Annotated in this window: 98 protein-coding genes and 1 tRNA gene (2 of these 99 running past the window's edge); 44 read left to right on the top strand and 55 right to left on the bottom strand. The window is 67.2% G+C overall.

Features of this window, described 5'->3' with window-relative positions; translation table 11 throughout:
- On the top strand, positions 1-660 hold the final stretch of the coding sequence (gene adhE / locus BJQ95_RS04515; RefSeq protein WP_205750133.1) for a bifunctional acetaldehyde-CoA/alcohol dehydrogenase. The gene continues 2,094 nt to the left of window position 1, outside the view; only the last 660 of its 2,754 coding nucleotides appear in the window; the start codon falls outside the window, past its left edge; it ends in the stop codon at positions 658-660.
- A gap of 102 nt (positions 661-762) precedes the next feature.
- Here the strand turns inward: adhE and BJQ95_RS04510 are convergent, their stop codons facing one another.
- Together BJQ95_RS04510 and BJQ95_RS04505 are read right to left on the bottom strand one after the other, a co-directional pair.
- Positions 763-1,422, bottom strand: a complete 660-nt coding sequence (locus tag BJQ95_RS04510; RefSeq protein WP_130178053.1) for an arsenate reductase ArsC — start codon at positions 1,420-1,422, stop codon at positions 763-765.
- 30 nt (positions 1,423-1,452) lie between these two features.
- Positions 1,453-1,887: an arsenate reductase ArsC gene (locus tag BJQ95_RS04505; protein WP_130178052.1), complete on the bottom strand. Its 435-nt coding sequence runs from the start codon at positions 1,885-1,887 to the stop codon at positions 1,453-1,455.
- 228 nt (positions 1,888-2,115) lie between these two features.
- On the opposite strand from BJQ95_RS04505, the gene arsD reads away from it, so the two are divergent.
- Both arsD and arsA read left to right on the top strand, forming a co-directional pair.
- Positions 2,116-2,532, top strand: coding sequence for an arsenite efflux transporter metallochaperone ArsD (gene arsD, locus BJQ95_RS04500; protein ID WP_130178051.1), 417 nt, complete (start codon positions 2,116-2,118; stop codon positions 2,530-2,532).
- On the top strand, positions 2,532-4,376 hold the full coding sequence (arsA, locus tag BJQ95_RS04495; RefSeq protein ID WP_130178050.1) for an arsenical pump-driving ATPase: 1,845 nt from the start codon (positions 2,532-2,534) through the stop codon (positions 4,374-4,376). The genes arsD and arsA overlap by 1 nt, the downstream gene beginning before the upstream one ends.
- A 213-nt stretch (positions 4,377-4,589) precedes the next feature.
- Here arsA and BJQ95_RS04490 read toward each other — a convergent pair whose 3' ends face one another.
- On the bottom strand, positions 4,590-6,470 hold the full coding sequence (locus BJQ95_RS04490; RefSeq protein ID WP_130178117.1) for an FAD-dependent monooxygenase: 1,881 nt from the start codon (positions 6,468-6,470) through the stop codon (positions 4,590-4,592).
- Between the two features lie 229 nt (positions 6,471-6,699).
- Here BJQ95_RS04490 and BJQ95_RS04485 point away from each other — a divergent pair, with 229 nt between their 5' ends.
- The 8 genes from BJQ95_RS04485 (at position 6,700) to BJQ95_RS04450 (ending at position 15,345) form a co-directional block, all read left to right on the top strand.
- Positions 6,700-7,320 (top strand): IclR family transcriptional regulator, encoded by a 621-nt coding sequence (locus BJQ95_RS04485; RefSeq protein WP_370688369.1) that lies wholly within the window; start codon positions 6,700-6,702, stop codon positions 7,318-7,320.
- A gap of 97 nt (positions 7,321-7,417) precedes the next feature.
- Positions 7,418-8,905: a fumarylacetoacetate hydrolase family protein gene (locus BJQ95_RS04480; protein WP_130178048.1), complete on the top strand. Its 1,488-nt coding sequence runs from the start codon at positions 7,418-7,420 to the stop codon at positions 8,903-8,905.
- A complete protein-coding gene (locus tag BJQ95_RS04475) occupies positions 8,902-9,579 on the top strand; it encodes a GntR family transcriptional regulator (RefSeq protein WP_130178047.1) in 678 nt (225 codons plus the stop codon). Before BJQ95_RS04480 ends, BJQ95_RS04475 begins: the two co-directional genes overlap by 4 nt.
- A gap of 15 nt (positions 9,580-9,594) precedes the next feature.
- Complete coding sequence (gene hpaE / locus BJQ95_RS04470; RefSeq protein WP_130178046.1) at positions 9,595-11,091, top strand: 5-carboxymethyl-2-hydroxymuconate semialdehyde dehydrogenase; 1,497 nt, start codon at positions 9,595-9,597, stop codon at positions 11,089-11,091.
- 37 nt (positions 11,092-11,128) lie between these two features.
- Positions 11,129-12,286: a 3,4-dihydroxyphenylacetate 2,3-dioxygenase gene (hpaD, locus tag BJQ95_RS04465; protein ID WP_130178045.1), complete on the top strand. Its 1,158-nt coding sequence runs from the start codon at positions 11,129-11,131 to the stop codon at positions 12,284-12,286.
- A gap of 8 nt (positions 12,287-12,294) precedes the next feature.
- A complete protein-coding gene (hpaH, locus tag BJQ95_RS04460; protein WP_130178044.1) occupies positions 12,295-13,080 on the top strand; it encodes a 2-oxo-hept-4-ene-1,7-dioate hydratase in 786 nt (261 codons plus the stop codon).
- Entirely contained in the window at positions 13,065-13,889 is an 825-nt protein-coding gene (locus BJQ95_RS04455; RefSeq protein ID WP_130178043.1) for an HpcH/HpaI aldolase/citrate lyase family protein, read from the top strand. Before hpaH ends, BJQ95_RS04455 begins: the two co-directional genes overlap by 16 nt.
- Positions 13,882-15,345 carry an NAD-dependent succinate-semialdehyde dehydrogenase gene (locus BJQ95_RS04450; RefSeq protein WP_130178042.1) on the top strand — a complete coding sequence of 488 codons (1,464 nt, stop codon included), beginning with the start codon at positions 13,882-13,884 and terminating at the stop codon, positions 15,343-15,345. Before BJQ95_RS04455 ends, BJQ95_RS04450 begins: the two co-directional genes overlap by 8 nt.
- A gap of 775 nt (positions 15,346-16,120) precedes the next feature.
- Here the strand turns inward: BJQ95_RS04450 and BJQ95_RS04445 are convergent.
- Positions 16,121-17,056 carry a helix-turn-helix domain-containing protein gene (locus BJQ95_RS04445; RefSeq protein WP_130178041.1) on the bottom strand — a complete coding sequence of 312 codons (936 nt, stop codon included), beginning with the start codon at positions 17,054-17,056 and terminating at the stop codon, positions 16,121-16,123.
- Positions 17,057-17,193: 137 nt separating this feature from the next.
- Between BJQ95_RS04445 and BJQ95_RS04440 the strand changes: the two genes are divergently transcribed.
- From BJQ95_RS04440 to BJQ95_RS04430, 3 genes are read left to right on the top strand one after another with little or no spacing between them, the layout of a single operon-like run.
- Positions 17,194-18,324 (top strand): carbon-nitrogen hydrolase family protein, encoded by a 1,131-nt coding sequence (locus BJQ95_RS04440; protein ID WP_256041525.1) that lies wholly within the window; start codon positions 17,194-17,196, stop codon positions 18,322-18,324.
- The gene (locus BJQ95_RS04435) at positions 18,321-18,839 is read left to right on the top strand and encodes an SCO family protein (RefSeq protein ID WP_130178039.1); all 519 of its coding nucleotides are present in this window, start codon (positions 18,321-18,323) and stop codon (positions 18,837-18,839) included. Before BJQ95_RS04440 ends, BJQ95_RS04435 begins: the two co-directional genes overlap by 4 nt.
- A complete protein-coding gene (locus tag BJQ95_RS04430; protein ID WP_130178038.1) occupies positions 18,836-20,380 on the top strand; it encodes a hypothetical protein in 1,545 nt (514 codons plus the stop codon). Before BJQ95_RS04435 ends, BJQ95_RS04430 begins: the two co-directional genes overlap by 4 nt.
- Positions 20,381-20,650: 270 nt before the next feature.
- Here the strand turns inward: BJQ95_RS04430 and BJQ95_RS04425 are convergent, their stop codons facing one another.
- The 11 genes from BJQ95_RS04425 to BJQ95_RS04375 form a co-directional block, all read right to left on the bottom strand.
- The gene (locus BJQ95_RS04425) at positions 20,651-21,358 is read right to left on the bottom strand and encodes an IclR family transcriptional regulator (protein ID WP_130178037.1); all 708 of its coding nucleotides are present in this window, start codon (positions 21,356-21,358) and stop codon (positions 20,651-20,653) included.
- 32 nt (positions 21,359-21,390) lie between these two features.
- A complete protein-coding gene (locus tag BJQ95_RS04420; RefSeq protein WP_130178036.1) occupies positions 21,391-22,203 on the bottom strand; it encodes an SDR family NAD(P)-dependent oxidoreductase in 813 nt (270 codons plus the stop codon).
- On the bottom strand, positions 22,200-23,954 hold the full coding sequence (locus BJQ95_RS04415; RefSeq protein ID WP_130178035.1) for a thiamine pyrophosphate-binding protein: 1,755 nt from the start codon (positions 23,952-23,954) through the stop codon (positions 22,200-22,202). The genes BJQ95_RS04420 and BJQ95_RS04415 overlap by 4 nt, the downstream gene beginning before the upstream one ends.
- Positions 23,951-25,345 (bottom strand): MFS transporter, encoded by a 1,395-nt coding sequence (locus BJQ95_RS04410; protein WP_240694779.1) that lies wholly within the window; start codon positions 25,343-25,345, stop codon positions 23,951-23,953. Before BJQ95_RS04410 ends, BJQ95_RS04415 begins: the two co-directional genes overlap by 4 nt.
- A 42-nt stretch (positions 25,346-25,387) precedes the next feature.
- Positions 25,388-26,371 carry a zinc-binding dehydrogenase gene (locus BJQ95_RS04405; protein WP_130178034.1) on the bottom strand — a complete coding sequence of 328 codons (984 nt, stop codon included), beginning with the start codon at positions 26,369-26,371 and terminating at the stop codon, positions 25,388-25,390.
- Between the two features lie 427 nt (positions 26,372-26,798).
- Positions 26,799-27,161, bottom strand: coding sequence for a hypothetical protein (locus tag BJQ95_RS04400; protein WP_130178033.1), 363 nt, complete (start codon positions 27,159-27,161; stop codon positions 26,799-26,801).
- A gap of 31 nt (positions 27,162-27,192) precedes the next feature.
- On the bottom strand, positions 27,193-28,695 hold the full coding sequence (locus tag BJQ95_RS04395) for an MFS transporter (RefSeq protein ID WP_240694778.1): 1,503 nt from the start codon (positions 28,693-28,695) through the stop codon (positions 27,193-27,195).
- A gap of 137 nt (positions 28,696-28,832) precedes the next feature.
- Positions 28,833-29,111: a hypothetical protein gene (locus BJQ95_RS04390; protein WP_165384949.1), complete on the bottom strand. Its 279-nt coding sequence runs from the start codon at positions 29,109-29,111 to the stop codon at positions 28,833-28,835.
- A complete protein-coding gene (locus BJQ95_RS04385) occupies positions 29,101-30,234 on the bottom strand; it encodes a hypothetical protein (protein WP_130178031.1) in 1,134 nt (377 codons plus the stop codon). Before BJQ95_RS04385 ends, BJQ95_RS04390 begins: the two co-directional genes overlap by 11 nt.
- Position 30,235: 1 nt before the next feature.
- Positions 30,236-30,775, bottom strand: a complete 540-nt coding sequence (locus tag BJQ95_RS04380) for a UGSC family (seleno)protein (RefSeq protein ID WP_130178030.1) — start codon at positions 30,773-30,775, stop codon at positions 30,236-30,238.
- 365 nt (positions 30,776-31,140) lie between these two features.
- Positions 31,141-31,860, bottom strand: coding sequence for an IclR family transcriptional regulator (locus tag BJQ95_RS04375; RefSeq protein WP_165384948.1), 720 nt, complete (start codon positions 31,858-31,860; stop codon positions 31,141-31,143).
- A 216-nt stretch (positions 31,861-32,076) separates the two neighbouring features.
- Between BJQ95_RS04375 and trxB the strand changes: the two genes are divergently transcribed.
- Positions 32,077-33,063 (top strand): thioredoxin-disulfide reductase, encoded by a 987-nt coding sequence (gene trxB, locus BJQ95_RS04370; protein WP_130178028.1) that lies wholly within the window; start codon positions 32,077-32,079, stop codon positions 33,061-33,063.
- A 175-nt stretch (positions 33,064-33,238) separates the two neighbouring features.
- Here trxB and BJQ95_RS04365 read toward each other — a convergent pair.
- From BJQ95_RS04365 to BJQ95_RS04355, 3 genes are all read right to left on the bottom strand, one after another.
- Positions 33,239-33,312: transfer RNA gene (locus tag BJQ95_RS04365), tRNA-Met, on the bottom strand.
- Between the two features lie 163 nt (positions 33,313-33,475).
- A complete protein-coding gene (locus tag BJQ95_RS04360; protein ID WP_205750132.1) occupies positions 33,476-36,379 on the bottom strand; it encodes a UPF0182 family protein in 2,904 nt (967 codons plus the stop codon).
- A 109-nt stretch (positions 36,380-36,488) separates the two neighbouring features.
- Positions 36,489-37,592 (bottom strand): PDZ domain-containing protein, encoded by a 1,104-nt coding sequence (locus BJQ95_RS04355; protein WP_130178027.1) that lies wholly within the window; start codon positions 37,590-37,592, stop codon positions 36,489-36,491.
- 141 nt (positions 37,593-37,733) lie between these two features.
- Between BJQ95_RS04355 and BJQ95_RS04350 the strand changes: the two genes are divergently transcribed.
- Entirely contained in the window at positions 37,734-39,095 is a 1,362-nt protein-coding gene (locus BJQ95_RS04350; protein ID WP_370688368.1) for a zinc-dependent metalloprotease, read from the top strand.
- 81 nt (positions 39,096-39,176) lie between these two features.
- On the opposite strand, the gene BJQ95_RS04345 is transcribed toward BJQ95_RS04350, so the two are convergent.
- Positions 39,177-40,124 (bottom strand): sugar-binding transcriptional regulator, encoded by a 948-nt coding sequence (locus tag BJQ95_RS04345; protein ID WP_130178026.1) that lies wholly within the window; start codon positions 40,122-40,124, stop codon positions 39,177-39,179.
- Between the two features lie 91 nt (positions 40,125-40,215).
- Entirely contained in the window at positions 40,216-41,445 is a 1,230-nt protein-coding gene (locus tag BJQ95_RS04340; RefSeq protein WP_130178025.1) for a CynX/NimT family MFS transporter, read from the bottom strand.
- A gap of 23 nt (positions 41,446-41,468) precedes the next feature.
- On the opposite strand from BJQ95_RS04340, the gene BJQ95_RS04335 reads away from it, so the two are divergent.
- Entirely contained in the window at positions 41,469-42,158 is a 690-nt protein-coding gene (locus BJQ95_RS04335) for a maleylpyruvate isomerase family mycothiol-dependent enzyme (RefSeq protein WP_130178024.1), read from the top strand.
- 33 nt (positions 42,159-42,191) lie between these two features.
- On the opposite strand, the gene BJQ95_RS04330 is transcribed toward BJQ95_RS04335, so the two are convergent.
- The 4 genes from BJQ95_RS04330 to truB are packed head-to-tail and all read right to left on the bottom strand — an operon-like array spanning position 42,192 to position 45,045.
- The gene (locus BJQ95_RS04330) at positions 42,192-43,133 is read right to left on the bottom strand and encodes a bifunctional riboflavin kinase/FAD synthetase (protein WP_130178112.1); all 942 of its coding nucleotides are present in this window, start codon (positions 43,131-43,133) and stop codon (positions 42,192-42,194) included.
- A gap of 44 nt (positions 43,134-43,177) precedes the next feature.
- Positions 43,178-43,642 carry a hypothetical protein gene (locus BJQ95_RS04325; protein ID WP_130178023.1) on the bottom strand — a complete coding sequence of 155 codons (465 nt, stop codon included), beginning with the start codon at positions 43,640-43,642 and terminating at the stop codon, positions 43,178-43,180.
- A gap of 57 nt (positions 43,643-43,699) precedes the next feature.
- Entirely contained in the window at positions 43,700-44,068 is a 369-nt protein-coding gene (locus BJQ95_RS04320; RefSeq protein WP_130178022.1) for a hypothetical protein, read from the bottom strand.
- Complete coding sequence (gene truB / locus BJQ95_RS04315; RefSeq protein ID WP_130178021.1) at positions 44,065-45,045, bottom strand: tRNA pseudouridine(55) synthase TruB; 981 nt, start codon at positions 45,043-45,045, stop codon at positions 44,065-44,067. The genes BJQ95_RS04320 and truB overlap by 4 nt, the downstream gene beginning before the upstream one ends.
- A 130-nt stretch (positions 45,046-45,175) precedes the next feature.
- Here truB and BJQ95_RS04310 point away from each other — a divergent pair, with 130 nt between their 5' ends.
- A complete protein-coding gene (locus tag BJQ95_RS04310; RefSeq protein ID WP_130178020.1) occupies positions 45,176-46,177 on the top strand; it encodes a ketopantoate reductase family protein in 1,002 nt (333 codons plus the stop codon).
- On the opposite strand, the gene BJQ95_RS04305 is transcribed toward BJQ95_RS04310, so the two are convergent.
- Positions 46,161-46,763 (bottom strand): hypothetical protein, encoded by a 603-nt coding sequence (locus BJQ95_RS04305; RefSeq protein ID WP_130178019.1) that lies wholly within the window; start codon positions 46,761-46,763, stop codon positions 46,161-46,163. The two genes, BJQ95_RS04310 and BJQ95_RS04305, sit on opposite strands and share 17 nt — an antisense overlap.
- 23 nt (positions 46,764-46,786) lie before the next feature.
- Here BJQ95_RS04305 and BJQ95_RS04300 point away from each other — a divergent pair, with 23 nt between their 5' ends.
- Genes BJQ95_RS04300 through BJQ95_RS04290 form a run of 3 tightly spaced genes read left to right on the top strand, consistent with a single transcriptional unit; the run spans position 46,787 to position 50,000 of the window.
- Positions 46,787-47,740 (top strand): A/G-specific adenine glycosylase, encoded by a 954-nt coding sequence (locus BJQ95_RS04300; protein WP_130178018.1) that lies wholly within the window; start codon positions 46,787-46,789, stop codon positions 47,738-47,740.
- Positions 47,741-47,773: 33 nt separating this feature from the next.
- Positions 47,774-49,045: an FAD-binding protein gene (locus tag BJQ95_RS04295; RefSeq protein WP_130178017.1), complete on the top strand. Its 1,272-nt coding sequence runs from the start codon at positions 47,774-47,776 to the stop codon at positions 49,043-49,045.
- Positions 49,038-50,000, top strand: coding sequence for an aldose 1-epimerase family protein (locus tag BJQ95_RS04290; RefSeq protein WP_130178016.1), 963 nt, complete (start codon positions 49,038-49,040; stop codon positions 49,998-50,000). The genes BJQ95_RS04295 and BJQ95_RS04290 overlap by 8 nt, the downstream gene beginning before the upstream one ends.
- Positions 50,001-50,078: 78 nt before the next feature.
- Here BJQ95_RS04290 and rbfA read toward each other — a convergent pair whose 3' ends face one another.
- The 4 genes from rbfA to nusA all read right to left on the bottom strand — a co-directional run bounded on the left by rbfA (position 50,079) and on the right by nusA (position 54,983).
- Positions 50,079-50,591, bottom strand: a complete 513-nt coding sequence (rbfA, locus tag BJQ95_RS04285) for a 30S ribosome-binding factor RbfA (protein WP_130178015.1) — start codon at positions 50,589-50,591, stop codon at positions 50,079-50,081.
- A 183-nt stretch (positions 50,592-50,774) separates the two neighbouring features.
- Positions 50,775-53,630 (bottom strand): translation initiation factor IF-2, encoded by a 2,856-nt coding sequence (gene infB / locus BJQ95_RS04280; protein ID WP_256041524.1) that lies wholly within the window; start codon positions 53,628-53,630, stop codon positions 50,775-50,777.
- Between the two features lie 76 nt (positions 53,631-53,706).
- Entirely contained in the window at positions 53,707-53,964 is a 258-nt protein-coding gene (locus BJQ95_RS04275) for a YlxR family protein (protein WP_130177372.1), read from the bottom strand.
- Positions 53,965-53,972: 8 nt separating this feature from the next.
- A complete protein-coding gene (nusA, locus tag BJQ95_RS04270; protein ID WP_130177371.1) occupies positions 53,973-54,983 on the bottom strand; it encodes a transcription termination factor NusA in 1,011 nt (336 codons plus the stop codon).
- Positions 54,984-55,146: 163 nt separating this feature from the next.
- Between nusA and BJQ95_RS04265 the strand changes: the two genes are divergently transcribed.
- Positions 55,147-55,980 (top strand): DUF1206 domain-containing protein, encoded by an 834-nt coding sequence (locus BJQ95_RS04265; RefSeq protein ID WP_130177370.1) that lies wholly within the window; start codon positions 55,147-55,149, stop codon positions 55,978-55,980.
- A 129-nt stretch (positions 55,981-56,109) separates the two neighbouring features.
- Here the strand turns inward: BJQ95_RS04265 and BJQ95_RS04260 are convergent, their stop codons facing one another.
- The 3 genes from BJQ95_RS04260 to BJQ95_RS04250 form a co-directional block, all read right to left on the bottom strand.
- Positions 56,110-57,879 carry a proline--tRNA ligase gene (locus BJQ95_RS04260; protein WP_130177374.1) on the bottom strand — a complete coding sequence of 590 codons (1,770 nt, stop codon included), beginning with the start codon at positions 57,877-57,879 and terminating at the stop codon, positions 56,110-56,112.
- A 165-nt stretch (positions 57,880-58,044) separates the two neighbouring features.
- A complete protein-coding gene (ispG, locus tag BJQ95_RS04255) occupies positions 58,045-59,205 on the bottom strand; it encodes a flavodoxin-dependent (E)-4-hydroxy-3-methylbut-2-enyl-diphosphate synthase (protein ID WP_130177369.1) in 1,161 nt (386 codons plus the stop codon).
- Between the two features lie 74 nt (positions 59,206-59,279).
- Entirely contained in the window at positions 59,280-60,659 is a 1,380-nt protein-coding gene (locus BJQ95_RS04250) for an RIP metalloprotease (protein ID WP_205750092.1), read from the bottom strand.
- A 220-nt stretch (positions 60,660-60,879) separates the two neighbouring features.
- Between BJQ95_RS04250 and BJQ95_RS04245 the strand changes: the two genes are divergently transcribed.
- The 5 genes from BJQ95_RS04245 to BJQ95_RS04225 all read left to right on the top strand — a co-directional run bounded on the left by BJQ95_RS04245 (position 60,880) and on the right by BJQ95_RS04225 (position 65,654).
- A complete protein-coding gene (locus BJQ95_RS04245) occupies positions 60,880-62,079 on the top strand; it encodes a serine/threonine-protein kinase (protein ID WP_130177368.1) in 1,200 nt (399 codons plus the stop codon).
- On the top strand, positions 62,076-62,552 hold the full coding sequence (locus tag BJQ95_RS04240; RefSeq protein ID WP_130177367.1) for a hypothetical protein: 477 nt from the start codon (positions 62,076-62,078) through the stop codon (positions 62,550-62,552). Before BJQ95_RS04245 ends, BJQ95_RS04240 begins: the two co-directional genes overlap by 4 nt.
- Positions 62,553-62,800: 248 nt before the next feature.
- Positions 62,801-64,051, top strand: a complete 1,251-nt coding sequence (locus BJQ95_RS04235) for a serine/threonine-protein kinase (protein ID WP_130177366.1) — start codon at positions 62,801-62,803, stop codon at positions 64,049-64,051.
- Positions 64,048-64,677, top strand: coding sequence for a hypothetical protein (locus tag BJQ95_RS04230; RefSeq protein ID WP_256041522.1), 630 nt, complete (start codon positions 64,048-64,050; stop codon positions 64,675-64,677). The genes BJQ95_RS04235 and BJQ95_RS04230 overlap by 4 nt, the downstream gene beginning before the upstream one ends.
- A 62-nt stretch (positions 64,678-64,739) precedes the next feature.
- Positions 64,740-65,654 carry an NAD(P)-binding domain-containing protein gene (locus BJQ95_RS04225; protein ID WP_130179269.1) on the top strand — a complete coding sequence of 305 codons (915 nt, stop codon included), beginning with the start codon at positions 64,740-64,742 and terminating at the stop codon, positions 65,652-65,654.
- 19 nt (positions 65,655-65,673) lie between these two features.
- Here BJQ95_RS04225 and dxr read toward each other — a convergent pair whose 3' ends face one another.
- Complete coding sequence (gene dxr / locus BJQ95_RS04220) at positions 65,674-66,762, bottom strand: 1-deoxy-D-xylulose-5-phosphate reductoisomerase (protein ID WP_130179268.1); 1,089 nt, start codon at positions 66,760-66,762, stop codon at positions 65,674-65,676.
- A 214-nt stretch (positions 66,763-66,976) separates the two neighbouring features.
- Here dxr and BJQ95_RS04215 point away from each other — a divergent pair, with 214 nt between their 5' ends.
- The 5 genes from BJQ95_RS04215 (at position 66,977) to BJQ95_RS04195 (ending at position 70,292) form a co-directional block, all read left to right on the top strand.
- Positions 66,977-67,660 (top strand): 1-acyl-sn-glycerol-3-phosphate acyltransferase, encoded by a 684-nt coding sequence (locus tag BJQ95_RS04215; RefSeq protein WP_130179272.1) that lies wholly within the window; start codon positions 66,977-66,979, stop codon positions 67,658-67,660.
- Positions 67,661-67,782: 122 nt separating this feature from the next.
- The gene (locus BJQ95_RS04210; protein ID WP_130179267.1) at positions 67,783-68,190 is read left to right on the top strand and encodes a RidA family protein; all 408 of its coding nucleotides are present in this window, start codon (positions 67,783-67,785) and stop codon (positions 68,188-68,190) included.
- 83 nt (positions 68,191-68,273) lie between these two features.
- Entirely contained in the window at positions 68,274-69,008 is a 735-nt protein-coding gene (locus BJQ95_RS04205; RefSeq protein WP_256041521.1) for an SDR family oxidoreductase, read from the top strand.
- A 3-nt stretch (positions 69,009-69,011) separates the two neighbouring features.
- Entirely contained in the window at positions 69,012-69,578 is a 567-nt protein-coding gene (locus tag BJQ95_RS04200; protein WP_130179266.1) for a GNAT family N-acetyltransferase, read from the top strand.
- Between the two features lie 54 nt (positions 69,579-69,632).
- Positions 69,633-70,292, top strand: coding sequence for a Pr6Pr family membrane protein (locus BJQ95_RS04195; protein ID WP_205750259.1), 660 nt, complete (start codon positions 69,633-69,635; stop codon positions 70,290-70,292).
- Positions 70,293-70,333: 41 nt separating this feature from the next.
- Here the strand turns inward: BJQ95_RS04195 and BJQ95_RS04190 are convergent, their stop codons facing one another.
- Both BJQ95_RS04190 and BJQ95_RS04185 read right to left on the bottom strand, forming a co-directional pair.
- Positions 70,334-70,585 carry a hypothetical protein gene (locus BJQ95_RS04190; protein WP_130179265.1) on the bottom strand — a complete coding sequence of 84 codons (252 nt, stop codon included), beginning with the start codon at positions 70,583-70,585 and terminating at the stop codon, positions 70,334-70,336.
- A gap of 292 nt (positions 70,586-70,877) precedes the next feature.
- Positions 70,878-71,780, bottom strand: coding sequence for a LysR family transcriptional regulator (locus BJQ95_RS04185; protein WP_130179264.1), 903 nt, complete (start codon positions 71,778-71,780; stop codon positions 70,878-70,880).
- A 72-nt stretch (positions 71,781-71,852) separates the two neighbouring features.
- On the opposite strand from BJQ95_RS04185, the gene BJQ95_RS04180 reads away from it, so the two are divergent.
- From BJQ95_RS04180 to BJQ95_RS04165, 3 genes are all read left to right on the top strand, one after another.
- Positions 71,853-72,953 carry a DMT family transporter gene (locus BJQ95_RS04180; RefSeq protein WP_205750258.1) on the top strand — a complete coding sequence of 367 codons (1,101 nt, stop codon included), beginning with the start codon at positions 71,853-71,855 and terminating at the stop codon, positions 72,951-72,953.
- A gap of 377 nt (positions 72,954-73,330) precedes the next feature.
- Positions 73,331-73,651 (top strand): hypothetical protein, encoded by a 321-nt coding sequence (locus tag BJQ95_RS04170; RefSeq protein WP_130179262.1) that lies wholly within the window; start codon positions 73,331-73,333, stop codon positions 73,649-73,651.
- Positions 73,652-73,967: 316 nt separating this feature from the next.
- Complete coding sequence (locus BJQ95_RS04165; RefSeq protein ID WP_130179261.1) at positions 73,968-75,311, top strand: aminotransferase class III-fold pyridoxal phosphate-dependent enzyme; 1,344 nt, start codon at positions 73,968-73,970, stop codon at positions 75,309-75,311.
- Positions 75,312-75,396: 85 nt separating this feature from the next.
- Here BJQ95_RS04165 and BJQ95_RS04160 read toward each other — a convergent pair whose 3' ends face one another.
- Positions 75,397-75,885: an OsmC family protein gene (locus tag BJQ95_RS04160; RefSeq protein ID WP_130179260.1), complete on the bottom strand. Its 489-nt coding sequence runs from the start codon at positions 75,883-75,885 to the stop codon at positions 75,397-75,399.
- 89 nt (positions 75,886-75,974) lie between these two features.
- Between BJQ95_RS04160 and gabT the strand changes: the two genes are divergently transcribed.
- Both gabT and BJQ95_RS04150 read left to right on the top strand, forming a co-directional pair.
- Entirely contained in the window at positions 75,975-77,357 is a 1,383-nt protein-coding gene (gene gabT, locus BJQ95_RS04155) for a 4-aminobutyrate--2-oxoglutarate transaminase (RefSeq protein WP_130179259.1), read from the top strand.
- A 2-nt stretch (positions 77,358-77,359) separates the two neighbouring features.
- Positions 77,360-78,400 (top strand): asparaginase, encoded by a 1,041-nt coding sequence (locus BJQ95_RS04150; protein WP_130179258.1) that lies wholly within the window; start codon positions 77,360-77,362, stop codon positions 78,398-78,400.
- A 26-nt stretch (positions 78,401-78,426) separates the two neighbouring features.
- Here BJQ95_RS04150 and BJQ95_RS04145 read toward each other — a convergent pair whose 3' ends face one another.
- Complete coding sequence (locus tag BJQ95_RS04145) at positions 78,427-79,092, bottom strand: cob(I)yrinic acid a,c-diamide adenosyltransferase (protein WP_165385035.1); 666 nt, start codon at positions 79,090-79,092, stop codon at positions 78,427-78,429.
- Between the two features lie 133 nt (positions 79,093-79,225).
- Here BJQ95_RS04145 and BJQ95_RS04140 point away from each other — a divergent pair, with 133 nt between their 5' ends.
- Entirely contained in the window at positions 79,226-80,950 is a 1,725-nt protein-coding gene (locus BJQ95_RS04140) for a BCCT family transporter (RefSeq protein ID WP_205750257.1), read from the top strand.
- On the opposite strand, the gene BJQ95_RS04135 is transcribed toward BJQ95_RS04140, so the two are convergent.
- Genes BJQ95_RS04135 through BJQ95_RS04120 form a run of 4 tightly spaced genes read right to left on the bottom strand, consistent with a single transcriptional unit; the run spans position 80,947 to position 85,088 of the window.
- Entirely contained in the window at positions 80,947-81,756 is an 810-nt protein-coding gene (locus BJQ95_RS04135) for an ABC transporter permease (RefSeq protein WP_240694949.1), read from the bottom strand. The two genes, BJQ95_RS04140 and BJQ95_RS04135, sit on opposite strands and share 4 nt — an antisense overlap.
- Entirely contained in the window at positions 81,753-82,670 is a 918-nt protein-coding gene (locus BJQ95_RS04130) for an ABC transporter permease (RefSeq protein WP_130179256.1), read from the bottom strand. Before BJQ95_RS04130 ends, BJQ95_RS04135 begins: the two co-directional genes overlap by 4 nt.
- Positions 82,671-83,873, bottom strand: a complete 1,203-nt coding sequence (locus BJQ95_RS04125; RefSeq protein ID WP_130179255.1) for an ABC transporter ATP-binding protein — start codon at positions 83,871-83,873, stop codon at positions 82,671-82,673.
- Positions 83,874-83,876: 3 nt separating this feature from the next.
- Positions 83,877-85,088, bottom strand: a complete 1,212-nt coding sequence (locus tag BJQ95_RS04120; RefSeq protein WP_130179254.1) for a PotD/PotF family extracellular solute-binding protein — start codon at positions 85,086-85,088, stop codon at positions 83,877-83,879.
- A 271-nt stretch (positions 85,089-85,359) separates the two neighbouring features.
- On the opposite strand from BJQ95_RS04120, the gene ald reads away from it, so the two are divergent.
- Both ald and BJQ95_RS04110 read left to right on the top strand, forming a co-directional pair.
- Positions 85,360-86,475: an alanine dehydrogenase gene (gene ald / locus BJQ95_RS04115; protein WP_130179253.1), complete on the top strand. Its 1,116-nt coding sequence runs from the start codon at positions 85,360-85,362 to the stop codon at positions 86,473-86,475.
- Between the two features lie 33 nt (positions 86,476-86,508).
- Positions 86,509-86,817, top strand: coding sequence for a hypothetical protein (locus BJQ95_RS04110; protein WP_130179252.1), 309 nt, complete (start codon positions 86,509-86,511; stop codon positions 86,815-86,817).
- A gap of 26 nt (positions 86,818-86,843) precedes the next feature.
- Here the strand turns inward: BJQ95_RS04110 and BJQ95_RS04105 are convergent, their stop codons facing one another.
- The 10 genes from BJQ95_RS04105 to BJQ95_RS04060 all read right to left on the bottom strand — a co-directional run bounded on the left by BJQ95_RS04105 (position 86,844) and on the right by BJQ95_RS04060 (position 105,990).
- Positions 86,844-89,846, bottom strand: coding sequence for an FtsK/SpoIIIE domain-containing protein (locus BJQ95_RS04105; RefSeq protein ID WP_256041520.1), 3,003 nt, complete (start codon positions 89,844-89,846; stop codon positions 86,844-86,846).
- A 114-nt stretch (positions 89,847-89,960) separates the two neighbouring features.
- Positions 89,961-90,500: an FHA domain-containing protein gene (locus BJQ95_RS04100; RefSeq protein WP_240694948.1), complete on the bottom strand. Its 540-nt coding sequence runs from the start codon at positions 90,498-90,500 to the stop codon at positions 89,961-89,963.
- An 80-nt stretch (positions 90,501-90,580) separates the two neighbouring features.
- Positions 90,581-92,917: a transglutaminase domain-containing protein gene (locus tag BJQ95_RS04095; protein ID WP_256041519.1), complete on the bottom strand. Its 2,337-nt coding sequence runs from the start codon at positions 92,915-92,917 to the stop codon at positions 90,581-90,583.
- On the bottom strand, positions 92,914-94,086 hold the full coding sequence (locus BJQ95_RS04090; protein WP_130177591.1) for a DUF58 domain-containing protein: 1,173 nt from the start codon (positions 94,084-94,086) through the stop codon (positions 92,914-92,916). The genes BJQ95_RS04095 and BJQ95_RS04090 overlap by 4 nt, the downstream gene beginning before the upstream one ends.
- The gene (locus tag BJQ95_RS04085; RefSeq protein WP_130177593.1) at positions 94,076-95,056 is read right to left on the bottom strand and encodes a MoxR family ATPase; all 981 of its coding nucleotides are present in this window, start codon (positions 95,054-95,056) and stop codon (positions 94,076-94,078) included. The genes BJQ95_RS04090 and BJQ95_RS04085 overlap by 11 nt, the downstream gene beginning before the upstream one ends.
- A 59-nt stretch (positions 95,057-95,115) precedes the next feature.
- Positions 95,116-101,037, bottom strand: coding sequence for an Ig-like domain-containing protein (locus BJQ95_RS04080; RefSeq protein WP_256041518.1), 5,922 nt, complete (start codon positions 101,035-101,037; stop codon positions 95,116-95,118).
- Positions 101,034-102,515 carry a serine/threonine-protein kinase gene (locus BJQ95_RS04075; protein ID WP_130177883.1) on the bottom strand — a complete coding sequence of 494 codons (1,482 nt, stop codon included), beginning with the start codon at positions 102,513-102,515 and terminating at the stop codon, positions 101,034-101,036. Before BJQ95_RS04075 ends, BJQ95_RS04080 begins: the two co-directional genes overlap by 4 nt.
- A gap of 132 nt (positions 102,516-102,647) precedes the next feature.
- Positions 102,648-103,463, bottom strand: coding sequence for a PP2C family serine/threonine-protein phosphatase (locus BJQ95_RS04070; RefSeq protein ID WP_130177882.1), 816 nt, complete (start codon positions 103,461-103,463; stop codon positions 102,648-102,650).
- Positions 103,464-103,512: 49 nt separating this feature from the next.
- Positions 103,513-104,529, bottom strand: coding sequence for an FHA domain-containing protein (locus BJQ95_RS04065; RefSeq protein WP_130177881.1), 1,017 nt, complete (start codon positions 104,527-104,529; stop codon positions 103,513-103,515).
- A 33-nt stretch (positions 104,530-104,562) separates the two neighbouring features.
- Positions 104,563-105,990, bottom strand: a complete 1,428-nt coding sequence (locus BJQ95_RS04060; RefSeq protein WP_130177880.1) for a gamma-aminobutyraldehyde dehydrogenase — start codon at positions 105,988-105,990, stop codon at positions 104,563-104,565.
- A gap of 122 nt (positions 105,991-106,112) precedes the next feature.
- Here BJQ95_RS04060 and BJQ95_RS04055 point away from each other — a divergent pair, with 122 nt between their 5' ends.
- Positions 106,113-106,595: an Lrp/AsnC family transcriptional regulator gene (locus BJQ95_RS04055; protein WP_130177879.1), complete on the top strand. Its 483-nt coding sequence runs from the start codon at positions 106,113-106,115 to the stop codon at positions 106,593-106,595.
- A gap of 11 nt (positions 106,596-106,606) precedes the next feature.
- Positions 106,607-108,034, top strand: a complete 1,428-nt coding sequence (locus tag BJQ95_RS04050; RefSeq protein WP_165384937.1) for an aspartate aminotransferase family protein — start codon at positions 106,607-106,609, stop codon at positions 108,032-108,034.
- Between the two features lie 51 nt (positions 108,035-108,085).
- Here BJQ95_RS04050 and BJQ95_RS04045 read toward each other — a convergent pair whose 3' ends face one another.
- Positions 108,086-109,321, bottom strand: coding sequence for a DUF4192 domain-containing protein (locus BJQ95_RS04045; protein WP_130177877.1), 1,236 nt, complete (start codon positions 109,319-109,321; stop codon positions 108,086-108,088).
- Positions 109,322-109,449: 128 nt separating this feature from the next.
- Here BJQ95_RS04045 and BJQ95_RS04040 point away from each other — a divergent pair, with 128 nt between their 5' ends.
- Positions 109,450-110,094 (top strand): acetate uptake transporter, encoded by a 645-nt coding sequence (locus BJQ95_RS04040; protein WP_205750124.1) that lies wholly within the window; start codon positions 109,450-109,452, stop codon positions 110,092-110,094.
- Positions 110,095-110,169: 75 nt separating this feature from the next.
- Here the strand turns inward: BJQ95_RS04040 and BJQ95_RS04035 are convergent, their stop codons facing one another.
- The 3 genes from BJQ95_RS04035 to BJQ95_RS04025 are packed head-to-tail and all read right to left on the bottom strand — an operon-like array spanning position 110,170 to position 114,820.
- Positions 110,170-112,128, bottom strand: a complete 1,959-nt coding sequence (locus tag BJQ95_RS04035; RefSeq protein ID WP_130177876.1) for an ABC transporter ATP-binding protein — start codon at positions 112,126-112,128, stop codon at positions 110,170-110,172.
- Complete coding sequence (locus tag BJQ95_RS04030) at positions 112,125-113,858, bottom strand: ABC transporter ATP-binding protein (RefSeq protein ID WP_130177875.1); 1,734 nt, start codon at positions 113,856-113,858, stop codon at positions 112,125-112,127. The genes BJQ95_RS04035 and BJQ95_RS04030 overlap by 4 nt, the downstream gene beginning before the upstream one ends.
- Complete coding sequence (locus BJQ95_RS04025; protein ID WP_130177874.1) at positions 113,858-114,820, bottom strand: aldo/keto reductase; 963 nt, start codon at positions 114,818-114,820, stop codon at positions 113,858-113,860. The genes BJQ95_RS04030 and BJQ95_RS04025 overlap by 1 nt, the downstream gene beginning before the upstream one ends.
- 133 nt (positions 114,821-114,953) lie before the next feature.
- On the opposite strand from BJQ95_RS04025, the gene BJQ95_RS04020 reads away from it, so the two are divergent.
- Positions 114,954-115,343, top strand: the 5' portion of a protein-coding gene (locus BJQ95_RS04020) for a methylated-DNA--[protein]-cysteine S-methyltransferase (RefSeq protein ID WP_130177873.1). 135 nt of this gene lie beyond the right edge of the window; 390 of the gene's 525 nt are visible here — the first part of the coding sequence; its start codon is at positions 114,954-114,956; its stop codon lies beyond the right edge, outside the window.

Raw genomic sequence — 115,343 nt, 5'->3', positions numbered from 1 at the left:
ACCAGCGTCAAGGGCACCATCGGCAGCACCGATGACACCGTGATCAAGGCTCGCGAGAAGATGCACAACGCCGCGTCGATCTCCGGCATGGCATTCGGTAACGCGTTCCTGGGCATAGTCCACGCCATGGCTCACGTCACCGGCGCGCAGCTGCACCTGATCCACGGCCGGGTCAACGCGACCTACCTGCCGCACGTGATCCGGTACAACGGCACCGTCCCGACCAAGCTGACCAGCTGGCCCAAGTACGAGCACTACATCGCCCCGGAGCGCTTCCAGGAGATCGCCAAGCACCTCGGCCTCCCGGCTTCCACCCCGGCTGAGGGCGTCGAGTCCTACGCCAAGGCCGTCGAGAAGCTGCGCGACCAGGTCGGCATCAAGCCGTCCTTCCAGGCACAGGGCGTGCCGGAGGAAGACTTCATCAGCCGCCTCGACTCGCTCGCCATGGGCGCCTACGGCGACCAGTGCGCACCCGCCAACCCGCGGATGCCGATGCTGGACGACATGAAGACCCTCATGGAGGCCGCGTACTACGGCACGTCGTTCGCCGAGGTTCGCGCCGGACGCGCAGCCGTGGTTGACGCCGCGCTCGAGACCGGTGCAGAGGTTGTCGCCCCGGCCGAGGACGCCAAGAAGCCGGCCCGCAAGGCCGGCAAGTAGGCTCAACGGTCACAGCAGCACCCGTTCGACCTGCGCCAACACAACGGCCCCGCACACTTGTGCGGGGCCGTTCTGCGTTACCCGGGTGAGGCCCGGTGCGGGTCAAGCCTCTGCCTGGACCCCCACGCTGTCGAGCAGGGCCAGAACCTGCGCCCTGATCTCGTCGCGGATGCCGCGCACGGCCTCCAGGGACTGCCCGGCCGGGTCGTCCAACTCCCAGTCCTGGTACCGCTTGCCCGGGTAGACCGGGCAGGCGTCACCGCAGCCCATGGTGACGACCACGTCGGCCGCCTGCACCACGTCGTCGGTCAACGGCTTGGGGAACTCCTCGCCCAGGTCCAGGCCGATCTCACGCATGGCTTCGACCACGGTGGCATGGATCTCACCGGTCGGCAGCGAACCGGCGCTGCGCACGTGCACCCGCCCGCCCGAAAGGTGAGCGGTGAGCACGGCGGCCATCTGGGACCGGCCCGCGTTCTGCTCGCACACGAAGAGCACCTCGGGCACATCGCGCGCGATCGCACCCTTGGCTTGGGCCAGCGCCGTCAGCCGGTCGGTGGCGAACCGCACCGTGCGAGCGGCGACGTGCGCGCGCACCGTCGAGCCGCGCAGCAGGCCGGTGTAGGACTCCAGCACGTACCGCTCCACGGTTTCGAGACCGAAGATGCCGGAGAACTTCACCGACAGCTCATCGGAAAGACGGTGCAGGTAGGCCTCAGGGTAGGTGAGCCCGGGCAGGGGACGACGGTCCGAAACGTCCATGTCTACGCCTTGTCTGTGCGGGTGTCGTGATTAAACGGTCGCGGGCAGGATCTCGGCGAGCAGCTTCTCAATACGCGCCTTGATGTCGTCGCGGATCGGACGTACCGACTCGATGCCCTGGCCGGCCGGATCGGCCAGCGCCCAGTCCTCGTAGCGCTTGCCGGGGAAGATCGGGCAGGCATCGCCGCAGCCCATGGTGATGACCACATCGGAGTCCTTGACGGCCTCGACGGTGAGGATTTTGGGCACGTTGTTCGCGATGTCGATGCCGTCCTCGGCCATCGCCTGGATGGCCACCGGGTTGATCTGGTCTTTGGGCTCCGAGCCGGCCGAGAGCACTTCCACCTGGCCCTGGGAGAGCGCGGTGAGGTAGCCGGCGGCCATCTGGGACCGGCCGGCGTTGTGCACGCAGACGAACAGGACTGTGGGCTTTGCTGCGGACGTACCGGCAGTGATGTCAGACATGGGGCTTCCTTCGGATGGCGATTGATCGACATCTGTCAATATAGACGATCTACGCCGGAATCGGCATCCGGTGGCGAACCGTCACCCTCCGGATGCCAAGCGTTCAACATCTGTTCACCCTGCGACGAGCGCCGGACTGCCATAGCAGAAATCGATGACCATCTATATACTGGAGGAGCTAGACGCGCTCGACACCGTGTCGTTTCGCCCGGCGAAAAGAGGCTCCCCATGACGACCATCCAGATCTTCGAACCGGGTCTGTGCTGCGGCACCGGCATCTGCGGGGTCGACGTCGACCAGCAGCTTGTGACGGTGTCGGCCGACATTGACTGGGCGACCTCGGCCGGTGGCAACGTGCGCCGGTTCAACCTCGCCCAGGAACCGCTCGCGTTCGCTGAGAACGAGACCGTGCGCAGTTTCCTGCACACCGTGGGCCAGGAAGGCCTGCCGGTCACGATGGTCGACGGCGCCACCGTGCTCACCGGGCGCTACCCGTCCCGTCCCGAGCTGGCCAAGTGGGCCGGTTTGGGCGCTCCCGCGGTCGAGGACCGGCCGTCGCTGCTGGCGTCCGCCCAGCCCGCGGCCACACCCAGCGCGGCCGATGCCGGCTGCGGCGGCGGCGGGGCCGGCGAAGGCTGTTGCTGATGCCGCTGGGCACCGACACTCTTCCCGGCACCGGCAGCGTCAGCTCCCCCGCCTTCCTGGCGGATGCCCCACGGTTTCTTTTCCTCACCGGCAAGGGCGGCGTGGGCAAGACTTCCATCGCCTGCGCGAGCGCCATCCGACTGGCCGAGGACGGTGCATCCGTGCTTCTGGTCAGCACCGACCCGGCCTCGAATGTCGGCCAGGTTTTCGGTGTCACCATCGGCAACACCGTGACGCAGATCGACGCGGTGCCCGGGCTCGCCGCTCTGGAGATCGATCCGGAGCAGGCCGTCCAGCAGTACCGTGAACGCATTGTCGGCCCGGTGCGTGGCCTGCTGCCCGCCGCGGAGGTCGCGTCGATCGAGGAGCAGCTCTCCGGCGCCTGCACCACTGAGATCGCCTCGTTCAACGAGTTCACCGACCTGCTCACGGATGCCGCGTGGACCGCCGCGTACGACCACATCGTCTTCGACACCGCACCGACCGGGCACACCATCCGGCTGTTGCAACTGCCCGGCAACTGGACCGACTTCCTCACCCTGGGCAAGGGCGACCCGTCCTGCCTGGGCCCGCTATCCGGCCTCGAGAAGCAGCGCGCCGTGTACGCCCAGGCGGTGGCTGCGCTCGGCGATCCTGAGCGCACCAGGCTGGTGCTCGTGGCCCGCGCCCAGCAGTCCACTCTCGCGGAGGCCGCGAGAACCCACGCGGAACTGGCCGCGATCGGCATGAGCCGTCAGTACCTTGTGGTGAACGGGGTGCTGCCGGGTGAGGATGCCGACCCGCTGGCCGCCGCCATCCGCCGACGTGAGCTGCGCGCACTCGACGCCCGCGACCCGGCCCTGGCCGCGCTGCCCACCGACTACCTGCCCCTGATGGCCACGAACATGGTGGGCCTGCCCGCGCTCCGCAGCCTGCTCCCCCGCGACGGCACGGGCGCGAGCACCGACTCTGCCGCCGAGCTGCTCACGTCCGGACCAGCTGCCCCCGTGCAGAGGGGCAACTCGTCCGATGCGGCGCAGTTCGGTGCCGCCGGCCTCTCGGCCCTTGTCGATCAGATCGCCACCGACGGTCACGGTCTGGTGATGCTGATGGGCAAGGGCGGCGTGGGCAAGACCACCATGGCCGCCGCCGTCGCCGTCGCCTTGGCCGAACGTGGTTTTGCCGTGCACCTGACCACGACAGACCCTGCCGCGCACCTGACAGACACGCTCGACGGCGAGCTCGCCAACCTCGAGGTGTCCCGCATCGACCCGGCGGTGGAGATCGAGCGTTACACAGAGCATGTCCTGGCCACCAAGGGCGCCCGCCTCGACGAGCAGGGCCTGGCCATGTTGCGCGAGGACCTCCGGTCGCCGTGCACCGAGGAGATCGCTGTCTTCCAGGCCTTCTCCCGGGTGACCCGGGAGGCCAGGCACAAGTTCGTGGTGCTCGACACCGCCCCCACCGGGCATACTCTGCTGCTGCTGGATGCGACGGGGTCGTATCACCGCGAGGTCGCGCGCCAGATGGGCACCGGGATGCATTTCGTCACCCCGATGATGAAGCTGCAGGATCCGGCCGAGACCAAGGTGCTTCTGGTGACCCTGGCCGAGACCACCCCGGTGCTGGAGGCCGCCGGTTTGCAGGAGGACCTGCGTCGAGCCGGTATCGAGCCGTGGGCGTGGATAGTGAACAACTCGATCGCGGCTGCGGCACCGGCCTCCCCGCTGCTTCAGCGCCGTGCGGCCAACGAGCTGCCCGAGATCGACGCGGTGCACCGATGCGCTGCGCGCACGGCCGTGGTGCCACTTCTGGCCGTCGAGCCGATCGGCATCCCGGCCCTGGCCGCGCTGTCGGGTCGTTGACGCAAAAGTCCCGGTCTCTTTCGAGACCGGGACTTTTTCTTGTTGCGGGGGCAGGATTTGAACCTACGACCTCTGGAATGAATCCACGGTCAGCGGTTGTTTCTTGTTGCCTCGGAAGCCGCCGGGTTCCCTTGCGCGTCCGAATTTTCCTCTTTTTCAGATTCGGTGAGCCAAGCGGGCGAGGCGTCGACTGAATGCAAGCGTTCAATTTGCTCAGCGCGCGGGGATCATCGAGCGGCTGAAAAAGTCCGTGAGCTCGGCAGTCGCCGTGAGCGGTAGTACGGCGGCCACGTACTGGTCTGGGCGGACAACGACCACGACGCCGTCGCGCGACAACTCCCGCTGAGTGAAGATGTCTGCCTCGGTCCACCCATTCGCGCCGGCGGCGTAAACCTTCTCCCAGTCGGTGAGTCCGAACCGGCCCGTCTTGGGGAGAAATATGTCCGGCACCGCCGTGATGTCCACATCTTTGTAGCTTTGCTGGTAAATCGCTTTCACATCGAATACCGCGTCAACGTCGGCATCAGAGGGGGTGAAGCGTGTCAGCGGCGAGTCTGAGGTTCCAAGCCATGAAGCCCATTCCGAGAGCCCATCGCCGGGAGCATCAGCAAAGGCGTAGACCCTCCAACGTCCGTCAGCCTTCGCATGATGCCCAAGGTGCACTACGTTGCCGTCGCACACCCGCACGACCCCGACCGACTTGAAGCGCATGCCGAGCGGGAACCCGGGGGCCAACGCCTGATGCGCGGCGTCGCCCACGATCGCCGAGGTGCCGTAGTGCGTCATGAATCCAGAAGGGAACTCCGCAGTCGCCAGGTAGTGAGTGGCCAGGTCTTGCGGGTCGGAGATCTCTTCGGGCTTGCGAGCCATGAGCGCAGACCATTTTCGGTCGAAGTCGATAAGCTGCTGCGCTACCGGCTGGCGCTCCTCTGTATATGTCGAGAGCAGCGATTCGGGACTACGACCCGAAAGCACGAGGCCCAGCTTCCACCCCAGGTTGAACCCATCCTGCATCGACACGTTCATCCCCTGGCCGGCCTTCGCGCTGTGGGTGTGGCAGGCATCTCCGGTGAGGAAGACGCGCGGTGCGCGTTCAGTGCCCTCGGTCACGTCATCGAATCGGTCCGTCACTCGATGGCCGACCTCGTAGACGCTGTGCCAGGCGACCTCTTTCACCTCGATCGAGTACGGGTGAAGAATCTCGTTTGCCTTCGCAATAATGGCCTCGACCGGCGTTTGACGCACCTGATGATTGTCGTCCCCGGCGACCTCGCCGAGATCGATGTACATACGACTGAGGTAACCCCCTTCACGAGGGATATGCAGAATGTTTCCGGCGACCGAGTTGATCGCACACTTCGTCCGCCAATCGGGAAAGTCGGTGTTGACGAGCACATCCATGACCCCCCAGGCATGCAGCGATACCTCGCCAAGGTGCTTCCGTCCGATTGCCTCACGCACCCCACTACGGGCGCCGTCACAGCCCACCACGTACTTTGCGCGCACGGTGCGTTCCTCTCCGGGCCATCCTTCTACAAGGTGACGAACTCGAACCTCGACCGGATACTCCCCGTCTTCGTGAACAGTGAGGCCGACAAACTCCACACCGTAATCGAGCCCGATTCGACCCGGGCCATTCGCTGCGGCCTCTGCAAAGTAGTCGAGGACGCGCGCCTGATTGACGATCAGGTGAGGGAACTCGCTAATCCTCAGGCCATAGTCTTCGGTCCGCGAGGTACGGACGATGTTTCGCGGGTTCTCCGGGTCGGGTCCCCAGAAGTTCATGTAGGCGATGTTGTAGGCCTCGGCAATAATCCGTTCTGCGAACCCGAAAGCCTGAAAAGTCTCCACGCTGCGGGGCTGGATCCCGTCGGCCTGGCCAATCGCCAATCGGCCCTCGCGCTTCTCGACGACGCGGGTCGTCACCTCAGGGAACTGCGACATCTGTGCGGCCAGCAGCATGCCGGCGGGGCCAGACCCCACGATGAGCACGTCGACCTCGGCGGGTAGCTCCTCCGGACGCACCAAGCCTGATCCGGCCGCATCGCTCAGCCGCGGATCCCCGGAGACATAACCCTTGTGGTGGAACTGCATCATCGCCCATTTCTTCCCGACTACGTTGTCAGACCTACACGCTATGTTCGATAATCGAACACTACGATCTACTACTGAACATGATGCTAGACGCGATAACCTCGCAGTGCAAGAACTCGAGCGACACCACACACGGAGGGCAAGATTGGGCGAGAGACCCGTTCCCGGTTCACAGACACTGAGTCGCGGCATCCAAATCCTCGAAATCCTCGCGGACGCACGCACCCCGATGACGATTGACGATCTCGCCGCCCACCTAACGGTTCACCGATCCATCGCGTATCGCCTGCTGCGCACACTGGAAGACCACAAGCTGGTATCGCGAGACTCAAGTGGGATCGTCACCCTGGGCCCGCGAATGGCGACACTCGCCGCAGGAGTCTCCCAGGACCTTCAGGCCAAGGCGCTTCCCCAGCTCACCGCCGCGGCCAACGATTTGGGCATGACGTGCTTCCTCGTCGTCCTCGACGGAGATGAGTGCACAACCCTCGTCGGCGTCGAACCACGTCATGCGATTGCCAGCGTGGCCCAGCGCCCCGGAGCCCGCCACTCCATCTTCGCCGGGGCCCCAGGGAAGGCGATACTCTCCGAAATGGACCCGAACGAGTGGATCCACGGCGCCGGATCTGCGCTATCCGCCGACGTGATGGCGGCCAGCCTCGCGGGATACGCAACCAGCCACGACGAGGTCATCCCGAATGTCCATTCGGTAGCCGTGTCGCTTCGCATACGCGGGCAGCGCCCCGCCGCCGTAGCCGTGGTCTACGTTGCAGCACAGGCCGACGTCGCCGCCATCGCGGCCCGCTTGCATATCGCGGCTCGCGCAATCCGCGATTCCTTTGGGGGCTAGTGGATTGTGATCCGGATTGCCAATTGCGACTGAGATGATATACGATTTCAGATATTGCCCCGAAGGGCGATGACCACGACGCAAGGAGGCGCACAACGTGGGAAGCATCGCCCGCCCGAGCAAAATCATCGCAGTCCACCTGAGCTATGCGTCTCGAGCCGACCAGCGAGGCCGACGTCCCGACCGCCCCTCGTACTTCTTGAAGCCAAGCAGTTCGCTCGCCTCATCCGGGAGCACCGTCGAGCGCCCTGCCGGCACGGAGCTCCTTGCCTTCGAAGGCGAGGTGGCTCTCATCATCGGTTCCCCGGCCCGCCGCGTCAGTTTCGAGGATGCGTGGGATCACGTCGCGCACATCACCGCCGCGAACGATTTGGGGCTTTATGACCTCCGTACGAACGACAAGGGGTCCAATGTTCGTTCGAAAGGCGGCGACGGCTACACGCCATTAGGTCCCGACCTCATCGACGCCCGGTCGATTGACCCTGCAGCCATCCGTGTACGAACGTGGGTCAATGGCGACCTCCGCCAAGATGCCACAACCGACGACCTGATGTTTCCGCTTGCACAGATCGTGGCAGATCTGTCCCAGCATTTCACGCTGGAACGAGGCGACGTGATTCTTACTGGCACTCCGGCGGGCTCATCCGTGATTGTCCCCGGCGACGTCGTCGAGGTCGAGGTCGACGCCCCGACCGCAGGGGGAGCACCGAGTTCCGGGCGTCTCACTACGACGGTGGTCCAAGGTACGAACGATTTCGACGCAAGGCTCGGTTCGCTTCCTCTGGCCGACGACGTCCAACGCGCCGACGCGTGGGGTTCGGTGGAGGCCGCCGGATTGACGCCCGCAGCCCCCACCGACGCTCCCCCGTTGCTCACCCCAGAGCTGCGCAGCCTTCTGATGACCATCCCCACCGCGGGGCTCTCCGCGCAGCTGCGCAAGCGCGGGATCAACGCCTGCGTGATCGAGGGCGTGTCAGCCAATCGGCCAGACACGAAAATTGTGGGCACGGCGAAGACCCTCCGATTCGTTCCCGGTCGCGAAGATCTCTTCCTTACCCACGGCGGCGGTTACAACGCGCAGAAGCGCGCGTTCGATGAAGTCGCCCCCGGCGAAATAATCGTCATCGAAGCACGCGGCGAGACCGGATCCGGCACGTTTGGCGATGTTCTCGCCCTCCGAGCCCGGGCCCGGTCGGCCGCTGGCGTCATCACCGATGGTGGGGTCCGCGACTTTGACGCCGTCGCCGAAATCGGACTCCCGGTCTTCTCCAAAGGCGCCCATCCTGCCGTCCTCGGCCGCCGACATGTTCCCTGGGACGTCGATGTGACGATCGCGTGTGGTGGTGCCACGGTTCAACCCGGCGACATCATCGTTGCCGATGGAGACGGTGCGATCGTAATTCCCCCGACCCTCGTCTTCGAAATCGCACACGATGCGTTCACCCAAGAGAACGAAGATGCCTGGATTGCCGAGCAGGTCGCGAGCGGACACGCCATCGACGGCCTGTTTCCGATGAACGCGATGTGGCGCGCCCAATACGAGGCATCCCGCACGCCGCCTGAATTGAATGGAGTCGGCGCATGACAACGACCACAAGCAAGTCCCAAGTCGCCTACCACTGGATCAAAAAGCGCATCACCGGACACGTCTACACGCCCGGCTACCGACTGGTGCTCGGAACGATAGCCGGCGAGCTGGACATGAGCGTCGTCCCGGTCCGCGAAGCCATTCGGCAGCTCGAGGCCGAAGGGCTCGTCCAGTTCTCCCACAACGTCGGAGCACGAGTCGCGATGGTCGACGACTCCCAGTACCGCGACAGCATGGAGGCGCTGAGCATTCTGGAGGGATCCGCGACGGCACTCGCCGCGCGAGCGCTCACACCGGATGATCTCCGGGCCGCCCAAGCCATCAATGCCCAAATGATCGAGACTCTCGACCACTTCGATCCCTCGGCGTTCACTGCGCTGAATCAGCAGTTCCACGCCGCTCTCATCGGACCGTGCCCGAACCCGCGCCTTCACGAACTCGTCAACGCCGAGTGGGCGCGGCTCGGACGTCTTCGTGACTCCACATTCAGCTACGTCCCGGGCCGCGCCCGCGAGTCAGTACGCGAACACGAGAACATCATGGCTCTCATCTCGCAGTCGGCGCCGCTCGACGACATTGAGCGGGCTGCCCGACAGCACCACTCCGCGACGCTCGACGCCTATCTCCAACACGAACATCCCGACGAAGCTAGCCGGCTCCGCATTCTCTGAGGACCTGAAATCAACATGGTAGAAACTCGCATTCCCGCAGATCTCCCCGGTCACATTCAGCACTACATCAACGGCGCATTCGTCGACTCCGCCGACGGCGACACCTTCGACGTGCTGGACCCGGTGACGAACGAAAACTACGCTACCGCCGCCGCCGGGAAAAAGGCGGACATCGATCTCGCGGTTGCCTCCGCCAGGACGGCTTTCGGCCACGGTAAATGGCCACGAATGCTCCCGCGGGAGCGGAGCCGTGTGTTGCACCGCATTGCAGACATTGTCGAATCACGCGATCAACGGCTTGCCGAGCTGGAGAGCTATGACTCCGGCTTGCCGATCACGCAGGCACTCGGCCAAGCACGGCGCGCCGCCGAAAACTTCCGCTTCTTCGCGGATCTCATCGTCGCCCAAGCGGACGATACTTTCAAGGTTCCCGGACGTCAGCTCAACTACGTCAACCGCAAGCCCATCGGTGTTGCAGGCCTCATCACGCCGTGGAACACCCCGTTCATGCTCGAGTCGTGGAAGCTCGGCCCCGCGCTCGCCACCGGCAACACGGTCGTTCTCAAACCCGCCGAATTCACCCCGCTGTCGGCGTCGCTGTGGGCGGGAATTTTCGAAGAGGCAGGACTCCCCCGAGGCGTGTTCAACCTCGTGAACGGCCTCGGCGAAGACGCCGGCGACGCGCTGGTGAAACACCCGGACGTGCCGCTGATCTCGTTCACCGGCGAGAGCCGCACAGGTCAGACCATCTTTGGCAACGCCGCACCATTTCTCAAGGGCCTGTCGATGGAGCTCGGCGGCAAATCACCGGCAATCGTGTTCGCCGATGCAGATATCGACGCCGCGATAGACGCGACGATCTTCGGCGTGTTCTCCCTCAACGGCGAGCGGTGCACGGCCGGCTCGCGCATCTTGGTCGAACGCTCGGTCTACACCGAGTTTGTCGAGCGGTACGCGGCGCAGGCGAAACGAATCAAGGTCGGATACCCGCACGATCCTGCGACCGAAGTAGGGGCGCTCGTTCACCCGGAACACTTCGACAAGGTTATGAGCTACGTCGAGATCGGCAAGTTGGAGGCCCGCCTTGTGGCCGGCGGCGGTCGACCCGAGGGGTTCCCGACGGGAAATTTCGTGGCTCCCACCGTCTTCGCCGATGTGTCTGCCGACGCCCGCATCTTCCAAGAAGAGATCTTCGGCCCTGTCGTCGCGATCACCCCATTCGACACCGACGACGAAGCGCTCGCGCTGGCGAATGGCGTGAGGTATGGGCTCGCCGCCTACGTGTGGACCAATGACCTCAAGCGGGCCCACACCTTCGCGAGCTCAATCGAGGCCGGCATGGTGTGGCTGAACAGCAACAACGTGCGCGACCTCCGCACACCGTTTGGCGGCGTCAAGGCCTCCGGCCTCGGACACGAGGGCGGATATCGCTCGATCGATTTCTACACCGACCAGCAGGCCGTGCACATCACCCTCGGCGAGGCCCACAACCCCACCTTCGGCAAGAACTGACCACCCCGACCATCAGACATCACGCAAGGACGCTGATATGACACACATGCATGATCGCACTCTCTCCACCGCGGGCTTCTACATCTCGCAGGAGGCGCCCATCTACAGTGATAATCCCGTCCCGACACCGAGCGCACCTGCCCCCGACATTCTGCGATGCGCGTACATGGAACTCGTTGTCACCGATCTGGCCGCTTCTCGCGCCTTTTACGTCGATGTCCTAGGCCTCGCCGTCACCGAGGAAGACGAAGAGGCCATCTACCTGCGCTCGATCGAGGAGTTCATCCACCACAACCTCGTTCTTCGAAAGGGACCGGTGGCGGCGGTCGCCGTCATCAGCTACCGCGTTCGCACGCCAGCGGACCTCGACAAGGCAGTCGCCTTCTATACCGAGCTTGGTTGCCGCGTCGAGCGACGCGACGCTGGCTGGACGAATGGTATCGGCGAGTCCGTTCGAGTCGAAGACCCGCTGGGATTCCCGCACGAATTCTTCCATGAAGTCGAACACGTTGAGCGTCTCGCCTGGCGTTACGATCTGCACACCCCGGGCGCGCTGGTGCGTCTGGACCATTTCAATCAGGTGACTCCGGATGTCCCTCGTGCAGTGAAGTTCATGCAGGACCTCGGATTTCGCGTCACGGAGGACATCCAGGATGAAAACGGCACCGTTTTCGCAGCGTGGATGCGGCGCAAGCCGACGGTACACGACACCGCGATGACGGGCGGCGATGGTCCACGTATGCACCACATCGCGTTTTCCACGCACGAGAAGCACAATATCCTCGCGATCTGCGACAAGCTCGGGGCTCTGCGCCGATCGGATGCGATTGAGCGTGGGCCGGGCCGGCACGGCGTCTCCAATGCGTTCTATCTTTACCTGCGCGACCCGGACGGCCACCGGGTGGAGATCTACACGCAGGACTACTACACCGGCGACCCGGACAACCCTGTCATCACGTGGGACGTGCACGACAATCAGCGCCGTGACTGGTGGGGTAATCCGGTCGTGCCGTCCTGGTACACAGAGGCTTCCCTTGTGCTCGATCTGGACGGCAATCCGCAGCCGGTCGTTGCCCGCACCGACGCCAGTGAAATGGCCGTCACAATCGGGGCCGATGGCTTTTCCCACACCCGGTCGGGTGACGAACTCCCCGAATACAAGCAGGGCGAGTACAAGCTCGGCCACCAGCTCTAGGAGACGCCGTGCTTCCCGAAACGACCATCTCGCATATCGCCGAGGAACTAGCTGCGGCCGACCGTGACGGGACAACCATCCCGCGCATCACCGCCCGTCATCCCGAGGCGACGGTGGAGGATTCGTACGCCATCCAGGGCGTCTGGCGCGACGGCCAACTCGCCGCCGGACGACGCCTGGTAGGCCGAAAAATCGGACTCACGTCTCGCACAATGCAGCAGGCGACAGGCATCACGGAGCCTGACTACGGCGTGATGTTCGACGATACCGTCTGGAAAAACGGCTCGCTGATTCCCCACGACCGATTCTCCAATGTTCGAGTTGAGGTTGAGCTCGCCTTCATCCTGAAGGATGCATTGGAAGGACCGCACTGCACTGTGTTCGATGTTCTGCGAGCGACGGAATATGTCGCTCCGGCGCTCGAGATCCTCAATTCACACATCGAACTCGACGGCCGCACGATCGTCGACACCATCAGCGACAACGCCGCGTATGGCGGATTGGTACTCGGCGGCAATCCGACTCGGCCCGACGCAGTCGACCTCCGGTGGGTCTCCGCCCTGCTCTACCGCAACGAAACGATAGAGGAATCAGGAGTCGCGGCCGCGGTGCTCAATCATCCAGCGACAGGGGTCGCATGGCTGGCGAACAAACTCCACCAGCACGGCTCCCGGCTGGATGCCGGCGAGGTCATTCTTTCGGGGTCATTCACCCGCCCGATGTGGGTTGAGAAGGGCGACTCGGTGCTCGCCGACTATGGCCCGATGGGAACCATCTCATGTCGCTTCATCTGAGCCCGACGCTCCGGCGTCGACTTGCTACCGCGTCCCGCCCCCTCTTCGGAGGATGGGTGAGCTCCGGATCCGCGATCATGGCGGAGATCATGGCGGGTTCAGGCCTCGACTGGGTCCTCATAGACATGGAGCACGCGCCCAATGAGCTGACCTCGGTTCTCGCGCAGCTGCACGCCGTGTCGGCCTATCCGGCCACGCCTGTCGTTCGCGTTCCGACTGGCGATGCAATAGTAATCAAGCAGGTGCTCGACCTCGGAGCTCAGACGATCCTTGTGCCGATGGTGTCGACGGAGGACCAGGCGCGCGCCGTCGCGGCGTCAACTCAGTACCCTCCCGCCGGTCGCCGCGGGGTCGGCAGCGCGCTCGCCCGTTCGGCACGCTGGAATCGAGTCGAGAATTACCTGGCCAATGCCGCGGAGCACGTCTCGGTTTTCGTGCAAGTCGAGACGGCGGAGGGTGTCGAGAATGCCTACGAGATTGCCTCTACCCCCGGCATTGACGGGGTCTTCGTCGGGCCCAGTGACCTGGCCGCGTCAATGGGCGTGATCGGCCAACAAACACATCCTGAGGTTGTCGCGGCGGTGCGTCGCGCGATCACGAACGTGGCACGCAGCGGCAAACCGGTCGGGGTTAACGCATTCGATCCTGACAGTGCGCGTACGTACGTCGAAGCAGGGGCAACATTCGTGCTCGTCGGCGCAGATGTCGCCCTAGTTGCCAGAGCGTCCGAAGCCCTCGCCACAACTTTCATCCCCAGCGCCGCACTCGAGCGCAAGAACTTCTGCGAGAAAGAAGCACCGCATGAATGACAGAGAGACAGCCCTGCTTGCAGGAGTTCCCAGCCGCCTCTTCATCGGCGGCGAATGGCAAGACGCGTCGGGTGGTGGAACTTTTGATGTTCTCGACCCGTCGACGACCGACGTCATTGCACGTGTCGCCGATGCCACGGCTAACGACGGCACACGAGCACTCGACGCGGCGGTCGCGGCTCAGGCAAGCTGGGCGGCGACGGCGCCGCGCACCCGAAGCGACATTTTGCGCCGCGCATGGGAACTCGTCGAGGAACGCAAGGAGGATGTTTCGCTCCTCATGACACTTGAGATGGGCAAGCCGCTCTCCGAGGCGCGCGGCGAGGTGGCCTACGGTTCCGAATTCCTGCGCTGGTTCAGCGAGGAGGCGGTGCGCATCACCGGACGCTACGGGCTGAACCCCGAGGGCACCGGCAGGATGATCGTGTCTCAGCACTCCGTTGGCCCTTCGTTCTTCATAACTCCATGGAACTTCCCCTTCGCAATGGCGACTCGAAAGATCGCGCCGGCGTTGGCGGCAGGATGCACTGTGGTCATCAAGCCGCCGCAGCTCACTCCACTCACTACGCTCTTCTTCACCCAGATACTTGCCGATGCCGGCATACCAGCGGGTGTCGTCAACGTCATCCCCTCGGCCTCCGCGCGTCGCGTCGCGACGCCGATCATCACCGACCCAAGGCTGCGAAAGCTGTCCTTCACTGGCTCGACGGAAGTCGGGCGGCAGCTCATAGCGCAAGCCGCTGAGGGCGTCTTGCGCGTCTCAATGGAGCTCGGCGGCAATGCGCCGTTCATCGTCTTCGAGGACGCCGACATCGAGAAGGCCATTGACGGCGCGATCGCAGCAAAATTTCGCAATGTGGGCCAAGCCTGCACCGCTGCGAACCGGTTCATCGTGCACGCCTCGGTTGCTGAGGTCTTTGCCGCCAAGATCACCGAGCGTGTTGATGGCATGCGCATCGGCCGAGGCACAGAGGAGGGCGTCGTCATCGGCCCGCTCATCGACGCAGAGGCCGTTGCCAAGGCCAACGCGCTTGTAGTCGACGCGGTTGACCGAGGAGCGACTTTGCTCACGGGTGGCACATCACTCGACGGTCCTGGAACGTTCTACGCCCCTACGGTTCTCCTCGGGGTGGCTGCAGGAAGCGCAATCCTGCGCGAAGAGATCTTTGGCCCTGTGCTAGCGATCGCGACCTTCGACGATGAGGAGGAGGCCGTTCGCCTCGCTAACGACACCGAGTATGGGCTCGTCTCCTATGTCTACACGCAGGACCTCGCCCGCGGTCACCGCATGATCGACCGCCTCGAGACGGGCATGATGGGCCTCAACGCGGGGGTCGTCTCCAATGCCGCGGCCCCGTTCGGTGGCATCAAACAATCGGGGGTCGGTCGTGAGGGCGGGCTGGAAGGTATCTACGAATTCTTGTCCACCAAGTACACGCTGATCCCGACCGACTAAGCCTCAATCCACCGCTCGGCCGAGGCGTGGCGTCGTTTCTTTGATTTGAGAGGTTGGAGCGCGTTGGGGCGTTTCGCCCCGGGTTCAATGGAGGTTCTTGATCTCCGGAGAAGTTGAAAATCATGCCAGCTTTGAAGAAGTATCCACCGGAGTTGAAGGAACGGGCGGTGCGTCTCCTTCTGGATGCTCGTGACCAGGACGGCGGCCGTCGGGGCGCGTGTTCTAGGCCCGGGCAGCAGCTCGGGATCCGCGCCTGCGCACGGAGATCGGGATGACGATCCTATTCGTGACGCACGGCGTCGAGGAGTGTGTATACCTCTCTGACCGCGTCCTCGTTCTGTCCGCGTCGCCGGCGCATGTCATTGCCGACCTGCCCGTCGATCTTCCCCAGCCCCGCGATCAGATCACTACACGAGAAGATCCCATCTGCGTGCACCTCCGGGGTGAAGTACAACCCGCCTCATCCGTGCGGCAGGCACTGCCGACTAGGTTGCACCAACCGAAGCCTTGAGATCGAGTTGAACGCCTAGCGGAGGGCGTTGGCGCAGCTGTAGCCACGGGACCCGACCGTCGCGGCAACGCCAAACCCAGGGAGCGCCCGGTATAGCGGATCGCCCGGTTTCGGGCAACCTTGTCGCGGTGATGGCTGAGCCCGATCCTGTCGCGCCCGTCGCGCTTCCTCATCCAGGTTCCCATCTCCAGCACGTCGCGGCCGGGTCGGTGTGGAGATTCGCCGGGAGCGGCGTTATCCCGCGCGATGAGAGGAAGCAGAACGTTATCCCGCCCGAGGGTGCCCCACCGGAATGGATGCCGCGCGGATGCCTCTTGCGGACGTCCCCCTGTCGCGACGCAATGACTTCGACAGCGTCGAGGGATCGAGCATTCCCACCTCTGATGCAATCTGAGCCACCGACATGCCAGTCGAGGTCAGAAGCGAGGCTGCGCGATCCAACCTCCGGGCGCGAAATACCGCTGCCGGCGAGTGACCCATGACCTCGAAGCATCGATATACCGTGCGATCGGAAACACCGTTTGTTCGAGCCAGACTGGCGACGGAGAGGGAGGGATCCCCCAGTCGAGCGTCGATCTCCTCCGTCAGCAGGGCGAACAGCGTGTAATGGTCGAGAGGCCCACTCCGCCCCCGGGACGCCCTCGCCATGATCGATGCGACGAGACCTGTTGCGATCAGCTCCATCTGGCCCTCGTCATCGATCAGCGGCATGGCCCGCAGGTAGGACCGCGAGAGATTGCGCAGCATCCGGTAGTCCCAGCTCGTCGCCGCATCCAAGACGCGAGGGGCACCGGGAACCCAATCCGTGTCGCTTAGGTTGAGCAGATGAAGCGGGGTGTGGAAGACGACAACTCCACTTCGGACCTGGGTCACCAGATCGTACGGCCTGTCCGAGAGGTAGATGGCGCCCTGACCGGGTCGCAGGCGTGCTGTCGCCCCGCCCTGGCTCACGGTGCTGGAACCGTGCAGCTGCATGGTGAGGAGTACGAGGCTGCGCGGGGAGTCGTTGATCAGTTCCGCCGAGCGGTGAACACTGACCGGCCCGGTCCGAACCAAACTGATTGCGGCGGCGCCCGCACTTCTCTGCTCGACCGACCCGCGCAGGCTTGGCTCGGTCGCACGCGACACGCGCAGAGGCACGAAGGAGTCCGAAACGGCTGCCTCGAAAGCCTCCGCGTTGTCCATCTGCACCCGTGCCATACACTCGAGCGTGTCACGGTAAATGTTTCCAACAGATTACGATTTCATTACGTTCATGTTTTGTCACGCGCGGTGTGCGCAAACGACCCGATTTGACATAGCCCGGGCCGCCCTCGGGCGTATCCGCGGACCTTAGAGTGGTGCTCGACGGCCCGGACTGCCGCGTCGCTGCGCACTCAAGGAGGATGGCCATGTCGAGTACTGTTCGTATCGCGTCCGTTCAAGCCGAGCCGGTCTGGTTTGACCTGGAAGCCACCACGGCCAAGACGCTTGATCTCATCTCCGAAGCCGCGCGCGGCGGGGCGCAGCTCATCGCGTTCCCCGAGACCTGGCTGCCGGGGTACCCACTGTTCCTGTGGAGCCACACTCCCGCCCAGCAAGCGGGCCTCGTTGCGGAGTACCACGCGAACTCGGCGACGGTCGGCGGAACGCAGATCGACCGCATCCGTGACAGCGCCCGTGCGAACAAGACCTGGGTGGTTATCGGCATCAGCGAGCGGGTGCACGGCACGCTTTACATCTCTCAACTCATCATCGACGACACCGGCGATGTCCGTCTCCACCGCCGCAAGCTCAAACCGACCCACGTCGAGCGCTCCCTCTTTGGCGAAGGTGACGGATCAGGCCTCCAGGTCGTCGAGACACCATTCGGGCGACTGGGCGGACTCAACTGCTGGGAACACCTGCAACCACTGGTCAAGTTCGCCATGTACGCGCAGAACGAGCAGATTCACGTCGCCTCCTGGCCATGCTTCAGCGTCCCCGCCCACCACTTCGCACTCACCTCCGACGCCTCCCTCGCGGCCAGCCAGACCTACGCCATGGAAGGCGGCGGCTTCGTCCTCGTCGCCTGTCAGATCATGACGACCGCAGGCGCGGAACGCCTCGGCATACCCCCGGAGATCCTCGCGACCGGACCCGGTGCGGGCGTCGCCCGCGTCTTTGGCCCTGACGGAGCACTCATCTCTCAGCCCTTGGCTGCCGAAGAAGAGGGCCTCGTCTACGCCGACCTCGATCTCACCGCCGTCATTACCGCCAAGAATTACGCAGACCCGGTCGGCCACTACAGCCGACCCGACGTCTTCGACTTCCACGTCAACCGCACCAAGCGGGAACCCGCTCATTTTTCACCGGCACCCGAATCGCTCCACGAAGCCGCTAACCCCGTGCTGCAAGCAACTGCAGAACGAGAGCCTTTCCTTTTCGGAGCGGTACACGAGGGCGTCTCGCAGAACGACGTCTTCTCCGAGACTGCGACCGCCCCATGACCGCCCCAGCCAACCTGCACTTCTCGCTCGTCGACGATCGCGACGGCTTGGTCGACGAATCCGCTGCGCACGGCGCGTTGAGCCTGTTCTTCTTCGGCTTCACCAACTGCCGCATGGTCTGCCCACGGGCACTCGGCAAGCTCTCCGCGAGCTTGGATGAACTCGGCGCCGACGACAACGACATCCGTGCGTTCTACGTCACCGTCGACCCCGACCGCGACTCGCCGGAGGTGCTGCGGGCGTTCCTGGAGCAGGATTATCCGCGCTTCTCAGGTCTCACCGGCGACCGCGGGAGACTCCGGGATTTCCAGCAGTCGCTGCATGTCTTCTCTCGACGCCGGGACGATCCGCAGGAGCCCGACGGATACGCGATGCCGCACTCGGCGTTCACATACGTGTTCGATCCCAAGGGCGACTACCTCGCTCACTTCGGCGACGGCATGCCGGCGCCCGAGGTGACCGCTCGACTGCGGCAGTTGATCTCCCTGTCAGCTTCCCAGAGCGGCGGATCATGACATCGGCAGGCAACCCTCCGTCGGAGTACGCCCGGCGCGGTCTCGACGATCTTCAGCTCGGCCATCTCCGGCATTTCGACAACCTCTCCCTACGCCTGGACAACGACTGGTCCCTCATGCAGGGCAAGGGATTCGGTCAGGACGACTTCGGCGGGTACCGGTTTCAATTGGCCTACATGACCTATGCCCTCGCGCTGACCCATCAGCATCGACTGCCGAACGCACCGGGAGTGTTCCGTCCGATGCTGGAGCGGATAATGCAGAAGATGCTGCTTCCCGAGGTGTGGTCGTACTGGCACGACGTGAGCCGCGGCGGGTCGGTGTACAACGCTCACCTCGGGCCGCTGAGCGAAAAGTGGGATCCCGTCGCACAGGACAACATCATGTACAGCGCTTACGTGCAGTCGATGGCGCTGCTACACCACTACCTGTTCCGTGACGACCGATACGCGCAATCCGAAGCGCTGTCGATGGAGCATTGGTCCTTTTTCTGGGGCGGAGAATCCCGTCGCTTCGACTACGACGAGAACAGCCTGAATGAGCACATCTATTGGCAGATGGTCTCGAACGGGTACATCGGCGTGGCATGCGAGCCGAACTGCGTCTTCCAGATCTGCAACCAGCCGGCCATCCTCGGGTTCCGTCTGCATGACGTCGTCAACGGCGGTTCCCGCGCGCAGGAGGTCGTCCGGGAGTACGAGAACGCGTGGGCAAGCCTTGGCAGGCTCGGAGAGAACGGGCACTACAACACGCTCGTCGCAACGGATTCGCGAAAAGTGTTTGAGAACGCACTGATCATGCCCTGGGTCGACGCGTGGAACGGCACCCTCATGAACATGTGGAACCGCGATTTCGTTCACGAGCACTATCCCTCGCAGATTCGCGACATCCTCGTCCCCGGCGAGCACGGTGCGCTCTCGATCCGCCCCACACCGCCTCGACAGCTGATGGGTCAGACCCTCAAATACGACTGGGGCGACTTCGGATGGACGGCTGCGTGGGCTTCGGAGATGGGTGATGCTGACACGCTCGCGGGTCTCCTCACGCATGCGGACCGCTACATGCACCCTCTCTGGGCCGACGGTGGCCTTCATTATCCCCGCAACGACACATCAGTCGACGCGGCGGGCAATCTCACTCTGATGGATCCGATCACCGGCAACGTCCTACTCGCCTATGCCCGACTCAATGTGCCCGACGGGCTGCACCGGCTCTACGCCGAGCCGTGGGATGACGCGCACTTCCGCGAGCCCATGGTGACCGAAGTGCGCGGCGAAGTGATCGTGCGCGTCGCCTATTTCGATGCAGGGACCAAAACTCTGCACGTTGAGGCGACAACCGCGAAAGATCGGCACGGTTCGCAGTTTCAGGTAAGCAACCTCGGGGAAACGGCAGTCCTCGCAGCGGATGGTGGCGAGGCATCGCTGAGTGATGCGACGGCTTTGGCTGATCTCGGCGCGCGCGTCGTCGACGGTGATCTCATCGTGGATGTTCGCAGCGGTGGTTGGCACAGCTACGCAGTGCGTCTGCAGACGGGTTGACGGCCGTCCGAGAGGAGCGCTCCCACGTCAGCAGAGGATCCCGGAGGAGACGAAGCAGCGCGCGGTCAGGCTCGTGCTGGATCATCTCGATGAGTACCCGAACCTGACGTCCGCGTGCGCGAGGGTCTCGGCCCGGCTCGGGTTCGGTGCCGAGTCGCTGCGCCGGTGGGTGCGCCAGGCGCAGATCGATCAGGGCGAAAGCGAGGGCGTGAGCCCGACGCGCCCAGGCCGTTCATACAGCGGCGTTGGAAACGGCTCGCCGTGAACCATTTAGGTGAAGAGTGCATCAATCTGGGCCGCCGCGCTTCGCACTTCTTCGACTACGTGTTCGACCACTCGACTTCCCACGGGATAGATGACGGCAACGCTGGCCGGCACGTCCGACATAGGCAAGAGGACGGGGCTCGCAACACACTCGATTCCGGGGGTGATTGTGCCGGCAGACCAGGCGTAACCATCGATGCGTGCCTTCGCTGCTTCTTGAGGCTCACCCGGCACTGCGGGAAGGCCGGAGAAAATCGCCATCACAGCTGCGCCCCGATCAACAGGCCCGACTGTACCCGGGCGGAAGATGAGATGGGTACGTGACGATGTGGGTTCCACCGACATGAGGCAGAGCGATCGGTTCTCGTCAAGCTCAGTGATGAACGCCGTTGCTCCGCATGTGTCCGCAAGCAGCTGTAAACGTGGGCGTATGAGTGCCGGGACATCATGGGTGACCTTGAGAGCAAGCGCAACCAGACCGGGTCCAAGCTCATATCCACCGTCGGCACGCTGCCGCACGAGTCGTGTACGCAGCAAGGTACGGAGGAAGCGATAGATTATCGAGCGGTGCAGGCCTAGTTCCGCCGCTATCTCGGCCACCGACAACGGCTTATTGGCGTCAGCGACAACCTCGAGGATGCGAACCACGCGCTCGGCCGCCTGCGACTCCGGCTGGCTGCCGGGAACGGCGGCTCCATCGATCTCGGTACTCACGGCTTCTTCTCCTCACTCCGGTCCGCGACCTTCTACGCTCCTCGGCCCGATCTCGCCAAGAGGCTCGGGTAGGCCCGGGTGAGTGCGCCCCCATCGGCAAAGACTGTGTCTCCGGTGATGTATGACGCGTCGTCGGAACAGAGAAAGGCTACCAGCGCGGCAACTTCCGATGGCTGCGCCGGCCGTCCGAGCGGGATGCCGTCGACGAATGCCTTTCGCGCGTTGGTATCGCCCGTGAGTCGGGCAACCATCGGAGTCTCGGTGAGACCGGGGCCGACAGCGACCACTCGTGTGCCGGCTGCGCCGACCTCGAGTGCGGCCACCTGAGTAAGCATCGACACCGCGGCCTTCGCGGAAGCGTACGCTGCGAGACCCTCGCCGGGCTGTGCCGCATTAGTTGAGGAGAAGTTCACTACTACACCTCCGCCGCCTTGGGTCTCGTATTGGCGCAGCTCTGACTGCAAACACACGAAGACTCCGCGGAGGTTCACGTCAACTACACGCTGAAAGTCCTCGACTGATTGGTCCACGATCCGACTGCTGGCGCCGATACCTGCAGCATTGACGGCGATATCAAGACGACCCCAGCGGGATACCGCGACCGCAACCGCCTCTGCCATCGAGTCTGGATCGGTTACATCCGCCTTGAAACTGAGCGCGGATTCGCCGAGTTCGGCAGCAACCGCGTTGGCCGCCGCCTCGTCCCGATCAACGAGAAGAATCGACGCACCCTCCGAATACAACCGACGGGCGGTCTCTGCACCCATTCCCGAGCCGGCGCCAGTCACGAGCGCGATGCGCCCGGAAAGCCGGAGAAGGGACGAGCCAACCCCTAAACGGGTCATACGGCGAGGCTCTCTGCGTATGGCACTCGCGCGAGACCGGTTGGAGTGTGCGGGCCGTCGGCGATCTCGCCGACGAAGCGCCGCGTGACGGGGGCGATGTCCATCGCATCGGTCAGCACGTTGATGCAGGCGGGTCCACCTGAGTCGAGAGCACGCTGCAGGGCTCCTTCGAATTGCGAAGGCTCTTCAACGAACTCAGCATGGGCACCGAATGCGGCTGCGACGAGATCATAGCGCGAGGGTGCGAGGTCGGAGATCATCCGTCTACCTTTGCCATAGATGAGGTCCTGGCCGTGCTGCGACATCGCCCAGCCGCGGTCGTTGTTTACGATCACGATCACTGGGAGCTTGTGCCGTACGAGGGTGTCGAACTCCCCCAGCGTGAAGCCGAGTGCGCCGTCCCCCGTGAAACAGATGACTGGTGAGTCGGGAGAGGCGACCTGCGCGCCGACCGCCTGCGGGAGGCCTTCGCCCATGATCCCCATGTAGCCGTGCCCGATCCAGCGCCGAGGCTCCTCTAGCGAAACGACGGCATCCAGCCAAGCCGGCGTCTCGCCGCCGTCAAGCACGAAGATGGTGTCGGCGGGTGCGAGCCGCGCCACCTGTCGAGCGAGTCCAGCAGGTGTCTCGAGCGCGTTCGCATTGTTATTGGACGCGGTAGGAGGCGAACCAGCTGCTGCAGCCGCCAACTTCGGAGTGAATTCCGCGAGCCACGCCGCGCGCTCGCCGCCCGCGGCGAAGCTTACGCCTGCACTCGCGTCGAGTACCGCCCTCAGGAAGGGCAGCACGGCCGACGTGATGCCGAGGTCGATGTCACGCATCCGGCCGATCTCTTCCGCAACCGTGTCGACCTGGATGACACGAGCGCCTTCGGGGATGACTGATCCGCGGCGCCCTCCCGTATTTAGCCCGAGTCGCGCACCGAGGATGAGCACGACGTCGGCCTGGCGGCCCGTCCGCCGGGCAACACCCGCGAGGGCGCCGTAGCTACCGCCGGCGTGCCTGTTTGTAGTGGACACAATGCCCTTACTTTTGTTGTTGGTAAGCACTGGCAGATTTAAGCGAGTGGCCAGTTCACGAAGCTCGGCCGCGGCATCCGGGAAGACCGAACCGGCGCCCGTCAGGACGGCAGGTCGCTTCGCGTCCCGAAGCAGACGCACAACCTCTGCGATCGCGGTTGGGTCGGGCGCCGGTGGGCTCGGCCGGAGTGCCCCGTTGGGCATGACAACGTCTTCGGAGTCCACACGCGCGAAGAGCACATCGGTCGGCAGGTCAATGTAGACCGGGCCCGGCTTGCCCTCTCTCGCGATCTGGAAAGCACGGGCCACGACCTGAGGCAAGAGGGCGGTCACCGTAGCGCGGTGCGACCATTTGGTGATTCCGCTCATCACGCTGAGCTGGTCGTAGCCACTGTTCACAGGGAGGGCGTCGAAATCACGCAACGGGGCGGCGGCGCCGAAGAACACCATGGGAACCCCGTCCGCCCAGGCGTTCGCGACCGGAGTGACGAGGTTCGTTACGCCGCCGCCAGCAGTGGCCATCGCCACACCGACATCTCCCGTGACTTTCGCCCAGCCTTGCGCGGCGAATCCAGCAGCCTGTTCATGACGGGTGTCGATCAGGCGGATGCCAGCATCCAATGCACTGCGGTACACGCCGTCAAGGTGTCCTCCGTGGAGTGTGAAGATGGTCGACACTCCGAATCGGGTGAGGGTTTCGACGAGGAGTTGGTTTCCGCTGATGAGGGTCACGGCTGGGCTTCTTTCGCATGGACGGACACTGGGATGTTGGGGGACGCGTTCGGTGCGCTGTAGGTGATCGAGTTTTTGCTGGTCTCTCCCACGAAGAACGCAGCGATCGCGCTGACTACGCAGAGCACGATCATGTAGATCGAGACCGACAGGATCGAGCCTGTCGCCGCGAAAAGGGCCGCGGCGACGAGGGGGGCGAACCCGCCGCCAAGGATGCTGCCGATCTGGTAACCGAGGGAGGCGCCGGTGTAGCGCACCTCCGCCTTGAACTTCTCGGCGAGCATGGCGGCCAGAGGGCCGAACATGGCTGTGGAGCCGAGCCCGGAGCCCACTAGGGCGATCATCAGAAAGCCGAAGGATCCGAGATCGGCCAGCAGGAAGAACGGGATTGCCCAGAGCGCAGAAACCGCCGCGCCGAAGAGAAACACGTTCCGCCGTCCGAGGCGGTCGGAAAGGGATGCGAAGAGGAGAGTGAGGAAGATTTCGACCACGGCGTTGCAGAGGATGGCGACGAGCACGATGGTTCTGTCCATCTCCAGAACCTGTGTGGTGTACGAGAGGAAGTAGACGTTCTTGATATATCCAATGGCGCTCGTGGCCGCCACGGTGAGAGCGGTGAGTACGACCGCTCCTGAGTGATTGCGAAGCACTTGAAGGAAGGGCGAGCGCTCGGCTTTATGTTCTTCTTTTACGGTTTCAAACACCGGACTTTCGGAGACTTGGAGGCGCATGAAGACGCCGACTCCGACCAGGACGATACTGACGAGAAAGGGGATACGCCAGCCCCAGCTGGTGAGTTGTTCCTCGGTCAGAAGCAGCGTCAGGGGAAGGAAGACCAGGTTGGCGAGAATGAAGGCTACTGGGATTGCGGCTTGCGTGAAGCCTCCATAGAGGCCACGTCGTCCTTCGGGAGCGTGCTCGACGGTCATCAACGCGGCACCGCCCCATTCGCCTCCGGCGGCAATGCCTTGAATGATGCGAAGGAGCACCAGCAGCAGCGGCGCCCACGCGCCGATTGCAGCGTAGGTGGGCAGGAGACCAATCGCGGTCGTAGCGACTCCCATGATGACGATTGTCGCCACCAGCATCGATTTACGGCCGATACGGTCACCAAACGAACCGAAGATCACGGCACCGAGCGGACGGGCTATGAAGCCGGCTGCGAACACCGCGAAGGTTGCGATCGTCGCCAGTGCCGGATCGGTTCCGGTGAAGAAGAGGCCGTTGAACACAAGGGCAGCCGCCGTGCCGTAAATGAAGAAGTCGTAATTTTCGACCGCGGTCCCAATGAGGCTGGACGCGGCGACGCGACGGGTTTGTTTCCTGCGATCGCTTGAAGTAAGGGATGGTGTGGGAGAGTGCGCGATGGTCGCGTCGTTGCTATTCGGCACGCTGTTTCCTTTCAGCTGTTTTGATGCGATGTGGGGGGTGGCTTAGAAGCGGACATGGAGCTTCGTAGTTCCGGCAGGAGCCGCGAGCGTTCCGTTGATGAGATCGACAGCGGCCGCGAAGGACACTTCCGTCACCCAATCAGCCGGTGAACGTTTGACTAGATCTATCGAATCGAGGAAGTCGCCGCGATCATAGGCGAAGCTGCCGAGCAGTGTCCGCTCGTGCGTGACGACATCGTTGCCGTCGACGGGGAGCTGACGGGAATGTAACCCCACAAACACGGTGGGTCCGCCCGGGACAGTGGCCGCGATCGCATTTTCGCGCGTGGCGACAGCCCCAACAGTGTCGAACACGGCGTCGAAGAGTCCGACGCTCGTTACATCGATCGATGTTCCTGTGCCCTCGGCGCCGAGCGAATTGGCGATGCCGTGCTTGGACACATCGATTTCGGTGAGGTAGACAGACGCTTTCGCGTGCTCGCGGGCGGCTACAAGCAGGCACAGGCCGATTGCACCACCGCCGATCACGGCGACCCGAGATGCCGGCTCGACTCGCGCCCGCCTCAAGGCGTGTAGGGCGGTTGCCATTGGCTCGATCAGAGCAGCTTGGGCATCGTCGACATCGTCGGGAAGCGCTACGAGCTGTTTCGCCGGCAGAGCCACATATTCGGCGAGCACCCCGTCGATGTGAGCACCTAGAATCACCTTGCCTGCACACAAGTTTTCTCTCGAGGCGATGCATGCGCGGCACGCTCCGCACGCCACGAGTGGGATCACGGTCACACGCTGTCCCGTGTCCTGGCGCACCCCCACGAGCTCGTGACCGATCACGATTCCGTCACGGAATTGAGGGTTTCCCCGCTGTACCGCGCCGATATCCGTGCCGCAAATACCTACTCGCGTCACCTTGACGAGCACTTCCCCCTCGCCCGCGATCGGCTTGGCACGAGTACGTAGATGCACTCCGTCGCGCGCCGTGAATTCCATTGCAAGCACAAATATCTCCGCTTCGTCGCGCCCAGCCACTCGATCGTATCTGTCATCGCACAGTTTGTGCGCTCACAGAGTATGTCGCCCGCGCGGACGTGTCAAGGCGATCTACTCTGCCGGGCTCGCTAGGCGGTGCGGGACGATCGAATCTTTTCTGCGGCGGGAGGGATGCAGCGGCGGCGAGCGTTCCTCAAGTGCCCGGCGACGTCGATTTGGACCTTCGGAGGGCAACCGATCAGTCTGGGTTCGTGCAGCGGCGGCGTGGGTCTGCCAGGCTCGATACGACCGCGAAGCGACCTGGACGCCCGACTCGCGCGGGAGCCCACAGGCAGGCTGGACTCCGTGGCCGTTAGCCTTCATTCGGAGGACGAAAGCGACTATTGACGGTTGCGAGGTTCGAGTTCCCTCGCGAAGAAAGACGCCGCCGCCTTCAGGATGTCGTTCGTCTCCCGCTTCTCCCGCTTCAACCGGTCCGGTCGCCGGCATCGACCTGCGCCTGCACGACCCACTGCCGCAGCGATTCCGCGCCGATGTTCAGCCTCGGCGCGAGATCACGGCACGCGGCCGACTCTGACCGGTAATCCTTCAAACGGTCAAGCGTCATTCGAATCGCTCGCTCGCGAACCTCTGCTGGGTGTTTCTTGGGATATCCGAATCCTTTCACCAGACAGAAAGCGTCAGGAAACCCGGGATGGTTCAGCCCCGCCTGCCTGGCGGCGACAACCCGGGCGCCCCCCGCGGCGAGACGGAAATGCTCCGCCTGGCGGGCCCGTCCGTACTTATTCGGATCGATGCCCGCTTTGATCAGCCAGCCCAGACCCGTCAAGAAGCGCTTGGCCCCGCTGACCGCTGTATGCCTACTCCAACCGGAGCTTCACCCCTTCGCGCGTGGCGCGCACTGCCAGCACCGCCGCCAGCAGCACTGCTATCCAGAACGCGGCCACTAGCCAAGGGGTGCCGCCGCCAAGTATGACGAGCCCCGTCGCGATCATAGGAGTGAACCCCGCGCCGAGCATCGACCCCCCTTGAAAGGCCAGCGAAGCTCCGCTGTAGCGCAGGTGGGTTGGGAATTGCTCAGCGATATAGGCGCCGAGCGGCCCGTACAAGAGCCCTTGGATGATCCCGCTGCCGACGATATCAGCGACAGCGAAGCCCCATAAGGTGCCGGTGTCCAGCATCCAGATCAGCGGAAAGGCCAGCAGGATGCCAGCGATACCCGCACCCATCAGCACGGGTCGACGCCCGATTCGGTCGCTGAGCCAAGCGGCGTAGAAGGTCACTGCTAGCGTGACCGCCGCGCCGAGGGCCTTGATGTTGAGCACTCCGGCCGAGTCCACGCCTAGGGAGACCACGTGGGCGACACCCCAGACGGTCACGATACCCTGGGTGCAGAAGATACTGATGGCCGCTATCGTTGCGCTGAGCACCACCCGCGGGTGATTCCGCATCACTTCCAACAACGGCACCTTACGCTTGTCTTTCCTGGTCAGTACTTTTTGGAATAGCGGGGTCTCTGTAACCTTGAGCCTGATGATGAGCCCTACCACGATCAGTATCGCGCTGAGCAAGAACGGAATCCGCCACCCCCAGACCAGGAACTGTTCCCCGGTGCCAAGGGTGAAAGTTGCGACCACGAGTGTGGCCAGGACAGACCCGGCCGGGCCCCCAGCGCTCGCGAACGAGGCGGCGAACCCGCGTTGTTTCTGCGGTGCATGCTCCAGTGCCATCAACGCGGCCCCACCCCATTCGCCACCAACGGCAAACCCCTGGATGACACGCAGTAGCACCAGTGCGATCGGTCCAATCATCCCCGCTTGTTCCGTCGTCGGCAGCAGGCCGATGGCGGTCGTTGCGCCACCCATCATGAGCATCGCGATCACGAGCATCTTCTTGCGGCCGATCCTGTCGCCGAAGTGCCCGAACACAATCCCACCGAGCGGCCTGACCACATAACCGACGGCCAGGGTCGCGAATGATGCGAACAGTGCAAACTCCGGACTTAGACCCGCAAAGAATATCTTGTTGAAAACCAACGCCGCTGCGACGGAAAAGAGGATGAAGTCGTAGTATTCGATCGCGGTGCCTATGAAGCTCGACGCCAGGATCCGCCGCATGTCCTTCGTGTTCAGTGATCCGTTCTCGGACGGATCCGCGCCGCTTTCATTCACCTTTCCGGCGACCCCACCGCTGGAAGTCAGGTCGACTGCCGCGGGGCCTCCGGATTTCGATGTGGAGTGCATGGTGTTCTCCTTCGCTGTTCCCCTGATGGAAACGGTTGCGGGCGCAACGGCGCCGCTGCCTTGGCCCTGCGCAAGATGAAAGGTGTTGTCGAATTGGGCTGCAGCCGTCGCGACCGGCACCCGGAGGCAAGCTTGGCTGCGTTCAGGACACTGGCGCGTAGTCCAGAGTTCGGACGTGTCTAGGGGGCCTTCTGTGGCTCTCGCCCTTTGCACGGGGCGGATCTCTTCGAGGAGGTCCGCCCCTCTCTCAATCTGTATCAGTGCTCGTTCGGCAGGACCACATGGTCCAGCCGATATGGTGTGGAGGACAGAGCCTGCCCCATGATTGCTTCCATCACTGGTGTCGGGGACAGGCAGTCGGCGCAGGCGTCCGGGCCGGCCTCCACCTGCACCACGACGGCGTCTTCTCCTGAGAGATGCCAAGTGAGTGTGTAGCCGTCCTTGGCCATCATCTCTTGAGAATTCTCCAGGGCTTTGTCAATGGCGGCAGTATCCGAAGCCTGCATCATGTTCCTTCCGGGCAGATCAACTGACATAGTGGACGGGGCTGTAGGAAGAGGAATGGATCTGACTACGGAGTCCTAAGATTTCGACGATCGCAGAGACTCCGGCGTTGTTTGCCCCACCGACCATGATCTGAACAGAGGATGGGGCAGCAAGCACCGGAACCTGATCGGGCGTACCCGACTCACTGGCGATGTCCCCCACCGCGTCCGGATGGTCCGAGGCCAGACGCCACTGCGTGTGGTGCGAGATGGCATCCTTGCCCACTTCGTTCAGCACGCTCCGCGGCAGGACTGCATGTTTGAAAATGAATCGGCGCAGATCCTCCTTGCTCCACCCCGCGTCTGCGAACAAACGTGCGTGTTCCGGCGACAGCACGAGCAGCGCATTAGTGTACTCGTGGATCAGGGAACCGGTCCGTTTGATGGTGTTGGTGAAGTCCAAGGCGAGATGTTCGGGTGACTTCGTCTGGCGAGCTTCGATATGGATCACTGAGCGGATCACGAATGCAGTCACGACGTCTTGGTCCCGTTCGAAACCGTACTCGGTGTGCAGCGGATCCCAAGGGCTTTCTTCCTCGTTTTCCGCGATGCACATCGTGTACTTCGCCGGCGTGCCCTGGGTCGCCTGGTCCAGTCCGTGAGGCCGGAGAGCGAACACGTTGATCAGCGCAAGACGGATTGCGCGGCCAATGGTCGCGTTTGCCCGGTGCCCTGAACCAAAGATGTTGCCTCTACTGTTGATATCCAGTCGCTCACGAACTGGGCCATTAACCAGGGTTAGGGGGGCACTGCCGGTTGTGGACTGCCAGATTCCATTGCGTGGATGTGGCTCCTGGGCGATGGCCTCCCATGCGGCGACGACGACTGGAAAGTACTCCGGACGACACCCAGCCAACGCGGCGTTGATTGCCGCCAGGCGCACCGTGAGGCGTCGATTGAGGTGTGGGATTTCAAAAAGGACCTCTTCGGGGGCCTTCGGTGTGGTTGCAAGAAACTCTCGAATCACGGATTCGGTGGTTGGAGCCACCGGCAGTCCATCAGACCAGCCTTGAGCCTCGTAGTATTCGAGGATTCTACGAATATCGAGGGCGTCCACCTCAGGCAGCGTCTGCTCGGTTTCTTCTTTTCTGATCTTGGCGTCGGTGATGGTCATGTTAACTCTCCAGTCCGAAAATGCGTTGAATACCTAGCATTAGGTCCGCCGCACGTCCGCGTATTTCGTCGGCATCCAAGCTAGCGATGGGGTGTGCGGCCACGAGGAAGTCGTATCCAGGGAAGCCCTGGACCTTCGCCATAGCCTGCCCGGAGATGAGGAACGAGTCACTGCAGATGCTGACAGCGGGCAGCCCGGCGCGTTCGAAGAGGATCCCGTCGGCGACCGTGGCCGCGCTGCATGACCCGCAGTCCCCGACCGCAGTGATTACCGCATCGCACTCGCTCACGATCTGTTCAAGCAGTTCCTCTTTGATCGGAGTGCCGAAGTAGTCTTTGGTGTAGACAATCGAAGCGCCAAGGCCGTAGCGGCGGTCGAGCTCGGCGGCAATGCTTTTCAAGAGAGGCGTCGCATTGACTTTGGTGTTGTCCAACAGCCCAACACTCAGTCCCTTCAGCGTGCCAGGGCGGGGGGCGAGTGTAACGTCATCGCTGCGTTCCGCCGACCCCGTGGGATCCAACAAAGCTTCCAATTTGGTCATCTAGTTCTCCTCTGTAGACGGGCCTCGACTTAGGTCCCCTAACCATCGAACCGCTACGAGTTCAGTCGATTGCCGAGGCTGTTCGGGGCGCTGGAATGGCGATGTGAACAGCACCTTTCCTATCGTGCCGACCACATCGCTTGACATCGTGTAGCGGCGATTCCGAGAGTAGGAGAGTCAGAGCACATTCAGTAGAACGTCTCCCATTGGATGGGAAGTTAATCTGGGCCCAGCGCCCTAGAGGCCAGCAAGAGATGCCTCCCTTTGAAGCCGTCATCGGACTCGTTTGTGTAATCGGACGAGCCGAGGGGACTACGGCAAACGTCATCAGCGTTGCCTGAGATTTGGCTCAGCCGATGACGAATTCAGACAACGATCTCGGCTTGATAGTTGCCCGGCAGACCACGCCCGACCCCATTTGCGGCGGTACGCAGTACAGGCACGATGGAACCGAGGGCAGGTGGTTCCCCCTCCGTGATCACTCCCATAGCAGCTACGGCACCTAAGCCGGGCTCGAGGACTGGCACTGCAACGGCATACTTGCCCAGTCCGGACTCCTCATGGCTCACTGCGAACCCCGCAACCCGGATTTGCTCGAGTTCTACCTCCAGAGCTCTCCTGGTCGATAAAGTCTTCGATGTACTTTGGGGCAGCTTCATCGGTAGGGACTTGACTAAGTCGGATCCTCCGAACGCCAAGAGCACTTTTCCTGCGGCGCTTGCATGCAGGGGAAGCCGTTCGCCCACTCGCAGGAACTGTTTTCCCGAACGCGTGCCAGCCACGCGATCGACTAACAGGGCCTCACCGTCGTCTATAACGAACAGGTTTACAGAGTGCTGCGTGGCAAAAAAGATGTCCTGCATAAATGGGCTGGCGACTTCAGTTATGTCCCGTTGGACAGGTGCCACCATACCCAGACACCACAGACGCTTGCCTACCATGTAGCTATTCCCCACGCGCTCCAACGCTCCCCATTCGACGAGTTCAGCCAGCAAGCGCTGGGCTGTCGTGATGGGAAGTTGTGCATGGCGGGCTATCCCACTCAGCGCGAGTCGCGCGTGGCCCGACTCGAACACGGCGAGCACAGAAAGAGCCTTCGATGTAACTGAGGGCTGGGGCGGTCCAGCCTTTCCCGGTGCACGTCGTTTCCGTGGTTCAGGGTTGGCCATACCAGACTCCTATCGGCTATGAGGAGTTCACCTAGCTCCATAGCTTCCCATTGGATGGTACGAGCGCGTGCCTCACCCTACTCCGTCGGGAATGATGAGGTCAAAGCCCGAATCAAACGAAGGATCCTCACCATGATTGAACAGATTGTCGACCAGGTGCACGATGTTGTCATCCTCGGCTCCGGACCCGCCGGCTACACCGCTGCTATATATGCTGCACGGGCGAATTTGAAGCCCGTGGTGCTCGCAGGGTCTGTGACCGCCGGGGGTGAGCTGATGAACACGACCGAGGTTGAGAACTTTCCCGGATTCCCCGACGGCATCATGGGGCCTGAACTGATGATGAACATGGAGCAACAGGCCCGGCGCTTTGGTGCGGATATCCGTCGGGAGGATGCCACCGAGCTGAAGCTGGACCAGGCTGCCAAGGAGATCACCATCGGCTCCGGCGAGGTGCTTTTCGCCCGCGCGGTCATCCTCGCGACGGGTTCGGCCTATCGTGAGCTTGGCGTGCCCGGGGAGAAGGCACTTTCCGGTCACGGCGTGAGCTGGTGCGCCACCTGCGACGGCTTCTTCTTCCGGGAGCAGAACATTGCCGTTGTCGGCGGTGGCGACTCTGCGATGGAGGAGGCGTTGTTCCTGACCAAGTTCGCTTCCAAGGTCTACGTCATCCACCGCCGGGACAAGCTGGCTGCCTCCCAGATCATGGCAGACCGGGCAAAGGCGAACGAGAAGATTGAGTTCCTTTTGAACACGGCGGTGACTGAAGTCGAAGGTGAGTCGAAGGTGAGTCGCCTGCAGCTTCGCAACACCGTCACCGGTGAAGAGTCCGAGCTACACGTGACGGGTCTCTTTGTGGCTATTGGCCATGACCCACGCGTGGAGTTGTTCAAGGGTCAGCTCGATCTCACAGAGGACGGCACTGTCAGGGTCGATGGCCGCACCTCCCGAACCCCTTTACCGGGAGTGTTCGCCGCTGGCGATGTGCTCGACCCGACCTATCGCCAGGCCATCACTGCAGCCGGTTCCGGCTGCGTCGCTGCCAGTGATGTTGAGCACTGGCTGGCGGCCACTGCATGCTCCGATCCCGCCCCGACCGCACTCCAGACTGTCGCGTGAACGTCAATGAGGATTACTTCTGCAAGAAGACCTGAGGTTTCGGCCGCGCCATAGCCGAGCGAGCGCTGACACGGTTCGCGAAAGGCGACAGCTTCGTCGCCGAGTTTTCGATGGGCGGTACATTTTCCGTTAAACCACAAAGTCCCGGAAACCTTACGGTTTCCGGGACTATTAGTTGCGGGGGCAGGATTTGAACCTACGACCTCTGGGTTATGAGCCCAGCGAGCTACCGAACTGCTCCACCCCGCGCTACAAGAACTAAGTTACCACAGTTCTCCAAGGCCCTCGAATCGGCCCCTCCCCCCGGGCGAGTCGCACCCGGTCGGGTTCGGCATCCGCACCTCACAGACAGAACGCGGGTGGTGCGACCGGGTTTCCCCGGCGCACCACCCGCGTGCGGTGGACCTGGTGACTACTGCCCGATCAAGGTGAGCATGCTCGCCACGGTGTCGGAGAGCTTCTTGTCGGCGACCCCGAACGCGGCCAGGTCGTTTGCGGCCAGGGCCGCCTGCTTGTCGGCGATGGCCTGCTTCGCCTGGGCGAGGAGGGTCTGCAGCTGGGCGTCGACTTCCGGGTTGCCGGTCTCGGTCGACGGCACTGTCGTGTCGCCGTCGGTTCCGGGCTCGGTCGGCGTCTCGACGGCCGGCACGTCGGTGTCGCCGGCGTTGGCACCGGATTCACCGCCGAAGAGCACGTTGAGCGCGGTATCCAGGGTGTCCTCGAAGGCGATCTGGTCGCCGAAGGCCACCAGGACCTTCTGCAGCAGCGGGTAGCTGGTCTCACCGGTGGACTGCACGTACACGGGCTGCACGTAGAGCAGACCGCCACCGACCGGCAGTGTCAGCAGGTTTCCGTTGAGCACAGTGGACTGGCCCTGCTTGAGCAGGTTGAGCTCGGCGGAGATCGTGGGATCACCGTTGAACTTGGCCTGCACCTGGCCGGGGCCGGGTACCGTGATGTCGTTCGGCAGGGTTAGCAGGCGCAGCTTGCCGTAGCCCTCCGCCCGTTCACCGTCGGTCGCACCCGCATCCGCGTCTGCGGCGAGGTATCCCGTCAGGACGTTTCGACTGGTCTCACCGGACGCGTTCGGGATGAACGTGGAGTACAGCGAGTACGACGGTGCTTCCTGACCGGGCATCTGCATGGTCAGGTAGTACGGCGGCTGCAGGGTGGTGTTGGTCGACGGCGATACCGGGTCGTTCGGCGTGGTCCACGCGTCATCTTCGGAGTAGAACGAGCCCGGGTCGGTCACGTGGTACTTGCCGAGGACTGAACGCTGCACCTTGAACATGTCGGCCGGGTAGCGCACGTGGCTCATCAGCTCACCGCTCATCTCGCTCATCGGCTCGACGGTGGTCGGGAAGATCTTCTGCCAGGTCTGCAGCAGCGGGTCTTTTTCATCCCAGGCGTACAGGGTCACGGAGCCGTCGTAGGCATCCACTGTCGCCTTGACCGAGTTGCGCATGTAGTTGATGTTGTCCAGCGCGAAGGGCTGTTCGGGCGTCTCGGTGTCGGCAATGGCATCGCTCAGGCTCACTGCGGTGGAATACGGGTAGCTGGCCGAGGTCGTGTACGCGTCGATAACCCACTTGATCCGGCCGTCGACGACGGTCGGGTACGGGTCGGAGTCGAGCGTGAGGTACGGGGCAACCTTCTGCACCCGGGTGATCGGGTCACGGTCGTAGAGGATCTGCGACTCGTCGTTGACGGCGTTGGCCAGGAAGATCTGCTCGGACTGGAACTTGAGCGCGTAGATCAGCTTGTTGAAGGGACCGCTCAGACTCGGGCCGCCTTCGCCGCTGAAGGTCGTGTAGGTCTGCTGGGCGCCGTCCTCGCCGGACGGGTAGTCCAGCTCGACCGGGTCACTGCCTTCTGGGGCCCCGACGACCGAGTAGGTCGGCGAGGTCTCACCGAAGTAGACGCGCGGCTCGAATTCGCCCAGGGCCCCGGAGGTGGGGATGCCGTTCTCAAGGAACACCGGCTGGCCGTCGGCCGAGCGCTGGTTGCCGTATGCAGCGACGACGCCATAGCCGTGAGTGTAGACGACCGAGGAGTTGACCCAGGACTGGCTGCTCAGGCCGCCGAGGTCGAGGTCACGCACGGCGACCACCGTGTCCTGGGACTTGCCGTCGATCGTGTACCGGTCCACATCGAGGTCGGCGGGGAACTGGTAGTACTGCTTGAACTGCTCGAGCTGGGCGAACGCGTCGCTGACCAGTGCGGGGTCGAGAATACGGATGTTGGCCGTGGTCTCAGCGTCCGCGCGCAGCGCACCTGGCGTGGCCTCGGTGGTGGCTGTGTAGGGGATCTCTTCGACGTCGGCGACACCGTAGGCATCCCGGGTGAGGTCGATGTTGCGCTGGATGTACGGAGCCTCGAGGGTCTTGGCGCTCGGGTCCACCTGGAAGCGCTGCACGACCCAGGGGTAGAGCGAGCCGATCAGCAGGCTGCTCACGATCAGCAGCGCGGTGCCGATTACGGGCAGACGCCAGCGGCCGATGAACGCGGTGACCAGGAACAGGATCGCGACGAAGACCGCGATGCCGGCCAGGATGGCGCGGCCGGGGATGGTGGCGCTGACGTCGGTGTAGCCGGCGCCGGTGATCAGGTCGTTGGCCTGGGTGAGGGTGGAGTACTGGTCGAGCCAGATGCTCACGCCCTGCAGCAGCAGGTAGATTGCGGCGATCACGGCGATCTGCACGCGCGCGGCCTTGGCCACGAAGACCTCACGGCCGGTGATGCGGATGGCGCCGTACAGGTAGGAGGTGGCGAGCGCGACCAGCGCGGAGATGAGCACCACGGCGGAGCTGAAGGCCAGGACGGACTGGTAGAACGGCAGGTCGAAGAGGTAGAACGACACGTCGAAGCCGAACTGCGGGTCGGTGGTGCCGGCTTCGGTGCGGTTGAGCCACATCAGGATGGTCTGCCAGCGTGTCGCGGCGGCGACACCGGCGAACAGGCCGAGCAGGGCGGGGATGCCGTACATCGCGAGCCGGCGCAGCGGCTCGATGACCTGCTGGTAGCGGTCGACCTGCGAGTTGAGCTTGGCGTAGACGGGGCGCAGGCGATAGGCGAGCTGGATACTCACCCACACCGGCACGGCCATGCCGAGGAACCCGACGAGGAACAGGACCGCACTGGCGATCCACTGAGTGGTCAGCACGCTGAGGAATCCGAGTTGGTCGAACCACAACACATCCGCGTACAGCCCGGCGAAGATGAAGAATAAGATCACCAGCCCTGCAATGATCGCTGCCGTGATGGCGAGCGGGGCACGGCTCCGGCGTGGAGCGTTTCCGGCGGATGATGTGGTCACGAATTGGCCTCTTGCTCTGATAGATCGGGGGTCAGACCCTCATTCTATGCAAGCCTCCTCGGGGCAAGCCCCCAGTTCGCTGAGGGCTCACCCAGAAGCCGTCCTGCTATCACCCGGCTGGGCAGGTCGGCAGGTCACCGATGTCGGCTCCGGTGCGGATGGCATCCAGTGCGGCCAGGGACTCGTCCAGGGTGCTCACCGCCAGTACGGTCAGGCCGTCGGGGACGTGCCCGGTGACCTCATCACAGTTGGCCGTGGGCGCCAGGAACCACTCCGCACCGGCTTCTTTGGCCCCGAAGAGTTTCTGGCGGATTCCGCCGATGGGGCCCACGGTGCCGGACTGGTCGATGGTTCCGGTGCCGGCGACATCCGCCCCGCCCTGGATGGACCCGGGGGTGAGCTTGTCGATGATGCCCAACGCGAACATCATGCCCGCGCTCGGTCCGCCGACCTTGTCGAGCTGGATGTTGACATCGAACGGGAACTTGTAGTCCGACTTGACGTTGATCCCGAGAACCACGTTGCCGTCGATGTCCACTGGTGTGACCTCGACGCTCTGTTCGGTGCCGTCGCGGGTCAGCCCGATGGAGACAGGCGTGCCTGCGCCGCTGGCCGTCAGCGCGGTCCGCAACGCCGTAATGTTTGCCACGGTGTCGCCGTTGACGGACTCGATGAGGTCACCGGCCTGGATCAGACCCTCGGCCGGGGCTCCGTCGGCCAGGGACACGACGCTCAGTTCGGTCGGGTAGTCGTAGCCGAGGCTGGTCAGGGCTGCGGCGATGGCGTCCTGCTGGGAGTTGACCATGGCGACCTGGTTCTGCTCGTCGCGTTCCTCGGTGGTGACGTCGGCCGGGAAGACCGACTCAAGCGGCACCACGGCCTGGCTCGGGTCCAGCCAGGCTGCCGCGACCGTCAACCAGTTCAGCCGGTTGTCCGGGTTGCCGAGCACGGAGACGGTGAGGAGGTCGAGGCTGCCTTCGGTCGGGTACACCGTCTCGTCGGGGATCGTGATGAGGTCGGTCTTCTCGCCTTCCTGTTCGGCCGAGCCCAGGGTGTTGTAGACCGGCCCCGGCCTTTCGACGACGTAGGGTGACGGTACGACGGCCAGGGTGAGCCCGGTGACCAGGGCGATTCCCAGAACCACCCACCCGGCGCGGGACCCCCGGCGGGGTCGGTCGGCGCCTGAATGCGGGTCAGCGGTGAAGAGGGCCACCAGGCTCCTTAGAAGGATGAACGAGAGGTACGCGGCCTGTTCGCTACAGGCGACAACGCAAGAACCCAGCGTAGGTCATTTCCCAGTTCTAGCCGTGGTTCTCGGGCTAGCGTAGAGGCACGCAACTGAGAGGTGCCTGAAGTGGCCGATGACTCCCGACCCGACGAGGGTCAGAATCCAGAAGAAGAATTCCGGGACATGCTCCGGGACATCCTGTCCGGCAAGTCGTCGATCGACCCCGGCCAGCTGGCCGGCGCGGCCGGGCTTCCCAACGACCCGGCGAGCGTCGCGGCCCTGATGAGCCAGTTGCAGGGCGCCCTGAAGGGCGGCGGCGACGGCGGCATCAACTGGGACATCGCCCTTCAGCAGGGCCAGGAGCGCGCTGCCGCCGGATCGCTCGGCACAACCGATTCCCAGCGGGCCGAGCTCGAGCAGGCCTTCCACATCGCGGCGCTCTGGTTGGACGATGTGATCAACGTTGCCGAGCTCACCGTCGAACCGCGCCTGATGACCCGCAAGGAGTGGGTGAGCGCCACCATGCCGCTGTGGAGCCAGCTCTCCGAACCTGTGGCCACCAGCATCTCGGATTCCCTCACCAACGTGCTCACCGAGCAGGCTCCCGAGGAGCTCAAGGGCATGCTCGCCGGCGCCAGCCAGATGATGCGCAGCCTCGGCGGCACCCTGTTCGCCATGCAGCTGGGCCAGGTTGTCGGCCAGCTTGCCAGCGAGGTCGTTTCCGGCGGCGACATCGGCATCCCCCTCTTCGGCGACCAGCAGGCCGCCCTGCTCCCCCAGAACGTCGCCGAATTCGGCGAGGGCCTGGATGTGCCGGCCGACCAGGTGCAGATCTACCTCGCCGTGCGCGAGCTCGCCCACGCCCGGCTGTTCAGGCACTCCCGCTGGTTGCGTCTGCACATGATCAGCTCGATCACCGATTTCGCGCACGGCATCACCATCGACACCGAACGCCTGGAGTCCCTCGCCGAGGGCTTCGACCCGTCGAACCCCGAGGAGCTGCGCGACGCCATGGTGAACGGCTCGCTGATCCCGCCCAAGTCCGACGCCCAGCTGGCCGCGCTCGGTCGGCTCGAGACCATGCTCGCCCTGGTCGAGGGTTGGGTCGACGTGGTCACCCTCGAGGCCACCAGCCGGTTGCCGCGCGCGGATGCGATCAACGAGACCGTCAAGCGTCGCCGGGCATCCGGTGGCCCCGCCGAGTCGGCCTTCGCCACCCTCGTGGGCCTGGAGCTGCGCCCCCGCCGGCTGCGTGAGGCCGCCGCGATGTGGCAGGCGGTCACCGACGCCGTGGGCAACGAGGCCAGGGACGCCCTGTGGGCGCACCCCGACATCCTGCCGACGTCCGCGGACCTCGACGACCCGCAGTCGCTGGTCGCGCGCCTCACCTCCACAGCCAAGGGTGAGCCACCGGTGCTGGACGACGTCGACCAGGCCCTGGCCGACCTCCTCCGCGACGACAACCCCGACCGTCCCCACGAGGCCTGAATCCCGCCCCACCCCTCGCGAACTGTGACTTAAGCACGCAAAACGCGTCTTGAGGTGCTAAAGTCACGGTTCGCGGATGGGTCAGGCCGATTTGAGCAGGGCGAGGGCGGTGTCCTCGTCGGTGATCAGAACCGTGCAGAGGCCGCTGAGCACGACGGAGCGTGCGATAGCGTGCTTGCGCGGGCCGCCGATCACGGCGATGGCGGTCTTCGCCCGGCGCAACTGCTCCAGCTGGATGCCGAAGGTGCGTTCGTCCAGTGCAGGGTCGACGATCTGGCCTGCGCTGTCGATGAACCTGCCGACCACGTCGCCGACGGCCCCCTTGCGCACCAGCTCGGCCACTTGGTCCGGCGTGAGGTACCCGCTGTCGACATGGGCAGAGCCCTCGTCGGCCTGGCCCGCGCTGAACAGGTAGGCCGAGGCCGCTGAGCCCATCTCGAGCACGGCCGCGACCGAGCGGTCAGAGGCGATGGCTTGCTTGGTCTCCACCCGCTCCAAGATGGCGGGACTTGGCAGCAGGGTGAACTGACCTGCGCCCTTCTGGGCGATGCTCACGGCCGTGGCTGCGGCGGTTCCCGGGCGGGCGTTCAGGCTCACTCCGCCGTTGATCTGCACCACGTTGACGCCGCTGGCCCAGCCGGGCTTGAGTTGCACTGAAATGTCGTACAGGGTGCGGCCCCAGCTGATACCGAGAGTGCGCGGCACCGGCCGCAGGGCGGTGAGGTAGTCCGCGGCCGCCTGCGCGGTGCGCTTGTGCAGGTCGAGTTCGTCGACGACTCCGGCCGTGGAGACCACGATGGCGTCGGAGAGGCCCGTGGCTTCGCGCAGCTGACGTTCGATACCGAGACGACGGGCGCGGGGATGCACGATTTCGATACGAATGAACCCGTTGGCCTTGGCTTGGGCCAGCAGCCTGCCGACCTTCCACCGGGTGAGCCGGAGGATCGTGCCGATCTCGTCCTGGGTCTTGTCTTCTTCGTAATACAGCTCGGCCGCCCGAATGGAGAGCAGTTCGTCGATGTCGGTCATTCGTTGGTGCCTTTCCACGTGGCCCTAGCGTAAGTGGAGTTCTCCGACCAGGACAACACTCGTTGCAGACTTTGCACAGGTGAGCCGGAGGCTACCGGCGGTGCCGACGCTCCAGATCGTCCTCGAGCAGGTGCGGGCGGGCGATGACGGCGCCGGCCACGGTGACCGCCAGCGCCGTGCCGATGAGGAACAGCAGCGGCGCCGTCCAGCCCCCGGTGACCTCGTGCAACAGGGCCACGCTGAGCGGCCCGATCGCGCCGAGCGTATAGCCGACGCTTTGCACGAACCCGCTCAGGGCCACCGACCCGGCGTGGGTTCGGGTACGCAGGTTGATCAGCACCAGGACGAGGGGGAACAGTAACGGTCCGAGGCCGGCCATGACCACCCAGAGCCAGGTCAGCGTGCCGGGGGCCAGGAGCAGTCCCAGGTCGCCGATCAGGAAGACCGCGACGCCGAGGTACACGAGCCCGGCCACGTTTTTCATCCGGGCGGTCAGCCAGGGAATCAGCAGGGCACAGGGAATCCCCATCGCCGCGTAGACCGAGAGCAGGGTGCCGGCCTGGGCGGGGGTGACGCCGGCCGTGTCGATGAGCAGCTGCGGCAGCCAGGCGAACATCGCGTAGGCGTTGAGCGACGATGCCGCGAACACCACGGCCAGGGCCCAGGCGATCGACGAATGCCAGATCCGGCCCACCAGCGCCGGTTCGGCCTCCTCGACGACGGTGCCGGGAGTCACCTGCACCCGGTGCCGCACGAACATGGTGACCCAGGGCACGAGGGCGACCAACACCGGCAGCAGCCACAGGCCGAGGGACACCCGCCAGCCGGCGGCATCCGCCACCGGTACCGCGATCAGTGGGGGGAACAGGGTGCTCAGCGACAGCATCGTCACGTAGAGCGACGTGACCAGTCCGATCCGGTCGGGGAAGTACTTCTTCACCAGCGGCGGAAGCAGCACGTTGCCCACGCCGAGGCCGGCGAAGGTGACCACGCTCCCGATCACCAGGACCGGGAGCGAGCCGGCCAGCCCGCGCGTGAGGTGCCCGATCAGCATTGCGGTGAGGGCGAGCACGAGGACGTTCTCCAGGCCGAGCCGGCGAGTGTAGACCGGGGTGAAGATGCCGAAAACGGCGAAGCAGACCGGCGGCAGCATACCGAGGACGCCGATTGCCGTCGCGCTCAGCGGAACATCGGTGGAGATCTGACTGACGATGGGCGAGAGTGCCGCGACGGCGGTGCGCAGGTTGGCGGCGACGAGGACGATGCCCAGCAGCGCCAGGGTTCGACCGGCCCACAGGGAGCGGGGCGAGGTGGCTGACACTCAGCAAGTCTAGGCTGGAGAACATGGCAGAATTCGCACGACTCCTCCCCCTCAGCCTGCGGAGCGTCGGCAATGAATCCGGAGTCAACGCGCGTTGGTCCGGGCATCTGGCCGCCACCCTGACAGCCATCGCCGACCTGCTCGCCGGGCTCGCTCCCGAGCAGTGGGAGCTGGAGAGTCTGTGCGCAGGGTGGCGGGTGCGCGACGTCGCCGGACACCTGGTCTGGCGGCTTGGCAGCACCAAACGGGAGCTCCTAGGCAGCGCCACCCGCGCCTACGTGGGGCACCATCTGCGCCCGGCGCGCGCCATCGAGGCCGTCAGCCGGGCCGCTGCAGCGGCCGAGCCGGACCAGTTGGTGGCCCGGCTGCGCGAAATCGCCGCAGCCAGGGCCGCCACGGGCAGGGGCGGCATCACCGACCTGACCGAGGCCGTGGTGCACGGCCTGGACCTGGCGCATCCGCTGGGCCTGACCCTGCCCATTCACCCCATGGCCGGCGGCGCGGTGGCGCTGCGCCGCAGCCTGATCGCGCCCACCGAGATCAAGGCCGTGCTGCGCACCCGCCGGCTGGTGGCGACGGATGCCGAGTGGAGCGTCGGCCATGGCACCCCGCTCCGCAGCACCGCGCCGGAACTGATCCTGTTCCTGTTTCGCCGCGGGCCGTTGCCCGCGAACACGCCCGAGCAGAAACCGCCGGTACAGCCGAGCGCCTGAGCTGGCGACTGACCTGGCGTCTGACCCGCACGGCTACTCCAGCGGAAGATGCAGGATCGCGCGGGTCTTCACCACGTCGTCCTTCATCTGCAGGATCAACGGCTCGATGCCGGTGAAGGCGACCATGCCGCGGATGTGCTCGACGAAGGTGACCTCGACAACGTGGTCGTACAGGTCGATGTCCTGATCGAGAACGTACGCCTCAACCTGCTTCTGCGGCACGCCGTCGAAGGTGGGGTTGTTGCCGATCGAGATGGCGGCCGGGTAGCACGCCCCGTTGTCGGTGAGCCAGCCGGCGTAGACGCCATCCGCGGGGATCAGCCCCTCCGCCTCTGGCGAGAGGTTCGCGGTGGGAAAGCCGAGTTCGCGACCCCTGGCCGCGCCGTGCACCACCACTCCGCGCACTGTGGGGGTGTGCCCGAGCAGGCGGGTCGCGGCCCGCACGTCACCGGCGGAGAGCAGCTCGCGGATCCAGGTGGACGAGACCCGGCGCTCCCCGTGCGGCGAGACGTCGTCGATGAGGCGCACATCGAAGCCGTAGTGGTGGCCGAGCTCGATGAGCAGGTCCGCGTCGCCGGCGCCGCGGGCGCCGAACCTGAAGTCCCGCCCCACCATTACGTGGCGGGCGTGCAGGGTGTCCACCAGGATGTCCCGCACGAAATCCTCCGGCGGCAGCGACGAAAGTGCGGTGTCGAAGGCGAGCACCAGGGTGGCGTCGATGCCGGTCTCACCGAGCAGGTCGAGCTTCTGCTGCACGCTGACCAGTTCGGCGGGGCACGTGGCCGGGTTCAACAGGGCGAGCGGATGCCGGTCGAAGGTGACGACAACGGCCGCCAGGCCCTCCCGGGTGGCGTGGGCCTTGAGCTCACCGATCACGGCGCGGTGGCCCGCGTGCACCCCGTCGAACTTGCCGATGCTGACCGCCGACGCCGGCCAGTCGGCCGGAACGGCGTCGAGGCCGTTGAGCACCTTCATCGGCGCCTGCGTGGGCACGTTCGTGGGCGCGGTCCTGGCGGCGCTCACGCTGCTGCTCCGGTTCCGCCGGCGCGCTCGGGCGCATGGCGCGCCAACCACCACATGCCCAGGACCGGCAGTACCAGTGGGATGAACAGGTAGCCACGCCCGTACACCGACCAGACGGTGTCGTGCGGGAACAGCTGCGGGTCGACCAGGCTGAGGGTGCCGATCACCAGAACGCCCAGGAGCTCGAAGCCGATGGTGATCCAGGCGATCCGGTACCAGGCCTGTCCCCGGTTGATCAGGGCGATGGTGGCGACGATGTAGACCACGGCGGCGAGCGCCGACAGGGTGTACGCCAGCGGAGCCTCGTTGAACTTGCCGACGATCTGCACGAAGGAGCGACCGGTGGCGGCCAGGGCGAGAACTCCGTAAACCATGATCAGCACACGACCGATGCCGGTCACCCGGCCGGGTTTCGTGGTGCCGGTGGCGTTGTCTCCGGAGTCGGTCTTGAGCTCATTCATCGCTCAGTAATTATCGCAGCATCTTCGGGCCGAACGGTGCCGGGCGCGAACCTCGGCTCAGACGCCCTGCACGGTCCAGATCTGCAGCATCCGGTAGACCATGACCGCCACCGACAGGCAGACCACGCCAAGGATCACTGTGCTCCACCGGCTGCGGTCGATCAGCGCCCACACTCCCCCGAAGATCGGCAACAGGATGGCGCTGATCAGGTAGGTGTAGAACTCGAGCAGGCTGCCGGTGGCCTGGTTTCCGGTGAGGGGCGCGACGATGGCGACCACGAGTTGCCCGATCAGCAGCAGCTCGACGAGCAGCGTCGCCCCCATGCTGAGGTCGGTGGGCTTGCGGCCGGCGAAGCCGAGGCCCAGGCAGACCAGACCGGCGGCCGTGGCGACTGCCAACTGCAGATAGGTGAACCACTCGATCACGATGCATCCTCCGGCGCGGCGGGTTCGGAAGGGTCGGCGACGGTGACCGGATCAGCCGGGGCGTCCGGCGGGAAGTTCACGATCGACTTGGCCTGCCCGGCGCGGTATTCGACGAGTCCGACGAGCCGGCCGTGCGGGTCGACGGCGGCGACCGGGCCGCCGTCCACGGCGCCGGGCGGCGCGTCGATGCGCTTGCCCTGGCCGAGATCGACGGCCTGCTTGTCGTCGAGGTCGAACCTCTCGAACAGCCGGCTGGCCGCATCCGCCGGCCCGATCATGGCGCGGGCCACATCGAGCTGGTCGAGCGGGTCGGCGTCCTGGATGCCGAACGGGCCGATGCGGGTGCGACGGAGGCTGGTGAGGTGCCCGCCGACACCGAGTTCGGCGCCGAGGTCTCGGGCGAGCGCCCTGATGTAGGTGCCGGAGGAGCAGACCACGCGCACCTCGAGGTCGAGGAAACCGTCGAGCGGGCTGCTGCTGACCAGCTCGAACTCGCTGACGGTGACCGGGCGGGCGGGCAGTTCGACGTCTTCGCCGGCCCGCACCCTGGCGTAGGCGCGTTTGCCGTCAACCTTGATCGCGCTCACGGCGCTGGGGCGTTGGCTGATCGCCCCGGTGAGCCCTCGGATGCCCGTGGTGATGGCCGCGGCGGACACCGCGGCGACGGACTCGGCGGGCGCGCGGGTGAGCTCCTCCCCTTCGGCATCGTCGGTGGTTGTCGCCGCGCCCAGCCGGATCGTGGCCAGGTACTCCTTGTCGAGGCCGACCACGTAGGTGAGCAGCCGGGTTGAGCTGTTGATGCCGAGGATCAGCAGCCCGGTCGCCATCGGGTCGAGAGTGCCGGCGTGGCCGACCTTGCGGGTGTTGGCCAGGCGGCGGGTGCGGGCGACGGCGTCATGGCTGGTCCAGCCCTGCGGCTTGTCGATCAGCACGAGGCCGCTGGTGGTGCTGCCAGGCTTGCGGCGGGGGGCGTTCACGGGAAATCCTTCTTAGCTGGGGTGCGGCATGCTCTGCGGCCTCGGCAGCTGTAGCGCCGAGCACAACATCGAGCTTGCCACGGAACGTGCAGCGAGTGCTGGCGACGCGGTGGGCTTCTAGGCTGGGGGCATGCGAATTGCTGTGATCGGTGCCGGCGCCCTGGGCGGAACCTTCGCCACCCTGCTCAGCACGGCGGGCCACGACGTCACCGTCACCGCCCGCGGTGCCGGCCTGGCCGCGATCCGCGAGCGGGGCATCCGGCTGGAGGGCGGGTTCGGCACGGCGGCAGCGCGCCCCACCGCTCTCGAACGGCTGGTCGAGACCCCCGACCTGGCCCTGGTGTGCACCAAGGCGCAGGATGCCGAGGCGGCGATCCGGGACAACGCCGCCGTGCTCGACGGCGCCGCGGTGATCGTGATCCAGAACGGCCTCGACGGCATCGACACCGCCCGGCGGCTGCTCCCGGGTTCCGACTGCTTCGGCGCGCTCTCGATCATCGCCGCCAACTACACCGAGCCGGGCCTGGTCACCGTCACGACGGCCGCGCCCACCTACCTCGGCCGGGGCACCGGGCCGGCCGATGCGGCCACCCGGCATTGGCAGGAGGTTCTCGCCGGGGCCGTGCCCTGCCGCACCATCGACAACTTCGTCGGCGCCCAGTGGACCAAGCTGGTCGTGAACATGCTGAACGCGCTGCCGGCGATCACCGGGCTGAGCGTGCAGAGCGTGATCGCCCACCGGGGGCTGCGCCGGGTGATGACCCTGAGCATGCGGGAGGCCGTGCGGGTGGGCATGCGTCGCGGCATCCGCTTCGGTGCCATGCAGGCGCTCGACGACGTGCGGCTGCGGCTCTTCTCGCTGCTGCCGGCCTGGGCCGGGCAGGTGCTGCCGCTGCGGATGCGCGCCCGCATGGGCACGGTGCCCAACCTGGGTTCGACCCTGCAGAGCGTCACCCGCGGCCAGCGCACCGAGATCGACTTCCTCAACGGCGCCGTGGTGCGCGAGGCCGCCGTGGCCGGCATTCCCGCGCCGGTGAACAGCCGGCTGACCATTCTGGTCCACGAGGTGGAGCAGCGTGGGTCGTTCCTCGGCCCGGCCGAGGTTCTGGCGTGGTTCAGCAGGAGTCGCTGAACACCCGCTGGGGCAGATGCCGTTGGCTGAGGTCGATGACGGCCGACGCCACCTGACGAGGCCGTTCCTCCTTCTGGTAGAGGTAGTCGACCTCAGAGGTCGCTTCGCTCTCCAACAGGATGCGGTAGTTCCAGGCGTCGCGCAGTTCGCCGCGGTTGATGAACTCGCCGTCGATCACCAGCATCGCGTCGGCCGGTGCCGTGGTCCAGGTCGGTTCGATCCAGGCATCCCGGTCGGGGTCGAAGACCTGGGTGACAAAACCGGTGCTGCCGCCGAGCCGGAACGGTTCGAGCAGCACCCGGCGCAACGCCGAATAGTCGTAGCCGTGCCGGTAGTGGCGCTCCGGGGTGTCGGCACCGAACCGGGCGGCGTCGTCACGGGAGCGTTGGAAGTAGCGCAGCGACGCCCGGAAGGCAGGGGTTCCGGCTTCGTCGAGCACCGCCGCCAGGTCGTCGGCGAAGGCGGTGCGGGCGGCTGCGTCGGCGCCGTCCACGGCGACCATCACCCTCCCCCGGCCGTTCAGGTTGAGGATCTCGGCCGCGAGGGTACGCAGGTACTCGACGCGAGGAGTGGAAACGAGCTTCATGAAACGAGCCTAGGTTAGAACCGATGAACGTCACAGCCCACAGCGCGGCCCCCGTCGACCGTGCCGCAGCCGACCGTGCCGCAGCCGAGACTGCACCCGCCGGCCCCGCCCTCAGCCACAGCATCAGTCTCTGGTTCGGCGAGAACGCCCGCGACCTGCCCTGGCGCCGAGATGGGTTCAGCGCCTGGGGCACCCTGGTGAGCGAGTTCATGCTGCAGCAGACCCCGGTGAACCGGGTGATCCCCCGCCTAGATGAGTGGCTCGAGCGGTGGCCCGCTCCGAAGGACCTGGCCAGCGTGCCGCCCGGTGAAGCCGTTCGGGCCTGGGCGAGCCTCGGCTACCCCCGCCGGGCACTGTGGCTGCACGCCGCCGCGGTGCAGATCACCGAACGGCACGGCGGCATCGTGCCTGAGGACGTTGACGACCTGCTCGCCCTGACCGGCATCGGCGACTACACGGCCAGAGCCGTCGCGGCGTTCGCGTATGGCCACCGGCATCCGGTGGTCGACACGAACACCCGCCGGGTGATCGCCAGAGCCGTGGCCGGTCAGGCCGAACCCGCGCCGCCCAGCCGCGGCCGGGACCTCGAGGCGATGTCGGCGCTGCTGCCCGCCGAATCCGCAGCGGCGGCGGTGTTCAACGCGGCCATCATGGAGCTCGGCGCCATCGTCTGCACCAGCCGCAGCCCGCGCTGTGCGGCGTGCCCGATCCAGGATGCCTGCTCCTGGCGTGCGGCCGGCTACCCGGCATACGACGGGCCGAAGAAGGCCGTGCAGAAGAAGTTCGAGGGCAGCGACCGGCAGGTGCGCGGGCTGATCATGGCCGAGTTGCGGGCCACGCATCATCCGGTGAGCGACGCGGAGATTGAGGGCCTCTGGCCGGATGCCGTGCAGCGCAGCCGCGCCCTGGCCGGCCTCCTCGCGGACGGCCTCGCCGTCACGATCGAACCCGGGATGTACGCTCTCTCCCAGGGGTGAAACCCCGCGTTCTCTCCAACAGAAATGGTTTCGATGAAGAACTGGGCCGGCAATGTCGAGTACTCAACCGACGACGTCAGGCATCCCACCACGACGGCGGAGGTCTCGGCCATCGTGGCCGCGGTCGACGCCGCCGGCGGCCGGGTGAAGGCCCTGGGCTCGAGGCACTCGTTCTCCACCATCGCCGACACCGCGGGCACCCTGGTGGCGCTGGACCGCCTGGATGCCCAGCCCACGCTGCAGTTCGGCGATGACGGCGCCCCGGTGAGCGTACGGGTCGGCGCCGGCAGCACCTACGCCCAGGTGGGCGCCTATCTGGCCGAGCAGGGGCTGGCTTTGCCCAACCTCGCCTCGCTGCCGCACATCTCGATCGCCGGCGCGATCCAGACCGGCACCCACGGTTCCGGCGTCCGCAACGGGTCGCTGGCGTCGTCGGTGCTGGCCCTGGAGATCGTACGGGCGTCCGGCGCCGTCGAGGTCGTCGGGGAGCACGACGCCGATTTCGCCGCCTCGGTGGTGGGCCTCGGCGCTGTGGGCATCATCACTGCCGTGACCCTGCGGGTGCAACCGCACTTCCAGATCTCCCAGTATGTGCACCAGGGGCTCTCCTGGACCGCCGCCCTGGCCAACTGGGCCGCCATCATGTCCAGTGGTTACAGCGTCAGCGTGTTCACCACCTTCCAGGGCGAGAACACCCACCAGGTGTGGTCGAAGCGTCGACTCGATGTGGACGGACCCGAGCTGGACCTCGCCGCCCTGGGCGCCACGGAGGCCACCGTGGCGCTGCATCCGCTGCCCGGTGTCGCGGCCGACGGCGTGACCGGCCAGCTGCGTGAGCCCGGTCCGTGGAACGAGCGACTGGCGCACTTCCGGAGCGAGTTCCAGCCCAGCCACGGTGAGGAGATCCAGTCCGAGTACCTGATCCCGGCCGAGCACGGCGTCGCCGCGATCACGGCGCTGCGCGCGATCGGCGATCGCATCGCACCCCTGCTGCACATCTCCGAGCTCCGCAGCGTGCCCGCTGACACAGCCTGGCTCAGCCCCAGCTACGCCCGTGACTCGCTCGCCATCCACTTCACCTGGAAGCCGCTGCTCCCTGCGATCCTCGCGGTGCTGCCCCTGATCGAGCACACGCTCGAGCCGTTCGCGCCGCGCCCGCACTGGGGCAAGGTCGCCACGATGTCCCCGGCCGGGCTGCGCCGGGCCTATCCCCGCCTCGACGATTTCGCGGCGCACGTGCGCCGGGTCGATCCCGATGCGCGCTTCGAGAACGCCTACCTGAAACGAGTACTGTCCCATGACTGACGCCGCCGTCGCCACCACCAGCACGGAGGCGTCGGTGCTGCCGCTCTCCGGCCTGCAGTACACGATCACCCACGGCGGCTACTCGGCCACGATCGCCAGCGTCGGAGCGAGCCTGCGCGAGCTCAGCTGGCACGGTCGCGACCTCGTGGTGCCATTCGGCGCCGACGAGGTGCGGCCCGGCTACCGGGGTGCCGTGTTGGCGCCCTGGCCCAACCGGGTGGTCGACGGCGCCTACACCTTCGACGGCGTGGACTACCAGCTACCGCTCACCGAACCCAGCCGCTCGCACGCGCTGCACGGCCTGGTCTGCTGGGCCGACTGGACGCTTCAGGCTCGATCGAAGGATTCCGTGACCCTCGGCACCACCATCGTGCCCAGCGACGGCTACCCGCACCGCATCATTCTCCTGGCCACCTACAGCCTCACCGACGACGGCCTCACCAGCACCGTGACAGCACAGAACCTCGGCGCGGCCACCGCTCCGTACGGCACTGGCCCGCACCCCTACCTCGTGGCCGGTTCCGGCACCGTCGACGACTGGACGCTGGAGTTCCCGGCTGCCAGCTACCTCACGGTGACGCCCGACCGGCTCAGCCCCGTGGCCACTGTGCCGGTGCAGAGCACGCCGGAGTTCGACTTCCGCACCCCCCGGCCGATCGGCGACACCTTCATCGACCACGCCTTCACCTCGATCGCCCGTGAGGCGGATGGGTCGGCCGCCGTCACACTGACCAGCCCGGCCGGCACCGGCGTGCGCATGAGCTTCGGCGCCGAGTTGCCCTGGCTGCAGGTGCACACCGCCGACCGTCCCGCGCCGGAGCGCAGCCGGATCGGTTTGGCCGTCGAGCCGATGACCTGCCCGCCAGATGCCTTCTCCACCGGGGAAGACCTGGTGCTGCTCGCCCCCGGCCAGTCCCACTCCGCTGCCTGGACCATCGCGGCCACCGAGGCCTGACGCCGAGTTGCCGTAGAAGCACCCTTCGCGCCCGTCGACGGGGCATTCTGAAGCAACGCGTCGCCGGGCTGCCGAGGGCTACAGTGCGTCGGGCTCCGTCGGGGCCACGTGACGACCGGTGTGGGCCGGTGCATCCTCCACCTCGTCCTCGTCGGAGTCGTCCTCCAGGTATTCGCGGGGCTTGACGTACGGGTCCTCGTCGCCGGCGTAGACGGCCGTGCGGGCCATCTCGTCAACCTGGGTGTCGCGCTCGCGCGCTTCACGCAGCAGGTCGTCGATGAGGGCGGCGTTCTCCGGGATACCGTCGGCGATGAACTCGATCGACGGGGTCAGTCGGGCGGTGATGTTCTTGCCCACCTCGCTGCGCATCATGCCGGTGGCGGCCTTGAGGGCGGCGGCGCTGTCTTTGCGCTCGTCGTCGGAGCCGTAGACCGTGTAGAACACCGAGGCGTGCTGCAGGTCGCCGGTGACCTTGACGTCGGTGATGGTCACGAAGCCGAGCCTCGGGTCGCGGATGCCGCGTTCGAGCCGCTTGGCCACGATGACCTTGATGCGGTCCGCCATCTTCCTAGCGCGTGCCGGATCTACCATGATCTACTCCTAGTTTGTGGGTACTTCTTAACGCTCTTAAGCCCTCCCCAACCATCGTATTGACGGATGATGTCTCGGGTAGTGGGGGTCGGAGCTTGATCCCCCCTCAGGGGAATCGGGGTAGGGGTCCCCGCTCTTCCCCTGAGGGGGGATCAAGCGGAGACCCCTTGCCACTAGAAGCTATTAACCTCTGGGCTTTTCCTTCAATTCGATCGTCTCGATCTCATCGCCGATCTGGATGTCATTGAACTTACCAAGACCGATACCGGCCTCGAAGTCCGTACGGACCTCGGTGACGTCATCCTTGAAGCGACGCAGCGACTCGATGGCCAGGTTGTCGCCCACAACGATGCCGTCGCGGATGACCCGCGCCTTGGCGTTTCGCGTGATCGTTCCCGAACGCACGATGACACCGGCGACGTTTCCGAACTTGGACGAGCTGAAGACCTCGCGGATCTCGGCGATACCACTCTGCACTTCTTCGAACTCGGGCTTGAGCATTCCGGTGAGGGAAGACTCGATGTCCTCGAGCGCGTTGTAGATGACGGAGTAGAAGCGCACGTCCACACCTTCACGAGCCGCACGTTCGCGCGCCTTCGTGTCGGGGCGAACGTTGAAGCCGATGATGATGGCGTTGTCGACGGTAGCGAGGTTGACGTCGCTCTCCGTGACAGCACCGACACCGCGGTGGATGATGCGCAGCTGAACGGAGTCGTCGACCTCGATCTTGAGCAGCGACTCTTCCAGGGCCTCCACGGCACCGGAGACGTCACCCTTGATGATGAGGTTGAGCGATTCGACCTTGCCCTCTTCGAGGGCACGGGTGAAGTCCTCGAGGCTGATGCGCTTGCGGGCCTTGGCCAGCAGGGCGTTGCGCTCGGCGGCTTCACGCTTCTCGGCGATCTGACGCGCGGTGCGGTCTTCCTCGATGACGAGGAAGGTGTCACCGGCGCGGGGAACACTCGAGAGGCCCTGCACCTGGACGGCACGGGACGGCACGGCGGCGAGCACGGGGTTGCCGTTCTCGTCGGCCATCGCACGAACACGGCCGTAAGCGGTACCGGCGACGATCGAGTCGCCGACGTGCAGCGTTCCCGACTGGATGAGCACGGTGGCAACTGCACCGCGACCCTTGTCAAGCTTGGCCTCGATGGCCACACCGCGGGCATCCTTGTTCGGGTTGGCGCGCATGTCGAGTCCGGCGTCTGCGGTGAGCAGGACGGCGTCCAGGATCTCCTGGATGCCGACCTTGTTCTTCGCAGACACGTCGACGAACATGACGTCTCCGCCGTACTCTTCGGCGACGAGACCGAATTCGGTGAGCTGTTGGCGCACCTTCTGCGGGTTCGCGCCGGGCTTGTCGATCTTGTTCACTGCGACCACGATCGGCACGTTGGCGGCCTGGGCGTGGTTGAGCGCCTCAATCGTCTGCGGCATGATGCCGTCATCGGCGGCGACCACGAGGATCGCGATGTCGGTGACCTGCGCACCACGAGCACGCATGGCGGTGAACGCCTCGTGGCCGGGGGTGTCGATGAAGGTGATGGCACGTTCGATGCCCTCGTGCTCGGTGACGACCTGGTAGGCACCGATGTGCTGGGTGATGCCACCGGCTTCACCGGCAGCGACCTTGGCGTTACGGATGGCGTCGAGCAGCGCGGTCTTACCGTGGTCGACGTGACCCATGACGGTGACGACGGGAGGACGGACTTCGAGCTCTTCGTCGGTCTCGTCGGCCAGTTCCTGGTCGATGTCGATATCGAAGGCGAGCAACAGTTCACGGTCCTCGTCGTCGGGCGAGACCATCTGGATCTTGTAACCCAGCTCGCTGCCCAGCACGTCGAAGGTGGCCTCGTCGAGCGACTCGGTCGCCGTGGCCATCTCACCGAGGTGGAACAGCACGGTGACCAGGTTGCCCGGGCTCGCGTCGATCTTGTCGGCGAAGTCCGTGATGGAGGCGCCGCGGCGCAGACGCACCACGGTTCCGCCGTCGCCACGGGGAACGCTCACGCCACCCAGCGACGGGGCCTCGCGCAGCTCGAACTCGGCCCTCTTCGTCCGCTTGGACTTGCGAGCCTTGTTCTTGCCGCCACCGCGACCGAACGCACCAGCGGTTCCGCCGCCGGGGCCACGACCACGACCGCCGGCGCCGCCGCCACCGGCGGGGCGGGGCGGGCCGAAGCCGGGCGCACCGGCAGGGGCGCCGGGGCGGGTGAAGCCGGGGCGAGCGCCACCGGCGCCGCCCGGAGCGCCACCGGGGCGCTGGAAGCCACCCGGACGCTGGCCGAAGCCGGTCGGGCGGGGTGCCTGGCCGGGTCCACCGGGGCGCGGGGCGCCGGGGCGGGGTGCGGCGGGGCGGGGGATGTTGCTGGGCGAGGACGTGGACGGCGGACGCTGTCCCATGCCCTGCGCGCTCGCGAACGGGTTGTTACCCGGACGCGGGGTGGGGGTCTTGCCCATGCCCTGGTTGCTGGCGAAGGGGTTGTTGCCCGGGCGGGCACCCGGACGCGGCACGGTTCCACCGGGCTTGGCGGCCTTGGCCGTTTCGCCGTCGGCCTTGGGAGCCGGCGTGACAGCGGAGGGGGTCGTCTCGGTGCCCGCTGTTGCGGGCGCCTCGGCGGCGGCCTTCTCGGTCGCTGCGGCCTTTTCGGCGGCGGCGGCCTTCTCGGCAGCCTGAACCTGGCGCTCGGCGACGGTCAGCGGTGCGGCCGGCATCGGCGGGGCATCCACGGCGGGAGCCTCGATGACCGGTGCGGGCACCGGTGCGGCGGGACGCGCCGGGCCCGGACGGACGCCGGGCTTGACCGTGCTGGTCGACGCGGGCTTCGCGGCGGCAGGAGCCGCCGGGGTGGCTGCGGCGCCGCCGGTGGCGACTCCGTCGGCCTCGAGTGCTGCGCGCAGACGGCGGGCAACGGGGGGTTCAACGCTGGAAGACGGGCCCTTGACGAACTCGCCCATCTCTTTCAATTTAGCAAGGGCTACCTTGCTGTCGACACCGAGCTCAGTAGCGATCTCGTGTACGCGTGGTTTCGCAGCCACAATTCTCCTGTTCCGGGCCTGCACCCGGAAAGGGGCAGGCCGTTAGTAACGGACGGTTCTCATTTCGAGCCGCTCATTAGTTATCCATTAGCCAAGTCAGCCTGTTCTCTAGTTGTTTTGCGTCCAGGGGGCTGGTCACCCGGAGAGCACGCCCGAAAGCGCGCCGCCTCACGGCCTCCTGGAAGCACGCGATGGTGGGATGAATCCACGCGCCTCGCCCAGGGAGTGTGGCGGTTTCATCCACCACAAGGTCCGAATTCTGGGCGACGACCCTCAGAAGTGAGGAGCGCGAGGCGCGGGAACGGCATCCAATGCACGTTCTAACGGGATTCATCGTACCCCCTATTCGTCATCCTCCAGAATGCTGTCCGGCTGGATATCGATTTTTGCGCCGGTCAGTTTGGCGGCGAGGCGGGCGTTCTGGCCCTCCTTGCCGATCGCGAGCGACAGCTGGTAGTCGGGCACGAGGGCCCGGACTGCCTTGATCGACTCGTCGATGACGTAGGCGCTGGTGACCTTGGCGGGCGAGAGCGCGCTGGCCACGAAGGTGGCCAGGTCGGGCGAGTAGTCGACGATGTCGATCTTCTCGTTGTTGAGCTCCGCGGTCACCGCACGCACGCGCTGGCCGAGCTCGCCGATGCAGGCACCCTTGGCGTTGACGCCGGGCTCGGTGGCGCGCACGGCGATCTTGGTGCGGTGTCCGGCCTCGCGGGCCAGTGACACGATCTCCACGACGCCGCTGGCGATCTCGGGGACCTCCAACGCGAACAGCCGGCGCACGAGCGACGGGTGGGTGCGCGACACGGTGATCTGCGGGCCCTTCATACCGCGGCCGACGGCCGTGACATAGACCCGGATGCGCGCACCGTGCACGTAGCTTTCACCGGGAACCTGCTCCTCGGGAGGCAGGATCGCCTCGATGGTGCCGAGGTCGACGTGGATCATGCGGGGGTTCGGCCCCTGCTGGATGACACCCGCGACGATCTCACCTTCGCGGCCCTTGAACTCGCCGAGCACCGCGTCATCCGCGATGTCGCGCAGCCGCTGGTTGATGACCTGCTTGGCCGCGAAGGCGGCGATACGGCCGAAGTCGTCGGGGTTGTCAACGGCTTCGCCGATGATGTTGCCCTCTTCGTCGTGCTCGGGAACGTAAATGTCGACGTGACCGGACTTGCGGTCGAGTACGACGCGAGCTCCGGGTTCTTCTTCCGCGGCCTGCTTCAGTGGCTCACCCTGGTGGGTGTGCTTGAGGTAGGCCGTCAGAATTGCTTGCTCGATGATCTGCACGAGTTCCTCGAAGGGAATCTCTTTCTCGCGCTCCATCAGCCGCAACACGCTGAGGTCGATGTCCATGGCCGGCCTCCTCTATTCAGATCTTGCCGCCGCGAAACCGCGCAGCGGGCTTCCCCCTACGGTACCGGAATCCCCGGGCGCCCGTCACCCGGTCAGCACCGCCCGGTGGGACTCGCCACCCGCAGACCGGCCGACCGGCACCTTGCGCGGTTACGATAACCCGATGAACACTCGATCCTCGGCAGAGTCCGGCGCCCGTTCGGCCGGACGTGCCGCCCAGAGCGCCGGCAACAACCCGCACCTGAAGACCCTGGCCAAGGTCGGTTACGCGGTCAACGGTCTGCTGCACGCGCTCATCGGCGCCATCGCGATCAGCCTCGCGGTGGGGGCCGGCGGCGAGAGCGCCGACCAGTCCGGCGCGCTGGGGCAGCTGGCCCAGTCCCCCGGCGGTATTTTTGTGATCTGGGCCATCGTCGTCGGCCTGACGGCCCTGGGACTCTGGCAGCTCCTGCAGGCGTTCCTGGTGCCTGGCACCGATCCGAAGAAGGTCTGGGGACACCGGCTCAAGGAGCTCGGCAAGGGCGTGGCGTACCTGTTCGTGGCCGGCACGGCCCTGACTGTGGCGTTGACCGGGTCCGCGGACTCCTCCGGAAGCACGGCATCCGCCAGCGCCACGGTGCTCGCACTGCCCGGCGGACCGGTTCTGCTCATGGCCGCCGGGATCGCCGTCCTGGCGATCGGCGGCTACTTCGTCTACAAGGGCGCCGCGCGGAGGTTCACCGAAGACCTCGCCGTGCCCGCCGGCACCCTGGGCACCGTCACTGTGGGGCTCGGCGTCGCCGGCTACATCGCCAAGGGCATCGCGGTGGGCGTGGTGGGCATCCTGCTGATCGTGGCCGGTTTCACCGTCGACCCGAGCCAGTCGACCGGCTTGGACGGGGCGCTGCGCTCCCTCGCGGCCCTGCCGTTCGGCGTGGCGATCCTGGTGCTTGTGGGGCTCGGCCTGATCGCCTACGGCGTCTACTGCTTCTTCCGGGCCCGCTTCGCCCGGCTCTAGGGTCGCTGCAGAGACGCTGATCGAGCCTGTCGAGATCCCGTGAGCCGATCGCGTTCGCGACACGGCGTCACCAGGTCTACTTCGACAGGCTCAGCACGGCGTCGACACGCTCGACCAGCGGTCCGACGGCTAGGCGAAGTGGGCGGCCAGCTCGGTGACGGCCACCTGGGCGCGCTCCCCCGAGCGGCGGTCCCACAGTTCCACGATGCCGTCGGCCGCGCCGCGGCCCACGATCACGATGGTGGGCACACCGATCAGCTCGGCGTCGCCGAACTTGACGCCGGGCGACACCTTGCGGCGGTCGTCGTAGAGCACCTCGCGGCCGGAGGCCTCGACCATCGCGGTCACGGCCTCGCTGGTCTCGAAAACGATCTCGTCGCGGCCGGTGGCGATCACGTGCACGTCGAACGGGGCCACGGCCTCGGGCCAGATCAGGCCCTTGGCGTCGTTGTTCAGTTCGGCGATCACGGCGAGGGCACGCGTGACACCGATGCCGTACGAGCCCATGGTCACGGTGACGAGCTTGCCGTTCTCGTCGAGCACCTTGAGTCCGAGCGATTCCGCGTACTTGCGGCCGAGCTGGAACACGTGCCCGATCTCCATACCGCGGGCCAGCTCAACCGGGCCGGAGCCGTCGGGGGCGGGGTCTCCGGCGCGCACCTCTGCGGCCTCGACGGTGCCGTCTGCCACGAAGTCACGACCGGCGACGAGCCCGAAGACGTGGCGGCCGGGCTCGTTGGCGCCGGTGATCCACTCGGTGCCGTCGACCACGCGCGGGTCGACGAGAAAACGGATGCCGGTGGCCGACTCGGCGCCCAGCATCGCACCATCCGCAGCCCACGGGCCGATGTAGCCCTTGACCAGGCCCGGGCGACCCGGAATCTTGGCGAGCTTGGCAAAGTCGCCGTCGTTGGCGGCCTCCACCTCGGCCGGGGCGAAAGCGACCTCGACACGCTTGAGGTCGACCTCACGGTCGCCGGGCACGCCGATCACGACGATCTCGCGGCTGCCGTCGGGCTGCACGAGCGCCAACACCACGTTCTTGAGCGTGTCCGCCGCGGTCCACTCGCGGCCGTCGGGGCGCGGGTGGTTGGCATTGGCGCGCTCGACGAGGGTCTGGATGGTGGGGGTGTCCGGGGTGTCGTGCACCTCGGCGGCCGGGAAACCGGTGAAGTCGATCGCGGCGGGCGCCAGGGTGCGGAACGCCTCGACGTTTGCCGCGTAGCCCTCGGCGGAGCGCACGAAGGTGTCTTCGCCGACCGGGGTGGGGTGCAGGAACTCTTCGCTCTTGGAACCGCCCATGGCGCCGGCATCCGCCTGCACCACGACGTACTCGAGACCGAGGCGGGTGAAGATACGCTCGTAGGCGTCGCGCTGGGCCTGGTAGCTCACGTCGAGGCCGGCGTCGGTGTGGTCGAAGGAGTACGCGTCCTTCATGGTGAACTCGCGACCGCGCAACAGGCCGCCACGGGAACGGGCCTCGTCTCGGTACTTGTCCTGGATCTGGAAGATCGACAGGGGCAGGTCCTTGTAGCTGTTGTAGAGGTCCTTCACCATCAGGGTGAAGACCTCTTCGTGCGTCGGGGCCAGCAGCAGGTCGCTGCCCTTGCGGTCCTGGAGGCGGAACAGGCCGTCGCCGTACTCGTCCCACCGGCCGGTGACCTCGTAGGGTTCACGCGGCAGCAGGGCGGGGAAGTGCACCTCGAACGCACCGGCGGCGGCCATCTCCTCGCGGATGATGGTCTCGATCTTCGCCTTCACACGCAGACCCAGCGGCAGCCAGGCGAAGATGCCCGGCGCCTGACGACGGATGTAGCCGGCCCGCACAAGCAGGCGGTGGCTGGTGACCTCGGCATCAGAGGGGTCTTCGCGAAGGGTCCGGAGGAAGTAGTTCGACATACGAATAGGCACGCACCTACTTTACGGCGCGCACGGGTCGGCCGTCGGCGCGGTCCGCGCTCGGTCCCCGGCGCCGGCATCCCACAACTGGTCCCCGTGCGGGCAAATGGTCCCGGCGCACCGGGACCATTTGTCCGTTACGGGACCAGTTGGCGCGTCGGAAGGCTAGTTAGAGCCGACCGTCACGACGGGAGCGCCGAGGCTGTCTTCGCTGGGCGGCATCTCGGCGGCCATCCGGTTGGCCTCTTCGATGAGGGTCTGCACGATCTCGGACTCCGGCACGGTCTTGATGACCTCGCCGCGCACGAAGATCTGGCCCTTGCCGTTGCCGGAGGCCACACCGAGGTCGGCGTCGCGGGCCTCGCCCGGTCCGTTGACGACGCAGCCCATGACGGCTACGCGGAGCGGCACTGTCATGCCCTCCAGGCCTTCGGTGACGTCGTTGGCCAGTTTGTAGACATCCACCTGGGCCCGGCCGCAGCTGGGGCAGGAGACGATCTCAAGCTTGCGTTCGCGCAGGTTCAGCGACTGCAGAATCTGCAGGCCCACCTTGATCTCCTCGGCGGGCGGGGCGGAGAGCGACACGCGGATGGTGTCGCCGATACCTTCGCCGAGCAGGATGCCGAACGCCGTGGCGCTCTTGATGGTGCCCTGGAAGGACGGTCCGGCCTCGGTGACGCCGAGGTGCAGCGGCCAGTCGCCGCGCTCGGCGAGCAGGCGGTAGGCCTTGACCATGATCACCGGGTCGTTGTGCTTGACCGAGATCTTGAAGTCGTGGAAGTCGTGATCCTCGAACAGGCTGGCTTCCCAGACGGCGCTCTCGACAAGCGCCTCCGGGGTGGCCTTGCCGTACTTCTGCAGCAGGCTGGGCTCGAGCGAACCGGCGTTGACGCCGATGCGGATGGAGACCCCGGCGGCCTTGGCGGCGGCGGCGATCTTGCCCACCTGGTCGTCGAACTTGCGGATGTTGCCCGGGTTCACCCGCACGGCCGCGCAGCCGGCGTCGATGGCCGCGTACACGTAGCTGGGCTGGAAGTGGATGTCGGCGATGACCGGGATCTGGCTCTTCTTGGCGATGATCGGCAGCGCCTCGGCGTCGTCACGGCTCGGCACGGCGACACGCACGATATCACATCCGGAGGCGGTGAGCTCGGCAATCTGCTGCAGAGTCGCGTTGATGTTCGTCGTAGGAGTCGTCGTCATCGACTGCACGCTGACTTGAGCGTCGCCGCCAACGAGGACCTTGCCGACCTTGATCTGGCGGGACTTGCGTCGGGGAGCGAGGATTACGGGGACTTTGGGCGTACCCAGATTTATTGCGGCCACGAATGTAGCTTACGCGTCAGTCATCCTGCGAAGCTGAACCATTCCCGAACGGTGGCGGCACCGGCCGGGCTGGTTCAGCCGAAGATGTTGATCGGCTTGACGATGTCGGCGTACATGAGCAGCAGACTCATGCCGCCAAGCACGATCACCACGGCGAAGGTGAGCGGCATCAGTTTGGCCGTGTCGACGGGTCCGGGGTCGCCTCGTTTGAACAGCTTCGCGAACCAACGACGGATGCCTTCCCACAGTGCCCCGGCCACGTGGCCGCCGTCCAGCGGCATGAGCGGTACCAGGTTGAAGACGAACAGGGCGATGTTCAGTGACGCGAGCAGGCCGATCAGGCTCGCGGCCTTGCTCTGCAACGGGATGGTGTCGATGCTGGCGATCTCGCCGGCCACCCGGCCCACTCCCACGACGCTGATCGGCCCGTTCGGGTCGCGCTCCCCCGGGCCGAACGCCGCATTGGCCACGTCGATCAGGCGCTGGGGCAGGTTCAGGATCATGTGGAACACGCCGGAGATGTTCTCGCCGACGGCGGGCAGCACGGCAGTGATGGGCTGCTGAACGAGTTCGCCGGCCGGGCCGATGCCCACGAAGCCGACGTCGGTGGTGGCGGGATCGCCGTTGGCGTCGGTGACCGTCTCGCCCGCGTCATCCGTGACGTAGCGTTCGGTGAGTTTGGGGGTGATGACCAGGGTCTGCTCGGCACCGTCGCGTTCGACGATCACCTGCAACGGTGTGCCGGAGGACTCACGGATGATTGCCGTGGACTGGTCCCAGCTGGTGATCGCGGTGCCGTCGATGCTCACCAGGCGGTCGCCGGGCTCCAGGCCTGCGGCGGCGCCGGGCGCGGCCTCGTCGCCGTCCGCGCAGGTCTGCCTGTCGCTGGTGGCGGGCAGCACGCAGGCGCTGACGCTGCCCACGGTGGTGCTGGCCTCGGTGGTTCCGAAGCCCATCAGCAGCACACCGAACAGCACCACGGCGATGAGCAGGTTCATGAACGGGCCACCGAGCATGATGATGACGCGCTTGAACACCGGCAGTTTGTAGAACGCGCGGTGCTCCTCGCCCGCGCCGATGGTGTCGGCACTGGCCTGGCGGGCCTCCTCTATCATCGTCGGCCGGGCGCCGGGCTTGGGATCCGGTTCTCCCTCCTGCACCAGTTGTTGGAAGAACCCGGTGCTGTTCGACCGTGTCGCGGCGCCGTTCTTGGCGGGCGGGAACATGCCGATCATGGAGATGTAGCCGCCCAGAGGCAAAGCCTTCACGCCGTACTCGGTCTCGCCCTTGCGTTTGGACCAAATGGTGGGTCCGAACCCGATCATGTACTGGGTGACTTTGACGCCGAACAGCTTGGCCGGCACCAGGTGGCCGATCTCATGCAGGCCGATGGACAGCGCGAGGCCCACGACGACGACGGCTACGCCCAAGATGTACAACAGCACGGTTTCCACATCGGTAGATTAGCCTTCTCTAGCTGCAAGTCGGCTGGCCGTTGACCGGCTCGCGGCAAGCCGCGAGAATTGCCCCGACCCGAGAACACCCCGACTTCCCTGGAGGCCCGCCCTGTCTGAACCGACCGAACCGCTTCGCGATCCGTCGCGGTCAGACACCCTGATCGGGCTGGTCCTGGCCGAGAGGTTCCGCCTCGCCAGGCTGATCGGCACCGGCGGCATGGCCACGGTTTACGAAGCGGCCGACCTGGCGCTGGGCCGCACCGTCGCCCTGAAGCTGTTCCGGATGGACACCGCCGACGATTCGGGCCCGCAACGGCAAAGCGGCGAGGTCATGGTGCTCGCCAGCCTCAACCACTTCGCGTTGGTCACCCTGTTCGACGCCGGCACCGAGCACATCGACGGCGTCACCCGGTCCTTCATCGTGATGGAGTACGTCGCCGGCTCCGATCTGCGCAGCCGCATCACCGAGGGCGCCGTGGCGCCCGCCGAGGTGGCCAGGATGGGAGCCGACCTGGCCGAGGCACTTCACTACGTGCACGCCAAGGGCATCATCCACCGCGACATCAAGCCCGCCAATGTGCTGCTGGCCCCGTCGGACTTTCCCGGCCGGATCTCGCACGCGAAACTGGCCGACTTCGGCATCGCCAGACTGTTCGACGCCACCCACCTCACCCGCACCGGCTCCGTGCTGGGCACCGCCGGCTACCTCAGCCCGGAGCAGGCACTCGGTCAGCCGATCGGGCCGCCTAGCGACGTCTACTCGCTCGGCCTGGTGCTGCTCGAGAGCCTCACCGCCACACGCAGCTACCCCGGCACCGCCATCGAATCGGCCATGGCCCGGCTGCAGCGCCAGCCGGAGATCCCCGAATCTCTCGGCGCCGAATGGTGCGCAGTGCTCGCCGGCATGACCGCCCGCGAACCGGCCGATCGTCTCACGTCGGCGGATGCCGCGGTGCGGCTGCGTGAGCTCGTCCCGGCCGGGTCCACGGCCGCATCCGCCGCCACCGAACCGGCACCGGCCGACGACGCCACCGAGCTGATGGCCGCCGACCTGCACGAGGCCACCGGTAACGAGCCAACCCGAGTGCTTTCGTCGGCCGAACCGGCGGAACCCACCGCGAAGACGGAGCGGTTGGACGCGACGGCGCGGTTCGAGCGGACAGCGGTGATGCCATCGGCAGGGTCTGCCGGATCCGTCGCCGGCGCCACCGGTCGCTCCCGGTCGGCCCGACGATCCGTGACCAGGATCGGCCGGCGCCCGGTGATCATCGGGGCACTCGTGGCGCTGGCCGCTGTGATCGCCCTGGTGTTCCTCGTGCAGCCCAATGACCCGGCACCCGAACCCCCGGCGTACCCCACCGTGGACGGCGACCTCGGCACCCACCTCAAGCAGCTTCAAGAGAGCGTGACCCCATGATCGCCAGGAACTTCCGCTCCTCCCGCGCCCGGTTCGTGCTGGCGGTCGCCGGCATCGGCCTCGTCGGCAGCCTTCTCACCGGCTGCGCAGGCGCCTCCCCCGCGCTGAACACCGGCGCGGCGGCAACATTGCAGGAGGGTGTCCTCGCGGTGACCGCCGCCGCGGCCGCCGGCGACTTCGCGACCGCACAGACGGAACTCGGCGACGTGCAGGCTGCCCTGACCGCCGCGTCGGCCGACGACGCCGTCACTGCGGCACGGGCCGCCGAGATCAAGACCGCCATCGATTTGGTCGGGGCGGACCTGGCGGCGTCGATCGCGGCGAGCACCCCGGTGCAGACGCCGACACCCGAGCCCGTCAGCACCCCCGACGACGGCGACGACGACAGTGACGAGGACGACCCGGCGCCGCCCACGCCCGAGAAGCCCGGCAAAGACACCGACCCCTGCAAAAAGAAGGACAAGTGCGACTAGCCAGGTCTCGCGAACCGTGAGTTAAGCACCTTCCGAGCGCCCGGATAGGGGCTTAACTCACGGTTCGCGGAGGGGGCGGGCCCTTGACTGTCGGCGGGCATTGACAAAGAATTGCTGCGAACAGACATCAGGAGGCCCGCCTGACTACCTCAACCGAGCCGATTCGCGAACCGACGCGAACCGATACTGTGCTCGGACTCACACTCGCGAATCGATACCGCCTCGACAAATTGATCGGGTCGGGTGGGATGGCCGTGGTCTATCGGGCGTCGGATCTGGCCCTGGGACGCACCGTCGCCGTGAAGCTGATGCATTTTGATGCCGCCGGCGGTTCTGGCGCGGCGCGGCACAGCGACGAGGTGGCGGTGCTGGCGCATCTCAATCACTTCGCTCTTGTCACGCTGTTTGACGCCGGCCTGGAGGCTATCGACGGCGTCCCGCGGTCGTTCATCGTGACCGAGTTCGTCAACGGCACGGATCTGCGCACCCACCTCCTGGCGGGCCCGATGGACCCCGGCGAGGTCGCGAGGCTGGGTGCCGATCTGTGTGAGGCCCTGCACTGCATGGGTTCCCTGGGCATCACGCACCGCGACATCAAGCCCGCGAATGTGCTGTTGGCCCCATCGGATTTCCCGGGCCGGGTCACTCGCGCCAAGCTGGCCGACTTCGGAATAGCCCGGCTGTTCAACGCCGCCCATCGCACCGAGACCGGTGCCGTGGTCGGCACGGCCGGCTACCTCAGCCCCGAGCAAGCGAGCGGCCTGCCGCTCGGCCCGGCCACCGACGTGTACTCGCTGGGTTTGGTGCTCCTCGAGTGCCTCACCGGCGAACACAGCTACCCGGGCACGGCCGTCGAGTCGGCCCTGGCCCGGCTGCGAAGGCAGCCGGAGATTCCGGATCGGCTTGGGCCGGACTGGGGCACACTGCTGACCGGGATGACGGCGCGGAAGCCCGAAGACCGACTCCGGCCCGCCGAGGCCGCCGGTCGGCTGCTCGCCCTGGCGTCCCCGGCCGACCGGAAGCCCGCAGCCGACCCGGGGCAGGAAGGCCCGGGACACGACGAGCTGGTGCCCCAGGAGACGGAATACCAGGAGACAGTGCAGCTGAGCACGGTGCAGGACGACCTGCTGCCGGACCTCACCGTCACCCAGGCATTCGAGGTGCCGACAACTCTGCACCGCGAGGGGGCGCCCGTGGAGCCGACGGCGCATCAGACGGCTGTGCACCAGACGGCCCTCCACCCGACCTCGGTCCACTCGGCGCCTACCGGCGGCACGGCCGCCCGGCCCGAGGTGAAACTGCCGCGCGAAACGAGGGCGGCGAACCTCTCGCGCCGGTGGCCGCTGGTGCTCAGCGGGCTCCTGGTGGCGGTGCTCACCGCCGGCGCCGTGCTGTTCGTGGTTCCCGGCGCGGAGCCGCCGCCGCCGCCGGCGTATCCCGCGGTCGGCGGTCAGCTCGGGGAACACCTCACGCAGTTGCAAGAGAGCGTCGACCCATGACCCGCCGGTCGCCGAACAGTCTGGGGCACCGCATCCGCACCGCTGCTGTGGCCACGCTCCTGGTGGCGGGCTCACTGGTCGGTTGTACAAGCAGCACGCCCGCAGTGCCCGCCCAAACCACGGCCCAGCTGCAGGCCGCCGTACTCTCGGTGACGGCTGCCGCTGCCGCCGGCGACTATGCGGGCGCGCAGTCCGCGGTCGCCGGGCTCAAGGCCGCGCTGGCGGCCGCCGTCGAGGACGGCAAGCTCACCGAGGCCCAGGCGGCCCGAATCCTGGCCGCCATCGCCCTGGTCGACGCCGACCTGGCCGCGGCGCTCACCGCGGCGACGCCCGCCACGCCAATCACCCCCAGCACCCCCAGCACCCCGGCTCCAGCCACCAACACACCGGACAGCCCGCCGGAGCGCACCACCGAGCCGGAGGCCCCGGCCACCCCGGCGCCCACCCCGACCCCGTCGAGCACCCCCGCTCCGGTGCCGACTGAGCCCCCGCCGACCACCGAACCCCCGGCGCCCCCGGCTACGCCAGATCCCGAAACGACCCCCGAACCCCAACCCACCGAAGTGCCCGTCGTGCCCGACCAGAACCCCGATGGTTCCGGCGTCGACGCCCCGGCTGCAGGCTGAGGCGCCCTGCGGCGCCCGACCGGGTAGCCTGTCCTCGTCGGCCCACTCTTCCGGAGGATCCCATGCCCCAGCACCTCATCGTCGGCGCCGGCTGGATCGGCGGAGAACTGGCCCGCCAACTGGTGACCCAAGGCGAGGACGTCACGGTCGCCACCCGCTCCGGCACCGCCGTGGCAGGCACCACCGCCCGGGTGCTCGACGCGTCGGACCCTGTCGCCTTCTGCCTCGCGGCCGAGCGGATGCAGACCATCTTCCTGTGCACCAATCCCCCGTACCCCGACTGGGCCCGACGGTGGCCGCCGGTGTTCGCGGCGGCGATCGCCGCGGCATCCGTCTCGGGCGCCAATCTGGTCGTGATGGGAAACCTCTACCCGTACGGTTCGCCGACCGGGCCGATGACCGAGCACTCCCCCGAGACCACGACCGAATCGAAGGGCCTGATTCGCCGTGACGGCTGGCACCGGGTGCGCGATGCGAACGAGCGGGGCGAGATCCGGGCCGTCGAGGTGCGGGCGAGCGACTACTTCGGCGCCGGAGTGAGCGGCACCGCCCATCTCGGCCAGGCCTTCTTCGGTGCGGTGCTGGCCTCCAAGACCGCTAGAGGCGTCGGCCGGCCCGAGCTGGTGCACAGCTGGAGTTACATCCCCGACATCGCCGCCACGATGATCGCCGCCGCCGGTTACACCGGCCCCTGGGGGCGCCTCTGGCACGTACCCAGTGGCGCGCACAGCCGCACCGAGATCGCCGGCCAGCTGAACGCGCACTACGGCAGCCACGGCACCGTCGCCGGCTACCCCAAGTGGATGCTGCGCTCACTCGGCGCGGTCAGCCCGCTGATGCGCGAGGTGTACAAGTCCAGCTACCAATTCCAGGTGCCCTATGTGATCGACTCCGCCGAAACCGAGCGGGAACTGGGCGTGGCTGCCACCCCGTGGGACCGGGCACTGGTAGCCGCGGCCGAGAGCTACCGCCGCTAGCCGAAGGGACAGGCGCCGGTCAGCGGGCGATCGCGTCGATGATGGTGTCGGCGGCGGCCCGGGCCCAGCGCTCAGCCTCGGCCAGCGTCTCGAGGGTCAGCTCGCCCTGCGTCTCATGGGCGTCCACCACCCGGTGCACCGTATCGACGATGTCGAGGTACCCGATCCGGCCGGCATGGAAGGCCAGGACCGCCTGCTCGTTGGAGGCGTTGAACACCGCCGGGTAGGTGGCGCCGGCCCGGCCCACCTGTTTGGCCAGTTCCACGGCGGGGAAGGCCTCATCGTCGAGCGGTTCAAAGGTCCAGGTGTGCGGGGTGGTCCAGTCGATCGGCACGCCGACGGCGGCGACCCGGTTCGGCCAGTCAAGGCCCAGCGAGATGGGCAGGCGCATGTTCGGCGGCGACGCCTGGGCGATGGTGGACCCGTCGATGAACTCGACCATCGAGTGGATGAGCGACTGCGGGTGCACGACCACGTCGATGCTCTCGTACGGTACGTCGAAGAGCAGGTGCGCCTCGATGATCTCGAGTCCCTTGTTCACCAGGGTCGCCGAGTTGGTGGTGATGACCAGGCCCATGTCCCAGGTGGGGTGCGCGAGCGCCTCCCGGGGGGTCACATCGGCCAGCTCGGCACGGCTACGGCCGCGGAACGGGCCGCCGGATGCGGTGAGCACCAGTCGGCGCACCTCGTCGGCGGTGCCGGAGCGCAGGGCCTGGGCGATGGCGGAGTGCTCGGAGTCGACCGGCACGATCTGGCCGGGCGCGGCGAGCGCCCTGACCAGGTCGCCACCGACGATCAGGGACTCCTTGTTGGCCAGCGCCAGGGTACGGCCGGCCCTGAGCGCGGCCAGGGTCGGGCCCAGCCCCACGGAGCCGGTGATGCCGTTGAGCACCACGTCGGCGTCGACATCCCGTACCAGCTGCTCGGCCTCGGCAGCGCCGACGGCGGTGTCGTCGACGTTGAAAGCGGCGGCCTGTTCGGCCAGGAGTTCGCGGTTGCTGCCGGCGGAGAGGCCGACCACCTCGAACCGGGTGGGGTTGGCTTTGATGACGTCGAGCGCCTGGGTACCGATCGAGCCCGTTGACCCGAGAATGATGATTCGCTGCACGAGCCCATGCTAGGCGCACCGCGGATATATGCCTGGCTGCGACTGACCCGCGCTGTAGGGTCGTTGAGTGACCGGAGCCAAGCACGACCCAGCAGGCGAGCCCGAAACCGCGCCGGACGCCCCCGTCGAACAAGTGCCCGCTGCCGACGAGATCGTCGAGACGCCCACCAAGCCCAAGCGCCCCGGGTTCGTCTACTTCCTCGGCTACGGCATCATGGCGCCCATCGCGCGCCTGGTCTTCCGGCCGCGCATCACCGGCAAGGAGAACATCCCCCGAGACGGCCGGGTGATCCTGGCCAGCAACCACCTGTCATTCATCGACAGCATCGTCATCCCGCTCACCGCGCCGCGCCGGGTGCAGTTCCTGGCCAAGTCCACCTACTTCACCGGCACCGGCTTCAAGGGCTGGGTGTCGCGTCAGTTCTTCACCTCGATCGGCGCCATCGGCGTGGAACGCGGCGCCGGCCAGGCCGCCCAGGTGGCCCTCGACGCCGGCAAGGAGGTTCTCGACGTGGACGGCGCGTTCGCGATCTACCCCGAGGGCACCCGCTCGCTCGACGGCCGGCTCTACCGCGGCCGCACCGGCGTGGCCTGGCTGGCCCTCACCACCGGCGCCGTGGTGGTGCCGGTGGGCCTCATCGGCACCCAGGAAATCATGCCGGTGGGTTCGAAGATGCCGCGCATCCGCCGCATCAGCGTGAAATTCGGTGAACCGATCGACGTGAGCGTGCACGGCACCGCAGACTCCGGCCGTGCCCGGCGCAAGGCCACCGACGAAATCATGGCCGCGATTCACAAGCTGACCGGCCAGGAACTGGCGCACAGTTACAACGAATCACCGGCCACGACGGTAGTACAACGGGTCAAGCGCGCCATCTGGTGGCGCGAGCTGCGCTAACCGCGCACGTTTACACGTCCTTGGTGCGCAAAAAAGGCACATATCCGGTGCTGCGTCCTTCCAAAGTTCCGTATTCCTAATGCTGGTGCCGATTCCGGATGCGCCTTCGCTACGTTTGCTGCATGTCTCACACCGTTTCCCTCATCCGCTCAGCTGACCTCGCCGACGTGGCAGAGTACGCGTACGCCGCCACGGCTCCGGCGGAGGCGCGTCTGATCTTCTGTGCCGGCGCCTGCCCGTTGAACCTGGACGGCAGCATCGCCGGCGCAGGAGACTATGCCGCGCAGGCCGGCAAGGCGATGGAGAATCTCGTTGTCGCCCTCGGGGCGGCGGGAGCCGGACTCGCCGACGTTGTGAGCACCCGGGTTCTCGTGGCAACGTCCGATCAGAGCGACCTCGTTGCCGCCTGGACGGTTGTGCGCGCAGCCTTCGGCGACCATGACGCGCCGAGCACGCTGATGGGCGTCACCGTGTTGGGCTACCCGGATCAGCTCGTCGAGATCGAAGCCGTCGCCGCCGTCATCGACTGACTTCGTGCTGTGAGCATCCGGCGAGCGCGCATACTGGCGGGATGAACTCTGGCGGGATAGACACAGAACCAGGAGCACGCGGTGTGGCAGTCATCACCGGCGGAAGCCGAGGAATCGGAGCGGCCACCGCGATTGCCGCCGCCCACGCCGGCTGGTCGGTGCTCTTGAGCTATCAGCACGATGAGCAAGCAGCCGTCGGCGTCGTCCAGACCATTCACGCCGCAGGGGGTCTCGCCTCCACCGTGCGCGCAGACATGGCCAACGAGACCGACATCGCGGCGATGTTCGACGCCGCAGACCACCTCGGCACGGTCACGGCGTTCGTCGCCAATGCCGGAATCGCAGCCGCACAGTCCAGAGTCGATGAGCTCACCGCCACGCGCATTGCAGAGATACTCGCGGTCAACGTGGCGGGCCCTTTGTTGGCCTGCGGGCACGCGGTACGGCGGATGTCCACCCGCCACGGCGGTTCCGGCGGCGGCATCGTCCTGGTCTCCTCAGCAGCCAGTCGGCTCGGTGCCCCTGGTGAGTACGTGGACTACGCCGCGTCCAAAAGAGCCATCGACACTCTCGGTCTCGGCCTGTCGCGTGAGGTGGCCGACGAGGGCATTCGGGTCAACGTCGTTCGGCCCGGGATCATCGACACGGAGTTGCACGGCCGAAACGGTCGCCCGGACCGCGCGAAGGACCTGGCCCACACCATCCCGATGCAGCGGGCCGGCCGCCCCGCTGAAGTCGCCGCCGCGATCATCTGGCTGCTCGGCGACGACGCAAGCTACTGCACGGGAAGCATCCTGGACATAGCGGGAGGCCGTTAGATCATGCCCGCTGACCTCTGGCCTCTCCTTCATCTGCGGCTGACGACCAGCCGACTCGTTCTTCGCTACCCCACCCGCGACGAGCTGGCGGCCATGGGCGGCCTGGCCGCGGCCGGCGTGCATCACCCGGGCGAACGGCCCTACCTCACCCCGTGGACGGAGGGCACCCCGCAGCAGACAGCTATGCACGTGGTGCAGCAGCACTGGAGTCGGCGCAGCGAGTGGTCCTCCGAAGCGTGGGCGCTGGAGTTGGGTCTTTTCTCCGACGGCCAGCCGGTGGGCATGGTCGCCCTTCGCGGGCGCGAGTTCTCCACCCGGCGAGAGGTCAAGACGGAATCCTGGCTGAGGGCGCAAACCGCCCTCACCGACGTGTTCCGGGACAACGCGGGTTCGCAGGGCGTCTCCCGACGGCTCGGCTACCGTCACGACGGCATCTCTCGCGACGTCAGAGACGGTCAGGTCCTCATCTCGGATCGTCTCCGCCTCACCCGGGACGACTGGTTCGGCACGGACCGAATGCGAGTGGACGTCACTGGTTTGGCGCCGTGCCTGCCCTGGTTCGGGCTCTGACGTGCAGGTGGGTCGGTCAATCTTGTCCGGACCGGCCTCGTTAGGCTGTCGCTTGTGATCCCTGACGAAGCGCTTCGCCCGAGGGCGGTTGCGGTCGCGGTCGGGCGGGCAGGCAGCGGCGTGGTGATCACGGCGGTTCTTGTCTACTTCTACGCCGTGCGCATCGCCGTCGGAGACGGCAACCCGTTCGACTACTTCGGATACTTCACCAATCAGACGAGTCTGCTGACGAGCCTGGTACTGATCGCGACCGGGACACTGGCCGTTCTCGGCCGACCCGTCCCGCCCTCGCTTACCTTTGTGCGGGGAATCGCCACGGCCTATTTTCTCGTCGTCGCAGTCATCTACAACCTTCTGGTCCCGGGAACCGGGTCCGCACCGCCCTGGGTCAGTGCGCTCCTGCACATCGTCTTCCCGCTCCTCGTCGCACTCGACTGGCTGCTCGTCGGCGACCGTCCGCGCTTGCCCTGGCGACGGCTCTGGATGCTGCTCCCCTACCCGGTCCTGTGGCTGACCACGGTGCTGATCCGCGGCGTGACCGACGGCTGGGTCCCGTACGGGTTCCTGCTCCCCGAACGCGGGATCGCCTCGCTCATAGTCCACATCGTCGGGCTGCTCGCAGCGATCATCGCCGCCGGCGCCCTCGTCTGGACTGCCAGCCGATCACGCGGCCTCTCCATCCGAGCCGCGGAACGACCGCCCCACCGGGCGTAAAGCGCTACTTTTCGCCGACGGCGACGATCGCCGGAGTCAGATCATCCGCCGGTGTACATCTCAATGGCCATCTCGACGCCCGCCGCAGCGCAGGCATCGGACAGCTCCCGCACGGCACTGTCCCATTCCGCGGAACCGATTGCGGTCGTTCCCATGGCACCGAGGTCGACCGCCGGCGCAACGTCCTTCAGCGCGGCAGTTGCGCGGCTGACCTCACCCTCGCCGCGGGTCGGCACGCCATCCAATACGCGCGTAGCCAGTCGGTACCAGCCCTGCTGCTCTTGCGTCGCCATCCGCCCGTCGCGAAGGCCGGCATCGGCGTTCGCGGTGATCGTCGCAACGTCATTGAAACCGGTGCACGTAGCCGTGTCGGTCGTAGACTCCGCAGCTGCCGGCGTCGCGGTTGGGCCAGGTTGGGCACCCGCCACGCACCCCGACAACGCCAGCACTCCAGCCACCGCCAACGAAACAAGACTCACTTGCCGACGAATCATTCGGTCCCCCCTCAGGAATCACACGTACAGGACACAGTATCCGCTCAGGGCTGCAGTGCCTCGACGCCTGATTCCTGGCGTCCTTCAGCGGTCAGCGAACAAGAGTTCCGGCAATGGCCCGGATCTGCGACAGGACTGCCTTCGCGTTGGACCGCTCCAGAGTCTCTGGTCGAGCCAGACAGTCGATGTACCGCCCCAGGCCTTGGTGCGCGAGCGGACGAAGGACCAGCCCCGGATGCTCTCGCGAGTCGGTCGTGTACCGGGGCATCAGAGCGACACAACCGCTCGCTTCGACAACCGACGCGGCAACGGAGAACTCGTTGATCCGGTGCAGGGCGCGTGCCTCGCTCCCCCCGATTGCCGCGATCACGGAGAGGGCCTGCTCAAGCGGGAAGCCTTCATGCACGGCGACCCACGCCTCGTCGAGCAGATCCGCCGGTTCGATCGCAGCCTTGGTCGCGAGTGGGTGATCGCGTCGGACAGCGATATCCAGGGGCTCGAACAGGATCGGTTCCACCCGCACCGACCCCGGCCACGACGGGCTACCGACCAGCCGGTGTGCGAGGACCAGATCGTGATCGGCCGTGAGGAGGGGGAAATCTTCTTGAGCCACGTCAAAATCGCTCAGCCGGACGTCGGGCCACTCCGGACTCGCGCACGCGGCCAGCAGCGGACCGAAAATGGCCAGGCCCGCGCTATGGAAGGCCACGACCGACACGATGCCCCCTGGATCGCCCTGAAAAGACTCCACCGCCTGTCGGGCGCGCTCGAGCGCCACCTCCACGTCGATCGCCGCCAGTGCCAGGGCGCGCCCGGCCTCGGTAAGCGCGGTGCGCCGCCCGTCTTTGTACGTCAACGGGACGGCGGAATGCCGCTGCAGGGCGCTGATCTGTTGAGAGATCGACGATGGCGTGACGTACAGCGCCGCTGCGACGGCCGCGATGCTGCCGCGGTCACCCAACTCTCTCAAGGCGCGAAGCTGACCCATTTCCATAAGTTCAAACTAAAGCATCCCACAGCGAACTTCTCTCTTGTCTTACGTGACAGGGAACCAGACGATGGTGGAATGCCTGCTCTCCTCCGCCGATTCCACATCGATCTGCTTCTGCTCCTGGTCGCCGCCTCGTGGGGGTCGACCTATCTCGTGGCCAAAGAACTCGTGAGGCCGGAGTCCGTGGTGGCACTGCTTGCGCTGCGGATGCTGCTCGCCGCGGCCATCATGGCGGCGATCGTGGCCGCTCGGCGCAACCGGATCACCGCAGCGGAATGGCGCATGGGTGTGCTGCTCGGGATGGTCCTGGCCGCCGTGTTCGCGTTCGAAACCTTCGGGATAGCCAACACGTCGGCCACGAATGCCGGACTCATCATCAGCCTAACGATCGTGTTCACCCCGATTCTGGATTCCGCGGTTTCCGGTCGCCGGCTGCCCGGGAGGTTCGTCCTTGCCGCCATGATCGCGATCGGTGGAGTCGCCTTGCTCGCCAGTAACGGCGTATTCCACACAACGAGCCTCGGCGACCTGCTCGTCCTCGTCGCCGCGATCATTCGCGCCATCCACGTCACCTCGATGTTCGCACTCACCGGTAACAAGCCGATGGATTCGCTTCACCTCACCACGGTGCAATTGGCCACCTGCGCGGTGTTCTTCTCTGCTCTCTCGCTGTTCTACGGCGACTCGATCCCGCACTTTGTTGCCGAGCTCGACCCGGCACGCGCGGGTTTGTTCCTGTACCTCGTTCTCGCCTGCACGGTCTTCGCGTTCCTGGTGCAGACCTGGGCGGTGCGGCGCACCTCGCCATCGAGAGTGAGCCTCCTCCTTGGAACCGAGCCGATCTGGGCCGCAATTGTCGGAGTAACGATCGCTCGTGACAACCTGGCCCTTGCCGGCTACGTCGGTATCGCCCTGATCCTGGCCGGAACCACGTGGGGCCGGTCCCTCGAGCAACGGCACCGTCTCGCCCCGAAGGCGCACCGGACACTCGCACTCACCTCAATCGCATTCTGGCCGTTCTCGACGACCATGGTCGAGACAGCTAGCGGGCGATGCCCTGGAGATACGAGTTTCGCTGCTCGATCAGTCTCCGCATGTAGCTGGCGAGCACCACGCGCTCAACGACCCGGCCGAGGAACCCGAGCGGTGCCGAGAACGACACCCGGTCAATCATGAGAGTGCCCACACCGTGCGGTCGAAACTCGTGCTCGTGGGTGAAAAATCGGAAAGGCCCGCGGGTCTGCTCATCTGAGAAACTCTCTGGCGAACTCATCGCGGTGATTCGACTCGTCATTCGCAGAGGCAGCCCAAAATGCCACGCGCGCCAGGTGACCTCCTCGTTGAGGCCGATCAAGCCGCTGCGGACACCACCGACGGCCGTCTCCCGGAACCCCGACATGGAATCCGTGTGAGCGCTGATGTCCCGTGCGAGATCGAAGAGTCGCTCCGGAGCAAGAACCGACACTGTGGCGCACTCAAACGAAACCGACATGGCGCACAACCTATCAGCAGCGGTTGGGCCTCCACCCCGTGATCGGACTAGCGTGCTCGCTATGGAAACCAGGCCGATTGACCCTCGGGACATCTCGTGGGAGCAAGACGATCCCGCGTACCGCGTCTACTTCTGGGAGCTGTACTCCGCTGGTTACGCGCCATCGAGCGACGAGTGGCAGGTCACCCACGCCGACGTGCATGAGGTGATCACGTGGGCGGAGAAGGAACGCGGTGATCGAGGGTATGAACTCTTCGTCGAGCACCAGGAGAGACGAGAGGAAAGGACCGGCTGGGCCCACACACTGGGGCTCATTCGCTTGGCAGGCGAGAATCCCGCTGACCGGACGAGCAAGACGTCTCCGCAGGAAGACTCTCCCTGATTCGGGTTAGTCGACGTGATTCGTCCTGATTCGGGTCAGTCGACGTGATTCGTCGTCTTGGCCCGAAACAGTCGAATTCAAAAGTACAACAGGGCCGTCGCTAATACGACACTCATGCCGCCAAGCAGATAACCCACCGTGCTCACGCTTCCTGAAATGGCTGCGTGCAGTGTTGTCAGGGCCAGCATGGCAGCCACGTGAGCGCACGAGCGTTTTCAGTTCGTCTCCGTGACAGGAGAACACCTGTCGCCGCCTGCGTCGCCTGACCGCGGCTGGTGCGGGGCTGCGACCCAGCCGACGTCCGTAAGCTGGGGGCATGTCTTCTTCCTTCTCGGTCAGCCAGGAGCGCAAGCTCGTCACCGCCCTCCCGGGCCCACGGTCAATCGCGCTGCAGGAACGACGCGTTCGCGCCGTATCTCGCGGTGCCGGCACCCTTGCCAACATCTACATGGACCACGGCGCGGGAGCGATCCTGGTGGACGTGGACGGCAACCAGATCATCGACCTGGGCTGCGGCATCGGCGTGACCACCATCGGCCACGCCCACCCCGAGGTGGCCGCGGCCGCCGCCATGCAGGCCGGCAAGCTCACCCACACCCTCTTCACCGTGACCCCGTACGAGAACTACGTGCGCGTCGCCGAGAAGCTCGCCGAGATCACCCCCGGTGACTTCGAGAAGCACTCGATCCTGGTGAACACCGGAGCCGAAGCCGTGGAGAACGCGGTCAAGATCGCCCGCAAGTACACCGGCCGCCGCGCCATCGTCAGCCTGGACCACGCGTTCCACGGCCGCACCAACCTCACCATGGCGATGACCTACCGCCCCTGGCCGGAGCGCGTGGGCATGGGCCCGTTCCCCGGTGAGATCTACAGCGTGCCCACCAGCTACCCCTATCAGGACGGCCTGACCGGCGAAGAAGCAGCCGAGAAGACCATCGACTACATCCAGACGCACATCGGCGCCTCGGAGATCGCGGCCTTCTTCGTCGAGCCGATCCAGGGCGACGGCGGCATCGTCATCCCAGCCCCGGGCTACTTCAAACGACTGAGCGAGTTCTGCACCGAAAACGGCATCGTCTTCGTCTCCGACGAGATCCAGGCCGGCATCGCCCGCACCGGCGCCTGGTACGCCATCGAGCACCACGGCGTGGTACCCGACCTGGTCACCACGGCCAAGGGCATCGCCGGCGGGTTCCCGCTGGCCGCCGTCACCGGCCGGGCCGAGATCATGGATGCCGTTCAGCCCGGCGGCATCGGCGGCACCTTCGGCGGCAACCCGGTTTCGACCGCGGCAGCCCTGGCGGTGTTCGACATCATCGAGCGCGACAACCTGCTGGGCGAAGCCAAGCGTGTGGAGAAGGCCCTCTGGGACCGCATCGGAGACTGGGCCGATACCTTCGGCATCGTCGGCGATGTGCGCGGCAAGGGCGCCATGTTCGGCGTGGAGCTCGTGCACCCCGGCACCACGAAACCGTTCCCCGAGGCTCTGTCGTTCGTGCTCAAGCACGCCACCACCAACGGCGTCATCGCACTGGATGCCGGCAGCTGGGATTCCGTGCTGCGAATCATGCCGTCCGTGGTCATCTCCGAAGCCCTCATCGACGACGCCGCGTCGGTGCTCGAAGAGGCCTTCACGCTGTTCGAGGCCGCCCAGGAATAGGCCGCCTCAAGAAAGCGACCACACGCTGGTCGAGCTTGTCGAGACCGACTACCGGGTCGACAAGCTCGACCAGCGATGGGGAGCGTCAGAGCAGTGAGGCCGGCTCGGCGATGATGGTCACCGGTTCGTGACCCACTGGGAAGTTGACCGACGCGGCGATGAAGCAGGCCTTGGACGCTTCAGCGTGCAGGGACTGGGCCAGCTCCGCCTGGTCGGGATCGGCGATGGTGACCCGGGGACGCAGGGTGGCGGCCGTGAAGTGGCCACCGCCATCCGCGGTCTGCGCCATCGTGCCGATCGCGTCGTCGGAATACCCGACGACGACGACCCCGTGTTTAGCGGCGACGTGCAAGTAGGAGAGCAGGTGGCACTGACTCAGCGCCCCCAGCAACAGCTCCTCGGGGTTCCACCGGTCGGCGTCACCGTGGAAGGTACGATCGGCCGAACCGGCGATCTGCGCCTTGCCCGAGGAGGTCAGAACGTGGTCACGACCATAGGCCCGATAGCTGCTCGTACCGGTGCCCCGGTTGCCCGTCCAATGGATCTGCACTGCATAGTGATGTGCACCGATCATGGCGTCTCCTTCGGGTTTCACGCTTACTCATAATTCTCGCAGGGAATAGCCCGGACGCCTGGCCGCCCTGGCGGTAAACTGGGCCGATCATGACTGACACGTTGACTGATTCCGCTGCCGCTTCCACCCCCTCGTCCCCGGTTTACACGGTGACCCAGGAACGCAAGATCGTGACGGCCATCCCCGGCCCGCGATCGACGGAGATGCATCAGCGACGCCTGGCCGCCGTGTCCACCGGTGTCAGCTCCGCCCTGCCGGTGTACATCAAGAAGGCCAGCGGCGCGATCGTCGTCGACCTCGACGACAACCAGTTCATCGACCTCGGCGCCGGCATCGGCGTGACCACGGTCGGGCACTCGGAGACCAGCGTCGTCGCGGCCGCGACCGACCAACTGAACGACTTCGTGCACACCCTCTTCACGATCACCCCCTACGAGGAGTACGTGAAGGTCGCCGAGCTGCTCGCCGCCCACACGCCCGGCAGCTTCGCCAAGAAGACCGTGCTGATCAACTCCGGTGCCGAGGCGGTGGAAAACGGCGTGAAGATCGCCCGCAAGTACACCGGTCGCCGCGCCGTGGCCGTTCTCGACCACGCGTACCACGGCCGCACGGTGCTGACCATGGCGATGAACTACAAGGCCGCCCCATACGCCACCGGCTACGGCCCGCTGGCCAGCGACGTTTACCACGCCCCGAACTCGTACCCGTATCACGACGGCCTCACCGGCCCCCAGGCCGCGGCCCGCACCATCGCGTACCTGGAGAAGGTCGTCGGCGCCAGCGACCTGGCCTGCCTCGTGGTCGAACCCATCCAGGGCGAGGGCGGCTTCATGGTGCCCGCCGAGGGCTACCTGGTCCTGCTGCAGGAGTGGTGCACCGCGAACGGCGTCGTGATGATCGCCGATGAGATCCAGAGCGGAATGGCCCGCACCGGCGCCTACTTCGCCAGCGAGCACTTCGGCTGGGAACCCGACCTGGTGCTTGTGGCCAAGGGCATCGCCGGCGGCATGCCGCTGGCCGCCGTGACCGGCCGTGCCGAGATTCTTGACGCGTCGCAGCCCGGTGGGCTCGGCGGCACCTTCGGCGGCAACCCCGTCGCCTGCGCTGCCGCGATCGCCGTGTTCGACGCGATCGAGCGCAACAACCTCCTCGCCGAGGGTCAGCGCATCGAGAAGACCCTCCGTGCCGGTCTGACCGCGCTGGCCGGCAAGCACAACATGATCGGCGACATCCGCGGCCGCGGCGCCATGATCGCCATCGAGCTCGTGCAGCCGGGCACCCAGACGACGACCAAGGCGCCCAACCCCGCCGCGGTCACCGCGATCGCCGCCTACGCCGCTCAGCACGGCGTGCTGTTGCTCACCGCGGGCACCTACGGCAACGTGCTGAGGTTCCTGCCCAGCCTGGCCGTCACGGATGCCCTGCTGGCCGACGCTCTCTCGGTCATCGACGACGCGATGGCGACGCTGTAACCGTGACGACGTCGACGACGCCCGCCGCGTTCGGCGCGGCAGCGCCCGCCACCGCCGGAACCATCGAAGTGATCGACGCCGTCGAGCTGGCCGTCGTGGAACGCTCCGGTTTCATCGAGTCCCGCCACGCCGGTGCGGCCGTGGTGCTCGGCAGTGACGGCGCGGTGCTCCGCGCCCTCGGCGACGTCACCGCGCCGGTGTTCCCCCGCTCGTCGATGAAGCCCTTCCAGGCCATCGCGGTCATGGCCAGCGGCGTGGTGCTGCGCGGGGAGGACGCCGCGATCGCGACGTCCAGCCACTCCGGCACCCAGAAGCACACCGACCTGGTGCGGGGACTGCTGGCCCGCGCCGGACTCTCCGAGGCCGACCTGGGCTGCACGCCCACCTGGCCGGGCGACTCCGGCACCCGCGATTCCCTGGTGCGCCAGGGCGCCGGCCCGGCCCCGATCTACTCGGATTGCTCGGGCAAGCACGCGGCGATGCTCGTGGCGTGTGTGCAGAATCACTGGCCGGTCGCCGGGTACCTCGACCCGGAGCATCCGCTGCAGAAGCGCATTCTCGACGTCGTCGAGCGCTTCACCGGCGAGCGGCCGGCGGCGAGCGGCGTCGACGGGTGTGGCGCCCCGGTGCACGCGCTGTCCCTGACCGCCCTGGCCCGCGGGATCGCCCGCATCGCCACGTCCAAGTCGAGCTCACCGTTCGCCATCTACCGCGAGGCCGGGTTCCTGGCCGAGGCGGTACGCGAGAACGGCTGGGTCATCGCCGGGCCCGGCCTGCCGGACTCGATCGCGATCGAGCGGCTGGGCCTGTTCGTCAAGGGCGGCGCGGAGGGCATCATGGTGGCCTCAGCCGACAACGGTATGACCGTGGCGCTGAAGATCCTCGACGGCAACCTCCGGGCGGCCACCATCGTGGCCCTGAGCCTGCTGGCGGATGCCGGTGCGGTACGCCGTGCCGACATCGATGCGATCGTGCCCGAGCTCAAGCTCGCCGTGCACGGCGGTGGCCAGCCCATCGGCCAGATCCGCGCCAGCTACGTCTAACCGTTCACGAAAGCGGTCGGCGCCGATCAGGCCGGGGAGGCGGGGTCCATGTCGGCTGCGTCGGCAGGCTGGGCGGCGGCGCCGTCTTCCTGCGCCATAGCCAGCGCCGACGCCTCCGGCACCCACTGCATGTCACCGTGCTCGGCGTTTGCGCCCCGGGCGAGCACAAACAGCAGCGTCGACAGCCGGTTCAGGTAGCATGCGCACAGCGGATTGACCAGGGACGGATGCGCCTCCACGGCGACCCAGACAGCCCGCTCGGCTCGCCGCACGACCGCACGCGCCTGGTACAGCAGCGAGGCGGCGACGGTGCCGCCGGGCAGCACGCGGCCACTGAGGTCGGCGGCATCCGGCTCGAAATGGTCGACGGCCCGCTCGAGGCGGGTCAGGTGTGATTCTCGTATGCGCGCGGTCGCGGGCTCGGCAGCGTCCAGCGGCACGGCGAGGTCGGCGACCAGATCGAACAGGTCGTTCTGCACGCTCGCCAGGGTGGACGTGATCCCGATCGGCAGGTTCCCGACGGCCATGACCACACTCACCAGCGCGTTGGCTTCGTCGCACTCCTCATAAGCGGCGACGCGCACATCGGTCTTGGCCACGTCGCCGTGCCGACCGAAGGTGGTACGTCCGGAATCACCTCGACCGGTATACAAAGAGGGCCCAGCAGTTCCGGATTCATCGAGTTCAGCCATATCTGCCACTATAGTAATGTCCCCTGAACACACGTACCGTTGATTCAGACCACGGGCCGTTGCTTTCGACACTGCTCCGCCAATTGTGCACAATGGGAGGTGATCGGAGCCTGTTCGGTCGGCAAGGAGCACCATGTCCAGAGGAATATCCGACGACGACATCGAATCCGTGATTGGGGACGCTGTCGATGAACCCGCCCGCACAGGCTGGGCCACTGTAGACAAAACAGTCTTCGGCGTCTCCTCCGGAATCATCGTGGTGGTCTGCCTGCTCGGCGTGTTCTTCACCGATGCTGTGGGCGCCGGGGCGTCAACAGCCCTGGGTTGGGTCACCAGCAACCTGGGCTGGCTGTTCATCCTGGGGGCCTCCGGCTTCGTGGTCTTCGCGCTGGTGCTGGCGTTCGGCCGGTACGGCAGCATCCCGCTCTCCCGCGAGGGGCAGAAAACCGAGTTCTCGACGCTGTCCTGGGTATCGATGATGTTCAGCGCAGGCATGGGAATCGGGTTGATGTTCTACGGCGTCTTCGAACCGGTCACCCACCTGGCATCGCCGCCGCCGTTCGTCGACGCGGAGCCGAACAGCCCGGAGGCTGCCAACGCGGCGATGGCGTATACCTTCTTCCATTGGGGTCTGCATCCGTGGGCGATCTACGCGGTGGTCGGCCTGGCACTGGCCTACTCGACCTACCGGATGGGACGCGGCAACCTGATGAGCTCCCCGTTCCAGGCCATCTTCGGCAGGGACCGGATCGTCAACAAGGGCTGGGGCAAGCCCATCGATATCCTGGCGATCATCTGCACCAAGTTCGGCTCGGCGACGTCCCTCGGGCTGGGTGCGCTGCAGATCGCGGCCGGCTTCTCGCTGCTGACCACCGGCGAGTTCGCCGATGACCCGGGCACCGCCCTTCCGATCATCATCATCTGCGTGCTCACGGTGGGCGTGGTGTTCTCCGCCGCGAGCGGGCTCGCCAAGGGGATCAAGTGGCTCAGCAACACGAACATGGTGCTGTCCGCCGTGCTCGTGGTGTTTGTCTTCGTGGTCGGCCCGACGGTGTTCATCCTGAACCTGCTGCCCTCGGCCGTCGGAGCGTACCTAGCCGATCTCGTCCCGATGAGTTTCCACTCGGCGGTGTTCGGCGGCAGCGACTGGCTGGCCAGCTGGACGATCTTCTACTGGGCGTGGTGGATCTCCTGGACCCCGTTCGTCGGCACCTTCATCGCCCGGATCTCCCGCGGCCGCACCATCCGCGAATTCGTCCTCGGCGTGCTGCTTGTGCCGACGGCGGTCAGCATCCTCTGGTTCGTCGTGTTCGGCGGGGCCGGCCTGCATCTGCAGCTGGGCGGCATCGACATCGCCGGCACCGGCAGCGAGGCGGCCGGGTTCTTCGCCGCCCTGCAGCAGTACCCGTTCTTCATCGGCTCTGCCCTGGTGGTGATGGTGCTCACTGCGGTGTTCTTCGTCAGCGGGGCGGATGCCGGCGCCCTCGTGCTCGGTACGCTCTCGAGTCGCGGCCGCAAGGAACCGTGGAAGCCCCTGGTGATCTTCTGGGCGGTGCTCACCGGCGCCGTCGCAGCGGTGCTCCTGTTCGTGGGCGGTCTGGGGGCGCTGCAGACCTTCACGATCCTGGCGGCGACCCCGTTCGTGCTGATCATCATCGGCCTGTGCGTGTCCCTGTATGTCGACCTGCGCCGCGACCCGTTGCGTAAGCGCACCGTCGGGCCGGTGCGCACGTCCTCCGAGGTTCTGGGCACGGTGCCATTCACCAGGCCGGCCACCGACGGCGACGGCGACGGCGACGGCGACGGCGCACCGTCGGATGCCGTGCCCCTGCCCGTCGACGACGACGAACGAAACTAGCCGAGGCGGGCCTGGCGTTTGGCGCGAGCGGCGGCGGCGACCTGCGCGACCACCACGATCACCAGCGCCAGGATGAACACCGCCGATGCAACCACGTTGGCCTCCGCCGGGATGCCGCGCGACGCCGAGATATAGATGTACTTCGGGAATGTCGTCACCGCGCCGGAGTTGAAGTTCGTGATGATGAAGTCGTCGAAGCTCAGCGCGAACGACAGCAACGCGGCCGCCAGGATGCCGGGCAGCAGCAGCGGGAAGGTGATCCGCGCGAACACCTGGCCGGGCGAACCGTAGAGGTCCCGGCCGGCTTCCTCGAGCGCCGGGTCCAGACCGGCGACGCGGGCCTTCACCGTCACCACCACGAAACTGATGCAGAACATCGTGTGCGCCAGGATGATCGTGAGCATGTCCTTGGGCACGCCGAGCGAGAGGAACTGCGCGGCCAGACCGGCGCCGAGCACGACCTCTGGGGTGGCCATCGGCAGGAACAGGAGCAGGCTGGTGCCTGCCCGGAACTTGAATTTATAGCGCACCAGGGCGATCGCGATCATGGTCCCCAGGGTCGTAGCGATCACGGTCGCGGCCAGTCCGATGATCAGGCTGTTGCCGAAGGCCTCGCAGACGGCCCCGTTCTGCACCGCGCAGACGTTGAGCCACTTGTCCAGCGTGAAGCCGCGCCAGGTGATGTTCGACTTCAGCGAATCGTTGAACGAGAAGATGAAGGTGTACACGATCGGCACCATCAGGAACATCAGCGCCAGCGCCGTATAGAGCGGCAACAACCATTTGCCCAGGGAGAGTCGGGTCACAGCAGCTCCTCGGTTCCGCTTCGCTTCACGTAGACGCCCACCATCACGAGAATCACCGTCATCAGGATGATCGACAGCGAAGCCGCCGCCGGGTAGTTCAGCAGCACCAGGAAGTTCGCCTCAATCACGTTGCCGATCATCTGGGTGTCCGCCCCGCCGAGAAAGTCGCGACTCGCGTTGATGTAGTCGCCGGCGGCGGGGATGAACGTGAGCAGGGTGCCCGCCACGATGCCCGGCATCGACAGCGGTATGGTGACGGTGCGGAAGGTGTGGAACCCGCTGGCGTAGAGGTCGTTGCCGGCCTCGAGGTAGCGCAGGTCCAGCCGTTCAAGGGTCGTGTAGAGCGGCAGCGTCATGAACGGGATGAAGTTGTAGGTGAGACCGAAGATCACCGAGAACGCCGTGCCGGTGAGGTGCGCGTCCGGAGCCAGCAGCGACACCGCCTTGAGCGAGGTCACCAGGAATGACTCGTCGGAGAGGATCTGCTTCCACGCCAGGGTGCGCAGCAGGAAGCTGATGAAGAACGGCGCGATCACCAGCACCAGCATCAGGCTCTGCAGCAACGGCCAGCGCCGGGCGGTGACCCCGATGAAGTAGGCCAACGGGTAGCTGAATGCCAGCGCCAGCACCGTCGCGATGAGCGCGTATCCGAAGGAGCGCAGGATGTGCGGCCAGTACTGCTCGATCACCGCCACGTAGTTTTCCCAGCGGAACGCGTAACTGTACATTCCGATGTCGCCGAACTCGCTCGGCGCCTGCAGAGACGTGAGGATCAGCGAGACCAGCGGGGCGAGGAAGAACAGCACCAGGTAGAGGATGCCGGGTAGCAGCAGGAGCAGCGCCACCTTGCTGCGGCGGCGCGGCGGCGCATCGGTGGGCGGTGCGGCCGTGCTGGCGAACGCGGCGAACGCCATCTAGGCCTCCTCGAGCTCCGTGACGAGTGCCGCGTGACGCTGCGCCGCGATGCTCTTGGTGGTGGTGTCGGCCACGAACTTGGGGTCGGGCGCGACAGGGTCGTCGTCGAGGCCAAAGCCGTGTTCCACATTCCAGGTCACCCAGACCTCATCCCCCTCGCCCTCGACCGGCCCGAAGGAACGGTTCTGTTCGAAGACGATGAGGATGCCGACGCCAGGCACGGTCACCAGGTACTGGGTACTCACCCCGGTGAAGGACACATCCGTCACCCGGCCGGGGCCCATCACGTTGCTGCCGGCGTCGGGAGTCGGTTTGTCGCGGTGCAGGCTGAGCTTCTCCGGGCGCACGCCGATGGTGACGTCACCGGTGTGCCGGTGCGAGCGGGTTTTAGGCACCACGATGCTGCGGCCGGCGATGTCGACGGCGATGGCCGTGCCGGTCTCCCCCACCACCGCTCCGGTGAACAGGTTGGACTGGCCGAGGAAATTGGCCACGAAAGCGGTCTTGGGCAGTTCGTAGAGCTGCTCCGGCGCGCCCAGCTGCTCGATCCGGCCCTTGTTCATCACCGCGATGGTGTCGGCCATGGTCATGGCCTCCTCCTGGTCGTGGGTGACGTGCAAGAAGGTGAGACCGACCTCCTCCTGAATGGCCTTGAGCTCGAGTTGCATCTGCCGGCGCAGCTTGAGGTCGAGCGCGCCGAGCGGCTCGTCGAGCAGCAGCAGGGCCGGCCGGTTCACGATCGCCCGGGCCAGCGCCACCCGTTGCTGCTGCCCGCCGGAGAGCTGCACGGGCTTGCGGGCGGCCAGGTGGTCGAGTTCGACCAACCGGAGCGCCTCGTGGGCTTTGCCGAGCGCATCCGCGATTTTGCGGCGGCGCAGCCCGAAGGCCACGTTCTCGAGCACCGTCATGTGCGGGAAGAGCGCGTAGCTCTGAAACACCGTGTTCACCGGTCGTTGATAGGCCTTCTGGGTGGTGACGTCCTGGCCGCCGATCAGGATGCGGCCATCGGTGGGGTCCTCCAGCCCGGCCACCAGGCGCAGGGTGGTGGTCTTCCCGCAGCCGGACGGGCCGAGCAGGGCGAAGAACGAGCCGGCGGGAATGACCAGGTCAAGGTGTTCGATGGCGGTGAAGCCCGGGAACCGCTTGTGGATGCCGACCAGCTCCAGGTCGGCACCCCGGTCGGCGAACGCGCCGCTCGACACGGCTCAGGCCCCCAGCAGAATGCTCTGGAATTGGGCACCGTAGGTTTGTTCCTCGGCGCCGGTGAGGGTGCGGAACACCTTCGCTTTGGCGAGGGTGGCGTCGTCGGGGAAGATCAGCTGGTTCTCGGCCAGCTCAGGGTCTATTTCCATGGCCGCTTCCTTGGCGCCCGCGACCGGCGTGATGTAGTTCACGTAGGCGGCGACCTCCGCTGCGACGGCCGGGTCATAGTAGTAGTTGATCAGCGCTTCGGCGTTAGCCTTATGTGCGGAGCCGATCGGCACGACGAAGTTGTCGTTCCAGATGGTGCCGCCCTTGTCCGGCACCACGAAGCCCCACTTGTCGCCGTTTTCGGCGTTGAGCTGGACGATGTCGCCCGACCAGACGATGGCGGCGAGGCTGTCGCCGTTGACCAGGTCCTCCTTGTAGGAGTTGCCCTTGATGTTGCGCACCTGGCCGTCGCTGACCTGCTTCTTGAGCACCTCGATCGCGGAGGTGAATTCCTCGTCGCTCCAGTCACCGGAAATGTCGATGCCCGCGTCGAGCATGATCAGGCCCATGGTGTCGCGCATCTCCGAGAGCACGCCGACCCGGCCCTTGAGTTCGGGGGTGTTCCACAGTTCTTCGACGGAGCCGATGCCGTCCGGGAGTTTCTCCTTGTTCCAGCAGATGCCGGCGAAGCCGCCCTGCCAGGGCACCGACAGTGCCCGGCCCGGGTCGAAGTCCACGTCCTTAAGGCTGGGCAGGAGGTTGGCCAGGTTGGGGATGTTCTTGTGGTCGAGTTCCTGCAGGTACCCGAACCGGGCGAGCCGGCCGACCATCCAGTCGGTCAGGCAGACGGTGTCGGCGCCGATGTCCTTGCCGAGGGCGAGCTGGTCCTTGACTTTGCCGTAGTAGGTGTTGTTGTCGTCGACGGCCTCGGTGTAGTTCACGGTGATGCCGGTTTCGGCAGTGAGCGCCTCCAGCGTCGGGTAGTTCCCGGCGTCGTCAACGTCGATGTAGAGGGCCCAGTTGTCCCAGCGCAGGGTCTTGTCGCTGCCGGACACGTCCGCCGCCGCGGTCGGCTGGGCCGCGCTCCCCGTCGAACAGGCGGCGAGCGCCAGCGCTGCGGCTCCGGCCCCGCCGGTGAGCAGCGCACGACGACCGAGCTGTGCCTGACTGGCCTGGCGGATGAGCTGCTGGATCATCGGATCTGCGGGCATGGGCCTGTGCGGCATGTCGGTCTCCTTGCAATTCTTCGGTGGCTTCGGAAGCGTCGGGACGACCCGGCCTGCTGCGTGACGAGTGGACCGATACTGGCACAGTCGGAACCAAACCCGCCACAAAATGATCAAAACGTTAACATTCCTGCAATTTTCAACCGATTTCGTCGTCGGCGCTGGTTTGTTGTTAACGGTAACCACGCGGCACGCGCAGTAGGCTGTGCACCCAGGCTGGCCCCCAACAGGCTGTCCCCACCAGGCTGTCCCCACCAGGCTCAGGAGCGTCATGCGAGTTGCAATCCCGCGCGAGATCAAGAACAACGAGTTCCGGGTGGCGATCACCCCGGCCGGCGTGCACGACCTGGTGCTGCACGGCCACGACGTGCTCGTCGAGACCGGCGCGGGAATCGGCTCGTCGATCTCGGATGAGCAGTATCGCGCCGCCGGAGCCACGATCCTGCCGGATGCCCCAGCCGCCTGGGCAGCGGCCGAGCTGTTGCTGAAGGTGAAGGAGCCGGTGCCCAGCGAGTACGGCTACTTCCGGGACGACCTGGTGCTGTTCACCTACCTGCACCTCGCCGCGGAGGCCGGTCTCACCCGGGCGTTGCTGGCGGACGGCGTCACCGGCATCGCCTACGAGACCGTGCAGCTACCCAACCGGACACTGCCCCTGCTGGCGCCGATGAGCGAGGTCGCCGGGCGTCTGGCGCCGATAGTCGGCGCGAACGCCATGCTCAAGCCCAACGGCGGGCCTGGCCTGCTGGTGCCTGGCGTGCCTGGCACCCATCCCGCCAGGGTCACGATCCTCGGCGGCGGTGTCGCGGGCACCGCCGCGATGCAGGTGGCTGTCGGCCTCGGCGCCGAGGTCACCGTCCTTGACACCAACCTCTTCCGGCTGCGCGAGCTGGATGCCCAGTACTACGGCCGGGTCAAGACCATCGCGTCCAATGCCTTCGAGATCGACACGGCGCTCGTGCAGTCCGACCTGGTGATCGGCTCCGTGCTCATCCCGGGCGCCAAGGCACCCAAGCTGGTCAGCAACGACCTGGTGTCGCGGATGAAGCCGGGCAGTGTTCTCGTGGACATCGCGGTCGATCAGGGTGGCTGCTTCGCCGACACCCACGCCACGACGCACACCGCGCCCACCTTCACCGTGCACGGGTCGTTGTTCTACTGCGTGGCCAATATGCCCGGCGCGGTGCCCAGCACCTCGACCTATGCCCTCACCAACGCAACCCTCCCCTACGTGCGCGCCATCGCGAACCTCGGCTGGGCCGCCGCGCTCGCCGCCGATGCTGCCCTGGCCCTGGGGCTGAACACCTACGGCGGCTCCCTCACCAACCTGCCGGTGGCTACCGCCAACGCGTTGCCGTTCCGGCCGCTCGCCGAGGTTCTCGCCTGAGGTTCGAGTCAGCGGTGGTGTTAGATGGAAGCTGTGGGTACACCAACGGATTCATCCAGCGCCAGGGACCGGAAGACCCGGAAGATCCTGGCGGACGCGGAGAAGCGTGATGACGCCGCCGACGTCCGTGACGTCGAGTCGGACGAGCGTGCCGAGGCCGCTGATCTGCAGGCCTTCCTGGATGTCAATGAGAAGTATTCCGGCCACGGAGAGCGCCGGGCGGCCGCTCTGGATCGCACCAGCGCCAAGAGCGACCGGGAGGCCTCCGCCGACGATCGAGCCGAGCTGGCCCACCGTGACGACGCCGACGCCGCCGTCACTGAGGACGACGCTGCGAAGTAGCCCGGGCTGCACGACCGGGCAGGCCGCTACGGCACCGTCACCCGCTGCACCGTTCCGTCCGGCCACACCAGCCAACCTCGCGAGGAGGCGGGGGCGAGTGGCGGTGGCAGGTCTCGCCGGCGAGTCACCAGGCGATAGTCGGCCAGGCTGCAGCCGTCGAAGACCAGCGGCGCCACGCCGCGCAGCCCGCTCAGCAGAGACCAGTGCGCCTGCCAGGTATCGGCATCGCCCACCAGCACGGTGCCGGCGCCGACGTCCGAGACCTCGAGGCGCCCGCCCTGGCTGCCGGCAGCCGGGTGCGCGCCGAGCTCGACGACGTGTGGGAAGTCCGGCGAGCCGGCAGCTCGGATGGCCGCGGCCGACCGCGCGGTGGACCCCGCGATCACCAGCAGCACCCGCGAGTCGGTGCGCGAGGCGGACAGTGCGGACGGCACGACGGCCGGCTCGCCGTGCTGGTAGGCCGCCGGGGCCGCCAGCAACTGGATGCGGGCACCTCGCCAGTGCCCGCCACCAGGCGGCAGGGTGTCGTCGTAGCTGGCCGCGGGTTCCCCCGCGGCCTGGTGCTCGTAGACACTGGGCAGCCGCAGCACCAGACGGCTTTGGCAGAGGGCGGGCAGACCCTGCAGCGCCCCAGTGAGGCGTTGCGCGATCAGCACGAGCCGTAGCCCGCTCTGGCCGCTGTCGCGCAGCAGCCCGGTGAGCAGGTCGAGGGCGGCGGCTCGGTGTTCCTCGCCCCAGCGGGCGAGCACGGCGTCGATGTCGTCGAAGAGCAACACCCGGCATTCCATGCCGGCGTCGTGCCGCCCACCGCCTGCCGGTGCCGGGCCGGCCAGGGCGTCCTGAGCCGCTCTGGCCTGCACCAGGGCATCCCAGCTGGCCTCGACGTCGGCCGGGATGACGTTGACCCGGTGGGCGGCCGGCGGGGCGGACCGGGCCGCGATCGCCGCCAGAAGCGTCGACTTGCCCGTGCCGGCGCCGCCCACCACGAGCAGATGCCCGTCGGCCCGGGGGTCGTACCCGGCCACGCTATAGCGCTGCAGGTGGGGCTCATCGATCAGGCCCAGCACCATCGTCGACGGGGCCAGGTGCCCGGCGAGCGCGGTCACCTGCACGGCGGTCACCTGCTCGGCGGTCACCAGCGGAGGGAGGGGATCGAGCCAGGGCCTCCGCACCGGCGACACCGGGACCGCCTGATCGTCCAGAACAGCCCGGATGTCGTCGTCGTTCGTGGTCGCCACCTGGCAGGACTGGGCCGGAGCCGACCCCCGGCGCAGCACACACCGGCCCGGCCGGCCGGCATCGATGCCGGCGGCCGCATCGGTGCCGATCACGGCCAGGCTGTCGGCGGCGTTGTTCACCCGCAGCGAGAGCCGCAGGCTGCAGTTCGCCAGCAGGGCGTCCCGCATCACGCCGGCGGGCCGCTGCGTGCACAGCACCAGGTGCACCCCCAGGGACCGGCCGCGGGCGGCGATGTCGACGAAGAGCGCGTGCAGGGTGGGAAACGCGCCGAGCATGGTGGCGAACTCGTCGACGACGATGACCAGACGCGGCAGCCGGCCGGCGCTCCGCGGGTCGGTGATGTCGCGGCCGCCGGCGTCCCGAAGCACGCGCTCCCGGTGCCGGAGTTCGGCGGCGAGGCTGGCCAGGGCCCGGAGTGCCTCGCGTTCGTCGAGGTCGGTGATCAGCCCCACGCAGTGCGGGAGTGCGCGCACGGCGTCGAAGGCCGCCCCGCCCTTGAAGTCGACGAGCAGAAAGGTGACCTGGCTCGGCGGGTATCGCGCGGCCAGGGCGCTCACCCAGGTCACCAGGAGTTCACTCTTGCCGCTACCCGTGGTGCCGCCGACGAGGGCGTGTGGGCCATCGCTCACCAGGTCCACGGTCAGCGCTCCGTGCTCCCCCATTCCGATGACGCAGGCCAGGCCGCCCGGCGCGTCGCCGGGACCGGCCGCCCGGCCCGAGCACAGCGGAGCGAAAGCGACGGTCTCGGGCAGGGTGGCCTCCGCGCCGGCCAGACCGGCTGCCTCAGCCTCACGGTGCAGCATCGCGCCGAAGCCGATGATCTGTTGGTCTGCCAGCAGTTGCGGTACGAAGCGCAGCCCAGCCGGATGCCCACCCACGCGAACGAGTTCCGCGTCGCTGGCCCCGTGCACCCACACGAGGGTCGCGCAGCCGGGCGGGAGTACGGCGCCGGTTTCGGCGAGGGTGATCCGGTAGTCACCGCCCGGTCCCCCCGGTTGCACGGGCGGGCTCGGCAGGTTCGGCCGGCCGGCTCGAGTGATGGTCAGCCAGCAGACCGGGGACGCCGCGGTCCGATGTGGGAGTCCGGCCGTCCAGGCCCAGTCGTTGCCGACGGGAGCCCGGATACCCAGTGCCCGGGGGCTGAGCTGGCCGACCAATTGCACCACCACACTGCGGGCGAGGGCTCGGATGAGCAGTCCGGGCCCGACGATCCCGATACCCCCGGCCGGGTCCACCGTGATGGGAGCCCCGGTGAGCACCGCGGCCCTGGCGCGCAACTCGCGCTGCTCCGCATCGCCGCCCTCCAGGCGCAAGCCGCTGGCGAGGTCTCCGGTGCCGAGAACGACCGAGACCGTCGCCGGGTCGGCCCAGAGGGTCGGTTCATGGGCGTCCCCGAGTATCCGGTGCACCGAGGGTGCGGCGTTCCAGGCCTCCCGCCGCAAACGTGCGAGTCCCTGATCGACGGCGGATTCGGCCTCGATCATCTGGGCCGCGTACCCGGCGGTGTCTCTGCGACGCTGCCGGGAGTTGGACCGACGCCCGTCCAGGAGCCCGGCCACAGCGATGACCGGGCTGAGCACAGCGAACACGAGGACCAACGCCGACCCGGTGATCCCCCAGATGAATGCGGCGGCGACCAGCGGCGCCACGCACGCGATGAGCGGGAACCCGTGACGTGCCGGTGCCGTGGGCCGGCTCGGCAGCCGGATCGGGTCGGATGCGGGCAGGTGCGGGGCAGGCAGGTGCGCGGCGGGCAGCTCAGGGCTGGGACGCTCAGGGGCGACGGTCATAACTCAAGCAAACCCGCACAACGTGCTCCGGCGCAGCCGGTCGGGCGCGCCGGTGCACAAACGTGGCGGCGACCGGGCTGTGGAGGAGGCCCGGCTGTGGAGGAGGCCCGGCTGCTAGAGCACCACGAAGAACTGGTCGCCGATTTCGACCCTGGCGCCGCGGGCGACGAGGTACCGGCGGCCGGGTTCGCAGCGCAGCGCAGGAGCCGGCGGGCGCCGCACGACCGTGCCGTTGCCCGAGAACCGGTCGTTCACCCAGAATTCGCCGTCGTGCTGGCCGAACTCGAGGTGGCTCTTGGAGACCGACATGCCCAGATCGGTGATCTGGATCAGGTGGTCGAACCGTTCGGACGGCTGGGGCAGCGGGCGTCGGCCGATGAGGCCGGTGCCGCGCACCGAGACCGTCTCTCCGGTGCTGAACTGCAGGGTGTACCGGGTCGGCTGCACCTTGGCGGGCGCCGACGCGAGGGCGTCGCCGGTGCGGGCCGGACCCTCGGCCGGGAGACCGGTGACCGGCAGACCGGCGCTGGCCGGCCCGTGGGGGTGACTGCCGCCATCCGGCCACAACGGCACCGAGATCACCGTGGACCGCGGCGCGAGCGGCTGAATGATGGTGGTGTCGCTGGGGCGGGGATCCGCGCGCTTGCGGGTCAACGGCGTCGCGGTGGTCGAGCTTCCGCAGCCACCGCAGAACATCGCGCCCGCCGGAAGGTGTGCTCCGCAAATCTGGCAGTTCACTGACCCGGTCCCTTCGTCCTCTCGCCAGCTCTCCAGAGCGTGCGCTTTGTGCGGCCATCCCGCTCGGCCGTTCTCTTAGCGTAGCGACCGAACGACCGCACCGAGATGACCGCGCGCAGGCGGTCCCGACGGCTGAGCCCGGAGCGCAGACTGTTCTGCAGCTCCCGCACCGATACCCAGATACCGTCGGGGTCGATCCCGGCCGCCCCGGTGGGGGCGAAGTCGGCCCGGTCCACCTCCCCGGCCAGCCACAGGGCGCGCACCCCTCCGACGGACCGGGCCAGCTCGGTGCGGGTCGCCAGGGGCGGCACGGGTACGCCGTGGTCGGTCACGCTGTCGGCGAATTCCCGCCAGCCGCCGACGATGCGCTCAATCGGCCGTGCTGCCAGCCGGCGCCGGCGCCGGCGCCGCCACTTGGCGGCAACGATGGCCAAGAACGGTGCGGCCAGGAGGCCGAGGCCGAGCAACGACCAGGCCGTGATGGTGACCACCAGGCGCACAGTCGCCCAGAACGGGTCGGCGGCGGCCGGCGGGTCGACGGTCTGGCTCTCCGGTTGGCTGGGCTCGGGCTGCTCGGCGGTCTCCGGCGCCGGCGGGGGCAGCACGGTCTGCGGGCGGGCGATGGGGGCTGGGTCGTCGGGTTGGCTGACCGGGATGTCCCGCACCGGCGGGTTGGGGTCCAGCGCCACCCAGCCGTCGGCCTGGGTCTGCACCTCGATCCACGCCGAAACGTCCGCGCCGGTCACCCGGGCCGCGCCGTTGTCGGCGGCGGGCAGGAAACCCATCACCACCCGGGCGGGGAAGCCGAGCTGCCGGGCCATCAGGGCCGCCGTGACCGCATACTGTTCGGCATCGCCGAGCATCGGCTGGTCGTCGAGGAGTTCGTCGAGGCGGTCGGCGCCGTGCCCGGACCGGCTGACCGGTTCCCCGGCGGTGCCGTGGCTGACGTAGCCAGTTGAGGTGAGGAAGTCGAGCATGTTCTGCAGGTTCTGACCTGCCGAATCGCCGGGGCGGACGACGCCGGCCAGGGTGTCGGCGAGGCCGTCCGGCAGCACGGTGACGGCCGGCAGCACAGCGGGCCCGGGCACTGCGTCGGCCAGGTCGCCGGCCGGCGCCGGCACGACGGCGGTGCTGGTGTAGCTGTCGCCGTTCTCGAGGCCGGTCAACACCGCGGCGGTGCCGCCGAGGTCGTTGTACACGAACGACTCCCGGCGGGCGGCTGCGCCGTCGCCGGTGAACTCGATCCGCTCCAGGGCGCCGATGCCCGGCACCCAGACGCCGTCGTATTCGCGGATCGAGACGGTCAGGGTGACCTCGTCGCCGCGCACCGCGCTTTGATCGAGCCGGTAGGGCAGCCGGGTGAAGGTGCCGGAGTCCGGTCCGGCCGCCGCGGCATCCGCGCTGCCGACCGCGTACACCACCCCGTTGTAGTCATCGAGGGTCGCCAACCGGATGCGTCCGCCGGCCGGCAGGCCCTCGACATCGAAGAGAACGACGTCGGCACGGTCCGGCTGCAGATAGTTGCGGAACGCTGCGAGCGGGCTGGGATAGGCCCGGGCGTCGAACGGTGCCTGCACCCTGGTGCGCAGCACATCGCGACTGGCGGTCGGCGGCAAGGCGACGGCAGCGACGGTGCCGGCCAGGATCGCCACCGTGAGCGCCAGGGCTGCGACGACGACCGCCCTGGCCGCCCCCATCCGCCGGTCGGCCGCCGGCATCCGCGCCGACGTGGGTGCCACCAGCAGCCGACCGCGGCGGCGCTCCAGGTTCAGCCACAGCAGCCAGATCACCAGCAGGGTGAACAGCGCCAGGCCGAGCAGGGTGGGCGTCCTGGCCTGGCTGGGGCCGAGCGCGATGCCGGCCACGAAGAGCAGCACCGGCCCCAGCAGGGCCGCCTCCGCCGCCCGACAGCGGAGGGCCACCGAGAGCCCGATGACCGTGCTGAGCAGCACCAGGATCAGCGCGGGCACCAACAGGGCCTGGTAGGAGCCGACAGGCAACACGATGGTCACGAGTTGCTTCCAGCCGAGCGCGGTGGCCGGCACCAGCTCGGCCAAACCGGTCAGGCTCGGCAGAAAACCGTACAGGGCCCGCCCGGGCACGGCCAGCGGAACACCGATGAGGAGGTAGCCGGCGATCGTGCAGACACCAACCAGCCAGGCCGGCCAGCGGCGCCAGGCGCCGAGGATGGCGATGCCGCAGCCGACCACCGCGGCGACGACGACGAGAAGCACGAAGGCGCCGGTCTGGTAGACGGGCCACAGGGCAGCGGCGGCCACGCCGGTGGCTGCCAGCACCGCGACGGTGTTGCCGAGGACGAAGCGCCCGCTCATGCCGCGGCCCCCCTCGCCAGGGTCTGCTGCAGGTCGTCGAGGAAGCCGATGGTGACGAGGCTCAGGCCGCCGGCCCGGCGGAGGCCCGGCCGGGCGCCCGGGTCGCAGATGACGGCGACGACCTCGACCCCGAGCGGGAATCCCGCCGCCGACGCGCGCAGTGCGGCCAACGGTGTTGACGACCCGCAGAGCAGGAAGACCACGGACAGCCCGGCGACCCCCGCGGCGGCCTGCCTGGACAGTGCGCGCAGGTCGGTGACGCCGGGTGCCAGCTCCACGCCACTCAACCCGTCCAACAGCCGGGTGCCGGTGAGGGTGTTCAGCGGGCCGGCGCTCGTCAGCACCGACACCGTGCGCGCATCGCGGATCGCGCGGACACCCAGGGAGCCGGCCGCGCTCACGGCGAGCTCGAATTCCTCCTCGTCAGCGAAGTCGCCCGACGCCAGGCTCAGGGCCACCAGCAGGTGGCTGCGCCGGGTCTGCTCGTACTGGCGCACCATCAGCCGGCCGGTCTTGGCGGTGCTCTTCCAATGGATGCTGCGCCTCTCGTCACCGCTCTGATACTCGCGCAGCGCGTGGAACGCCACGTCGCTGGCGGTGAGGTCGCGGGTGGGTTGCCCCTCGAGGTCACGCACGAAACCCTGGCTCATGCTCGGGATGGCGATGGTGCGCGGGTGCACATACAGCTCGACCTGCTGGGTGAGCACGGTCTCCAGGCGCACCAGCCCCACCGGATCGGCCCGTACCGTGTGCACCGGCCCGATCGGGATGATGCCCCGGCGTGCGGTGGGCACGACGAACACCTCGTCGATTCCGCTGTGCGCGGCCAGCGACGGCATCGGGAACTCGGCCAGCCCGGCGCCCACCGGCACCTGGACGGTCACGGCGGCCAGGCGGCGGCCCGTCCGGTTCCGCACGTCGACCTGGCCGGGCACCCGCTCCCCCGCGACGACCCTGTCGACGGGCAGGCTCAACGTGATGTCATGGGCGCTCCGGCCGAACAGGTGCGCGAGCGCGCCGAGCACCAGGACGGCGGCGGCCCAGCCGATCGCGGTCAGTTCGGCCCAGCCCAGACCGTAGCCGGCGCCGAGCAGCGCGGCTGCGCATCCGGCCACGCTCCAGCCGAGCGGTGTCACCGCTTGGAGCAGCCGGGGTCGTCTAGAGGACATCCGCCCGCTGGTCCTGTCCGCTCCGCGGTGGCGGCGTCTCGACCAGGATCCGGCCGATCACGCTCGAGGCGGTGACCCCGTCGAATTCGGCTTCGGCGTCCAGCAGCAGCCGGTGTGCCAGCACGGGTTCGGCGAGGGCCTTCACGTCGTCGGGGGTGACGTAGTGCCGGCCCTGGGACGCCGCAAAGGTCTTGGCCGTGCGGATGAGGGCGAGGGCGCCGCGCACGCTGGCGCCCAGGCGCACCTCGGGGCTGTTGCGGGTGGCATCCACGAGCCGTGCGACGTAGTCGTTGATGGTCGCGTCGACGAACACTGTCCGGGCCAGCGCGGCCACTTCGACGACGGACTCGGCCGAGAGCACCGGCGCCACCCGGCTGTCGTGGGCCCGCCGGCCGGCGCCCTCCAGGATCCGCACAGTGGCGGCCTGGTCCGGGTATCCGATCGACGTCTTCATCAGGAACCGGTCCAGTTGGGCCTCCGGCAGCCGGTAGGTGCCGGCCTGCTCGATCGGGTTCTGGGTGGCGATCACCATGAACGGGCCGGCGACCTTGTGGGTGACGCCGTCGGCGGTGACCTGGCCCTCCTCCATGACCTCCAGCAGCGCCGCCTGGGTCTTGGGGCTGGCCCGGTTGATCTCATCGGCCAGCACGATGTTGGCGAACACCGGCCCGCGGTGGAATTCGAAGGTCGCGGTGCGCTGGTCGAAGATGCTCACACCGGTGATGTCGCCAGGCAGCAGGTCAGGGGTGAATTGCACCCGGTTGTTGGTGCCGCGCACGCTCTGCGCGATGGCGCGGGCCAGCGAGGTCTTCCCGGTGCCTGGCACATCCTCCAGGAGCAGGTGTCCCTCGCTGAACAGGGCGGTGAACGCCAACCTGATCACGTGCTGTTTGCCGAGGACGACCTCCTCGACGCCGCGCACCAGCCGGTCGAACAGGGTCGCGAACTGGCCGGCCTCCTCGATGCTCATCAGGTCGGCGTCGCGTCGCGCGCCGGGCTGACCGGGGCTCACGCGATCGGGAGTCAGTGTCATGGGGTGATCGCTTTCGTCGGGATCGGGCGGGAGTAGTCGAAGGTGCGCTCGTTCACCGTGACGGTGAGCAGCACGGTGCCGGAGCCGGGCAGCGGGCCGGGCAGGGTGCAGGTGGTCGCGCTGTCGGCGGGGGTCACGGCCTGGCCGGCGACCGAGCACACGAAGGTCGCCGGGAGGGACCCGTTACGGGGTGCGTCGGTCCAGGAGAACCGCCCGGCAGCGCCGTCGTAGGCCAGACCGGTCACGGTGAAACTGACGGATGGCTCCGGCGCGGTGGTGGTGCCCGACCAGGGGCCGCAGGAGCCCCAGACCGTGCACGCCTGCAATTGGAACGCGACGGCAGAACCGAACGGCAGTCCGAGCAGCTCCCGGGGCCAGGCGCTGCTGCCGAAACGCTGCACCGAGCCGGAGCCGTCGGCGGCCCGGATGTTGTAGTGATCGACGCCGGCAGACGGGCCCACACCGGTGAGGTGGTAGTCCCAGGTCTCACCCCGCTGCTCCATCGCGCCCTGCACCTGGCTGATCGCGCCGGGCGCCGGGCGCACCAGGACCGTGGTCACCGCGGTCGCCGCGCAGCCGGCCCGGTTGTAGCCCCAGACCACGAAGGAGTAACTGCCGTCGTCGGCGAGCAGACCGTCGAAAACGACGCTGCGGCCGCCGGCCGGGACGGTCTTCTGGTCGAGCACCACCCCGCCGACGGCCGGTGCGGTGAGGGTGCCGGGTGCGGGTGTCGACACCGAACAGGCCTGCGCGCCGGTGGGTACGGAGCCGCCGTTGATCCGCTGCACGAAGTAGCCCCCGATGGCGTCACCGCGGTCGGCGAAGCCGTCCCAACTCACCGTGACGGCGCCGCTGGCGTTGGTCGCCGTGGCCGTGATCCCGCCGGCCTGCGCCGCGCCGTACGGTGTTCCGGCGGCGGCGGCGGAGTTCCAGGTCGACAGGGCGGGGTAGGCGTCGTTGCGGGCGCTGACCGTGTACCCCACGCTGGACCCGTTGGCCAGGCCGTCCACCCGCAGGGTGCACCGGGCGGCGCCGCAGGCCGAACCGGTGGCACTTACTTCGCGTTGCGCGACCCCGCCCACGCTCACCTGGTAACCACGGATGCCGGTGCCGCCGCCCGCCGGTTGGACGACGTCCCAGCCGAGCAGCAGGGCGCCGTCGTCGGGGACTGCGGTCAACCCGGTCGGCGCCGTGGGGATCACGTCGGACCAGACCGGCGCGGCGAAGGTCGCGGCCGTCGCCGTGCCGATGCCGTTCTGCGCGGCGACGCTCACTCGCACGGCGTTGTCCTGGCCGTTCCCCGGGGTGGCGAGGGTGCAGGAGGTGGCCGCGCACACCGTGCTGCCGAGCGGGCGGCCGGAGGCGGCGTCGGAGAGGGTCAGCTGGTAGCCGGTGAGCGGCGAGTTGTTGGCGGCGCCGGGGTTGAAGGCAACGGTGATCCGGCCGTCGGCGAAGCCCGTGGCGCGCAGCCCGGTGACGGCGTCGGGAACGTCCTGCACCGACACGCGCACGGTGCCCCAGGTGTACCGGTCGGGGTCGTTGGTGGCATCGGCCACCTGGTATTGCAGGGTGGTGTCGGTGGGCTGCGCGTCGGCGGACACCCGCACGGTGAGCCGGCTGCTGTCGGCGCTGGGCGTGATCGACACCCCGGCGGGCAGCCCTGCCGCGTCGAGCCCGCGGACCGCGAGCACCCGTAGGGCGACGGCGGGGAACGGGTTGGTGGCGCCGTCGTTGGCGAGCACATCGATGACCGTGCTGCTCCCGCGGGGCACGATGGCCGCATCCGTTGCCGGCAGGGCGAGGGGTCTGGTGGAGGCCACGACGCGCAGTTCGATGCGCCCCGCCTTACCGGTGCTGAGGTCATCGCGCACCCCGATGGTCAGCGAGCTGGTGCTGCCCTTCGGTGTGCCCTCGAGCGCGTTCACGGTGAGCAGACTGCCGTTCAGCGTCTGCCCGAACCCGGTCGGCAGCGGGTCCAGCACGGTGAAGGCGAGTTCGTCGCGGTCCTCAGGGTACGGGTAAGAGGTGAGCTTGGCCAGGTCGATGACCTTGCTCTGGCCGGGTTCGAAGTCGATCACCGCCCCGTCGAAGGCGGGCGGCTGATTCTCCCGCGGGGTCACGGTGATCGGCAGCACGATCGTGGCGGTGCGTCCGGCAGGGTCGGTCGCGTTTGCGCCGTCGGTCACCTCGAACGAGATCGACGCGGGCCCGAAGTATTGGTCCGCGCTGGTGAAGGCGAGGGTTCTGGCTCCCGTTGCGAGCTCGGCGCCGTTGGCGTGGGTGGCCCGCACGGTATTGCGGTCGGTGAGTTGCACGGTTTTGTCGCCGACGGCCACGACGTAGTCGTTGATGTCGATGTCGAGGGTGGCCTCACTGGCCACGACGAGCTTGGCGGCGCCGGCCCGTAGTTGCGGGAGGGCGTCGTCGGTTCCCGGCACCCACACGAAGGCGTATCCGACGATCTCGGGGTCGCGGGGGTGGGTGACGCTGAACGGGATGATCTGGCTGGTCTTGGTGACGGTGACACGGATGCGGGCGGAATCGGTGACGGTCGCGGTGCCGTCGTAACCGGGCAGCACGGCCAGGGTCAACGCCGTCGCCGACCCTTCGGCGAAGAACACCCTGGCGAGGACGTCAACGTCGACGGTTTTCCGGCCGAGTACGTCCGAGAGTCTCAGCCGGGTGTCGGCGGCCTCCGGGCGGGCCAGGGGTGCGTCGGCGGCCACGACAACGGTGAGGAAGGCCGAACCGGTGCCGCCTCGCTCGTTCTGGATCTCGTAGACGAAGCCGTACCGGCCGGCGGCGTTCGGGGCGCGCACCACGATCACGTTGCCGTCGATCACGGCGGGACCGGATCCGCCGTCGCCGGCACCGCCGGCACCGGTCGCCTCGACCGCGGTGATGTTCAGCGTGCCGCCGTCGGGGTCGGAGTCGTTGCCGAGCACCCGCACCGATACTCTCGATCCGGGCCGGACCGTCACTTCGTCGGGTACGGCGACGGGGTTGCGGGCGCCGTCGGGGCGGGGGCTGATGCCTACCCGCACTGTGCCGGTGGCGCGGGCGCCGAGGGCGTCGATGACGGCGTAGGTGAAGGTGTCGGTGCCCGCTGAGTAGTCGCCGGCCCGGTAGCTGAGCGAGTCGGCGTCGACGGCGGTGACGGTGCCCTTGTCGGGGTTGGTCTCCTGGCCGAGCAGCTGCACGGAGTCACCGTCAGGGTCGATCCCGGTGAGGGGGATCTGGATGCGCACGGTGTCCCCCGCCAGTACCCGGGCGGTCACCGTCGGCGGCAGCGGCGGGTTGTTCGTGGCGGCGTCGGTCTCCCGCACCGAGATGTGCACCTCGGCGTTGGCGAACTGGCCGTCCGGGGCGTTCACCCTGTAGACGGCGGTGAAGTTTCCGGTGCCGGCCGGCGCGAGGTAACGCAGCACCCGGCCGGAGGCGAAGAGCAGTCCGGCGCCGGCGGGCAGCGGGGTCGACAGGACCGGGTCCAGGGTGAGCGGGTCACCGTCCGGGTGTTCGTCGTTGGCGAGCACCGGGATGTCGATGGTGTCGCCGACCCGTACCGACACCGAATCCGGTGCCGCGACGGGCGGTTGCCTGGTGGTCGCCGCGGGGATCTGGATCACCGTGACGGTCCCGGTGGCCGAGGCCAGCCCGTTGCTCACCGTGTAGTCGAAGCTGGTGGTGCCCGACTCCAACGGCCGGGTCAGGGTGACCCTGATGAGGTGCTGGTCGAGGATCTCGACGGTCAGTCCGCTGCCGGCGGGCACGTTGGAGCTTCCGGTGACCAGAAGCACTCCCCCGGCCGGATCGATGTCGGTGGCGAGCACGTCGATGACGGTGGGCTGCTGGGAGCGCAGGAAGGCCGTGTGCGGCACCGTGATGGGCCGGCCCGGGCTGTCGGGGGCTGGGTCTACGTCGACCCGGATCCGCCCGGTCACGGTGCTCGCCCCGTCGGTCACCGCGTAGTCCAGGTAGTGCACACCGACGGCGTCGCTGGAGAACCTGAAGGTTCCGCCGGTGAAGTCTGCCGCGATCCTCACGCCGGGCTTGTCGGGCACGGCGCCCAGGCGGAGCGGCCCGGTGCCGCCGCGGGAATGCTCCAGCGGCGCGACGGTGACCTCCCTGCCGACCGTGGTGCGCACGGCGAAACCGTCGGCGACGATGGGCACACTGCCAGCCTGTCGCACCGTGATGTCCAGGGTGCCGGTTCCGGTGAGGCTGCCGTCCGAGACGGTGAGGCCCACCTGGGCGGTGTCCCCGCCGTCGCCGGCATCCGTGAACAGCACGGCGCCGGCCGGGGTGGACGTGGCGGTGTCCGGTGCCGCGGCCGTGGCGATGGTGAGGTAGAACGGGTCGCCGTCCGGGTCGATCCAGTCGCCGAGCACCTGAGACTCGACGCTGCCGCCAGCCGCGACGATGGCGCGGGTCTGGCGAACCTGTTGTGGGGCGGCATTCTCGTCCGGACTGCGGATCGTGACGGTGACGGTGGCGTCCGCCGTGCCGCCGCGGCCGTCGCTGAGCGAATAGCCGAAGCTGAAGCTGCCCGCGGCCTCCGGGGTGAGGGTGAGCTGCAGTTGCTGGTTGCTAGAGACCAGGTCGATCCGGCCCTGGCCGGCCGGCGGCAGGTCGGCCGAGTCGATCACCAGGACATCGTCGTTCGGGTCGTAGTCGTTCAGCAGCACCGGCAGGGTGACCGTGCGACCGGGGCGGGCACCGAACTCGTCGTCGATCGCGACCGGAGGCACCTGGGTGTCCTCGTAGTCCGGCGGGGTGTCGTCGGTGCTTGTCGTCGTCTCCTGCTGGTCGGAGACCGGGTCGATGAGGTCGTCCCAGTTGTCGATGAGTTCGTTGCCCTGCTGCACGTTCCAGGCGGTGCCGTTGTGGGCGTCGTTGAGCAGCAGCCGGGTGCCGTTCTGCCGGTACTCCAGGCGGGCGTCGCCTGCGACGCCGGCGAGGGTTGCGGTGCTTCCGGCCGGCGAGCCGATGCCGCAGGCCTGCCAGGCGGTGCCGTCCGCCCAGGCCGCGTAGGCACAGCGCCCGTTCTGGCTGGGCGCGGCAGGGGCGCCGGCGGCAGCGTCGCCGGCGAGCAGTTCGGTGGGCGCGCCGCCGTCCAGGGGCACACCGAGCAGTCCGGTGCTGTGGGCGATCAGCACCCTGTCGCCGGACACCGCCGGCTCCTGCAGGCGGGGCAGCTCGGTCAGGCCTGCCGAGAGGTCGACGGCCCGGTCGGGCAGGTGCAGGATGCCGGTGGTCGTGTTCAGCAGGGCCCAGCTGCCGTTCACCTGGCTGAGCTGGTAGCCGTCGGTGGGCTCCCCGGCCGGCACGCTCGCCGTCTCGGCCACGGTGCCGGGGCGCTCCGGGTCGATACGCACAAGAGCCTTAGTGGCCGGGGTGAACGCGAACAGCACGCCGGCGGCATCGAGGCTGAACAGGGTGCCGGCGCCCAGCGCGAGGGCAGGGTCCACGGTGCTGTCGAAGGCGGCCAGGTCGGCGGTGTCCGCCGTCCAGAGGTCACCGTCGGCCGAGATCGCTGCGAGGCCGCCCGCCAATCGCACCTCGGGGGCATCCGGTGGCAGCGCCACGCTGTCGGTGAGCGTGGCAGTGGCCGGGTCGAGGATGTCGAGGGTGCCGTTGCCGCCGTCGACCACGAGCACCGTGCTGCCGTCCTGCACCACCGCGGTGCGCCCGGATTCGACCGGGACGACGGTGTTCAGCTCGGCGAGCTCGGTGTTGACCCGGCCCACCAGCTGCCGGGTTTCGCTGCCCACCCAGACGGCGGCGTCGCCCAGATCGATCTTCTGGGTGGTGTAGCCGCCGGAGACCACCGCGACGGTGACCACGAGTGCGGTGACCAGGGTTCCGCCGGTGATGGAGGCGAAGACGGAACGGCGTGTGGCCAGCCAGCGGCGGATCACGGTGTTCCCGGGGCCGGGTCGACGCACTTCTCGGTGCTCGCGGCGCCGGTGCGACCGTCACGGCTGACGCTCACCGTGATGCAGACCGGGGTGTCCGTGGTGTTGCCGGTCTGCACGATGAACTCGGTGCCGCGCTGAACGCTGCTTTCGCCGCTGCTCAGGCTGACGAGGTAGCTGTCTTCGACGGTGACGCCCGGGTCGGCCCAGCTGAACACCACGGTGCCGTCGCCGGCCCGGCCGGCAACGTCACTGACTCTGGGGATCGTGGCGGTCCCGATGCTCGCCGGAGCGCCGGTGAGGGCCGGACCGACCAGGAGGGCGCCGGCAACGACGGCGAGCCCGACCACGAGCAGACCGCCGGCCGTGACAGCCGCAAGAGTGCGGCGGCGCCGGACCGTGCCGGGCCGGTCGGTAGTAGTTCGGTCGGCAGTGGTGCGGTCGGCGCTGGTGCGGTCGGTTCTGGTGCGAACGGTGCGGGTGCGGTCCGTTCGGGTGCGGTCGGCGCCCGGCTCCCGGCGCTGCCGGCGCGCCGGCTGGGCCGCCACGGTGACCACGCCGTTGATGCGGGTGCGGTCGGCGGCGTCCACGGCCGTTTGGGCCTCCCACTCGGCCGTCGCGAGCTCGACCGGGGTCTGGGCGAGCCCGAGCTCGGCCTCGACGGCCTGAAGCTCCCGGATCAGGTCGAGCGCACTGGCCTGGCGACGGTCGGGTCGTTTGGAGAGGGCCCGGGCCAGCAGCAGCTCCAGCCGCTCCGGCACGTCGGGCCGTCCGATGGCCGGCAGGGCCGTTTTCTGGATGCGGGCCATCAGCTGGGCGGGGCTGTTTTGTTCGCCGGGCAGTTCGAACGGTGACCGGCCGGCCAACAGCGTGTACAGGGTCGCCCCGAGCGACCAGACCTCCGCGGCCACCGAGCCGGGGCTCTCGTCGAACAGCACCTCGGGGGCCGACCACGGGATCGAGAGTCCGACCTGGTCGGATTCCTCTGCCTCACCGAGGGTGGCGGCGATGCCGAAGTCGGCCAGAACCGGATGGCCGTAGGCGGTGATCAGGATGTTCGACGGCTTGATGTCACGGTGCAGCACGCCGGCCCGATGGGCGGTCTCCACGGCACTGGCGATTGTCACCCCGATCCGGAGCAGCTCGGAGACCGGCAGGCGTCCGGACCGGTAGCGCTGGTCGAGGGCGTTGGAGCAGTACTCCATCACGAGGTACGGGCGGCCGTCGGCGGACACCCCGGCCTGGAAGACCGTGAGCACCGACGGGTGCGCGGACAACTGCGCCATCAGGTTCGCTTCGGCCTGGAAGAGGCGCCGAACCGGGTCGCTCACCACCGCGGCGAGCAGTACCTTGATGGCCACCTGGCGCCGTGGCAGGTTCTGTTCGTAGAGGAACACGTCGGCGAAACCGCCGGAGCCCAGCGGCCTCAGGTAGGAGAATCCGGGCAGGGCCGGGGGCGTCGACGGCAGTCGTACCGCCATGGCGCCTCCCGTGTAATGTCTCGCCCGGTCGGAAAAGGAACCGGATTACCTGCCTGAATGCCTGCCAAACCACAGGTAGAGATCGCTTTCACGGGTATCGACGATCCTGCCCAATTCTAGGGCTGCTGAGCGTCAGTCCTCGGTACCGTCGTCGGCCACGTCAAGATCGTCGACGCTCAGCACATCCAGCACGATCGCGGTCACGTTGTCACGGCCGCCGTTCTCCAGCGCCGCGGTCACCAGCGCCGCTACGGCGTCCTCAGCATTGGGGTTCGACATCAGAAAGTGCCGGATCCCGTACGCCGTCAGCTCCTTGGTGAGCCCGTCAGAGCAGACCAGGATGCGCAGGCCCGGCGTCAGCGGCAGGACCCGGTAGTCGGGCACGGGTGGTTCGTGGAATCCGACGGCCCGGGTGATCACGTTTCCGTGCGGATGCACATCGGCTTCCTCACGAGTGATCCGGCCGGCGTCGACAAGCTCCTGCACCACGGAATGGTCGACGGTCACCTGTTCCAACACCCCGGAGGTGAGCTGGTAGACCCGCGAGTCGCCGATGTTGTAGGCGATGAATTGCGGCGCATCCGAGACGATCGCCACCGCCACGCCGGTAACGGTGGTGCCGGTGCCCAGATCGGTGACGCCTTCGCCGGCCTTCATGTCCTCCACGGCCTGGGCGAGGGCGACGTTGATCGCCTCGGCCGTTGTCGGTGTGTTGGTGCCGAGCTCGGCGAGCCGGGTCACCACCGCCTTGCTGGCGACGTCACCGGCGGAGTGGCCGCCCATGCCGTCCGCCACCGCGAACACGGGTGATTGGGTTACCAAGCTGTCTTCATTGACTTCGCGGCGGTGACCAACGTCGGTGATCGCGGCCCAGGCCAGGGTGACGGATTTCTTCACCGCGGGGAGCGCGATCGTGTGGCTGGGTGAGCCTTGACCTATCTGGGTCACGGGTGGTGCCTTCCGAATACGAACGTGCGGCAGCAGCAGCAGACGATGGTCAGTCCGCTAGCAGGATCTCGATCAGGTTACCGTCCCCGATGTCCACCGTCGTACCGGGCAGCACCGTGAGGGACGCACCGGAGCGTAGCCGTTGGGTGCGACCGAGGGCAAAATGAACCAGGGTGCCGTTCGTGGAGCCGAGGTCGGTGACGACGACGGCATCGCCGTCCTGACGGATTTCGAGGTGGCTGGCCGACACGATAGCCGCCGCTGACGTCACCTCGACCAGTTCCACCACCTCGCCAGCCTGGATGCGCCGTGGCCGGGGGCTGCGCCCGATCCGGTACACCCTGTCCAGCAGCAGGTCCTCGCCGGTGGCCAGCCGGAACCGGTACCGGCTCGGTGCGGCGAGGGTGTCCTCGAGGGCGGCCTCGAGGGTCTCGGGGGCAGGTTCCACGGAGGCCTCTGCGGCCGGCGCGGCCGGGGCCAGATTCTGCAGCATCCTTCGATCGAGCACAACGGTGTCGTCCACGATCCGCCTGGGGCGCAGCACAGTGTCGGCGGCGTCGACGGGCTGCCCGGTGACCGACCAGAACAGGGTGTCACCGCTGTCGATGCCGGTGCCGAGCACGCGGCCGTCCGCGAGCCTGTCGGCGCCGGCGACGGCTGCCAGCGGTGACCCGACGACGAGCCCGGTCACGGCCTGGAACTCGGCCAGCAGCCAGGGCCGGATGTTGCGGTCGGTGAACCGGCGGGATCCCCCGATTGAGAAGACGTCGACGGCGATGGCACCGCGCACGACGGCGTGCACCGGGATGCCGTCATCGTCGCCGTCACGAGGGGTGCCGGGCACTATGACGGCGAACGAGTCAGCGTCGCCCGGCCCGCCCAGCGGGATCAGTGCCACGAGGGTCTCCAGCGCCACGACGGTGTCGGCGGCCAGTGCGTGCAGGGCCGCCACGACGGGGGCCCCGGTGGTCGCCGGCAACACGGCCAGGAACCCCCGGCCCACCACGAAGGTCCATTCGGCGTTCTCCAGCGGCGCGGTCTCGCTGCCGACCCGACCCAGTTGCATCTGCCTCCCTGTTCCTTCGATGCTAGACCCGGTTCAGCCGATGTAGCTCATCACGTGCTTGATCCGGGTGTAATCCTCGAACCCGTACATCGACAGGTCTTTGCCGTAACCGGAGTGCTTGAACCCGCCGTGCGGCATCTCGGCGACGATCGGGATGTGGGTGTTGATCCACACGCAGCCGAAATCGAGCCGTTTGGCCATTCGCATGGCCCGCCCGTGGTTCGTGGTCCACACCGATGAAGCCAGCCCGTACTGCACGTCGTTGGCCCAGGTCAGGGCCTGGGCCTCGTCGGCGAAGCGCTGAACGGTGATGACCGGGCCGAAGATCTCCCGCTGCACGGCCTCGTCGGCCTGCCGCAGGCCGCTGACCACGGTGGCCTCGTGGAAGTAGCCGGTGCTGCCCTGCCGGTGTCCGCCGAGCTCGAGTACGGCGTGGTCGGGCAGTCGGTCGATGAAACCGGTCACCTGGGCCAGCTGGTTCTGGTTGTTCACCGGGCCGAACAGGATGCCTTCCTCGTTCGGCGGGCCGGTTCGAGCGTTCCGGGCCGCGTATGCGGCGAGCGCCGCCACGAACTCATCGTGGATGCCCTCCTGAACGAGAACCCGGGTGGCGGCGGTGCAGTCCTGGCCGGCGTTGAAGAAGCCCGCCGCGCTGATGCCCGCGACGGCCTGCTCGATGTCGGCGTCGTCGAAGACGATCACCGGCGCCTTGCCGCCAAGCTCGAGGTGCACCCGCTTGAGGTCGGTCGCTGCGGCCTTGGCCACCTCCATGCCCGCGCGCACCGAACCCGTGATCGAGACCAGCTGCGGGGTGGCGTGGGCGATCATCGCGGCCCCGGTGCTGCGGTCCCCCATCACCACGTTGAGCACCCCGGGCGGCAGGAACTCCGCGGCCACCTCCGCCAGCAGCAGGGTCGCGCTCGGGGTAGTGTCGGAGGGCTTGAGCACAGTGGTGTTGCCGGCCGCGAGCGCCGGTGCGAACTTCCAGACGGCCATGTTCAAGGGATAGTTCCACGGGGTCACCTGACCGACGACGCCGATGGGTTCGCGACGGATGAAGGAGGTATGGTCCTTCAGGTACTCGCCACCGCTCCTGCCCTCGAGCACCCTGGCGGCACCGGCGAAGAAACGGATCTGATCGACCGACATCAGGATCTCGTCGTCGACGAGCGTGCTGCGCGGCTTGCCGGTGTCGCGGGACTCCGCGTCGGCGAACTCCTCGGCGCGTGCCTCGACGGCGTCGGCGATGCGGAACAGGGCCAGCTGGCGTTCGGCCGGGGTGGATTCGCCCCAGCCCTCGAACGCGGCCGCGGCGGCTCGATAGGCGGAATCGACATCGGCCGCGGTCGACACCGGGCTGGTGCCGTAACTCTGCTCCGTGGCCGGGTCGATGAGGTCGATGGTGGTCGCTGAGGTGGACTCGACGTGGTCGCCGTTGATGAAGTTGCATAGCGCGCTCATGCGCGTCAGCCTAGCCGCCCGGCATCTGTCAAACCACCGTCAAGCCATGGGATCCGTTGTGAAACTCCTGTTTCACGACTGATTCGCTTGCCGCATGGCATTCTGGCTGTCACAATCGGGTGATGAGTAGCAATGGACGCGGTAACGCGGGCCGACCCGCCCAACTGGATGATGTGTCCAAGAAGATCATCGAGCAGCTGCAGGTCGACGGTCGACGGTCCTACGCCGAGATCGGCAAAGCCGTCGGCTTGAGCGAAGCCGCGGTGCGCCAACGGGTGCAGAAGCTCACCGAGGCCGGGGTCATGCAGGTGGTCGCGGTGACCGACCCGATGCAGCTGGGCTTCTACCGGCAGGCCATGATCGGCATCCGCGCCACCGGCGACACCCGTATTCTGGCCGACCAGCTCGCCCAGATCCCGGCCGTCGACTATGTCGTACTCACCGCGGGTTCCTTCGACATCCTGGCCGAAGTCGTCTGCGAGGACGACGACGAACTGATCGCACTGCTCAATTCACAGATCCGCGCGCTTGAGGGGGTCGCCTCAACCGAGACGTTCGTCTACCTCAAGCTTCACAAACAGTTGTACAACTGGGGAACACGGTAACCGAGATGACCATGACAGAGCCCACAACGTCCACCACCGGCCCGCGCGTCTACAGCGACGCCGAGAACGCCGACCTGCAGCAGAAGGCCAAGGACCACCTCTGGATGCACTTCGCCCGTCAGTCCGTGCTGGAATCCGGTGCCGGCGTGCCGGTGATCACCAAGGGACTCGGCCACCACATCTGGGACTCCACCGGCAAGAAGTATATCGACGGCCTGAGCGGGCTGTTCGTGGTGAACGCCGGGCACGGCCGCAAGAGACTCGCCCAGGCCGCCGCGAAGCAGGCGGAGGAGCTCGCGTTCTTCCCGCTCTGGTCGTACGCGCACCCGAGCGCCATCGAGCTCGCCGACCGTTTGGCCGAGCACGCGCCGGGCGACTTGAACCGGGTGTTCTTCTCCACCGGCGGAGGCGAGGCCGTCGAGACGGCGTTCAAGCTTGCCAAGTACTACTGGAAGCTGCAGGGCCGCCCCACCAAGCACAAGGTGATCTCCCGCTCCGTCGCCTATCACGGCACCACCCAGGGCGCCCTGGCGATCACGGGCATCCCCGCGCTCAAGGAAATGTTCGAGCCGGTCACCCCTGGCGGCTTCAGGGTGCCCAACACCAATTTTTACCGGGCCGACGAGATGGGCTCAGGGCACGGCGACGATGTCGAGGCGTTCGGCCTGTGGGCGGCGAACCGCATCGAGGAGATGATCCAGTTCGAGGGACCGGAGACCGTGGCCGCGGTGTTCCTGGAGCCCGTGCAGAACTCCGGGGGCTGCTTCCCTCCGCCGCCCGGCTACTTCAGCCGGGTGCGCGAGATCTGCGACACGTACGACGTGCTGTTGGTGGCCGACGAGGTGATCACAGCGTTCGGCCGGATCGGCAACATGTTCGCGTCGACCACCTTCGGCATCGAGCCCGACATGATCACCTGCGCCAAGGGCATGACCAGCGGCTACTCGCCGATCGGCGCGACCATCATCAGCGACCGCATCTATGAGCCGTTCAAACACGGCGACACGGCGTTCTATCACGGCTACACCTTCGGCGGCCATCCTGTGTCCGCGGCGGTGGCGCTGGCCAACCTCGACATCTTCGACGAGGAGAAGCTCAACGAGAACGTGCGGCAGAACTCGCCGGTTTTCAGGGCCGAGCTGGAGAAGCTGCTCGCGCTGCCGATCGTGGGTGACGTGCGCGGCGACGGCTACTTCTTCGGCATCGAGCTGGTCAAGGACAAGAACACCAAGGAGACCTTCAACCACGACGAGTCCGAGCGGTTGCTGCGCGGCTACCTGTCCGGTGCGCTTTTCGACGCCGGGCTGTACTGCCGGGCGGATGACCGGGGCGACCCTGTCGTGCAGCTCGCGCCGCCGCTGACCATCGGCCCGGCGGAGATCCGGGAGATCGGCGACATCCTGTACGGCGTGCTGTCGGAGGCCCCGAAGCATCTGTAGCCGGTCGGCGGCACCGTGCGCGGCGCACGGGCCCCGGCCTGCCCAACCGCGTCACGGCACGATGGTTGCGTCGTCGGGCACCGCGAACGCCCACTCGGGCAGGTGCCCGCTGCCGATCATCTGCAGCAACAGCAGCGCCATCGGGTAGCCGGCGTCGATGTCGACGGCCGTGTCGAGGTAGATACCGGCGACCGACCCCTGGCCGAGCGCCCAGCTCAGCCAGGCCAGCATGCACAGCGGTGCCGGCCTGGCCGTGCGGGGTGCCATCGCCACGAGCAGTTTGAGCAGCCGGATGCCCCGCTCGATCCGCTCCGGGTCCGGCCGGTCCAGGCTCATGCCGAGCATCAGATCACCGGTGGTCGGTGAGGTCTCCTGCAGGGCCAGGCCGGCGGCCATGTCGGCTTCGACGACCTCGTCCATACTGAGACCGGTCTCGCGCTGCCGCTGCGCATAGTGCCGGTTCAGGGCCAGGCTGCGACGGCCCTCCGCCTCACCGAAGGCGAACTGCAACATCATCTGGTCCCGGGTGGCTGGGCCCTGCATCAGGAACAGCAGCGCAGCGGCCTCGTCGATGGTGAGCTCGGCGGGGTTCACGCCGAGCGCGGTCTCGGCGGTGCCCACCGGGTCGAGCATGTCGCCGACCATTTCGATGAGCTCGGGGATCGGCCCCATGTCGGGGCCGAGCCTCTGGTAACGGGCCAGCCGCCTGGCGAAGCGTTCCCGGGTGCCCAGGTCCACCCTGGGCAGCTCTGCGCCGGTATGCAGCCGGCCGAGTTCCCGGCGGGCATCGCGGGGAATGCCCTCGTTCACGGTGGAATCCGCGATCTCGCTGAGCGGATGCTTGAGCCGCGCGGAACGGGGCCTGCCCGTGGCGGGCGCGGCGGCCAGGTACGACACCCAGCCGTCAGCGGCCACACAGAGCGCGTCCCGCACGAGAAAGCCGGACTGGCCGGCCCGGGTGAGGATCGCCCGCAGGAAAGCGCCCTGGGGCAGGTCGGCGATGTCATCGGTAGGGTCGTCGCCGATCGACTCGTCGGTGTAGGCCACCGGCACGAGGGCGTCGACGCCGGGGATCTTGCACAGGGTGCCGAGCAGGGCTCCGGCGATGCGCCGCAGTTCCTGCGGGCCGGCGCCGGGCTCGGGCAGGTTGAACCGGAGGGCGCCGCAGGTGCGGTTGCCGCGGAAGGCGACGAGCACCACACTCTGGGCGGGAAGGAAGCCCACGAGCTGGGGCACGAGGGCGAGGAAATCCTGGGGAGTCGGGGTCTTCACGATTGTCTTTTCCATGCGCCGACTGTGCGCCTCAACCGGCCCGAACGACCGGGCGCCGACCGAACTGTGCAGAACTCGGCGGGCCGGCCGCCTGTGCACAACGCGCCAGGACGCGCTCGGCCGGGCTGATAATCTCAGAACAAATGAATCAAATCAATACGACTAATCCGGAGGTCTCCGTGGCCGCCGTGACAGCACCCCCCGCACCCGCTTCTGCAGCCCCCGCTGCCGCGTCCCACAAGGCTCTCGCCGATCCAGGCGCCCTGGGCCTGGGCGCTTTCGCGCTCACCACCTTCGTGCTCAGCATGTCCAACACCGGCATCGTGCCCTCCAGTGTCGCCGTGCTCGGCCTCGCCCTGTTCTACGGCGGAAGCGCCCAGGTCATCGCCGGCATCTGGGAGCTGCGCAACGGCAACACCTTCGGTGCAACGGCGTTCACCTCGTTCGGCGCGTTCTGGCTGGCCTTCTGGTACTTGGAGAGCACCGGCGGCAACGTGGCGGCCGGTGCCGCCGGCATGGGCACGTTCTTGCTCGCCTGGACGATCTTCACGGTGTACATGACCGTCGCCGCCAAGAACACCAACGGGTCGATCTTCATCGTCTTCGTCGCGCTGTCGATCACCTTCGCCCTGCTCGCGATCGGCGCGTACACCGGCATCACCGCGATCCACCAGCTCGGCGGCTGGTTCGGCATCCTCACCGCGCTGCTGGCCTGGTACGGCTCCTTCGCCGTGGTCTACAACTCCACCGCCGGCCGCGCCGTCCTCCCGGTCTGGCCCGCCAAATAACTCGCGAACTGTGAGAAAAGCCCCACAAACGTGACGTTTGTGGGGCTTTTCTCACAGTTCGCGAGAGGAGGGGGGTTACTCGATCGCGGCGGCGAATTGGGAGTCGTAGAGGGCTCGGTAGGCGCCGTCGGACAGGAGCAGCTCGGTGTGGCTGCCCTGCTCGACGATCTTGCCGGCCTCCATCACCAGGATCAGGTCGGCATCCCGGATCGTCGACAGGCGGTGCGCGATGACGAAGCTGGTGCGGTCGGCGCGAAGCGCCTTCATGGCGTGCTGCACGAGCACCTCGGTGCGGGTGTCGACGGAGCTGGTGGCCTCGTCGAGGATCAGCACGCTCGGCCGGGCCAGGAACGCCCGAGCGATGGTCAGCAGCTGCTTCTCGCCCGCGCTGACGTTGCCGCCCTCGTCGTCGAGCACCGTGTCGTAGCCGTCCGGCAACGAGTGCACGAACCGGTCCACATAGGTGGCCTGCGCGGCCTCCAGGATCTGCTCCTCGGTGGCGTCCGGCCGGCCGTAGGCGATGTTGTCGCGGATGCTGCCGCCGAAGAGCCAGGTGTCCTGCAGCACCATGCCCATCCGGCCGCGCAGGTCGTTTCGGGTCATCGTCGAGATGTCGACGCCGTCCAGGGTGATCCGGCCCCGGTCGAGCTCGTAGAAGCGCATCATCAGATTCACCAAGGTGGTCTTGCCGGCCCCGGTCGGTCCGACGATCGCCACGGTCTGGCCGGGTTCGGCCACCAGGTTCAGCCCCTCGATCAGCGGCTTGTCCGGGCTGTAGCCGAACGACACGTCCTCGAACACCAGCCGGCCGTGGGTCTCGGCGGGCGTGTCGGCCGGGTCCGCGTCCGGGCTCTGCTCGTCGGCATCCAGCAGCTCGAAGACCCGCTCGGCGCTGGCGACGCCGGACTGCAACAGGTTGGCCATCGAGCCCAGCTGCGCCAGCGGCTGGGTGAACTGCCTGGAGTACTGGATGAACGCCTGCACGTCACCGAGCTGCATGGCCCCTGAGGCCACCTGCAACCCGCCGACGACGGCGATGGCCACGTAGACGAGGTTGCCGATGAACGTCATCGCGGGCATGATCATGCCGCTCACGAACTGGGCGCCGAAGCTCGCCTCGTAGAGTTCGTCGTTCTTGGCCGCGAAGCGCTGCTCCACTTCCTTCTGCCGGCCGAAGACCTTCACCAGGGCGTGCCCGGAGAAGGTCTCCTCGATCTGGCCGTTGAGCTCCCCGGTGTGCGCCCACTGCGCCACGAAGAGCTTCTGCGACCGCTTGGCGATCATGACCGTGGTCACCAGGGTCAGCGGCACGGTGACCAGCGCGATCACGGCGAGCAACGGCGAGAGCAACAGCATCATCACGATGACGCCGATGACGGTGAGCAGGGACGTGACCACCTGGCTGAGCGACTGCTGCAGGCTCTGCGAGATGTTGTCGACGTCGTTGGTCACCCGGCTGAGCAGTTCGCCGCGCTTGACGGTGTCGAAGTAGCCCAGCGGCAGCCGGTTGATCTTCGCCTCGATCTCCTCACGCAGCCGGTAAACGGTGCGCTGCACGACGGCGTTGAGCACCAGGGCCTGCAGCCAGCTGAACACCGAGGCCAGGATGTACAGCGCCAGCACCCAGAACAGCACGGCAGACAGCGCCGCGAAGTCGATGCCGAGGCCCGGGGTGAGGGTCATCGCACTGAGCATGTCGGCCTGCGCGGTATTGCCGGATGCCTTGAGGCCCGCGATCACCTCGGCCTGGGTGGCCCCGGCCGGCAGGGTTTTCGACACGACGCCGGAGAAGATCAGGTTGGTGCCCTCGCCGAGCAGCCGCGGGCCGATCACCGAGAACGTCACGCTGATCACCGCGAGCACCAGCACAAGGGCCAGCCACACCCGCTCGGGGCGCAGCGTGCCGATCAGACGTTTGGCGCTCGGACCGAAGTTCATGGCCTTCTCGGCCGGCATGTTCATGCCGCCGAACGGACCGCCGCCGCGCGGGGGCCTGGCGGGAACCTTCACGTCGTCGTCGGTGCGCTCGCTCATGAGGTGGCCTCCGCTGCCAGCTGGGATGCCGCAATCTCCTGATACGTGGTCGAGGATTCCAGAAGCTCCTCGTGTGTTCCGCTGGCCACGATCCGGCCGTCTTCGACGACGAGGATCTGGTCGGCGTCGATGATCGTGGACACCCGCTGGGCCACGATAATCATGGTCGCCTCGGAGACGTCGGCGGCGAGGGCCGCCCGCAACCGGGCATCCGTGGCGAGGTCGAGGGCCGAGAACGAGTCGTCGAAGATGTACAGCTCGGGCCGTTTCACCAGCGCCCTGGCGATCGCGAGGCGTTGCCGCTGCCCGCCGGAGACGTTGGTGCCACCCTGGGAGATGGGCGCGTCGAGGCCGCCGTCGAGCCGCTCGACGAAGTCGCGGGCCTGGGCGGTCTCCAGCGCCTGCCAGATCTCCGGCTCGGTGGCATCCGGCTTGCCGTAGAGCAGATTGCTGCGCACGGTGCCGGAGAACAGGTACGGCTTCTGCGGCACCAGGCCGATGTGGCCCCAGAGCAGGTCGGGGTTCAGTTCGCGCACATCGACGCCGCCGAAGAGCACGGTGCCGCTGGTGGCGTCGAACAGTCTCGGCATCAGATTGACCAGGGTGGTCTTGCCCGACCCGGTGCTGCCGATGATGGCGGTGGTGAAGCCGGGCCTGGCCACGAAGCTGATCTCGCTGAGCACGGGCTGTTCGGCACCGGGGTAGGCGAAGCTCACACCCCGAAGCTCCAACTCGCCTTGGCCGTGTGTCGCGTTCACCGGGTTCACCGGCGGGCGCACGCTGGACGCGGTGTCGAGCACCTCACCGATCCGGTCGGCCGAGACCGTGGCTCGCGGGATCATCACGGCCATGAAGGTGGCCATCATCACGGCCATCAGGATCTGCATCAGGTAGCTGAGGAAGGCGATCAGGGTGCCCACCTGCATCGAGCCGTCCTCGATGCGGAACGCGCCGAACCAGATCACGGCAACGCTGGAGACGTTGAGCACCAGCATCACCACCGGGAACATCAGCGCCATCAGCCGGCCGGCCTGCAGGGCCGTCTGGGTGACGTCGGTATTGGCCTGGCCGAAGCGGCGGGTCTCCACGTCTTCGCGCACGAAGGCGCGAATCACGCGGATGCCGGTGAGCTGCTCGCGCAGCACCCGGTTGACGGTGTCGATACGCACCTGCATCACCCGGAACAGCGGCACCATGCGCACGATGATCAGCCCGACGGCCACGAGGAGCACGGGCACGCTCACGGCGATCAGCCAGGACAGTTCGAGGTCCTGTCGCATGGCCATGATGATGCCGCCGATGCACAGGATCGGCGCGGAGACCAGCAGGGTGCAGGTGGTCAGCACCAGCATCTGCACCTGTTGCACATCGTTGGTGGACCGGGTGATCAGCGACGGGGCCCCGAACCGGCTGACCTCCTGTTCGGAGAACTCCCCCACCCGGGTGAAGACCGCTCCGCGCAGGTCACGGCCGAGGGCCATGGCCGCCTTGGCGCCGAAGTAGACGGCGATGATGGCGCAGACGATCTGGCCGAGGGTGATCAGCAGCATCAGGCCGCCGACGCGGAGGATGTAGCCGGTGTCGCCGGTGGCCACGCCCTCGTCGATGATGTCGGCATTCAGCGACGGCAGGTACAGGGACGCGACCGACTGCGCCAGCTGGAAGACGACGACGGCCACGAGCAGCCGCCAGTGCGGCCGGAGGTAGCGTACAAGCAGTGTCCAGAGCATCAGGCGAACAGGGCCGAGATGTAGGCGACGTCGTCGGCGGTGGGCTGCCAGGTGGTGGCGGCCTGGGCGTTCTGCACGATCTGTTCCGGTTTGGTGGCGCCGGCGATGACGCTGGTGAGCCCGGGCTGAGCCAGGAGCCAGGCGAGTGTGGCAGCGAGCATGCTCACACCGCGGTCGTCGCAGAACTGCTGGTAGCGCTCGATGGTGTCCCAGGGGGCGTCGTCGAGCAAGTGCCGGCGGATCGTCATGATGCGGCTGTCGGCCGGGCCGCCGTCGCGGCTGAACTTGCCGGTGAACAGGCCGTTGTAAAGCGGGAAGAACGGCAGGAAGCCCAGTCCGTAGGCGTTCACGGCCGGCAGCACCTCTTCCTCGGCCTCGCGCACGAGCAGGCTGTACTCGTTCTGCGCCGAGATGAACGCCGGATGGTGGCCGATCCTGGCCGTGAATTCGGCCTCCGCGATCTGCCAGCCGGCCAGGTTCGAGTGGCCGATATAGCGGATCTTGCCCTCCCGGATGAGGTCGTCCAGGGTGTCCAGGGTTTCCTCGATGGGCGTGTTGGCGTCCGGCCGGTGCAGCTGGTACAGGTCGATCCAGTCGGTCTGCAGCCGGGTGAGCGACGCTTCGACGGCCAGGCGGATGTATCGGCGGGAGCCGCGGGCGTCCCAATCGGGGCCGTTCGCGCCGGCCATGTCCATGCCGAATTTGGTGGCGAGCACGATCTGGTCGCGCTTGCCGCGCAGGGCGTGGCCCATCAGGGTCTCGCTGAGTCCCCGCTCGGCGCCGTAGATGTCGGCGGTGTCGAAGAGGGTGACGCCGGTGTCGATGGCCGCATCGATCACCAGGGACGTGCCGGCCTGGGATTCGGTGCTGGTGCCGTTCCGGCCGAAGTTGTTGCAGCCCAGCCCGATCGTCGAAACGACGAGCCCGGAGTTGCCAAGAGTGCGATAGTCGATCTGAGCCATTGTTACAGACTATTCCTGTGCGGCCTTGGTTTGACCATGTTCGGGCCCCTCCTCCACAGGCCGCGATCCGGCCGCAGATTCCTGTGTCCGATTCCCGCCGGAGCCCGGACTCACCGCCGACTACAGTCACACTATGAACAGCCACAGTCTGAACAACCCAGCCCTCACTCCCCCGAACCTGGTTCGCGTGCCGAGCCCGCTCGGCGACCTCGAACTCACCGGCGACGACGATGAGGTCTGGTCACTGGCCATCATCCGCGGCGGCCACCTGCCGCTGGAGGGCCTGGTCGAGGCTCCCAACGCCGTGCTCGAGCGTGCGGCCACCCAGCTCAGCGAGTACTTCGCCGGCATCCGAGTGACCTTCGACGTTCCCGTGCGGCTGAACCGCGGCACAGAGTTCCAGCGAAGCGTCTGGCGGGGCCTGGCTGCGATCCCCTTCGGCGATCACCTCTCCTACGGCGAGCTGGGTCGTTCCATCGGCAAGAGCGGCGCGGGCCGCGCCATCGGCGGCGCTGTGGGCGCG

This window comes from Cryobacterium sp. SO1, from assembly GCF_004210215.2.
Lineage (GTDB): Bacteria > Actinomycetota > Actinomycetes > Actinomycetales > Microbacteriaceae > Cryobacterium.
Note: the sequence above shows the minus strand (reverse complement) of the source record. Positions and strands in the feature narration are given on the sequence as shown.

Coding starts and splice junctions, on each gene's coding strand:
- BJQ95_RS04170 (WP_130179262.1), top strand. CDS start 73,331: ATGGAAACCAGGCCGATTGACCCTCGGGACATCTCGTGGGAGCAAGAC.
- BJQ95_RS04105 (WP_256041520.1), bottom strand. CDS start 89,846: ATGACCGTCGCCCCTGAGCGTCCCAGCCCTGAGCTGCCCGCCGCGCAC.
- BJQ95_RS04295 (WP_130178017.1), top strand. CDS start 47,774: ATGAAGAACTGGGCCGGCAATGTCGAGTACTCAACCGACGACGTCAGG.
- BJQ95_RS04240 (WP_130177367.1), top strand. CDS start 62,076: ATGATCGCCAGGAACTTCCGCTCCTCCCGCGCCCGGTTCGTGCTGGCG.
- ald (WP_130179253.1), top strand. CDS start 85,360: ATGCGAGTTGCAATCCCGCGCGAGATCAAGAACAACGAGTTCCGGGTG.
- BJQ95_RS04140 (WP_205750257.1), top strand. CDS start 79,226: ATGTCCAGAGGAATATCCGACGACGACATCGAATCCGTGATTGGGGAC.
- nusA (WP_130177371.1), bottom strand. CDS start 54,983: ATGGACATCGACCTCAGCGTGTTGCGGCTGATGGAGCGCGAGAAAGAG.
- BJQ95_RS04450 (WP_130178042.1), top strand. CDS start 13,882: ATGAATGACAGAGAGACAGCCCTGCTTGCAGGAGTTCCCAGCCGCCTC.
- BJQ95_RS04055 (WP_130177879.1), top strand. CDS start 106,113: ATGAGTAGCAATGGACGCGGTAACGCGGGCCGACCCGCCCAACTGGAT.
- BJQ95_RS04075 (WP_130177883.1), bottom strand. CDS start 102,515: ATGGCGGTACGACTGCCGTCGACGCCCCCGGCCCTGCCCGGATTCTCC.
- BJQ95_RS04435 (WP_130178039.1), top strand. CDS start 18,321: ATGACCGCCCCAGCCAACCTGCACTTCTCGCTCGTCGACGATCGCGAC.
- BJQ95_RS04040 (WP_205750124.1), top strand. CDS start 109,450: ATGAATCAAATCAATACGACTAATCCGGAGGTCTCCGTGGCCGCCGTG.
- BJQ95_RS04210 (WP_130179267.1), top strand. CDS start 67,783: ATGTCTCACACCGTTTCCCTCATCCGCTCAGCTGACCTCGCCGACGTG.
- BJQ95_RS04035 (WP_130177876.1), bottom strand. CDS start 112,128: ATGAGCGAGCGCACCGACGACGACGTGAAGGTTCCCGCCAGGCCCCCG.
- BJQ95_RS04120 (WP_130179254.1), bottom strand. CDS start 85,088: ATGCCGCACAGGCCCATGCCCGCAGATCCGATGATCCAGCAGCTCATC.
- BJQ95_RS04385 (WP_130178031.1), bottom strand. CDS start 30,234: ATGACCATCACCGACGCCAAGATCAGAAAAGAAGAAACCGAGCAGACG.
- BJQ95_RS04445 (WP_130178041.1), bottom strand. CDS start 17,056: ATGGCACGGGTGCAGATGGACAACGCGGAGGCTTTCGAGGCAGCCGTT.
- BJQ95_RS04475 (WP_130178047.1), top strand. CDS start 8,902: ATGACAACGACCACAAGCAAGTCCCAAGTCGCCTACCACTGGATCAAA.
- BJQ95_RS04215 (WP_130179272.1), top strand. CDS start 66,977: ATGGCGCCCATCGCGCGCCTGGTCTTCCGGCCGCGCATCACCGGCAAG.
- BJQ95_RS04095 (WP_256041519.1), bottom strand. CDS start 92,917: ATGAGCGGGCGCTTCGTCCTCGGCAACACCGTCGCGGTGCTGGCAGCC.
- BJQ95_RS04335 (WP_130178024.1), top strand. CDS start 41,469: ATGGCAGAATTCGCACGACTCCTCCCCCTCAGCCTGCGGAGCGTCGGC.
- BJQ95_RS04050 (WP_165384937.1), top strand. CDS start 106,607: ATGACAGAGCCCACAACGTCCACCACCGGCCCGCGCGTCTACAGCGAC.
- BJQ95_RS04190 (WP_130179265.1), bottom strand. CDS start 70,585: ATGGCGACGCAAGAGCAGCAGGGCTGGTACCGACTGGCTACGCGCGTA.
- BJQ95_RS04310 (WP_130178020.1), top strand. CDS start 45,176: ATGCGAATTGCTGTGATCGGTGCCGGCGCCCTGGGCGGAACCTTCGCC.
- BJQ95_RS04225 (WP_130179269.1), top strand. CDS start 64,740: ATGCCCCAGCACCTCATCGTCGGCGCCGGCTGGATCGGCGGAGAACTG.
- BJQ95_RS04505 (WP_130178052.1), bottom strand. CDS start 1,887: ATGTCTGACATCACTGCCGGTACGTCCGCAGCAAAGCCCACAGTCCTG.
- BJQ95_RS04300 (WP_130178018.1), top strand. CDS start 46,787: ATGAACGTCACAGCCCACAGCGCGGCCCCCGTCGACCGTGCCGCAGCC.
- BJQ95_RS04130 (WP_130179256.1), bottom strand. CDS start 82,670: ATGGCGTTCGCCGCGTTCGCCAGCACGGCCGCACCGCCCACCGATGCG.
- BJQ95_RS04235 (WP_130177366.1), top strand. CDS start 62,801: ATGGCCGTGGTCTATCGGGCGTCGGATCTGGCCCTGGGACGCACCGTC.
- BJQ95_RS04330 (WP_130178112.1), bottom strand. CDS start 43,133: ATGAAGGTGCTCAACGGCCTCGACGCCGTTCCGGCCGACTGGCCGGCG.
- rbfA (WP_130178015.1), bottom strand. CDS start 50,591: ATGGTAGATCCGGCACGCGCTAGGAAGATGGCGGACCGCATCAAGGTC.
- BJQ95_RS04030 (WP_130177875.1), bottom strand. CDS start 113,858: ATGCTCTGGACACTGCTTGTACGCTACCTCCGGCCGCACTGGCGGCTG.
- BJQ95_RS04165 (WP_130179261.1), top strand. CDS start 73,968: ATGTCTTCTTCCTTCTCGGTCAGCCAGGAGCGCAAGCTCGTCACCGCC.
- BJQ95_RS04345 (WP_130178026.1), bottom strand. CDS start 40,124: ATGACCGACATCGACGAACTGCTCTCCATTCGGGCGGCCGAGCTGTAT.
- BJQ95_RS04200 (WP_130179266.1), top strand. CDS start 69,012: ATGCCCGCTGACCTCTGGCCTCTCCTTCATCTGCGGCTGACGACCAGC.
- BJQ95_RS04380 (WP_130178030.1), bottom strand. CDS start 30,775: ATGACCAAATTGGAAGCTTTGTTGGATCCCACGGGGTCGGCGGAACGC.
- BJQ95_RS04265 (WP_130177370.1), top strand. CDS start 55,147: ATGAACACTCGATCCTCGGCAGAGTCCGGCGCCCGTTCGGCCGGACGT.
- BJQ95_RS04045 (WP_130177877.1), bottom strand. CDS start 109,321: ATGGAAAAGACAATCGTGAAGACCCCGACTCCCCAGGATTTCCTCGCC.
- BJQ95_RS04185 (WP_130179264.1), bottom strand. CDS start 71,780: ATGGAAATGGGTCAGCTTCGCGCCTTGAGAGAGTTGGGTGACCGCGGC.
- BJQ95_RS04025 (WP_130177874.1), bottom strand. CDS start 114,820: ATGGCTCAGATCGACTATCGCACTCTTGGCAACTCCGGGCTCGTCGTT.
- BJQ95_RS04455 (WP_130178043.1), top strand. CDS start 13,065: ATGTCGCTTCATCTGAGCCCGACGCTCCGGCGTCGACTTGCTACCGCG.
- trxB (WP_130178028.1), top strand. CDS start 32,077: ATGATTGAACAGATTGTCGACCAGGTGCACGATGTTGTCATCCTCGGC.
- BJQ95_RS04485 (WP_370688369.1), top strand. CDS start 6,700: ATGACGATTGACGATCTCGCCGCCCACCTAACGGTTCACCGATCCATC.
- BJQ95_RS04260 (WP_130177374.1), bottom strand. CDS start 57,879: ATGTCGAACTACTTCCTCCGGACCCTTCGCGAAGACCCCTCTGATGCC.
- BJQ95_RS04275 (WP_130177372.1), bottom strand. CDS start 53,964: ATGAATCCCGTTAGAACGTGCATTGGATGCCGTTCCCGCGCCTCGCGC.
- BJQ95_RS04305 (WP_130178019.1), bottom strand. CDS start 46,763: ATGAAGCTCGTTTCCACTCCTCGCGTCGAGTACCTGCGTACCCTCGCG.
- BJQ95_RS04325 (WP_130178023.1), bottom strand. CDS start 43,642: ATGAATGAGCTCAAGACCGACTCCGGAGACAACGCCACCGGCACCACG.
- BJQ95_RS04060 (WP_130177880.1), bottom strand. CDS start 105,990: ATGAGCGCGCTATGCAACTTCATCAACGGCGACCACGTCGAGTCCACC.
- BJQ95_RS04065 (WP_130177881.1), bottom strand. CDS start 104,529: ATGCAACTGGGTCGGGTCGGCAGCGAGACCGCGCCGCTGGAGAACGCC.
- BJQ95_RS04245 (WP_130177368.1), top strand. CDS start 60,880: ATGGCCACGGTTTACGAAGCGGCCGACCTGGCGCTGGGCCGCACCGTC.
- BJQ95_RS04090 (WP_130177591.1), bottom strand. CDS start 94,086: ATGTCCTCTAGACGACCCCGGCTGCTCCAAGCGGTGACACCGCTCGGC.
- BJQ95_RS04510 (WP_130178053.1), bottom strand. CDS start 1,422: ATGGACGTTTCGGACCGTCGTCCCCTGCCCGGGCTCACCTACCCTGAG.
- BJQ95_RS04145 (WP_165385035.1), bottom strand. CDS start 79,092: ATGGCTGAACTCGATGAATCCGGAACTGCTGGGCCCTCTTTGTATACC.
- BJQ95_RS04390 (WP_165384949.1), bottom strand. CDS start 29,111: ATGTCAGTTGATCTGCCCGGAAGGAACATGATGCAGGCTTCGGATACT.
- BJQ95_RS04490 (WP_130178117.1), bottom strand. CDS start 6,470: ATGCAGTTCCACCACAAGGGTTATGTCTCCGGGGATCCGCGGCTGAGC.
- BJQ95_RS04290 (WP_130178016.1), top strand. CDS start 49,038: ATGACTGACGCCGCCGTCGCCACCACCAGCACGGAGGCGTCGGTGCTG.
- arsD (WP_130178051.1), top strand. CDS start 2,116: ATGACGACCATCCAGATCTTCGAACCGGGTCTGTGCTGCGGCACCGGC.
- hpaD (WP_130178045.1), top strand. CDS start 11,129: ATGACACACATGCATGATCGCACTCTCTCCACCGCGGGCTTCTACATC.
- BJQ95_RS04420 (WP_130178036.1), bottom strand. CDS start 22,203: ATGACCCGTTTAGGGGTTGGCTCGTCCCTTCTCCGGCTTTCCGGGCGC.
- BJQ95_RS04085 (WP_130177593.1), bottom strand. CDS start 95,056: ATGAGCATCGAGGAGGCCGGCCAGTTCGCGACCCTGTTCGACCGGCTG.
- BJQ95_RS04430 (WP_130178038.1), top strand. CDS start 18,836: ATGACATCGGCAGGCAACCCTCCGTCGGAGTACGCCCGGCGCGGTCTC.
- arsA (WP_130178050.1), top strand. CDS start 2,532: ATGCCGCTGGGCACCGACACTCTTCCCGGCACCGGCAGCGTCAGCTCC.
- BJQ95_RS04180 (WP_205750258.1), top strand. CDS start 71,853: ATGCCTGCTCTCCTCCGCCGATTCCACATCGATCTGCTTCTGCTCCTG.
- BJQ95_RS04230 (WP_256041522.1), top strand. CDS start 64,048: ATGACCCGCCGGTCGCCGAACAGTCTGGGGCACCGCATCCGCACCGCT.
- BJQ95_RS04160 (WP_130179260.1), bottom strand. CDS start 75,885: ATGATCGGTGCACATCACTATGCAGTGCAGATCCATTGGACGGGCAAC.
- gabT (WP_130179259.1), top strand. CDS start 75,975: ATGACTGACACGTTGACTGATTCCGCTGCCGCTTCCACCCCCTCGTCC.
- hpaE (WP_130178046.1), top strand. CDS start 9,595: ATGGTAGAAACTCGCATTCCCGCAGATCTCCCCGGTCACATTCAGCAC.